This window comes from Ureibacillus sinduriensis BLB-1 = JCM 15800, assembly GCF_000772955.1.
GTDB lineage: Bacteria > Bacillota > Bacilli > Bacillales_A > Planococcaceae > Ureibacillus > Ureibacillus sinduriensis.
In genome coordinates this window covers 115,344-222,753 of record NZ_JPVO01000051.1, presented here as the reverse complement: position 1 = coordinate 222,753, position 107,410 = coordinate 115,344, and the positions used below count along the sequence as shown (strand labels likewise).

The following is a 107,410-nucleotide window of genomic DNA, read 5'->3' as shown; positions in this document are numbered from 1 at the left end:
AAGAAACGATATCATTAACGTTTTGTTGTTCAGTTTTCAAGGTTCATATTGCGTCACCTCTTGGCGACTTACTTATAATAACAAGTATTTATGGATACGTCAACACTTTAATTAAAAAAATACTTTTTTACAAAACTTTTCTTCTTGTCACTAAAGGCTTCATAATTTAATGATTGAAATTTAAAGAATATCTTGGTTACCAGTATTTATACTGGCTAATTTTCGGTGATCGTTGCATTTACTTAATGGATCCGCCGTTCTGTAATCCTTCCCTCCCCTTTTCAACTATTGGATATCGGATTCCCATATGGAATATTTCAAATTACCCGATTACAGAAATAATGCCTTTCTTTCCATTACTTCTTATATAGAAAAGCACAAGAAAGATAAATTCTTTCTTGCCCCCCTCTATATATCAATAATTTAATTCTTATTATTCGGATACCACCTGTGAAATATACAAGTTTCTTTGTTTGGAAAGGTCGATAATTTCATTCCTATTAGTCAGTTTCACTAATGGTCTTGTTGGGGCAAAGCCGTTAATATACATGATTTCCCCGATTTCTTGATTTGATAATTCAACGGTAGTTCCGATTGGAAGGCCAGCGACTAAGTCAACCAGGGCCTGGACAACCTTTATATCAAACTTTCCGAACTCGGATTCTTTGATCATTTCGATTACTTTAAATGGCGACTCCATTGAACGGTAAATACGTTCACTCGTCATGGCATGGAAAGTATCTGCAACGGCGATTATTTGCGAGAAGATTGATATTTTCCCACTTTTTATACCCTCTACATAACCGCTCCCATCCAGTCGTTCATGATGCTGGTAGATCGCAAGTCTCATCTCTTCTTTCAAGGCGGGCAAATTTTCAATCATCTTAAAGCTAAATAATGGATGCTGGCGTACTAATAAAAACTCTTGCTCCGTTAATGTACCCTTCTTTTCCCGGATATGGTAGGGCACTTTTGCCATTCCGCAATCAGCCAATGTGCCTGCTACGGCCATTTGAAGCACAAAGCCTTTTTCATATCCTAATTTTTGCGTAATCATTGCACTGATTAAACCTGTTGCAATGCAATGATGAAATAAGTAGTCTTTAGCGTTTGATAAACGATTAAGCTTAAAAAGGATTGATCGTTCTTTTTGTATTTTTTCTACAAGGGGTAGAATAATCCCCCTCACCTTTGTTATATCAATTTTTGAACCCGACTCCCAATCAAAAAATACTTTCTTAAATTCATCGACTGCATCAAGATATAATTTCTCGAATGTCATAAATGGCTTTGGCACTTCTATTTCCATCCCAATAGTTGTTTTACCATCATCCTGACTTTTTGACTTTCCTTCATCCTCCATCAATACAGGGACCTTAAGAATATGAAATGCTTTTAAAGCATAAAGTACTTCGTTTGTGACTTTAGTATTCTTATAAACTATAGGGAACTTGGTATTCGCAAAGATATCCTCTGCTATTACCTTTCCCACTTTTAGATTATTGCTGTTTACATAGATAGTTTCCAATTTAAAACCTCTCCTCTGTTTGAGTTTTTAAGAAGCTATAGAGGTATGATTTCTTTACTTATTGCTAGACCTATTAGAATTATACTACATTTACTCTCTTTAAGAGTCATTTATCTGATTAAAAAGTCCCTCGGTATTCCAAAATTAGAAAATATTAAAAACCAGAAACCTAAAGGATAAGTAGGTTTCTGGTTTTTGTTAATATATTCTATTCTTCATCAGAATCAATTTCTGGTGATTCAATAACTGCATCTTCGGTCGTTTCTTTTTCAGTAACGTTTTCAGATAGAATTTCTTCTTCTAATTCTTCTTCTATCTCCTCGTCTTTCTTCACACGAGCGACTGTTGCCACTAATTCCTCATTGCCTAAGCGAATTAAACGAACTCCTTGAGTGCTTCGACCGATAACTGAAATATCGTTTACATCCATACGAATTAAAATTCCATTAATCGTAATCAACATAATATCTTCAGTTCCATCTACGGTTTTAACTGCACACATCGGTCCATTTTTATCTGTGATCTGGATTGTTTTTAGACCAACTCCACCACGGCTTTGTAAACGATATTCTGATTCAGGAGTTCGTTTACCATAACCTCTTTCAGTTACCACTAAAATCTCGTGTCCTGGTTCTATAATCTCCATCCCAACTACGTAATCGCCTTCACGCAGCTTGATACCACGCACACCTGATGCAGTACGTCCCATGGAACGTATCTCGTCTTCCTTGAAGCGAATAAGCATCCCATCGTGCGTCCCAATAATGACATCTTTTGTTCCATCGGTTAAACGTACGGAGATTAAATCATCATCATCATGAAGATTGATGGCAATTAAACCACTTGTTCGAATATGGGCAAACTGTGAAAGCTGAGTTCGTTTTGTAATACCTGTTTTCGTAGTAAAGATCAAATAAGCGTCTTCTTTAAATTCATCTACACGAATCATAGCCGTTACTTTTTCTTCTTTTTCTAAGTTAAGCAGATTGACAATCGGTAGGCCCTTCGCAGTACGTCCGAATTCAGGAATTTCATATCCTTTTGCACGGTATACTTTCCCTTTAGTTGTAAAGAATAAAATTGTATCGTGAGTCGAAGTGAATAACAAATGTTCTACGAAGTCATCATCATGTGTCCCCATTCCTTGAACGCCTCGGCCACCCCGTTTCTGGCTGCGATACGTATTGGAAGCGAGTCTTTTTATGTAGCCATTATGCGTCAAAGTAAGTACTGAATCTTCTCGTGTAATTAAGTCTTCGTCTTCAATCATTTCTAGACCGCCAGCAGTTATTTCTGTACGTCGAGTATCATTGAAACGCTCTTTGATTTCGGTCAATTCTGTTCGAATAATATCGATGATCTTACTCTCATCGGCTAAAATAGCTTTTAACTTTGTAATTAAAGCCTGCAGTTCTTGATATTCATTTTCTATCTTTTCACGTTCCAACCCACTCAAACGAACAAGACGCATATCTAGAATTGCTTGTGCTTGACGGTCGGTTAAATTGAATCGTTCCATTAAAACCGGCTTCGCTTCATCACCGGAACGAGATGAACGGATAATAGAGATGATTTCATCAATATGATCAAGGGCTATTCTTAACCCTTCTAAAATATGCGCTCGATCTTCTGCTTTTTTCAACTCAAACTTCGTACGGCGGGTGATAACCACTTTTTGATGTTCCAAATAGTAGTGCAACACTTCTTTTAAACTCAATACTTTTGGTTGGCCATCTACAAGTGCCAGCATATTCACACCAAAATTTGATTGCATGGCTGTTTGTTTATATAAATTATTCAGGATAACATTGGCATTTGCATCTTTACGAATTTCCATGACAATTCGCATGCCACGGCGATCAGATTCGTCACGTAGATTTGTAATGCCGTCAATTTTTTTATCCCTTACTAATTCAGCAATTTTTTCGATCAGTCTTGCTTTATTTACTTGGTATGGAATTTCATTAACAATGATTGTTTCTTTTCCATTTGCTTTTGTTTCAATCTCGGCTTTCGCACGAACCGTAATTGAACCACGGCCGGTTTCATATGCCCGGCGAATACCACTTCGTCCTAAAATTACTCCGCCTGTTGGAAAATCAGGTCCTGGGATAATGTCCATCAACTCTTCTGTAGTGATGGCAGGGTTCTCCGATAATGCAATCACGGCATCAATTGTTTCCCCTAATTGATGTGGTGGGATGTTTGTTGCCATCCCCACCGCGATACCTGATGCACCGTTAAGCAACAAATTAGGTATACGGGCTGGTAATACAACTGGCTCTTTCTCATTGCCATCATAGTTATCCTGATAGTCAATCGTGTCTTTATTGATGTCTCGCAGCATTTCCATCGTAATTTTCGACATACGGGATTCGGTATAACGCATTGCGGCTGCACCATCACCATCGACAGATCCGAAGTTGCCATGTCCATCAACTAGCATGTAGCGATAACTAAAAGGCTGTGCCATACGAACCATCGCATCATAGATTGATGAGTCACCATGTGGGTGGTATTTACCCATTACGTCCCCGACAATACGAGCACTCTTTTTATAGGGTTTATCTGATGTATTCCCTAACTCTTGCATTCCATACAAAATACGACGATGTACAGGTTTTAAGCCGTCACGCACATCAGGTAAAGCACGCGAAACAATAACACTCATAGCATAGTTTAAAAAAGATGTTTGTACTTCTTCACTTATTTTTATTCCTTTTACACCTTCGTGTTGACTTTCAGACACAAGGAAGACCTCCCTTCAAAACGACAAGTTAAATATCTAAGTTTTGTACATAAACTGCATTTTCTTCAATAAATCGTCTACGAGGCTCGACTTCATCACCCATTAACTCCTGGAAGATTTCATCCGCTCTCATTGCATCATCAAGTTCCACTTGTAAAAGTGTACGATGCTCTGGGTCCATTGTTGTATCCCATAACTGTTCAGCGTTCATCTCACCTAAACCTTTATATCGTTGAACTACTGGTTTTGGAGTATTTCCTAAACGATTCAATATTTCTTGAAGCTCTTCATCTGAATAGCAATATTCTACATGTTTGCCTTGTTTAATTTGGTAAAGAGGTGGCTGGGCAGCATAAATATAGCCGGCCTCGATTAATGGGCGCATAAATCGGAAGAAGAAAGTAAGTAATAAAATACGAATATGTGCGCCATCGACATCCGCATCTGTCATAATAACAATTTTATGATAACGTGCTTTTTCTAGATCGAATTCCTCGCCGATTCCCGTACCAAACGCGGTAATCATAGCACGAATTTCTGCATTCGATAAAATACGGTTTAAATTTGCCTTTTCAACGTTTAAGATTTTTCCGCGCAATGGCAATATTGCCTGGAAGTAACGGTCACGACCAGATTTGGCTGAACCACCGGCAGAGTCACCTTCAACGATATAGATTTCCGACTCTGATGGGTTGGTTGATGTACAGTCCGCCAGTTTACCAGGTAAACTGGAAATTTCCAAGGCAGACTTCCGTCGTGTGAATTCACGCGCCTTTTTCGCTGCAACTCGCGCACGTGCTGCCATTAAGCCCTTTTCAATAATCTTGCGGGCAACTGAAGGGTTTTCTAACATAAAACGTTCAAATCCTTCAGAGAACAAAGAGTTCGTAATTGAGCTTACCTCTGAGTTTCCAAGTTTCGTTTTAGTTTGCCCTTCAAATTGTGGTTCCGGGTGCTTAACCGACACAATTGCCGTTAACCCCTCGCGCACGTCCTCGCCGGAAAGGTTTGTATCCGAATCTTTCAGCATACCATTTTTACGTGCGTAATCATTGATTACACGAGTAAGTGCTGTTTTGAACCCGGATTCGTGGGTACCACCTTCATAGGTATTAATATTATTGGCGAAAGAATAAATGTTTGATGAGAATCCTTCGTTATATTGCATGGCAATTTCCACAGCGATTCCATCTTTTTCGCCCGTCACATCTATAGGTTCATGAATCGGTTCTTTTGATTTATTTAAATGCTCAACGTATTCGCGAATCCCGCCTTCAAAGTGGAAACTATCGGAACGTAGCTCATCTTCTCTTTCATCTTGAATCGTAATGCGAATGCCTCGATTCAGATATGCTAATTCCCGAATACGGGTAGCCAATATATCATATTCATATACGGTTGTTTCTTTGAAAATTTCCGGATCCGCTTTGAAACGTGTCGTTGTTCCAGTTTCATCAGAATCACCAATAACTTGCAATGGTTGTATTGTCTGGCCACGTTCAAATTTAATGCTGTGAGTATGACCGTCACGTTTTACATAAACTTCTGTTACAACTGATAACGCGTTCACAACAGATGCTCCTACACCATGCAATCCACCCGATACTTTATAACCGCCACCGCCAAATTTACCTCCTGCGTGCAAAACGGTCATAATTACTTCAACAGCCGGCATCCCCATTTTTTCTTGAATGCTTACCGGGATTCCACGGCCATTGTCTTCAACGCGAATCCAGTTATCCTTTTCGATAGCGACAGTAATGTGATCACAAAAGCCTGCCAATGCTTCATCAATACTATTATCCACGATTTCCCAAACCAAATGGTGAAGCCCTTTAGAGCTTGTGGAGCCGATATACATACCTGGACGCTTACGAACCGCCTCCAAACCTTCCAATACTTGAATTTGATCGGCATCATATGCTTGTTGTACTTGTTTCTCTTCTAAAGCCACCATATTCACCTACTCTTTCATTACCTCAGTATGTGTCAAAAATAAAAAGCTTTAACAAAAATCCTAAAACTTTCTAAACATAATTTTTCACTTTGACGATATACGACTATTCTCATCTTGCAATCGTACCAATGCCCTTGGCAGTAAGTATAATTGCTTTAGTTGCTTAACTTTCAATTGCACCCTGTTTCACGTGAAACATCTTTGCATGCTGAATTGTCTCATGATGAATCCCATCTACACTTGTTGTTGTGACAAACGTTTGCACTTCACCTTGAATGGTATTTAATAAATGTGATTGGCGATAATCATCCAACTCAGACAATACATCATCTAAAAGTAGAATAGGTGCTTCCTTTGTTTCCTGCTTTATTAGTTCTATTTCAGCAAGTTTCAAGGATAAGGCAGTTGTACGTTGCTGCCCTTGTGAGCCATAAGTTTGGACATCATAATCATTTACAAAAAATTGCAAATCATCCCGGTGTGGGCCTACTAATGTGACTCCTCTTTCAAGCTCTCTCTTCTTTACTTCTGCAAGTTTCTTTTCAAGGTATGTAGCCATTTCCTCAGGAGACCATCCCGGGTTCAACCCTGTAGTTGCACGATATTTTATCGTTAACTTCTCGAGGCCCCGTGAAATCCCATAATGTATTTTTTCGGCCCAAACTTGTAGAAGTTCGATAAATTGAAGTCTCTTACGAATAATTTGGACAGCTGAATGAATATATTGCTCAGTATATATAGAAAATAGAACCTCATCGATTTTCTGTTTTCCTTGGTTAATCTTTAACAAATGATTACGTTGTTTTAATAGTTTTTGAAACGTAAGTAAATCGTGTAAATAAACAGGCGATATCTGACCAATCTCCATATCAATAAAACGACGTCTAATTTGCGGATTCCCTTTTACAACATTAAGATCTTCCGGCGCAAACATGACCACGTTCATTTGTCCAATATAATTACTTAATTTCGTTTGTTCCAAATGGTTGACTTTCCCTTTTTTACCCTTCTTGGTAATGGATAGTTCCATAGGGATGCTGCCATATCGATTTTTAACAACACCCTCTATTTTACCATAGTCTGCGTCCCAACGGATTAATTCTTTATCGTTACTTGTTCGGTGCGATTTCGCCATGGCCAAAACATAGATGGATTCCATCACATTTGTTTTACCTTGGGCATTTTCCCCAATGAATACATTAATTTTAGGTGAAAATTCCAACTTTAATGTTTCATAGTTACGATAATTTGCAAGATTTAAATGCTCGATGAACATTTAATTTTCCCCGTTCTTATTAACGATGATGAATCTACCGCAACCTGGAATATTGATGACATCACCATGGCGTAATTTACGTCCCCGTCTTTGATCAATTTCCCCATTTACATAGACATCGTTTTCTTGAAGAAACCATTTAGACATACCGCCCGAACTAATGGCATCTGTCATCTTTAAAGCTTGACCAAGTGTAATGAACTCAGTTTCAATTATTATTTCATTCAAAGTATTTCATCCTCCGTTACACGTACATCTATCCTTCTATCATACCTAAAAATCAATAAAAAATCCAAAGAAAGCAGAATCAGCTCTTTCGTGAGTCGAAAAAAGTCCTAAGAATTAACAAACTATGATTTATTCCCACAATTGCACCAAATAAAAAAAGAGCGTCTCTTAAAAGGGAGACGCCCTACGTATATTTAAAAATCCTTATAAAATTTACTAATATCCTGTGGTACCCCTGAAAGGAGATTCATAACAAGTTAGTACGTTCTTACAGGCAAAATCAATTGCAAGATTGCATCATCATGGACTGAACGCAAAATAAATGGACGCATAGCTCCAGTGAATTGGATGACGACATCTTGACCATCGATTGCCTTTAGAGCTTCCATCATGTATTTCGCACTGAATGAAATTTTTAAATTTTCCCCTTCAAGTGTTTCAACCTGGATTTGTTCCTCCACTTTTCCAATTTCCGGCGAGTTTGATGATATTTCAACAATATTATCGTCAAACGTCTCAAAACGAACGACATTATTGCGATCTTCACGTGCCAGTAATGAGGCACGGTCAATTGCTTGTAATAATGATTTCCCATTTATTGTAATGTTTGTTTTATATTCTTCCGGAATTAAACGGGATGTTTCAGGGTAATTGCCTTCTAGAAGGCGTGAGAAGAATAAAACATTATCTGCTTTAAATAAAACTTGTTGGCTTGTAATGACTATTTGAACCGGATTAGTCGAATCACCAAGAATTTTATTTAACTCGTTTAAACTTTTACCGGGGATTACGACTGAATTGACATCTGCCGGAAGTTGTTCAAGAGAAACTTTTCTTCTAGCCAGACGGTGGCTATCTGTGGCAATGCAATTCAATTCATTGCCGTTGATTTGCCAATTAACACCTGTTAGGACAGGACGGCTTTCCGAAGTGGCCACTGCAAATACAGTTTCACGGATAATCGCTTTTAAAAGATCGGCAGGCATCGTAAATTGTTGATCAGTCGAAACTTCCGGTAATAGAGGGTATTCAGATGCATCTGATCCAATCAAATGGAATTCAGACTTCCCTGAGCGAATATGTGTTTGTAATCCATTTGCGACTTGGATTTCAACATCATTCGTCGGCAATTTACGCACGATCTCATTGAACATACGGGCTTGCAGCACAATTGAGCCTGTTTCAGAGATATTAATTAATTGTTCTCCATCTTCCTCTACAGGGATAAAGGTTTGAATTGTAATATCCGCATCACTGCCGGTTAAGGTCATTCCTTCATCAGTTACATCAATTTTTATCCCAGTCAAAATTGGAATAGTTGTTTTTGAACTTACAGCTTTCATTACATTGTTTAATCCGTCTAGTAAACGATCTCTCATAATATCAAATTTCATCGTTATACCTCACTTATTAATATTATTATTTTTAAAAGATATTAATAGATATAGTAATAGGGCCTGTGGATTTGTGCATAACTTATTCAAACAACGTTTAAACCAGGCTATCCACATGTTGATAAGTTGTGGATAGAATTGTGTGAAATGGTAATGGTTATCCACAGGTTTATTTGCCCAATACACTGCGTATCTGTTTAATATCTTGCTGAAGTAGTTGATCTTCTTTTAACAGCTTTACGATTTTTTCGTGAGCATGAATAACGGTAGTATGATCGCGCCCCCCAAATTCATCCCCGATTTTAGGTAAAGAGAAGTCTGTTAACTCCCGTGATAAATACATGGCTACTTGTCTTGGGAAAGCAATTGATTTTGTACGTCTCTTCGCAGTGAAATCCTCCAATTTAATATTGAAATGTTCTCCCACCGCTGTTTGAATATCTAAAATTGTTATCATTCGAGGTTTTGCATTCGGAATAATATCTTTTAAGGCAGCTGCAGCAAGATCCGTTGAAATATCTTGATTAACTAAAGACGAATAGGCTACAACGCGAATTAAAGCCCCTTCTAGTTCACGGATGTTAGTATCGATCTGATTTGCAATATAGTGCATTACTTCGTTCGGGATATTGAGCCCATCAGCTTTCGCCTTTTTACGCAGAATGGCAATACGCGTCTCTAAATCAGGAGGAGTAATGTCTGTAATTAACCCCCATTCAAAGCGAGAACGAAGTCGATCTTCCAGTGTTGGAATCTCCTTTGGCGGACGGTCACTGGAAATAACGATTTGTTTTGATTCTGTATGCAAAGTGTTAAATGTATGGAAAAACTCTTCTTGAGTAGATTCTTTCCCCGCAAGAAACTGGATGTCATCGATTAATAAAACATCAACATTGCGGTATTTATTTCTGAAATCCACTGCTTTGTTATCACGAATGGAATTAATAAATTCATTTGTGAATTTTTCCGATGATAGATAAACGACTTTCGCATTCGGATTATGCTCCAGCACATAGTGTCCAATTGCATGCATTAAATGGGTCTTGCCCAGTCCAACTCCCCCATAGATGAAGAATGGGTTATATGCTTTTGCAGGAGCCTCCGCGACAGCAAGGGATGCAGCGTGTGCAAAACGATTACCTGCCCCGATAACAAATGTATCAAAAGTGTATTTAGGGTTTAACATTCCCGGTGTGATTTCTGCATGTTCATCATCATTTTTTGATTGGATTACCGGAACGGGTAAATCGAGGCTATCATCATCCTGATCCTTTTGAACAACAAATTTAATTAGCAAGTCTTCACCTGTCAGTTCAGATAAAATACCCGCGATTAGATGAACATAATGATTTTCAAGCCAATCGCGAGCAAATGAGTTAGGCGCGGCAATTGTAACTGTCGATCCTTTATAAGAAAGCAGTTTTGTTGCTTTTAGCCACGTCTCAAAGCTTGGTTTTGAAATTTTTTGTTCTACTTGTGCCAGGACATTTTTCCATAATTCTTCTAAATGTTCCAAGCTTTTAACTCCTTTTCATGTATATTTTCCATTATGAAAAAATAAACTACATCTATAAAAGATAGAAATCATGGATTATCCATTGTGTTGTAATTTGACTATTTCTATATTCTTCGCACATTACGGAATGTACTTATGATTTTAATTTAGATACAGAAAACATTTTCTTAATGAAGATAAATCACATAATCACAGTATGTGGATAACTATTATCCCAAAGCTGTGCTAAAGTTTGTCCACAAGTTATTAACATTCTGTGGATAAAATATTTCCCACGCAACATTTCCACAAAGGAAAACACATTTATCGTAACAAAAAAAGATTGGTATTTCAATAGTTTACGAAACTTATCCACACAACTATTTTTTATTCACCTGAAAGTTGTCCACAGGGTTTGGATTTGTGTAAAAGTTGTAAATAACTCCTGTGGATAAAAAAACGCACAAAAATATTATCCACAATGACTGTTTATAATAAACATGGTGCATTGTGGATAAATTGATCCTATTAATTTTAGTGCGACCAAATTTGTATTTAAATATTTAATTGACAATGTATTTCTTTTTTTTATATAATGTTATGGTCTGTATGTAGGATAGAAATTAACTTTCATAAATGGAGGTGTCATATATAATGAAACGCACATACCAACCAAAGAAACGTAAGCACAGTAAAGTACACGGATTCCGTGCACGTATGAGCTCAAAAAACGGTCGCAGAGTATTAGCAGCTCGTCGTCGTAAAGGAAGAAAAGTATTATCAGCATAAGTCCACTGAACTTCTTCAGTGGCTTTTTTTTTACTGAAAATAGGAAAAGTTAATAGGCAATCAGTATATGAAACATCGATTTCGTTGTCGAACAGGGATCGTGTTTTTATCAATCTTCATTTTAAGGAAAAGATAATGCATTAAGAATAGCAGGTGAAAGAATGAAGAAACGCCAAAGAGTCAAGAAAAATGAAGACTTCCAAAAGGTGTTCAAGAAAGGGAAATCCTTTGCTAATCGCCAGTTCGTAGTTTATTGCTTGCGTAATGACAATCAAGAAGAATTCCGCATCGGGCTATCAGTTAGCAAAAAGATTGGCAAAGCAGTAACAAGAGTTCAGATTAAACGCTATATAAGACAAGCGTTCCTAGAATTAAAAGATGAAGTAAGACAAGATATGGACTATGTTATTATCGCCCGAAACCAGGCGGCCACTTTAGATTTTCATGAAACAAAAAAAAGTATTGAACACGTATTAAAAATTGCTAAGGTAATTAGAAAAAAGCAATAAAACTATCTCTACTTACATGGGTCACTAAATAAGGAACCCAGCATAAAGCAACTTTGAGTAGAGAGTAAGTGTCTATACATGGTAAAATAGCTAAAAAGTGAATAGTTACTCTAGGAGGATGAAGGTTGAAGAGAAGACATTGGATGATTCTGTCTTTAGTTTCAGTAGCTTTGCTACTTTCTGGATGTACAGAATTCGATCAGCCAATCTCATCTGAAAGCGAAGGTTTTTGGAATGAGTTTATTGTTTGGCCATTAGTATCAGTAATTAAATATTTCGCTGAATTACTGGGCAATTATGCATTTGGGATTATTGTTGTAACAATTATAATCCGTTTAGTAATACTTCCATTAACAATCAAACAAGTGAAAAGTTCTAAAAAGATGCAAGAAATCCAGCCTAAAATGAAAGAGCTGCAACAAAAATACGCATCTAAAGACGCCGTGACTCAGCAAAAGTATCAACAAGAGATGATGGCACTAATGCAAAACTCAGGTGTAAATCCAGCTGCTGGATGTTTCCCTGTATTAATCCAAATGCCGATTCTCATTGGTTTTTATCATGCAATTAGCCGAATGAATGCAACACCCGAAATTGATCTAGGAACATTTCTTATTTTCCCGCTTGCGGAACCAAGTGTTATCCTGGCTGTCTTAGCAGGTTTGATTCAATTTGTTGTATTAAAAACAGGACCTGCAATGGACAACCCTCAAATGAAAGTCATGATGTATATTATGCCGTTTATGATCATCGGTTTCGGTATCGTATTGCCAGCTGCTTTATCATTATATTGGGTTGTAGGGAATATCGTTTCAGTTGTTCAAAACTTAGTTATTTATAAACCTTGGACTAGAAAAAAATCAGAACCTGCTGCAACAGGAGGAGCGAAAAAGTGAAACAAATTACGCAATTAGGCGCAACAGTAGAAGAAGCGATCTCAATAGCGTTACAACAGCTAAATACTACTCGTAATGAAGTAGAAGTTGAAGTTTTACAAGAAGCGAAAAAAGGATTTTTTGGTTTTGGGGCACGTCAAGCAGAGGTGCGTATCACTGTAAAAGAGGTAGAATCCGAGAACACGGATCAAGATAAAAGTGATGATGTACACCATTCAATTACCGAAAAAATCAGTGTCGTACAAGAAGATATACAAGAACAATCGTCATTATCCGATACTATAGAAGATCCTTCTGTCTTTGTTGAAGAACAAGAAGATCCAATTGAATCTGCAAGAAAATATATAGAGGATATTGCAAGAGATATGGGAATTGAGGATTTAACGATTGTGACTCAAAAACAAGGCAAAAATATTTTGTTTAAACTCGAAAGTGAAAAAGCAGCTCTTTTAATTGGAAAACGTGGTGCTACATTAAATGCACTGCAACAATTAGCCCAATTAGTAGTCAATAAAACGGCGAAATCCTTTTTGATGGTGAAGCTGGATGTAGAGGATTACCGCGAACGCCGCCAGAAAGCTTTGGAAGTATTGGCGGAGCGAATGGCGGATAAGGCGATTCATACGCAGAAAAAAGTTGCGTTTGAACCTATGCCATCCTATGAACGGAAAGTCATCCATAATGCATTAGCAAATCGTGTTGATATTGAAACATACTCAGAAGGAACAGAACCGAATCGATATCTAGTCATTGAACCGATTAGATAGCAGTAATTATATGAACATGAAAAAACGATCCTGGATAGGATCGTTTTTTTGTTGGGAAAGTTCCGAAAACTTGAACGGGATACGTGTTTCATTATAGGTTTCTTGTAAAGGATTTTATATTCCGATAGGTATGAAGGAAATTATTCAAACACCAGAAACTTGAGCTGCTTACATGCTTTGAAACATAGACTGGCACTAAAAATTGCCTTTATTTTTGAAAGAGACGCTGTTAGCGGGAATAATCACTTATCCACATGTGGGAAATTTGCTTTACTTTCGTATTTCCTTAAAATATGTTACCCTAAATTGTTAGTAAAAATGTTTACAATAGTTATTCACATGTGGATAACTTTATATAGTTTTCACAAGATATATTTAATTCATATCGAGTTATGAAGTTAATGAAATTACGATCAGTTCGTAATGGATTTAGTAGGAGGTTTACATCAGATGGATTTTGATACAATTGCCGCGATTTCCACACCAATGGGCGAAGGTGCCATTGCAATCGTCCGCTTAAGTGGAGATGACGCAGTTAAAATAGCTAATAACATATTCAAATCGCCAAACGGCAAACAATTGATAGATGAAAAAACACATACGATCCACTATGGTCATTTAATCGAACCGAAGACCGAGGAAGTAGTGGAAGAAGTCATGTTATCGTTGATGCGCGCACCGAAGACGTTCACACGTGAAGATGTTGTTGAGATCAACTGTCACGGCGGAATCGTTTCAGTAAACCGCGTCTTGCAACTCGTCCTGCAAAATGGCGCAAGGTTGGCAGACCCTGGTGAATTTACAAAACGGGCCTTCTTAAACGGCCGAATTGACTTATCCCAAGCAGAAGCAGTCATGGATTTAATTCGGGCAAAAACAGACCGTGCGATGAATGTGGCACTTGGTCAAATGGAAGGAAAGCTTTCAAGATTAATTGGCCAATTACGTAATGCTTTAATAGAGACATTGGCTCATGTAGAGGTTAATATAGACTATCCAGAGTATGATGATGTGGAAGAAATGACGATACCTGTACTATTGGAAAAATGTTCTTTTGTACGTGATGAAATCGTAAAGCTTTTACAAACATCATCTCAAGGGAAAATATTGCGCGAAGGATTATCGACGGTTATTTTAGGAAGACCGAATGTTGGGAAATCTTCCTTACTAAATAGTTTGGTTCATGAGAATAAAGCGATAGTTACTGACGTTGCTGGTACAACTCGTGATATTATAGAAGAGTATGTCAATGTACGCGGTGTACCTCTGCGTTTGGTCGATACGGCAGGTATTCGTGAAACAGAAGATATTGTCGAGCGTATAGGGGTAGAAAGATCTCGCCAGGTATTAAAGGAAGCGGATCTGATTTTGCTTGTCTTGAACTCGGCAGAAGAGATATCTGAAGAAGATGAACGCTTGTTTGAAACGATTCAAAATATGGATTTCATTGTAGTGGTCAATAAAACGGATTTACCACAAAAAATCGATTTGGATAAAGTAAAAGAACTATCAAATGGACGTCCTATTGTAACGACATCAATTTTGCAAGAACAAGGCATTATCGAATTAGAAGAGTCTATTGCGAAGATTTTCTTTGAAGGACAAATTGAAGCAAATGATTTAACATATGTTTCGAATGCTCGTCATATCGCACTTTTACATCAGGCGAAAGCTACGATTGAAGACGCGATTGAAGCAGCAGAGGCAGGAGTTCCGGTGGATATGATCCAGATTGATGTAACTAAAACTTGGGAGCTTCTAGGTGAAATTGTTGGTGATACAGTTCAGGAGAGCTTAATTAACCAGTTGTTCTCGCAATTTTGCTTAGGTAAATAGATAGTAGTCGAAGATATGCACTTACGTAACAGACGTATGAAAAATAGATGATTTATGAAAGGGAGAGACGGCATGACAATAACATATGAGGCTGGCCAGTATGATGTAATTGTTATCGGTGCAGGACATGCGGGTGTTGAATCGGCATATGCCTCAGCAAAAATGGGTGCAAAGACACTCATGGTGACAATTAATTTAGACATGATTGCCTTTATGCCATGTAATCCATCAGTAGGCGGTCCAGCAAAGGGAATCGTTGTTCGCGAAATTGACGCATTAGGCGGTGTAATGGGAAGAGTAATCGATAAAACCCACATCCAAATGCGTATGTTGAACACAGGTAAAGGACCAGCTGTGCGTGCTTTACGTGCACAAGCGGACAAAGTTCTTTATCAACGTGAAATGAAACGTTTACTGGAAGATGAAGAAAATTTGACAATCCATCAATCAATCGTTGATGAATTAATTATTGAAAATGATGAAGTGCGTGGAGTGGTTACCCAAACGGGTGCAATTTACCGAGCAAAAGCTGTCATCGTGACGACAGGAACATATTTGCGCGGAGAAATTATAATTGGGGACTTAAAATATTCGAGTGGTCCAAATAACCAACAACCTTCTGTTAAACTAGCGGATCATATGCGTGAGCTTGGTTTTGATATGGTGCGGTTTAAAACAGGTACACCGCCACGCGTCGACAGCAAAACAATTGACTATAGTAAAACGGAAATCCAGCCAGGTGATGATGTACCACGTGCATTCAGCTTTGAAACAACGGAATTTATCATGGATCAAATTCCTTGCTGGTTAACTTATACTAGTTTGGAAACACACCAAATTATTAATGATAATCTTGATAAAGCTCCAATGTATACAGGCGCTATTACCGGCACTGGCCCTCGCTATTGCCCATCGATTGAAACAAAAATTGTTCGTTTTAACGATAAGCCGCGCCATCAACTATTCCTGGAACCAGAGGGGCGGGATACGCAAGAGGTTTATGTACAAGGACTTTCAACAAGTTTGCCTGAACATATACAACGCCAAATGCTGAGATCGATTCCTGGGTTGGAAAATGCAGAAATGATGCGTCCTGGCTATGCCATTGAATACGATTCGATTGTACCAACACAACTATGGCCAACACTTGAAACAAAACGTATTAAAAACTTGTATACCGCTGGCCAGATCAATGGGACGAGTGGCTATGAAGAGGCAGCAGGACAAGGATTGATGGCTGGAATAAATGCAGCTGCGAAAGTGCTGGGAAAAGAAGAAGTCATCTTAAAACGTTCCGATGCTTATATTGGTGTACTAATTGATGATCTAGTAACGAAGGGGACAAATGAACCTTACCGTTTATTAACCTCCCGTGCGGAATACCGCTTATTGCTTCGCCATGACAATGCAGATTTACGGTTAACGGAAATCGGTCACCAATTAGGGCTTATATCGGAAGAACGTTATGTTAAGTTCAAAGAAAAAGAGGCACAAATCGAGGCTGAAATCGCCCGTCTTCGAGAAGTGATCATTAAACCTAACGAAGCAACACAAGAAGTCATTCGCTCAGTAGGCGGTGCGGAACTAAAAGATGGCATTCGCGGAGCAGACTTAGTGAAGCGTACTGAAATGAATTATGATTTAGTTGCTTCTTTAACTCCCCCAGCAATGGAATTAAGCGAGGAAGTAAAGGAACAAATAGAAGTTCAGTTAAAATATGAAGGATATATCCAAAAAGCATTAAATCAAGTGGAAAAACTTCATAAAATGGAAAGTAAGAAGATTCCCGAAGATATTGATTATGATGATATTTCAAGTCTTGCTACAGAAGCCCGTGAAAAATTAAAAGAAGTTCGCCCATTATCGATAGCGCAAGCTTCACGTATTTCAGGCGTTAATCCTGCGGATATTTCAATTTTAGCCGTTTATATCGAACAGGGGAAAATTGCAAGAGTAGGGAATGAGTAACGGATTTTATTGACATTGGTCTTTTGAATTCCGAAAATCGCCATGCGCATTTGACTGACGAGCGTTCGAGTTTATTGCTATCTCGGACGCTCGTTCAATTTAGTATCAATAATACCAGTATGAAACTAAAGGAGATCCCTATGAACGAACAACAGTTTATTGAAGCTTTAAAAGAAATGGGAATTGAATTAAGTGACACACAAATAGGACAATTCAAGAAATATTTTGAACTACTAGTTGAGTGGAATGAAAAAATGAACTTAACGGCAATTACAGATTTGGAAGGTGTCTATCTGAAGCATTTCTACGATTCCATTAGTGCAAGTTTTTACTTTGATTTTACAAAGGTAGAATCGCTTTGTGACGTAGGGGCCGGAGCAGGGTTTCCAAGCTTGCCGATCAAAATTTGCTTCCCTCATTTACATGTAACAATTGTTGATTCTTTAAATAAACGGATTACATTTTTAAACCATTTAAGCGAGCAGTTGCAATTGGAAAATGTATCATTTGTCCATGCGCGTGCAGAGGAATTTGGCCAAAATGAAAAGTACCGTGAAAAGTTCGATGTCGTTACGGCACGTGCTGTAGCAAGATTATCGGTACTTTCAGAACTTTGCCTACCAATTGCAAAAGAGGGAGGATTTTTTGTCGCCTTAAAAGCAGCAGCTGGTCCCGAGGAATTAAAGGATGCAAAAAAAGCGATATCAACTTTGGGAGCATCTTTGAAGGAAGAATTTTCATACTCGTTGCCTATTGAAGAAAGTGACCGTACTCTTTATATTTTTGATAAAATAAAAAAGACCCCGAAGAAATATCCACGTAAACCAGGTATACCTAACAAAACGCCAATTATATAGAAAAAATATGTGGTAGTATAAAATATAGATCAATGTAGTGATATTAAATTTAGCTTAATGTCACTACGCATTGATTCTAGTTAACTAGCAATTAAGTGTTACAATAAACTGCAGTGTTTCACATGAAACATTCTGTTTAATGTGAGAAAGATATATATATTCAGACTATTTTCAACGTTTTGTCAAGTTTAGTTTCGATTAGTTAAAATTGTCACAAAATATTAGATATAAATTTGCCTCATGAAGCATAAATACTTATTATTATGTCATTTACTAGATTATACTTCTATCGAACTCTGTACAATTTATAGATTATAATAAATAATATTATATAAGTATTCCCGAGCAAGATAGTTTCTAAAAGGTGGTGCCTATTGAATGAAAAGTCCTTTTTCACGATTTTTCGGAGGCGGAGATAAGAGTGTTTCCGAAGTTAAAAGTGAAGTAGAACAAGTAGCACAAATTGAAAAGAAGAATGCTGCAGAAGAAGTAGTAAAAATCCCAATTGATAAAATTATTCCAAATCGGTTCCAGCCTCGTACTGTTTTTGATGAAGAAAAAATTGAAGAATTATCAAGAACAATCCATACGCATGGTGTCATTCAACCCATTGTCATTCGACACTTTGAGGGAGAACGTTATGAAATCATTGCGGGGGAACGTCGCTACCGGGCAATGAAGAAGCTCAATTGGACTGAGGTTCCTGCCATTGTTCGAGATTTAAGTGATAAAGAAACTGCTTCTATTGCTTTGATAGAAAATCTCCAGCGAGAAGAACTAACGGCAATTGAAGAAGCATTGGCTTATCAGCAATTATTGGAACTTCATTCACTAACACAAGAAGCACTTGCTCAACGTTTAGGAAAAGGCCAGTCAACTGTTGCAAATAAATTGCGTTTATTAAAATTACCCCAATTTGTCCAGGAAGCAATCTTAAAAAGGGAAATTACGGAGCGCCATGCACGCGCAATGATTTCTTTGAAGGATGAAGAATTACAAGCTCGATTGGTAGCTTTAATAAAAGAATATGATTGGAATGTTCGTCAGCTCGAAGAATATATTCAACAAATGAACGAACCAAAAGAAGAATCGGCAAAGAAGGAAAAGCCAAAGCGAAAAGCCATCAGCAAAGATATCCGTATCGCACTCAATACAATTAAACAATCACTATCCATGGTGACGAAAAGTGGTATTAATGTGAATACCGAAGAAGAAGACACGGAAGAATATTATCAAATCACAGTACGTATTCCAAAGAAAAAATAATTGATTAGCTAAGGAACCCAAGTTGAATATTCCACTGATTTTTGACTGGAGGCAAACCTATTAGGGCTTTTATGATATGAAGAGATACGATTTAAAAGCTTTCACAAAATCTAATTTCTTTAAAAACCTCCTTATTAACAGTAGAAAAGTTCTCCTTTAATAGAGTTGCATAAGTGCGACAAAGGCTTATCGTCAAAGCGGATGGCGATAGGCCTAATTTTCTAGTATCAAATTTATAAAATAGTTGTTTTTTTATAAATACATCTAGTTTATAAATTTGATAAAATGAACTAAATGACTAAATACGATTCGTTTTTTATTTTGATTCATGAAAGCAGGTGCAAAAAGGTTGGGAAGAATTATTGCCGTAACAAACCAGAAAGGTGGGGTAGGTAAAACTACAACATCTGTAAATCTGAGCGCTTGTCTTGCATATTTAGGGAAAAAAGTTCTTTTAATAGACACTGATCCGCAAGGTAATGCTACAAGTGGTGTTGGTATAAATAAAGGTGAAATTCAAAGTTGTATCTATGATGTTCTAATTGATGACGAAGAAGTGATCAACACGATTCAATCATCTAAAGTTGAAAATTTAGATGTAGTGCCAGCAACAATCTCTTTGGCTGGCGCAGAGATTGAGCTTGTTTCCACAATTTCACGTGAAGTTCGATTGAAACATGCCTTACAGAATGTGAAAAATCAATATGATTATATTATTATCGATTGTCCACCCTCTTTGGGGTTATTAACGATAAATGCATTAACTGCATCCGATGCAGTGATAATACCGGTTCAATGTGAGTATTACGCCCTGGAAGGATTAAGTCAATTATTATCGACTGTTCGTCTTGTTCAAAAACATTTAAATCAAGATTTATATATTGATGGTGTGCTCTTAACCATGCTTGATGCACGCACAAACCTTGGTTTGCAGGTTATAGAGGAAGTTAAGAAGTACTTCCAGGATAAAGTATATAAAACAATCATCCCGCGCAATGTCCGTTTAAGCGAGGCTCCGAGTCATGGCGAACCGATCATAATATATGACGCAAGATCAAGAGGTGCGGAAGTTTATTTAGAGTTAGCAAGGGAAGTGATTAAAAATGGCTAGAGGGTTAGGTAAAGGTATAGGGGCATTGTTTCCAACAGAAACACTCGAAAATATACAGCCCAATGAAGATCAAGTTGAAAAAATTGACTTGCAAAAACTTGTTGTTAATCCTTTTCAACCCCGAAGAACATTCGATGAGGAAGCAATTGCGGAACTAGCCCAATCAATAATGGAGCATGGAATCATACAGCCCATCGTTGTCCGGAAAAAAGGCAAAAGGTATGAAATAGTTGTTGGGGAAAGGCGTTTTAGGGCTGCAAAATTTGCCAATTTAAAAGAAATACCTGCAATCGTCAGAAGTTTGACAGAAGACCAGATGATGGAACTGGCCATATTAGAAAACCTTCAACGAGAAGATTTAACGCCTATTGAAGAAGCTGAAGCCTATCAAAGTTTAATAGAAAAACTTAACTTTACCCAAGAAGAACTTGCCAAACGTCTAGGAAAAAGTCGTCCATATATCACGAATCATCTCCGTTTATTAACATTGCCGGAAGAAGTTCGCGCTCTAGTAGATAAAGGTGAGTTATCCATGGGTCATGGGCGTACATTATTAGGTTTGAAAAATAAAAGAAGAATACCTGATGTAGCTGAAAAGGTGATAAAACACGGCTTAAATGTGCGCCAATTAGAGGCATTGATTAAACAATTGAATGAAGAAGTTTCACGTGAAACAGAAAAGCCGGTCAATAAGGACATTTTTGTTCAAGCTACCGAAACGCAACTGCGTGAATACTTCGGAACAAATGTTCAAATTAAAAAATCCAAGAATAAAGGGAAAATTGAAATTGAATTTTATTCAGAGGATGATTTAGAACGTATATTGGAAATACTACAACTAGAAGAGTAGAAAAGTTGTGAGCGCCAAGTAGTTGAGGCGCTCTTTTTTCTAAGACAAAGAAGAGGTAAAACATGGTGCTACTTGGGTCAATTATAAATGCCTTACTAATCATAATAGGATCAACAATCGGTCGTATTTTTAAGGGGATCCCCGATAAAATGAAAACGACTGTACTATCAATTATTGGTCTTGCTGTTGCTGTTTTAGGAATTCAAATGGGGATGGAGACTACTAACTTTATTATTGTGATTATTAGTCTTGTTGTAGGTGCGGTGATTGGTGAATGGCTTGATTTAGACAATCAATTATTTCGCATAGGAAAATGGGTAGAAACAAAAATCGGGAAGCAAACGTCAGAAAGTAGTATAGCGGAAGGATTTATTAATGCCACTTTATTTTTTGTGATTGGTTCAATGGGAATTCTGGGCTCATTGGATAGTGGTATACGTAATGATCATTCAGTTTTGATAACAAAGGGGATTATTGATGGGTTTACCGCGATCGTTTTATCATCAACCCTTGGAATAGGTGTAATGTTAGCTGCAATCCCCGTTCTTTTATATCAAGGTACGATTACGCTTTTGGCTGGCGTTATTAGCAAATACATACCCGAAGCAGCCTTAAATCTATTTATTCAAGAAATGACGGCGACAGGTGGAATCATGATAATGGCGATAGGTTTAAATATTGCTGGTTTAACTAAGGTTCGAGTAGCCAATCTGCTGCCTGGAATCGTAATGGTTGCTATTGTCGTTGTATTCATTTTTCTTTTTCAATAAATGACGTTGCCAAGCGAGCATTAACGCGCGTGCAATTTTATTGCCCATCGAATATGTAACATTCAAACGGGTATTTTGTAAAACAAGCATTTCCATAAAGCCTCCAACATTGACGATTCCTTTAATTGAAATGTCACCGATTGGAGGTAATTCTTTTTTTACAGCCTTGCCAGGGAATAATGGACCGTCTTGAAGAACAATATGACCGACATTACGTTCGCTTCCTAAACAAGCATCAATCGCAACGACATAGGGCTTGATAGGCTTTGCATTTATTTCTTCCATTGTCGATGTTAAATTGATGGCATGTAATGGATTTTCAAGTGTACCGATTACTTCAAACGGGAAGGAGTGAAAACTCGTCAAAAAACTGCCTGTTAAAGGACCGAGAGAATCACCAGTAGAGCGATCTGTTCCAATACAACAGAATATTAATTGTTCATGATCAAAAGGAATATAATTTAAAAATAAATCACTTAATTGCCAGAGAGCACCTGTTTGTTCATGATGAACAAACGAATTTAAAGGGACTTTCGTAATTTTTTGCATAAGCAATTCTCGCTTTCCTTAGAATTGGTAATAAATTAATTTTTAATGGCAAAAATTGAACTATATTGATACCAAGTATATTCAAATTTATGGTTACTTATACAAGGAGTGGAAAAATGGCGACGGATGTAATAGGAGATCAAGTGGAAGAACAAGTAAAAGAGGCTACAGAGTTTTCTGAAAAAATATGGGACTATTTCACGAGTGAAGAATTATGGTCCTTTGTTTTAAGTGCTTGCACAAAGATTCTAGCGATTCTTTTAGTATCCTACTTAGTTATATTTATAGGGAAGAGAATCATTACACGAATCCTTACCCTGAAAGTGAAAACACCTCTAAATCAAAATGAACGAAGGCAGCAAACAATTATCAAATTGCTGCATAGCACATTGAGCTATTTAGTTTATTTTTCAGCGATGATTGCTATTCTTTCGGCTGTTGAAATCAACATTGGCGGGCTACTTGCGGGGGCAGGGATTGCCGGTTTAGCGATTGGCTTTGGTGCGCAAAGTTTAGTAAAAGATATTATTACGGGATTCTTTATTATCTTGGAGGACCAGTTTGGAATAGGGGATTATATCCGTTTAAATAACGCCGAAGGGACAGTAACGGAAATTGGGTTGCGTACAACCAAGATTTTAGGAACGACAGGTGAACAGTACATTATACCAAACGGACAAATATTGGATGTTGTCAACTTCTCGGTCAACAACTCCAAAGCCATCATCGATATGCAAGTTGCAATTGATGCGGATATTGAAAAGGTTGAGAAGCTTGTTTCCGAGTATTTAAAAACATTGCCCCCAAACTACGAAGAACTGATTGATGTACCAGCGTTTTTGGGAGTGCAAAATGTAGTGGGGACAGAAGTAACCATCCGTATTATTGCCGAAACGAAACCTTTGCAGCATTACGGGATTGCCCGTGTCATTAGACGTGATGTTAAAGAAATTTTGGAAAGAAACGGAATTCCAATGGCATATCCTAAAATGATGCTTTATGATCGAGGTAGTAAAGAGTCTGGGGGAGATGAATCATAATGGAAGCAAAAGTATTTGAATTGAACGATGTGGTTGAAATGAAAAAACAGCATCCTTGCGGTACGAATGCATGGAAAATTATCCGGTTAGGTGCAGATATCCGAATTAAGTGCACAGGATGTGGTCATAGCGTTATGATCCCTCGTCGAGAATTTGAAAAGAAAATGAAAAAAGTGTTAGTTAGAGCAAATGGAGAATAAAATTTTGGCGAATTAGACTTTTTCTCTACTTATCCATATAATAAACAATGGTTTTATATTATTTAGTTCTATTTTATTTATATTTGAATGCAAGAAAAAAACACAAGAGAAATAGAAAGGTCGTGTCAACACACATGTCGCTAACAGCTGGTATAGTAGGTTTACCAAACGTAGGAAAATCTACATTATTTAACGCAATTACAAAAGCAGGTGCATTAGCTGCCAACTACCCATTCGCAACAATCGATCCCAACGTAGGAGTAGTTGAAGTACCGGATGCACGATTAGATAAATTAACTGAATTGGTTGAACCTAAGAAAACTGTTCCAACAGCTTTTGAATTTACAGATATCGCAGGGATTGTAAAGGGAGCTTCCAAAGGAGAAGGGTTAGGAAATAAATTTTTATCCCACATCCGTGAAGTAGACGCAATTTGCCAGGTAGTTCGTTGTTTTGAAGATGAAAATATTACGCACGTTTCGGGTTCTGTGAATCCAATTGATGATATTGAAGTCATCAATCTGGAATTAATTTTGGCGGATATGGAATCTGTAGAAAAACGCCTTCAACGAGTAGGCAAAATGGCTAAGCAAAAAGATAAAGAAGCGTTAATCGAAGAGCCAATATTAGTGAAATTAAAAGATGCATTAGAAAAAGAAAAGCCAGCACGTTCTGTCGATTTATCGGAAGATGAATTAAAAGTAATCAAAGGCTTGCACCTTTTGACAATCAAACCAATGCTCTATGTAGCGAATGTTTCTGAAGAAGAAGTGGCAGATGCTGCAAACAATAAATACGTTCAACAAGTACGGGAATTTGCAGATGCAGAAGGTGCTCAAGTCATTACAATTTGTGCGAAAATCGAAGAAGAAATTTCAGAATTGGATGATGAAGAAAAAGCAATGTTCCTTGAAGAACTAGGAATTGAAGAGTCTGGCTTGGACCAACTAATCCGAGCTTCATATGATTTATTGGGATTGGCAACATACTTTACTGCAGGTGTACAAGAGGTGCGTGCTTGGACTTTCCGTAAAGGAATGAAAGCTCCGCAATGTGCCGGTGTTATTCACTCAGATTTCGAGCGCGGATTTATTCGTGCCGAAACTGTAGCTTATGAAGACTTGGTGGCGGCTGGCTCAATGGCAGCTGCAAAAGAGGCTGGCAAGGTACGCTTGGAAGGGAAGGAATACGTTGTTCAAGATGGCGACGTGATGCTATTCCGTTTCAATGTTTAGATATTAATATCGCAATCAACCGTCATCATCTAGGTAACATCCTAGCATGGTGGCGGTTGATTTTTGTCTGCTTCTTAAATGAACTCGCCAATATTCTTCATTTTTAATTTCCTTAGATATCTGAGTAAGAAAATACTCGGCCACGAAGAGCCGAGCGTTTTTAAACAGTTTATCGAATTTGGAACGAAGTTGTAGCTGAACTGCTTGTGTAATTGAGTTTCGTTGTTTCAGCCTTCACTTTATATGTCCCTTTTGTCGTATATCTTGTGGTCGACATGTTGCATGTAATCATACCATTCGAATCTGTCTGAGCTTTTACACTGGTTGTTCCGCCTGTTGGAGATGTAATCATAAGGGTTACAGTTGCATTGGAAAGGGCACTTCCATTGGCATCTACAGCTTTTGTGTAAATGGAAACTGTTTCCCCGGCAAGATATGATGTTTTATTGGTAGTTAGTGTTGTATTGATTTTTAATGACACTGGTGTTGTGTTATTCGTCGAAACGATAGGTGCCTGAATCAACCCGAAACCAAAGTATGCATCTTTTCCAACAATCCCAATATCCAACGTACCTTTTTCTAATTTTGAACGTAACTCTGCAGCTGCAAGTGTTGGATTAGCTTGTTTTAATAATGCCAAATTACCTGATACATAGGGGGCAGCCATTGATGTACCACTCATATAAACATATTGATTTCCTATATAAGTACTTAAGATGCGTTCCCCCGGAGCCGCTACATCCACTGCATTGCCTGTTGATGAAAAGGAAGCTCTTGAATCTAAGTTGTTGGTTGCAGCAACCGCAATCGTTGAATCATAATAAGCAGGGTAATTGACAGTATCCCCCGCACCATCGACTGTTCCACTATTGCCGGCAGCAGCCACCACTAAAATTCCTTGATTGTAAGCACGATCTACTGTTTCTTTCAAAGTTAATGATCCGGTTGGCGTCCCTAAACTCAAATTGATGATATTCATTTTATTATTGATGGACCAATCAATCCCTGCAATGATATCAGATAGGTAACCGCTGCCATTGGCATCCAATGCTTTTACCGCATAAAGGCTTGCATCCGGCGCAACGCCAACAGTTCCAATGGTGTTATTTTTGGCCCCAATGATTCCAGCGGCATGTGTGCCATGACCGTTATCATCTTGGTAAGAAGGAGTATAACTAGTGAAGGAGACTCCGCCTGCAATCGATAAATCGTCATGAGCGGCGATTCCTGTATCAACAACGGCAACTTTTATTCCTTTCCCTGTTATACCGCCTGACCATGTTTTGGGAGCATTAATGCGCTGAATCCCCCAGTCTTGGGTTTGGGAAGAGATTTTTACAGTGACATCTTTTTCCACAGCAATAACGTTTGGATTCTTTTGCAAACCTTTAATTGCAGTTGGAGGAACTGTTATTGCTAAAGCCGGTACCGCCTTGTACTCACGATGTATTTGACCTTTGGCATTGGATATTAATTGCTTATCCGCTTTTTCTTTAAATAACACAATGACTCGTTCTTTGTTATTGTTTGCATTCCCTTTTTCCAAGACATTTGCATCTGATTCAGTCGGAGTTAGAAGAGAAAATGATAGAATGAATACTAGTAATAGGGTGATACGTTTTCTCAAAAAAGCGCCTCCTTTTTAGTAGTTATTCAATAAGTTATTTGGTCCTTATTGTATTTCTCCATTACCCAAAAATATAATAAATATCATTCTATTTATCCGTTTTTTGTACTTTTTTAAAAAAATATTAATAGTTTAAGGGTTTCTCTAGTTTTATTAATGGCAAAAGAGCAGTCATTGATTACTGACTGCTCTTCTGCCATGCATAAAATACTTCATTTGGCGCAATTAGTTTTACTTGATTAGAAATCGTTAGATCCTTTCTTGAAATACGTATAACCGAGGCAGCTCCGGATCGTCTTTAATCAAAGCGCCATTCGGGAATCTGCGTAATTCTTTGTACATATAAAAATCGCCTGCTGCCCCGGCAATCAAAAAGGCTCCCACAATGACAAGCAGATTCGAATTCAACATAAAGCCGGCTAACGAAGGCAGGGCGCCTGTCGTCCAAAAAGGCAATAACAGTGACCGTTTCATCGCCTTATTTGTCAGTGGCTGTGTTGTAGTAGCATAGGCAACTCCAAGCTTTAAATTGACGCCATAATCCAGTTGGCTGAACCTTACTTTTCCAAAAAGCATAAAACCTATTAAATGAAAAATTTCATGAAGTGCAATCAGTACAATATACAATACGAAAAATAGGAAGAAATCCCAAATGTTCATGGAACCTGAAAAGTTTTGATGAATCAAGCCGTTCAAAATTAAAAACAATAAACATAGACATATAGTCAACCATATATTTATTTTTGCAATTCGCCGCATATCGATTTCAATGATCGTGGGTACTTCATTTGCAAACATTGTATACTGACATCTCCCTTCTTCATTTCATTATAAAGGTTATGTTTCTTTTTTTGAATGCAGCTTTCATTGTTGCAAAAAGGCAAACCGTGTGGTACAATTCTACGATGTGAGTATGTATTACTTACTCCTTGCTCCCGTACTATCGGAGAGCCCAAGTCCATAAGGAGGTGCAAAATAGATGAAAAAGTATGAAGTAATGTACATCGTTCGTCCGAACATTGAAGACGATGCGAAAAAAGCATTAGTAGAACGCTTCAATGAAGTTTTAACTTCAAACGGCGCTGAAATCATCGAGTCTAAAGAGTGGGGCAAACGCCGCTTAGCTTATGAAATCAACGACTTCCGTGAAGGTTACTACCAAATCGTGAAAGTTAACGCTGGTACAGAAGCAATCAACGAATTCACTCGTTTAGCTAACATCAGCGAAGACATTATCCGTCACATGGCTGTTCGTGAAGAAGCATAATTAACATTTAAACTTAACAAAAATCGCTGAAAAAGGAGGTTGAAATTGTGATAAACCGTGTCGTACTAGTTGGAAGACTTACGAAAGATCCAGAGCTTCGTTATACACCGAGTGGCGTTCCTATGACTCGTTTCACAGTAGCTGTGAACAGAACATTTTCGAACCAATCAGGTGATCGTGAAGCAGACTTCATCGGATGTATCGCTTGGAGGAAACAAGCCGAAAACTTAGCCAACTTCATGAGAAAAGGAAGTTTGATTGGTGTGGAAGGCCGTATCCAGACAGGTAGCTTTGAAGGTCAAGATGGAAAACGTGTTTATACAACAGATGTTGTTGCGGATGCTGTACAATTCTTGGAACCGCGGAACACTGGTGGTGGAACGCCAAATCAACAGTATGGGGGGCAACCGCAATATGGAGGCAACCAACCTTCATATGGTACGAGCCAATCAAACCAACAATTTGGCGGCGGCAATATGGATCAAGATCCATTTGCTCCATCCTACCAACAATCTCAACCTTCTGCTAATCAGCAAAATTATACACGTGTTGATGAGGATCCATTTGCATCGAGCAAAGGACCTATCGAAGTTTCCGAGGATGATTTGCCATTCTAATTGGGAAAGCGAAGCATATTCGTTCCAAAGAGCTAATGTGTGTGCTGGACTGCTAGATCGGCGTAATTCGTGAAACTAAAAACTAATAAAGGAGGAATATCGAAATGGCACAACGTCGCGGAGGCCGCAAACGCCGTAAAGTTTGTTACTTCACTTCAAACAACATTACTACAATCGATTATAAAGATGTAGATTTACTTAAAAAGTTCATTTCTGAGCGCGGTAAAATCTTACCACGTCGCGTAACTGGTACAAGTGCAAAATACCAACGCAAATTAACTACAGCTATTAAACGTTCTCGTATTATGGCTCTTCTTCCATTCGTAGCGGAAGATAAATAAGATGAATCTTATTAAAAGTACAACAAGGGTGATGAACCCATTGTTGTACTTTTTTTGTATGTACCTTTTTCATTGATAAAAGATAGTCCCCAAAAAACGGATGTAATAAATAAGTGGATTGCCTGAAATGAATATCCTTCATCCTCGCAATTTTGTCCATTATATAAAAAGATGGTACAATATATGAATGACAAGAATTTTTTTAATTAGTCAAAGGAAGGTTATAAATGCCGAATAATCAAACCAGAAGGCTTTCCCATGGTGCTATGATGATAGCACTATTTGCCATTTTTATTGCCATCGCATTTTATGTTCCAATCATTAGTCTTGTTGCTAGCTTGTTTGCTCCACTGCCATTAGCTTGGTATAGTGCGAAATATGATCGGAAATCCTCGCTATTAGTAGCATCGATAGGATGCGTCATTTCCTTCTTCTTTGGGGGATTGTTGATTATTCCTTTTGCTATGATGTTTGCAGCAATCGGGGTTGTCATAGGGGATGCGCTGAGATTAAAAAGAAGCAAAGTATTTTTACTAATGTCTACAGGGATTACATCACTCGTAACATTTGCGATAGAATATCTTATCGCTTTAAAGTTATTTGAAATAGACATTATTAAAGATTTCATGACAATCGCGCGTGAAAGTTATCAAAGGTCCATTGAACTTTCACAAAATTTTACAAACCAAACACCTATCGACGAACAAATGTTGAGTAGAATGTTTGATACGATGGAGATTTTGATTCCAGCTACAATCACAATATCAATATTTTTCATTTCGTTTATTATGATCTCGATTAATCTACCAATGCTAAAACGCCTAGGAATTAATGTTCCAAAATTTCATGCATTTAAGAATATGCGGTTGCCAAGAGCGGTATTATGGTATTACTTAATTGTATTGACAATCAATTTATTTATTAGCCCTGAAAGTGGTACTGCACTATACGTCATTTGTTTAAACTTTTCACTAGTACTCTGGTTGCTGTTAACCTTGCAAGGGATATCACTCGTTTATTTTGTCCTTGATGCATATGGTTCTCCACCTTTCTTAAAGGTGCTAGCAGCCTTAATGGCAATTCCACTGTATTCCTTCTTTGTACTCATAGGGATATTGGATTTAGGTTTTGACATACGTTCGATTGTCAAAGGTAAGATTCAGAAGTAGGGAGCTGATAAAATGGATACCTATAGGAAGCGAATGATTCGACATCCGCTTATGTATCTAACGATGATTGGCTTACTAGGTGCCATCCTACTGACCATTTGGAATATTTGGTTAGGCATTGCCTATGCAGTAGTCACATCCATCGGGTTAGTATATGCATGGAGAATTGAAAAAATCACCTTCTCACAAACTGAAAAACATATTGAATCACTGTCGTTCCGCATGAAAAAAGTAGGTTCCGAAGCTTTGTTGGAAATGCCGATCGGAATTTTACTTGTAAATGATAAGTTTGATATTGAATGGGCAAACCCCTATATGTCCGAAATTTTGGAGGAAGATTCATTAATCGGTCTGGAAATGTTCGATCTTTCAGATGAACTATACAGCCTGATTAAATCAGAAGAGAAGCGTGAACAAACCGTTACAATTAATGAACGTAAATATAAAGTGGTCTATAAGCAGGAAGAAAAGCTCCTTTATTTCTTTGATGTGACAGAGCAAGTAAATATTGAGTCCAAATACTTTGCAGATCGTACCGTTATAGCAATTTTATTTATAGATAATTATGATGAGATCACCCAAGGGATGGATGACCAGTCAAGAAGTTTAACGAATACGGTGGTTACATCTATTATTAACGACTGGGCTTTTGAACATGGCATATTTGCCAAAAGAATCTCATCCGATCGGTTTTTGGCGGTCTTAAATGAGTCGATTTTGGAAGAATTGGAGAAGAGGAAATTCTCCATTTTAGATGATATCCGTGAAAAGACAGCCCAAAAAAATCTCTCGCTTACACTAAGCATTGGTGTCGGTGCAGGCTCCTCCTCCCTCATTAAATTAGGCGAATTAGCCCAATCCAGTCTTGATTTAGTGTTGGGTCGAGGCGGTGACCAGGTCGCCATCAAACAGCCAAGCGGCAAGTTGAAGTTCTATGGCGGAAAGACAAATCCGGTTGAGAAACGTACGAGAGTAAGGGCACGGGTCATTTCCCATGCATTACAGGATTTGGTTATCGAGAGCGACCAGGTATTTATCATGGGTCACAAAAACCCTGATATGGATGCAATCGGGGCGGCAATCGGTGTTCGTAAGATGGCTCAAAAAAATCAAGTGAAAGGCTATGTGGTAGTCAACTTCGAAGAACTGAATGGCAGTGTCAGCAGATTAATGAATGAGATTGAAATAAATACGGATCTCTACCGTTACTTTATTTCACCGGAAGAAGCTCTTTCCATGATGACCGATAAATCTTTAGTCATTGTAGTAGATACACATAAACCAAGCCTAGTGATGGATCCACGTCTATTAAAACGATCAGACAAGGTCGTGGTAATTGACCACCATCGACGCGGTGAAGAATTTATCCAGAACCCGACACTTGTTTATATGGAGCCATACGCCTCCTCTACAGCAGAACTGATCACGGAGTTACTCGAGTATCAGCCGGAAAATGAAAAGTTGACTAAGCTAGAAGCAACTTCCTTGTTATCCGGAATCATCGTAGATACGAAAAGCTTCACTTTAAGAACAGGGGCACGTACTTTTGAAGCGGCATCATACTTAAGAACATACGGGGCGGATACAATCCTTGTTCAACAATTATTAAAAGAAGATATCGATACGTACATTATACGTTCAAAAATCATACAAACGGTTGAATTTGTATACCCTGGCATTGCAGTCGCCAGAGGTGAAGATGATAAAAAGTACGACTCGGTTTTAATCGCACAAACAGCTGATATTTTATTGACGATGAAGGATGTAACAGCCTCCTTTGTCATTGCCCATCGTCCAGACGGTTTAATAGGCATTAGTGCACGATCATTGGGTGACATCAATGTTCAGGTAATTATGGAGAACCTAGGCGGCGGAGGGCATTTAACAAATGCAGCTTGTCAAATCGATGCAGAGACTATAGAAGAAGTTATGAGTCGTTTAACAAAAGCAATATTGGAAACACTTGAAGGGAGTAATGGAGAATGAAAGTAGTATTTCTGAAAGATGTTAAAGGTAAAGGAAAAAAAGGCGAAGTTAAAAATGTGGCAGATGGTTATGCACAAAACTTCCTAATAAAAAATGGCTATGCTGTGGAAGCATCCAACCAAGCATTAAGTCAACTGCAAGGGCAAAAGAAGTTAGAAGAAAAAAATGCAGCAGCCGAGCTACAAGCGGCAAAGGATTTAAAAGAACATATTGAAAAATTGGAAGTTGAAATTAAAGCAAAATCAGGTGAAGGCGGCAGATTGTTCGGTTCAATCTCAACAAAGCAAATTGCTTCAAGCCTAGAAAAAGCACATGGCATCAAAATCGATAAACGTAAGATGGACTGCGACGGTATCCGTTCTTTGGGATATACGAATGTTCCTGTTAAATTACATCAAGAAGTAAAAGCAACTTTAAAAGTACATGTAGTTGAAGAGGCTTAAGGAGAGATGTCTATGAACGATTCCGTTATGGACCGCGTTCCACCGCATAACCATGAAGCAGAACAATCGGTTATTGGTGCGATATTTCTTGAACCACAAAGCTTAATAACAGCATCCGAAATTTTAATACCGGACGATTTTTATCGAATTGCCCATAAAAAAATCTTCCAAACCATGCTGGATTTAAGTGATCAAGGAAATGCGATAGATGTTGTCACTGTTACAGAAGAACTTTCGGTTCGAAAAGAACTTGAAGACGTTGGTGGTCTTTCTTACTTAACCGAATTAGCGAATGCTGTCCCAACAGCTGCCAATATTGCTTATTATGCAAAGATTGTTGAAGAAAAGGCACTTTTACGCCGACTAATCCGTGTAGCAACCAAAATTGCAGAAGATGGTTATACACGGGAAGATGAAGTGGAGGCACTTTTATCAGAAGCGGAAAAGAAAATGATGGAAGTCGCGAACCGCAAGAATGCCGGTGACTTCAAACACGTTAAGGAAGTGCTTGTTCAAACCTATGACAATATTGAACAACTTCAATTTAGAGATGGCGATGTAACGGGTATTCCGACAGGATTTAATGATTTAGATCATATGACAGCAGGCTTCCAGCGCAATGATCTAATTATTGTAGCAGCTCGTCCATCTGTAGGTAAAACAGCCTTTGCCCTGAATATCGCACAAAATGTGGCGATTAAAGCACGTGAAAATGTAGCAATCTTCTCTCTGGAGATGGGAGCAGAACAACTCGTTATGCGTTTGTTATGTGCAGAAGGCAATATTGATGCACAAGCTTTGCGTACAGGTGCTTTGACTTCTGATGACTGGAGTAAATTAACGATGGCAATGGGAAGTTTATCAAATTCGGGCATATTTATCGATGATACACCTGGTCTCCGCATCAACGAAATTCGTGCCAAATGCCGCCGTCTTGCACAGGAACATGGTTTAGGGATGATCCTGATCGATTACTTGCAGTTAATCCAAGGGAGCGGGCGAAGTGGCGAAAACCGTCAACAAGAGGTATCCGAAATCTCGCGTTCATTGAAAGCACTAGCCCGTGAATTGAAAGTACCGGTTATCGCCTTATCTCAGTTATCCCGTGGTGTTGAGCAACGTCAAGATAAACGGCCGATGATGAGTGATATCCGTGAATCGGGAAGTATCGAGCAAGATGCTGATATAGTCGCATTCTTATATCGTGATGATTATTATGATAAAGAAAGTGAAAGCAAAAATATGATTGAAATCATTATAGCAAAACAGCGTAATGGTCCTACCGGTACGGTAACGTTGGCATTTAAAAAGGAATTCAATAAGTTTATCAATATTGACTGGTCGCAGCACCCGATGCCGGCTAATGCAGGGTAGCAATATTGATTTCAGAACACGAACAATGATTAATAGTAACTAATCATTTGTTCGTGTTTTTTCTTATCCTCCATTGACTTCCACTGGTAATCACTGTACAATTAAAGCTGTTTGGTATAGTGAAACGATTAATGAGTAAGTATAAACAAATAAGTTATAGAGATTACAATGGTACGAGTTGTTCATATTAATTAATAGGATGTTTACCTTATGAATGAGAATAATAAACGTACTTGAGACTAGCGGAGGTGCTGATATGACATCAGTTGTAGTTGTAGGAACACAGTGGGGAGACGAAGGTAAAGGGAAAATTACCGATTTCCTATCTAAAAAGGCAGATATAATTGCTCGTTTTTCAGGTGGCGATAACGCAGGTCATACAATCAAAATTGGCGATGAAACATATAAGTTGCATTTAATTCCATCAGGTATTTTTTATAAAGAAAAATCTTCAGTAATGGGTAATGGGATGGTCATCAACCCAAAATCTCTTGTGTCTGAATTAAAAGGTTTGCAAGAACGAGGGATTGATACGTCAAACTTGCGTATCTCCAATCGTGCTCAAGTGATACTTCCTTATCACATCTATCAAGATAAAGTGGATGAAGCATCTCGTGGAGATAATAAAATCGGTACGACGTGCAAAGGAATCGGCCCATGCTACCAAGATAAAATTGCCCGTATGGGAATCCGTATTGCGGACTTACTTGAACGTGAAGTGTTTGAACAAAAACTACGTGAGAATCTAGAAAAGAAAAACCGCCTTTTCGAAAAATTCTACGAAGTGGAAGGCCTAAAATTTGAAGATATTTTTGAAGAATTTTATGGATATGGACAAGAACTTGCAAAATACGTAACAGATACTTCTAAAGTGTTAAATGATGTATTGGATGAAGGTGGCCGTGTTCTATTTGAAGGAGCGCAGGGCGTTATGTTGGACGTCGATCATGGAACTTATCCATATGTTACATCTTCCAATCCTGTTGCAGGTGGCGTTACAACGGGTACCGGTATTGGACCATCCCATGTCTCTCGCGTGGTTGGTGTATGTAAAGCTTATACTTCCCGCGTAGGTGACGGCCCATTCCCGACAGAACTATTCGATGAAGTAGGGCAGCAAATCCGTGAAGTGGGCCGTGAATATGGAACGACAACAGGCCGTCCCCGCCGTGTAGGTTGGTTTGACTCTGTAGTGGTCCGTCACTCTCGCCGTGTAAGCGGGATTACTGACTTAGCATTGAATTCAATCGATGTATTATCAGGGCTTGAAACAGTTAAAATTTGTACGGCATACGAATATAATGGTGAAACGATCACTGAATATCCAGCTAGCTTACACGTATTAGAGGCATGTAAACCAGTTTATGAAGAACTGCCAGGTTGGGAAGAAGATATTACTAGTGTTCGCACTTTAGAAGAACTTCCAGAAAATGCACGTAAATACGTAGAGCGCGTAGTGGAACTAACTGGAATCAATTTAATGACATTCTCAGTAGGACCAGCACGCGAACAGACGAACATAGTTAATCCAATTTGGGATTAATACCTTTCAATTTGCTTTGAAACTTGCGACATAACAATAAAAAAAACTACTAGTGGTTATTAAGGACCAATTAGTAGTTTTTTTTCTAGTGAATGGCCTTCTTCTTGAAGCGGCCACCCTTCACTTCGCTAATATTCCCGATAGCCAAAAAGGCTTGTGTATCAATTGTTCGTACAATTTCTTTCATTTTTGACTCCTCTAGCCGAGTGATGATGCAGAAAATAACTTTTTTATTGTTCCCCGTATAGGCACCTTCTCCATGAAGATAGGTTACGCCACGGCCTAGCCGCGCCATAATAGCCTGGCCGATTTCCTCAATTTCCTCGCTTATGATGTAAACAGATTTTGACTCTTCCATACCTAGCACGACAATATCAATAACCTTTGATGCGATAAAATAGGCGATGACAGAATACATCGCTTGTTCCCATGTGAAAACAAAACCGGCAATGGCAAATATGGCAAGATTAATAATTAGAATAATCTCCCCCACTGAAAAGGGAAGTTTTTTATTCGATAAGATGGCCATCACTTCAGTACCATCCAGACAACCTCCATACCGGATCACTAATCCAACGCCCACGCCCAACAAAATACCGCCAAAGACGGTAGCTAAGAGTAAATCTGATGTAAATGGCTGTATATGATGCATAACCACGGTTGCCACGGATAGGATTGTAATGCCAAGCAGGGACATGAAAGCAAAGGTTTTACCGATTTGTTTATAGCCTATGTAGATAAAAGGTATGTTAATGACGAAGATGAATACCCCAGTAGGAATTCCAGTTAGATGGGATAAAATAATGGATATTCCGACGATACCTCCATCCATTACTGTATTGGGCACTAAAAATAACTCGAGTCCTACAGCAAAGATTAGAGCCCCAATGATCGTCATCACAATACGTAATATTTTTGTACCCATACTTACCTTATTAATTTCGGAAGCGTGAATGGCTTTCTTGGTATACATTAATTCCCCCCAATCTCTCTTATAAGTGTATTAATTTGAAATCGATAAAATTAGAAATCATGATACTAAAATCAATGAGAATATTTACCTAATTTGCTTAGGCCGAATAGTGAGCGTTTAATCGAGGAGATCAAGGAATTGCGAAAGTCTAGAACAATATAATTATACTGAAAATTACAAACAATATAAACAAAGAGCAAAAAATTATGATAAATATAAAAGTATTTTATGGTAAAGATAGAAAAAGACTAAAAATATCTTATTGATAGAAAGTTAGTGTATTGAGCCAGTTCTATTTACACTCTTTGTAACAGTCAATATTCAAATAATACATTTTCATTACAAAGGACTCAAATGGTTTAATAGAAAAAAAGATTATGGTACATTAAAAAAGTGAAAATTTCACATGGAAAATAACCCATTGAGTGGGTGATCTTTGGAAGGGGCTTTATCATGAGTTCGAAATGGAACATCAACGGAGACTTTACAAAGAAACAAACTATAAGTCTTAAATCAGGTAAAACTAATTTTTTTAAGAAAGCAGTTATAACTACTTTTTTAATTACAGCAATTAGTACTAGCCATACATTTGCGAATGAAACAAGTGCAAATACATTTGAAAAAATATACCACATTTATCTAGGGGATACATATATAGGAGCAGTCTCAAATGAAGAAACTGTTACCGAGATAGTTGAAACAAAAGTACAAAAAGCAAAAGAAGTATATACAGACTACAACATAGATGACCAATCGAATGTTACGATCATTCCGGAACAAGTGTTTTCATATGAAACGGACGATGCTCATACGATTGAAAAGCTAGAAGAAAATATGATTGTTAAAGCAGAAAGCTATGCCTTACAAATTGGCGGGCAACCAGTAGTTTATCTAAAGGATCAAGCTGATTATGAAAAGACGATCCGTTTGTTGAAACTTCAATATGTGACTGAAGCGGAATTGCAACAATATGAATCTAATGCTACTGCAGAAACACTACCCGCTTTAAAAGCAGATGAAACACGGATTAAAGAAATTAAACTGGTAGAAGATATCTCGGGTGTTGAAACGAAAACGGATCCAGCACAAATATTAACACCAACCAAAGCTGTCGATTACTTAAAAACAGGTTCTCTTGAAAGGGAAAAATATGCGGTGCAACCAGGAGATGTACTTGGGTCGATCGCAAGTGCCCATAATCTTTCTACCGCTCAAGTTTTGGAATTAAACCCAGGCTTAACAGAGGACTCTATACTGCAAATAGGCCAAGAAATAAATGTTACTGTTGAAAAACCACTAGTAAATGTTCAAATCTTGAAAGAAAAAAATACGTTAGCCGAAATCCCTTTTGAAAAAATCGTGGAGGAAGACGAGACAATGTTCAAAGGTGAAACGGTTGTTAAGCAAGAAGGATCTAAAGGGAAAAAAGAAGTATCTTATGTAATATCCCAAGTAAATGGTGCTGTTGTTGATAAGACGGTTACAAATGAAACGGTTTTAACTGAACCTGTTGACAGCATTACTATTGAAGGAACTAAAGTTATTTCTTCCCGCGGTACCGGCAATTTTGCATGGCCGGCAGTTGGTGGATATATTTCAAGCCAGATGGGTTCACGGTGGGGAAGCTACCATCGAGGAATCGATATAGCTCGCCCTTCCAGCTATGAGATCAAAGCTTCCGATAATGGTGTTGTCACTGCTACAGGTTGGGATGGGACATATGGTCAAAAAATTGTCATTAACCATAACAATGGCTATGAAACGGTGTATGCACATCTCTCAGAAATACATGTAAGTGTAGGACAAGTGGTGCCTCAAGGTGCTGTTATCGGGATTATGGGATCGACTGGCCGATCTACCGGTACACATTTACACTTTGAAATACACGAAAATGGAGCACTCGTTAATCCATTATCATATGTGAATCACTAAAGTATGAAAGGCAGTCCAATTTTACAAGGGCTGTCTTTTTCTATTTAAAGGATGTGAGTAAACATTAATCATCCACGGTTGCTATATATATGGCCATTCAAAAATTGATTTGTAAAACATTATGTTGGTGGCAATCTTTCAAAAATACAAATGACTAAATTTGTCGAAATATTTCCCAGAAAATAAATAAATGAATCCGATTGAGGAAAGAAAACAACCTATTTAGATAATACTGATTAATAGATTAACGGTTTCTAATACTTATTGAAGGTGTTTATTTGGTATAATAGCGATATGCATTAATTTTAGATGCTATTTGTAGAAAGTGATTTAGGCAGTTGTTTATGTGATTCATGAATAATTCCATTTGATAGTTATAATGAGCTTGCACAAGCATGCCCATTAATATGTGATAAATTTTGAACTTATTTAACGAACGATAGATAGATTGGTAATGAAGAGGAGAGAGATAGGATGACAACAAAGACAATATTAGTTTGTGATGATGAAAAGCCGATTGCAGACATTTTGCAATTCAACTTAGTAAAAGAAGGGTACCAGGTAATCTGTGCCTATGATGGTGATGAAGCATTGGAGAAAGTTGAAGAATCTCAACCAGATTTAATGTTGCTGGATATTATGCTGCCAAAGCGTGACGGAATGGAAGTTTGTCGAGAGATTCGCAAAAAGTATGATTTCCCCATCATCATGCTGACAGCAAAGGGATCCGAAATTGATAAAGTATTAGGATTGGAAATGGGTGCGGATGATTACGTAACGAAACCGTTCAGTACGCGTGAGCTGATCGCCCGTGTAAAAGCGAATATGCGCCGTTTAAAAGTGTCAAATCAAGCTGAAGAAGTTAAAGAAGAAACAAATGATATTACAGTAGGTACTTTAATTATTCAACCAGATGCCTATCTAGTTTTAAAACGTGGGGAAACAATTGAACTAACGCACCGCGAATTTGAATTGTTGCATTATTTGGCAAAGCACATTGGGCAAGTAATGACACGTGAGCATTTACTTCAAACAGTCTGGGGCTATGATTATTTCGGAGATGTTCGAACAGTGGATGTGACAATTCGCCGTTTGCGTGAAAAAATCGAAGATAATCCAAGTCATCCAAACTGGATTGTAACGCGTCGCGGAGTAGGTTATTATTTGCGGAACCCTGAACAGGAGTAATTTAAATGCACAAAGTGAGCTTTTTTAAATCGATTCACGTAAAAATTGTCCTCATCTATGTATTGCTCATTGTTATTGCTTTACAAATTATCGGAATTTACTTTTCTTCAAAGTTAGAAGAGAGTTTAAAAGAAAACTTTAAAGAGTCCATAACTCAACGAATCGACCTCGTTCAATATAGCATTCGAGAAGAATTGGTAAAGGAACGGGTTGAAAACACACCAACCTTGCAAGAGAGCTTAAGCCTTATATTATTGGAATTTGCCACCGAAGATATCAATGAAATCTTAATTATTGATAATAATAAGGTTCTCGCTACCGCCGATCCGGACAACCAATCCATCGTTGGGCAGCGATTTAATAATGATACAGTGACAAGGGCCATTTCCTCTGAGGACTATTACGAGAATATTGCTTTGGAATCCGGAAGACGAGTATGGGTTCTAGCGGCTCCTATCAAAGATAATGTAGGGCCAAATGGCAAAGTAATAGGTGCACTTTATATCAAGTCTGATATTGAAAGTGTTTTCGAACAAATGAAAGATATCAACCAAATATTTGCGATTGGTATCGCTATGTCTCTTACGATTACTGTTATTCTCGGGATATTATTTGCCAAGACCATCACCAAGCCTATTTTAGATATGCGCAGACAGGCACAGGCAATGTCTCGTGGTAATTATTCAAGAAAGGTTCGAGTTTATGGAGACGATGAAATTGGTCAACTTGCCATAGCCTTCAACCATTTAACAAATCGGTTACAGGAGGCGCAATCGACTACCGAAGCAGAGAGAAGAAAACTCGCATCGGTTTTAAGTAATATGACGGACGGCGTGATTGCGACTGATCGGAAGGGGAAAGTCATTCTGATCAATGACCCTGCACTTAACTTTTTAAATGTTACACGTGAAACCACGTTAAGCCGTCCAATAGCTTCGGTTTTGGGGTTGGATCAAGACTACAGCTTTGAGGATTTGATTCATATGAAGGAATCCATCAATTTAGATTACAGTACACAGGATAAGCCGTTTATATTAAGAGCGAATTTTTCCGTTATCCAGAAGGAAACCGGTTTTGTTAACGGATTAATAACGGTTATTCATGATATAACGGAGCAAGAGAAGATAGATATGGAAAGAAGAGAGTTTGTAGCAAATGTATCCCATGAATTGCGCACCCCGCTGACAACCATGAGAAGCTATCTGGAAGCACTGGCGGATGGGGCATGGAGAGATGAAAATATCGCTCCTACTTTTTTAAATGTTACGCAAACCGAAACCGAGCGTATGATCCGTCTTGTGAATGATTTATTAAATCTATCGAAAATGGATAGTCGAGATTATAAGATTAATAAGGAATTTGTAGAATTCAATAAATTCTTTAATCGAATTATCGACCGGTTTGAAATGTCCAAATCACAAAATGTGAAGTTTAATCGATATATCCCGGATACTTCCTATTTTGTCGAGGTGGATACGGACAAGCTGACACAAGTAATAGATAACATCATTTCAAATGCTTTGAAATATTCCCCTGATGGCGGGAATATCCGATTCGGTTTTACCGTGCAGGAAAACATGCTGAAAGTTATGGTTTCTGACGACGGCATGGGTATTCCAAAAGAAAATGTAAACAAGATCTTTGACCGTTTCTATCGCGTGGATCGTGCAAGATCGCGTGCCATGGGAGGCACAGGACTAGGTCTTGCGATTGCAAAAGAAATGATTGAAGCACATGGCGGAAAAATATGGGCGGAAAGTGAGGAAGGAGTAGGGACAACGATATTCTTCACATTGCCATTTGAGTTGGATGAGGCAGGTGATTGGGAGTGAAACATGTAGAACAAATTAAATCGTTTGTCCTGTTTCTTCTCGTCATTTTAAGTCTTATACTAACATTTTCAATTTGGACTTATACGCCGAATTATGAAAATATAGAGGATTCAGCCGTTAAGCAAATTAAGCTCGGGGATGAGAAGGAAATACAAGAGGTATTAAAACCGTATCGTATTTTGTCTTATGAAAACGGGAACTTTTCAGGAACGGTCTCAACTTCTGCTGTTAGAAATGTCATGGAAGCCATTGCAGGGTTGAATGCAACCGAATTGATGTATATGCAAAGTAATTTATCGGAAGAAGAGATTAATAGCAAGATTCATTCAGAAAATCAAATGACACTTTTCTTCCCGGCCGAAATACCGATTGATACATTTCGATCCGTGCTCAAATTCACTCAAAGTGATCTTCATAAAATTACATTTAGTCATATTTTGATTGATTGGAGCAATTTAAAGCAGAATCAGGGAAGAACTTTGGAATTATCCTTTATTAGCAAGGAAAAACAAACACTTGCCACAACAGTAGTGGCGATTAGTGAAGAACAGTTTCACTCTACTTTTATAAAGGCTACTCAAAAATTCGTGCCATACGAAGAAATAGAGAGACCTAATGAGCTTTCTATATATGTACCATCCAATCCGGTTGATCTAGTTCAATACACGTACTATATTGACGAGATCTCCTCGGAAAAGTTTAAAAACGTCTTATTTAAAGATACAAATTTAGTCCGGAAGAATATCGAGAGCAATACCTATACGGATGGAATGGCTATGATGACTTCTGATTCCAGAACCAAAACAATCAGCTATGTATATGCCCCCCCATCCGAAAGAATTGTGGAAATCGAACAATCCGAGCTTATCCAAGATAGCTACGACTTTATTAATCAGCATGGCGGCTTAACTGGAGACTACAGATATAGCTACAGTAATGTTGGAAACCGTATTATCGAATATCAATTATTCCTGCAAGGTTTGCCTGTCTTCAGCAGTAATACATCAACTCGAATAACGGTGACGTGGGGAGACAATCAGGTTTTCAAATATACTAGACCATATTATTTATTTGGCGTGTCGGAATCTAGCACCCATCAATTACCGTCAGGTCCAGAAGTAATTGAAACACTTGAAACGCTAAAGAATATTGATGATTTGGTTCTGGGCTATAATTTAACACCAGACCCGCAAAAGCCAAAAGTTTATTCCCTTGAACCTAGATGGTTTGTCATTCGAGATGGTAGTTCGATACCCTTAACCAATATATCAGTAGGAGGGGTCCAGTATGGATTGGAGTAAATCGAAATCTATATTCATCGTCGTATTTTTGATTTTAGATGTCTTTTTATTCTCGCTGTATTTAAACCGCCATACTGAAACGCAGCAAGTTCAGAAAGAAACATTGGGAGAAAAAAATATCGAAGCGCGTCTAAAGGATGATAATATATCGTATGGGGTATTACCAACAAATATTGAAAAAGCTGCCTATATTTCAGGAAAAGCAAAGAACTTTGAGGATGAGGATCTTAAACTTGGAAACGCCGAAGATATTTTCATAGATAAAAATAAATTGACTGTCACTTTAAAAGAACCCTTTGAAATCAAAAATATAGATGAAGCAACATCCTATAATGAATTTTTAAAACTAAATGTTTATAATGGTGCTTCTTATACTTTGTGGCAAATTGATAAAGCGAACAAAACGGCGACTTTCTTCCAGACTGCGAATTCAAGGACACTCTATTATATTAGAAATGGTCTAGTGAGAGTTCATTGGAATGATCAGAACGAAATCATAGAATACGAGCAAACTCTTTTGGAAGATCTCGAATCCTTCCAGGAAGAAAAAGTACTGACAACACCGTTGAATGCAATTCAAATGCTTTATAATAAAGGGCTGTTAGCACCAAACTCCACGATAACCAAAGTGAATTTAGGATATTCAACGTTAGTGCAGTTAACACAAGTCTTTGTGCCAACTTGGGAAATACGAGTCAAAACGGAAACCGGTGAAGAAAAAGAATACTTTGTTAATGCTGTTGAAGGTGTGGTACTGGATTTGACGTTGGATACATCGATGGTAGAAGAAGTTGAAGAGGCCGTAGAAGATGCCATGACAAATGATAAAGAAATAGATCTAGAGGCAGAAATAGAAAAAAGTAGGGAGTAATCGTATGCGATTTAGTGTTTTAGCGAGTGGAAGTACTGGAAACGCTGTCTATGTGGAAAACGATGAACATGCATTTCTAGTTGATGCCGGTTTAACCGGCAAAAAAATGGAGCAGCTGTTTGCTAAAATTGATCGTGATATGAAAAAATTATCAGGAATTTTAGTAACGCACGAACATAGCGATCATATTAAAGGGCTAGGTGTTGTGGCGCGGAAATATAATGTCCCGATATATGCGAACGAAAAGACTTGGCAAGCGATGGAAGGTCATATCGGAAACATCCCATTGGAACAAAAGTTTGTTTTTAATATGGAGACTGTACAATCCTTTGGATCTTTGAATATCGAATCTTTTGCAGTATCTCATGATGCCGTCGACCCAATGTTTTATGTGTTCCATGAAAATGGGCGCAAGCTGGTTTTAATTACAGACACCGGCTATGTTAGTGATCGGATGAAAGGGATTATAAGAGGTGCTGATTCCTTTGTATTTGAAAGCAATCATGATATCGGCATGCTTCAAATGGGGCGGTATCCTTGGTCTGTCAAACGTCGAATCTTAAGTGATGTTGGACATGTTTCAAATGAAGATGCAGCAGTTGCTATGAGTGAAGTGGTCTTTGAGAAGCCCACTCAAATATATTTATCCCATTTGAGCAAAGATAATAATATGAAAGATTTAGCCCGCATGAGTGTAACACAAACATTGCAATCTTGTGGTATTATTGCTGGCGAGTATGTGAATATCCACGATACAGACGCGGAAGAACCAACTTTGCTAGTAACAGTTTAACAGTAAGAAGATATGACAAAACAACCCTTTGTCATATCTTCTTTTTTAATTTTGTTTTATTTCATTTTCATGTAATTTTAATGTTCGGATTGTATCATAATGACAACAAGTGAATGAAAGGATGAAATAGATGAGCTACTATAATGAAGATGAAATTAACAATAAGCAAGAACAAAATGAACATGTAAATTCTTACTCACCACTCCAGGAGCGATTAAGACGTGAGCAGGAAGAGGAAAATAAACGCCGCTCCAAAAAGGGGAATGGCAACAAAGCGGGTTATTTTTTTAGTGGGCTTGCCGGTGTCATTATCGGTGCCCTATTAATATGGCTATTAGTGCCGTCATTGTCGAATCAGCTCCCTAGTTCCAGTCACTCAACAAATTCAAATAATGGCACAGCATCAACAGTTACACAAACTGCAACCGAAGTAACAACCGATATTACAACAGCTGTTGAATCGGTGTCTGAAGCAGTGGTGGGAATTACAAATATGCAGGAGGTAAGTGATTTCTGGAACCAACAAGCCACGACAGCTGAAGCGGGCAGCGGGTCGGGTGTGATTTATAAAGTCGATAATGATCTTGCCTATGTCATTACAAACTACCATGTAGTGGAAGGTGCGAAACAGCTGGAAGTTACACTAGCAGATGGAACAAAGGAAGAGGCAAAATTAGTTGGGAGCGATATTTGGACAGATTTAGCTGTTGTCTCTATTAGTGCGGAAAATGTTAAAACAGTCGCAAAGTTTGGGGATTCGGAAGTACTGAAACAAGGTGAAACAGTCATTGCAATAGGGAATCCTCTTGGATTGGATTTCTATGGTTCTGTGACAACCGGTGTTATTTCAGGTACTGACCGCTCTGTACCGGTTGACTTAAATGCGGACGGTACAGAAGACTGGGAAGTGGAAGTGCTGCAAACAGACGCCGCCATTAATCCTGGGAACAGCGGCGGGGCATTAATTAACATTGCGGGCGAATTAGTCGGTATCAACTCCATGAAGATTGCCCAAGATACGATTGAAGGCTTAGGCTTCTCGATTCCAATTAATACGGTAATTCCCATTATCGAGGAGTTGGAAAGCAATGGGGAAGTAAAACGCCCAACGATGGGAATCGGTTTATTGGATTTAACAGATGTCCCAGCATTCTACCAACAACAACAATTACGTTTGCCAGAGGAAGTAACAACTGGTGTTGTCGTGTCAGAAGTTGTGGCAGGTTCAGCCGCTGGGAATGCTGGAGTGGAACAATATGACGTTATTGTAGAAATGGGCGGAAAGAAAGTAGAAAATGCCATTGACTTGCGTCAATATTTATATAATGAAACAGATATTGGGGAAACGATAACAATCAAAGTGTATCGCCAAGGCAAGTTAGTGGAGCTAAAATTGACGCTAACCGAAGGAACAACTGTATAATCGGGTTAATGAATATTAAAAATGTGGATAACTTTTAGCAAAATATGCACAGTGAGTAGTGGAAGAAAGTCCTTTTCTTTCCTACTCTTTTTTTGTCTGTTACAATAGTTTGTGGATAACATAGAATAAACTGTGAATAAGTTTGTTGAAATTACTGAAAATAGGGAGGTGCCAACCAGTGACAAATTATAGCTGTGAAAACCATATAGACCACGCTTTGGACATGTTCGTGGCGGAAACAAAAGAGTTCCCGATTATGGACAAACTATCGGATGACGAAAAGTTATCCACAAAGTGTTCCTACTGTGAAGAGCATGCAACATATATTGTATCAAGTAAATAACTTTACACAAGATATAGAATCTAATTGTGGATATGTGTATAACTTTTGTGGATAAGTTGTTTGTAAATGAAATATTAACGTGGATAAATTGTTTGTATTTAAATTTTCTAACTAAAGTGAAAAAAGAACTCATATATAACGGGCATTGCTATCGGTTCCCACAAGTTAAGATTAGTAAAGGATCGATTGTGGGAGCTTAATTATGAATATAATGTAAAGGTGAAAAATCTATGAATATCACGATCATTTCGGTCGGAAAATTAAAAGAAAAGTATTTAAAGATGGGGATAGATGAATACGTGAAACGGCTAGGGAGTTACGCCAAGGTCGAATTAGTGGAAGTTCCCGATGAAAAAGCCCCAGAACAATTAAGCGAAGCGGAAATGGAGATTGTGAAACGAAAAGAAGGAGAACGGATTTTGGCAAAAATCAATGACGGCATGCATGTCATCGCACTCGCAATCGATGGGAAAATGAAATCCTCGGAAGAAATGGCCCAAAACCTCCAATCCCTCATGACTTACGGCACCAGCAAAGTCGCCTTTGTCATCGGCGGTTCACTCGGTCTTCATGAAGATGTACAAAAGCGCGCGGACGAAAAACTAAGCTTCGGTAAAATGACGCTTCCCCACCAGCTAATGAAGCTTGTGTTGGTCGAACAGATTTATCGTAGCTTCAGAATCATTAAGGGTGAACCGTATCATAAGTAAGTGCGGTCTATAAAAAGAGCGAAGGAATCCTGTTAGATTCCTTCATTTTCTAGTTTTTCTATAAGTTTTTGAAGTGCTGTTTTTGCTTCAGGCGATTTTAAATTAAATTGAAATTCATCTTTTAATGATGAGATAGGTCCATACAAAGGTATAGTGCTCGCTAAATTTATGATATTATAAGTATTTTAAAAGATTACTTACTTTCTTTCATTTAACTTATAGTTATGCTTCAAGTTGTAATACTACTTTCGTAAAATCTTTAAAGTCATCAATATGCTTTTCTAGAATTGCTTCTAAAATTCCAAGTTCTAGTGCTTGGTAGTCATGAACGGCGATATTACGGAAACCTACCATATTCATAAGCGTTTTCGCTAAATGTGCCTCAATTAAACCTGCTTCTTGCAGTAACTTAAATCCTTCACGGCTCGCTTTTGGGACGCCAAGTTTTCTTTCACTTACGATATGCATCGCTAAATCAATACTTGCTTCACATGCACGTTGAATATTTAAAATGATACTGTCTTGCTTCGTAAAATCCTTTAGGTTCTCAGCATTACCTTCGTATACTTCATGAATACGTTTGACACAACGCTCAATTGTAGTTGTTTTGTTTAAAATGACATCATTCATCGCCAAAAACACTTCCCCGTAATTTAATACTTTCAATTATGCCTGCACGTTGTTCATTTAATGTTGCAAACATACTATATGCTCGCATTTTTTGACGCGTAAATTCATTTTCATCTTGAATATATATAGGTCTTCCTTGTGAAAATATTTGTATCGTAAATACTGTATCAATTTGCTTGAGATCAACTAAATCTACTTCTCGTCCAGCTATCCGAGCCAGTTCGCCTGTAAGCATAAAACGTTCGTACGATGATAACAGCTCTTTGCTGAAATAAGCTAAATCGATATCGCTATCATCACGATTTGTTCCCTTTGCAAATGAACCGAACAATATAATGAAATCTGGATTTATTTTAGTTTGAACTAAATTAATTAGCTGATTTTCAATGTTTTTTTCAAGCATGTTATCACCACCTTTCCTTTATTATAAACGTAGACGAAAAAAACCGCACTTATACCCGTTGCGGAGAACCGTATCCTAAGTAAATGAGTTTTTTGAATAAGTCATCATCAACATTCATGTAAATGTTGATAATGGCTTATTTTCATTTAATAGAATTGTCAGGCTGGGTTGCAATTACGGATACAATAAGGAGGAAACAGTACTATAGATAGGTTCATAGTTAATATTAATCTCCATGTTCAATCGTCTTTCTAAACGAAAAGAAGTAAAAATAAATCTAATAAGAAATTCATGGAAATAAGGAATTGACCCTGGACTTTACTCCAATGTTATAATTTCCCATGAAAGGAGGATGTTATGAAAATTAAGGATTTTGCAAATAAATATCAAATTCAGATCGATACAATTCGTTACTATGAAAAAGAAAATATATTGACACCAATAAGACAAAAAAATGGATATCGGGAATTTGATGAAGAATGTGAAAAACAGATTCAGCTAATCATCGTATTAAAACAATTAGGTTTTTCGATAAAGGAAATTCAGCAATTACTTATACTACGAGATGACCAATCTATATCTAATGAATGTAAGGAATCAACATTATCGCTATTGGACCAAAAAATAATGAAACTTGAGGAAAGAGTCCAATTTTACCAAAGGGCATTGAAGGTAGTTCAAACAATCAAAGAACTGGCAAGTGAAGTGAAGTATTTAGAGCATATCGAAGAGATTGAAAGATTAATGCTGAGTTTATTTATAAAGGATTTATAAGTTATAAGGAGAGTGATATGATGACAAATAGAAAAATTGTTCATATTGAATATGCACTTACTTTTACATTTTTGTTTTTTATTTATATGAAGCTAGACTATCCCATTTGGTTGTTTTTTGTTCTTTTATTAGTTCCTGATCTTACGATGTCTGGTTATGCAGTGAATAAGAAAATAGGTGCGGTTGTATATAATTTTGGTCACACCTTTATTTTCCCACTGCTCTTAGCATTAATGTACTTATATTTATTAAACGATTATTTACTTATAGTATCGATCATCTGGATGGCACATATTTGTATGGATAGAACAATAGGTGCTGGGCTGAAATATCAAGATTCTTCATTTACTCATACACATTTACAAAGGCTTTAATCTAGAACGTTTCTATATCAACGTTCCACGTTTTAAAAATAACCACTAAGAAGTACTTAATCTGCACTTCTTGGTGGTTATTAGTCCTATAAATTATGAACATTTTCATTAATTTATCTTATACAATTTAAATTTTTTTGGGAAAAGGTATAGATACTGGGTCCTATTTTACTAAGCTTTATCTACAGTTTACTGACGATAAGTTGTCCTGTCGTTGCATCTAGTCCGACTATCCACTGTTTTGTTTCTAATTGCCCCAATTTATATACTAACACTTCCTCTTTTTCACTTTCACCGTCCTGTTTAGACCATTGTAAAAAGGCATCCACTTCTTTTAAGGCAGGCATGACGTCTTCAAATGGTTTAATAGTTGAAGCTTCATAGGATTGTAGAAGCTTTAAGTCCATACGTGGCGACCAAAATATATCGATGAAACCGGTTGTTTTGTTTACACCAACGTAAAATCGTTCCTCTTCAAGTTGTATACGCTGATCAATGAATAGGGGGAAAGTAAAAAACGCATAATTTAATTCATTGAAGGATGGTTCTTCTACTTTTAACTTCAGATAAGGTACATATTCTTCAAAATATGTCGCGATAAATGAACATGCAATTTCTCGACATGCATCATAAGAAAGATCAAGTTCTCCTGTACGCTCCTTGAACCACATAAATTCCTTTAATTTCCGCGATTGCTTATCAACCTTTATTTTCACTGTCTCTCCCATCCGTTCCAGTAGGAAGCTTTCTATCGTTTTATTTTGCGGTGCTTTCCAATTTGTATGGCGCCATACTTCGCAAATCGTATTTTCATCGAGCTCTACTTCTCGTAGCTTTACCATTTCTTCATCTAACCCAACAATCGTTTCGATTGTCGCATTTTTATCTAGTCCATATGTTTTAGGGAAGGGAGAGAACGTGTTATGCTCTTCAGGCCCCTCTTCAAATTTAGGTTTTCCATTTATAGCATTAAAGGTCTGATGGACAATCGAGCTCTCGTAAATCGGATATAAACCAGACTGCGGTACGGAATATAGTTCATTTGATAAATACTTTATATTTAATTTCCAAGAAGTTTTATACACCTCTTGTAAAATAGCCTCCTTACTCAATAGCTTTGCTGGAAAGCTTGGAGGTGTTTCTGTGTAGCCACCGTACGTAAAATCAATTATTTCACCATAGTTGGAAATCGCTATTTTTGTAACGTAGCTTGCAAGAGGGTAACCTCCTACAAATTGTTCATAATAAAATATAGTTTCTGTTTCTTTTTCAATGATCTTAGATAAAGCTAGATACTCTAGTGCTTCAGCGTACTGCGCGGTTAAAAAGTTTTCTGCAATAGCTCTCTGCAGCTGAGTTGTGAGAAGTGTTTCTGTAATTGAAGAAGGTTTTGTTAAATTTAATAATTTCCCATGTTGATCAAGTTTCACTTTAATTACTTCTTGTGTATTATTGGGTGACCACACAAAAGTAGCTTTCTCATCTGAATAATCTTCTACGAGTATATGATAGTCATCAGGAATCGACACAAAGTTTAATGCTAATTTTGCTAGTTGTTCCTTTAACATATGGACCACTTCCTTCTGTTTAATAGGTTTGTTCAAACGCTCTTCTAGTAGCTTTTTTAATTGAATACGGCCGCGATGTAAATGCATTTTGATTGTATTGCTCGGCTTATTCAATAGGTAGGCAATTTCTTGTCCTTTAAAATCATAAAAATAAAATAATATAAGGACCATTTGATAATCTTTTCGAAGCAAAGAAAGTGCCTCATGGACAAATTCGTAGGTCGTTATTTGGTCGTGATCTGTAAGCTGTAGCTGGATAAGCTCGGTTTCCACCACGAATGTACGCTTTTTTTGCCGAAGAAAGGCAAAGCATTCCCTTATTAAAATTTTGAATAGCCATGTAGAGAAATATTTGGGCTCCTTTAATTGGTGAATAGATTTATAAGCTTGTAGGAATGTTTCTTGTACAATGTCTGATGCATCCTCTTTGTTACCGACATAGGAGTAAGCTTTTGCTAGAAGCTTTTGCTTTTCAGCCTCTACTAGCTGCTCAAATGCATCTTGATGACCGTCAATCGCTGCTCTTACTAAGTGTTCCATTTAATTACCTCCTATATAGTTAGAGTAGCGTTTAGGATAAAAAGGTTTCATTAAACCGTATTTTTTCTAGTATATTTTACAGTATTGCAATTAAAGGAAGATGAGAATAGCAATAAGTTTATCTAGCAACCAGTACCGCATCATGAATAAGGTTAATTAAAGCAGTATCAATGGAATTCACCTAATAGTTTTTTTAACGAATATGTTTTAGTTGGTTTTATATTAGGATGAGATAAGGAGATTTTAGGTCGAGAAGATGGCATGCTATCGACTTTAAATCGATGTGATGCTCCTGATAGGTTTAGTTGATTGTTTAACTAATGACACGTGTCATCTGAATTTATTGACGCCTGTCGATATTTTCGTGGATGCCTTCCTATGTACGATAAAGGTACGGAAATACGAGGAGGGTCTTCAGTATGAAACGTATTGTATTGATTGATATTTTAAGAGGGATCGCAATTTTAGGGACACTTGGCACGAATATTTGGATTTTTGCCCATTTAGGGGATCTAAAGTATATAACGACCACAGATTTTACCGGTTGGTCGAGTATGGATGATATCATTCGCTTACTTGCACTGTTCATCTTTAATGGTAAGTTGCTTGGCATGTTAACGATAATGTTCGGAGTAGGAATGGCGATTAAATACGAGCAGTCCATCAGGCGTAATCAGCCGTGGGTTGGTATGTACAAGTGGGTGATTGTATTTGTATTGGTGGAAGGTCTTCTACACTACTTACTTGTAATGGAGTATGATGTGCTCATGAGCTATGCTGTCACTGCAGGAATTATTGCAATCGTATTAAAGCACGGGGAACGGGGGATGACCCGTGCATTATGGGTTGCTGGCGCTATACATTTAGGAATGCTTGCACTGATTTTTACTGCAATGCTCTTGGGACCGGCGTTTTCAATGGCAAGCTCTCCTCAGTTGATTACGGTTTACGCAGAGGGAACATGGCTGGAACAGGTTCAGAATCGTCTCACGAATTTTATGTTCTTTAGAACAGAGGCGATCTTTATTATTCCTTTAAATATCTGTTTATTTATTATTGGTATAAAACTTATGCGCAGCGGTGCTTTCTCCTTTACTGAGCGCGGCTTTGCCATACAGCGGAAGCTACTCATTTGGGGGTTAGGTATAGGCCTCCCTTTAAATGCATTAACTTTTGTACCAGGGGGTCTATTTGACTTGCCTGTTCGATATCTATTTGCACCTATGCTTGCATTGGGTTATATAGGGCTCATTGCTTTTGTTGTCCGGACATACAGCACGTGGCGAGTTTGGAAATGGCTAGAGAAAACCGGCCGTATGTCTTTAAGCTGTTATATCCTGCAAAATATCACTGCCACAGCCATTTTTTACGGTTGGGGCTTAGGCCTGGGAGGCAACCTAAATAGTGTAGAAATTATAGGTATTTTTTGTATGATAGTAGTAGGGCAAATTATACTGGCAAATGCGTGGTTAGCTAAATTTCCTTATGGACCGGTCGAATGGCTGCGAAAGGGGATGCTGCAGAAGCTGGAAAGATAGGGGGGGGCTAGATGCTGGAATGGTATCCTAAAAGTCAGGCAAAATATTATTTAATTATTGATGTACTGATCGTCCTGCTATTCAGCTATGTGGTTGTTGTCTCGGAGCATATTCCGTCACTTGTTCTAAAAATTTTACTTGTAGTCATTTATTTTGCAGCCTATTACACGGCATTGTGGTATCAGGATGGCCTGTTGCTTCCTGCTGTTGTGCTTGGTTATGCTATTACGGCATATCTGGCCTATGTAGGCGGTCCACAGTGGATATTCTTCCAATTTGCATTTGCAGACTTTGTCGGGCGATCTGTCAAACGGCGTATCTTGTGGATAGCTACGGGCGTAAATTTCCTCCTTCTTGCCAGTCTCGTCTGGCGCTATCAGGATGTGCTGTTTTCAAATTCACAGTCAATTGTACTGGCGATTATGCTTTTTATCTTGCTATTTCCATGGTTACGCTATTATATTGAGAAAACCAAGCTGCTCCAGCGTGAGGTCGATGAAGCGACCGTCCATATTGCAATGCAACAGGAACGTCAGCGGATTGCCCGCGATCTGCATGATACTTTAGGACATACGTTGACGGTCATAAAGGTAAAAACAGAGCTCGTTTCCAGGCTGATACCAAACGAAGATCACCGGATTCATAAGGAACTCGATGATATGATACTGACCGTCCGTACTGCCCATAAGCAGGTTCGAGAGATTATATCAGAAATTAACTTTTTATCGTTGCAGGGCGAACTAGAGCATTGTGAGCAACTGCTTAAAAATGCCGGTATCCGTGTGCAGATTGATCATCAGCTTGCCAATATCCTGCTGACCAGTGTGCAGGAAACGATGCTGGCCTATAGTATCCGAGAGGCGGTAACAAATGTTGTAAAGCACAGTAATGCAGATGCGTGCAGAATAAACCTTTACCAAATAGAGGACCGAGTGGAAGTATCTATTATCGATAGCGGAATCGGTTTATCCGACAAGCAGCATGGCAATGGATTATTTACAATGAAAGAGCGGATGTGCTCATTAAAGGGAAATGCAGAAGTGACGTATGACCAGGAGGGAACAAAGGTGCTCCTGACTATACCACTGTATCCGATTCAGGAGGGCGGAAAATGATTAGAATTTGTATCGCCGAGGATCAGCAGCTGCTGAGAGGTGCCTTAATATCCATAATGGAGCTGGAGGACGACTTTCATATTGCAGCTGAAGCGGCAGATGGAGAAGAAGCCTGGGCTTTAATTCAAAAGGAAAAGCCAGATGTATGCATTTTGGATATTGAAATGCCGCATTTGTCCGGATTGGAAGTAGCTGCAAAAATACGCTGCCATAATTATCCTTGCAAAATCATGATTATGACAACCTTTGCAAGGACCGGTTATTTACAAGAGGCAATGGATCTCCAGATTGATGCATATGTCCTGAAAGATGAGCCTATCCAATATGTAATCGGTGCAGTACGTAAAATGATGCAAGGTGAAAGGGTAATCAGCCAAGATCTTGCAGCCGCTTTATTTATGAATGAAAGAAACCCTCTAAATGAACGGGAAATCAATGTGTTAAAGCTTGTGAAGGATGGCTATACGACTAATGAAATCAGTAAAAAGTTATTCCTGACTAAAGGCACAATCCGCAACTATTTATCTTTATCCATTCAGAAGCTGGAAGTTGAAACAAGGCAGCAGGCTGTACAAAAAGCAGTTGAAAAGGGTTGGATCTAGTCGAAAAGACAAAGAAAAAGGACAGAGGCACCCTCCTTGTCCTTTTTAATATTGTGTAATGACTGAGATCAATGGTATTGCCGAAACAAGTCCTATCAAGAGTAATTTTCCATCATTTTACATAAGTAATTTCGAAAATCTTCCACATAGGATTTGGGCTCTATAACTTTAAGACGAGTGCCGAAGCTTGCTAGAAATTGAAAACCCGACTCGTTTTGAGGTACTTGAATGGTTGCCATTAAAGATCCAGAACCAGGGTCTTCAATACTCTTTCGACCATACCTTTCGATGACTTGATCTCTTATGCTAGATGATATCCATGCCTTAATCGTGACAAGTTGAGGCAGAAAAATAGCTTCATGAACTTGCTCTGACCAATCGTCTCTGGGATGAAACACACGTTCATCCACAGCAATATGGTCGATCCGGGATAATTTGAATGTGCGATATCCTTGCCGATGTAAACAGAATCCTTTCAAGTACCAACTCGATTCACTAAAATGCAGCTCATAGGGCTCCACCGTCCTATTGCTTACAGCCCCGTCTTTATCTATATAATCAAACGAAACCAGCCTTTTCTTCAAAATGGATTGTTGACATACCTTCAACGTTTCTAGAATCTCGGACCGGCCTACCCAATCATAAAACGACAGTTCAATGGAACGATTCAGGGTCAACGGACTGACCATTGCCTCAATTTTTTTTAGCGTTCTTTCAACTTCCTCAGTTAGAAGGATTTGTTCCAATCCGCTGAGCGCAGTTAATATGTTCTCTAAATCGGAGCTGCTTAGAAGACGTTTATCAACCTTGTATTCATCCATTAAGCCGTAGCCACCTTTGACTCCAATGACAGAGTAAATGGGGATGTTCGCTAAGCTTAATGTTTCCATATCGCGAAGGATCGTTCTTTTCGAAACGTTGAAGAGTTGCGAGAATTCCCTAGTGGAAACAATCTCTTTTTTCAGCATTATCATAATAATCGAAATGAGTCTCTCAACCTTGTCCATAATTCCCCTCTTTTTTTTACATATTTTCAGAAAGGTGACACTAAGGTGTCACCTTTCATCCATTATACTACATGTATTACAAGAAGGAGGTTATGCTTTATGTCAGCTATAGCGTATTTAAATTTTGATGGGGTTGCCGAACAAGCGATTGGGTTTTATTCGGAGGCTCTACAGGCAACTGAAGTAAAAAAGGTACATTTTAAGGACTTTCCGCAAGACCCAAACTACCCGCTTCCGGAAAGGGAATTGAACATGATTATGGAGTGTTCGATTGAATTCGCAGGCGGGAAAATCATGATGTCGGATTTATTGCCTTCCATGAAGGGAATGACGGGGGAGTTGACGAAAGGAAAAAATGTATGGATCAGTTTAGTCTATGAGGATAAACAAAAAATGGAGAGATACTTTAATCATCTATCGATTGACGGCCATGTGATCATGCCGTTATCCAATACTCCGTGGTCATCCTGCTTCGGAATGCTGGTGGATAGGTTTGGGGTGTGCTGGAAGTTCAATTCCGACGCCGATATGTTTCTTGATAAAGTGTTATCCAACACCAATGGAAAGTGAAAAGTTGGGGGACTAAAAGCTGAGTTAGTTTAATAATTTTTAACTTAAGTGTTTCCAAAATATAATAAGATCACCTGAAATGTTGATTTATCAGCACTAAGGTGGTCTTATTGCATTTGCCACCGTTTAGGTAGATGTGTGTTTCTATCTAGAGTACAATATATTGTAAGATTCACCAAGCTCACAAGTAACAAAACAATATAAATAGATCAACCTCTTTGAAAATAGAGATTTCCTTTTATTGAGAAAATAGAGTTGCTCTTAAAAAAGTACTATAAGAAGCCAACATTTAGGAGGAATACTATGAATGAAAAAGATGAAAAAATAACACAATTTGAGAGAGTGCTGAATGAACTGGAGAAAGGCAAAGAAGAAAGTGCTGCTACTACCGTTCTGGGACGAAGTAGAGGAAACGCCAATATCTCCGGAGCATTATTTAAGCTCATTTTTAAATTATGGGGAAAAAAGATTTTATTATTTACATTGTTCCTCATAGCCATCATAGCCGCAGGTGTTTGGTTTCTTTCCGGTAGTACATTTAAAAAAGAAAGTATAACCTTTGTAGAACAAGTTCAAGAATTAGCAACGCTTGCAACAGCTGAAGCCCATATAAAAGTGATCATTGAGGAAGAAGATAATAAGTTGTTCGGAAAGGATATTTCGGTTAATTTGCCTGGTACAAAAAGAGAGGTATTATTAATTGTTCCTGCTACCGTCATTGCAGGGGTTGATCTTAAAGGGATAACGTCAAATGATATAAAAGTTAATGATAATGAAAAATTGCTAGAAATCGACTTGCCTCGAGCAACGTTTATACAGGATCCCACAATTCAGATGGATAGTGTCAAAACATTCTCAGATGAAGGGCTATTCCGAGGGGAAGTGCAATGGAAAGAAGGATTTGATTTGGCAGCAGAAGCGCAAGTCGAGATTAAGAAGGAGGCTATGGAAATAGGCTTATTAGAATCTGCGGAAACGAGTGCGGAGAAAGTCCTTAAAGGTTTTTTTAGCAACCTTGGCTATACTGTGAAAATAACATTTAAATAGATTAAAAAGCCATAAGCACGTTTTATTAAGCTATTTCCTTCAATGAAAAATTACCCAGACTGTCTTGAAAACGCTTGACAGACAAGGCGGGCAGTCGAGTGAAGACCCGAATAGAACAAAACGTTCATGAGGGGACGAACGAGACAACCAACGCAGGGCGAAAGCGTTCGTCAACAGTCTGAAAAGAGATGGGAATCCATCTCTTTTTTTATGCTATTACACGAACGTCTATCTAATGCTCCATAGGCAGAGCCTGCATTGTTATCCATCCCAAAAAGGGGAGCCAATGCATTCTCTTAATCTTTTATTTACTCATGTGCTCCTAATCTACGGTTTTTTTATTGTAATGAATTATAGTGAAGCAAATTAAACCAGTTTAGTTTTTTATTCACACCAAATGGACTTTAGGTATTTATATTTAAATTAATGTAATATATAGAATAATCTAAATTATCTAAAATCTACTAGAAATACCATTATTCCACATGTATACTATTATTAGGTTTAACGTTAAACGAATGAGATGAGAAAGGAGCTTGAAATGGAATTTAAAATAGTGAGAAAGTGGATTTGCATCGTCATAGCCGCGACCTTGTTTTTTATATCCTTCGGGATAACGCCGCACATGCCGCAAAATCAATCTGCTTCGGCAGCGCCAAATGAAAACGTTATCAATGAAGCAGGAACATGGTTTGAAACTGCGTATGCGGTCTGGACAGGCGATATCGATGACAAATACGAGATTTACGTGAGAGGATCAAACATTATTGACTGGCGCGATGGCAGTCCGATTACCGATTTCCTGACTGACTGGACGTTGGTCAATGACGAGGACAATGCGCCATTGGTACGGGTCGACCCGGCAAGAAACACATGGCGCGCAGATATCCCGGGATTACCGGAAGGTGTTTACGAAATCCAAGTGAGATTGGATGGAAAAGTTGAACATAGCTTTTCGAATCTGCAGACAGAAGCCTTTCCGCGAAATGGCGCGGCTTTCATACCATCAAATGAAAATCCATACTCAGGGAATCACGATTTTGCTTTAGATGGAGCGATCGGGGGCTATCTGCCGGATGGACGTGTAAATCCGGAAGCTAAAATTGTTTACATCACGCCTGAAACTGCATCACGATATGCCAACAGCTTGTTCAATGACAGCAGTCGTGGATCGACTGCTGACCAAAAACAGCCGCTGATTGTGCGTTTCGTCGGGAATATTACAGAACGCGGTGCTTCTATTGGAGCAGGTAATGGGAATGTTACGATCGAAGGGATTGGTCCTGATGCAACTCTTTCTCATGGTCCGACCTTGATTGGGACAGGTGGTGCCCACAACGTTGTCATAAGGAACATGAATTTTGATTATTGGACAGGCGATGCCATTGAGATACATGGTGGCGGTGATACCTTAAGAGCTTCGAATATTTGGGTGCACAACAATACTTTCGGCTATGGACAAAACCTGCACTTTGCAAAGGCGGAAGACCCAGATCAGGCAAAAGGTGATGGCGCGGTGGATATCGTCAACCACGCACGAAATTATACCGTGGCTTATAATTACTTCGCCGGCAGCAGTAAAGTCATGCTGATCGGTGGCGGTGTCGGTTCTATCAGCGAACACTATGGAACAATTCATCACAATTGGTTCCAAGGAACAGAAGAACGAACGCCACGGGTACGTAATGGACGTATACATGTTTACAACAACTTATATGAAAATATCCAAGGGCATGCGCACCATGATACCCTATTGGATCGAAATACCGGTTATGGGGTCGGGGCAGCACACAACGCCACGATATGGGCGGAAGGGAACATTTTTGACAATGTCAATTTCCCGTTCTTAAGGAGTCGTCAAGGCCATGCCCGTGGATCACAAGGCAATGAGTTTGGCATTGACTTACCAAACAATACTCCAAATGCAGGATTCAACCATTTCTTCGGCGATGCACCTGGCTATATCATCACGCGGGAGGCAGTCTTCGATGGGGATTTCCCTGAAACAGTGGAAGATTTCAGATTACCGTCCGATGTGAAGCCTGGTATGACAAAAGCTGATCTGGATGCCCTAAGAGCGGATGCTTCTCAACTTGAACCAAATATTTTCGATGCGGCCTCATCAAAGAATTTCAATGTGAAAGAAGACGTAGGAATTGTTGTTGCTTCCGATTCGACTACCCAGAATCCCAACATGACTACTAACCCGGCATCGCAGTTGGATTGGGCATTCCGACCAAATCGTCAAGACGTATGGCCGACGGGTACAGCCGAACTGGCATCGGCTTTGAGAACTGAAATCGAAACGTATTCCGGTTCCCAGTTTGATATCGCGCCAATTTCAGTTCCGGCGGCGCCCCAAATCACTGACGTAAGGATTAATGAAGAGGTACGTTCCGCATTTGGTACAGAACATATACCTGCACCCGGCAAGATTATTGTTCACGAAGGTACTTTCACTATCGATTGGGCGAATAACGACGTATTGACTGAAAGCTATGAAATCCAGATGAACACAAATAACGGAGAGTGGATCAGCTTGGCGGAAATCGCCCACAATACACGGGCAAAAAGCTATATCACACAGGATATCGATCAATTTGCTAATTTGAATGGCATTGCTGCTAAAGCTGAAAACGGTGATATATATCAATTTAGAATCCGTGCATTGAATGCTGCGGGTGCCAGCGAGTGGTCAACAGTGGTCGTTTTGGATACTGTTGAATCAGCCGAAGCTTCAGCAGTAATGAACAAGTTGAAGGGCAATCAAAATGAATTGATTATCACCATCGATGAAGTTTATGCAGATGGAACTAGAAGCGGGGATTTAACTGAAACTTTCATTATCAATAACAATGCCGAGGGAGTTTACCAGGTAGGACGTTACGATGTGTTCGTCAACACAAAAGGCAATAACCAAGTCCGTGAAATCTATATCGTCGAATAGTAAAATCGTGTGGGAATTACTAATTTAACAAACTATTTAAAAGCTTGCTCATAGCAAGCTTTTTTATTTTAAATTTCGCTTTATAAAAAGCAAAGACATTCGGAAAACAAGATGATTTAAAACATATTGCAGACTGCAAATAACATGCAAGAAGTGTCAGTGCCATTAGTGGTGCTTGACACTTTTTGTTTTACTGGGAATAAAAAGGGTATTAACTTTCATAAGCAAGAAATTTAGCTGGAGGCAGAGTAGGAAAAAACGAAAGGGAAAAAGGAGTGATAGCCAAAATGTTTTTGAAAAAAAAGTTAATAATTGTTTTTAGTATATTCGCGGTCTGTTTTTTGTCTGCTTGTGCCGAGAAGGAAAAGCTTGCAGACGGATCTGAATTGATAAATAAAAATCAATTTGTATTTGCCGCATCTGGTGAATTCAAGCCATTTAGTTATATAAATGACGATCTCACCATGTCAGGTTTTGATGTTGAGGTTGGCGAAGCTCTTGCAAAAGAAATGGGCCTTGAGCCTGTTCAGAAGCGAATCAAATTCAAAGGGATTGTAGAAGGGGTGAAAACAGGGCGTGCAGACGCCGCTGTTGCCAGCCACACGATCAACTCGAAGCGAAGCAAACACGTTTCCTTTTCTACCCCGTACTACTACTCAGGTCCGCAAATTTTCACCAGACCGGATAGTGAAATTAAGACTACCGAAGATTTAGAGGGAAAGGAAGTGGCTGTTGCAAAAGGTTCGACATATGCCGATACGGCTTCCGAGTACACAGATAAAATCAAAACCTATGACAGCGATATCACTGCTTTAAAAGCGTTGAGCAGTGGACGCCATGATGCGGTGATCACGGATTTTGTTACAGGGAAAACTGCTCAAAAGGAAGGGTTTAAGATTAAAGCCCAGCAGTTAATTAATCGCAGTGAACAAGCAATTGTGCTGCCGCAGGATAATCCAGAACTGTTGAAGCGTGTAAATGAAGCCCTGGAAAAGCTCAGGGAAAATGGGACACTAACAAAAATCAGTATCAAGTATTTTGGTGAGGACATTACCAAAAAACCGGAATAAACCAATACCATGGTAAGAAAGGAAGTAGTATTTTGCCAAGTTTTTCACACTTTTTTAGCACACTAATGGAAACAAAAGGCGTATTCTTGGAAGCTATGCTTTTAACACTGGAGCTCACGGTAGTTTCTATCCTGCTCGGAATCGTCATCGGACTTATCTTTGCCTTATTAAAAATTTCTAATATAAAAGTTTTGGAACTCATTTCAGATATATATGTCTATTTAGTACGCGGAACACCGCTCATTGTTCAAATATTTATCCTCTACTTCGGAATTAGTGGGATTTTCCTTCTTCCTGATTTTTGGGCTGCTTCACTTGCCCTCGCGTTTCATAATGGAGCCTACATTTCCGAAATTCTTCGCGGGGCAATACAGTCGGTCGACAAAGGCCAGTTTGAGGCTGGTCGTTCTTTGGGAATGACAAAGGCACTGACATTAAGACGGATTATTCTTCCGCAGGCATTCCGCCGGGCATTGCCTCCTTTAGGCAATCAATTTATCATTAGCTTAAAAGATTCTTCGTTAGCCGCATTCATCTCAATGAATGAACTGTTCAATGTGGCGACAACACTGGGGTCAAATAACTTTGACGAAATGACCTATTTACTCATTGTAGCAGTCTACTATTTATTGCTGGTAGCGCTGATGACGTTTGTAGTGAACCGAACTGAACTCAAATTAGCAATAAGCGACAGATAGGAGGCGAAGTAATTGGAAACGAAAGAAATGATTAAAATAAATCAATTGAATAAATCATTTGGCGACTTGCATGTATTGAAAAATATCGATATGACGGTCTATGAGAGCGATGTCGTTTGTTTAATAGGATCGAGTGGTTCAGGGAAAAGTACCCTCCTGCGTTGTTTGAACTTCTTGGAGAGGAAAGATAACGGCCAAATTATAATTGAAGGTAAAGAAGTCAATCCTCGTACCGATGACCTTAACAAAATCAGGGAAAAGGTAGGAATGGTGTTTCAAAACTTCAACCTGTTCCCACACAAAACAGTTTTGGAAAATATTATTGAAGCACCCATCAGGGTAAAGGGTGTTGAAAAAGAGCAAGCTATCATGAAAGCAAAACAATTGCTGAGTAAAGTAGGCTTGGAAGATAAATCGGATGTCTATCCTAGTAAACTATCTGGAGGGCAAAAGCAACGGGTGGCGATTGCTAGAGCACTTGCGATGGAACCGGACATCATGCTTTTTGATGAGCCAACATCGGCACTGGACCCCGAGCTAGTGGGAGAGGTTCTAACAACCATGAAGGCCTTGGCTGAAGAAGGAATGACAATGGTTGTTGTAACACATGAAATGGGATTCGCTAAAGAAGTAGCGGACTGGATTGTGTATATGCACGATGGGAAAATTATTGAACGAGGCACGCCAGAACAATTTTTCAACAATCCAAAAGAAGAAAGAACAAGGGAATTTTTAAATGCGACAATGTTAAAATAAACTTACAAGGTCCTGTCTATCTGTTTAGGCAGGACCTTCGTCGATATATAGAAATCTGGATTGCCAAATATACATCGTTGGCACATTAAAAAGGTATGGGAACTATCCCATCCCATACCTTAGTTCCTTAAATTTAAAGAGCCTATTGTTCAGTAAAAATTTTTTCAATGTCATCCAACATAAGATTAGCCGCTTTAACACCGCCAGCTGTATTCCATATAATGTCACTCACTTTGTAGGCATGACCTTCCTTAACAGCAGTAAGGTTTTTCCAAAGTGGATCATTTGTCCATTCTTCTTCAACCGCGGTAGAGTCTGCGTATGTAAAGTAGAACAATGCATCTGCATCCATTTCGGGTATTAATTCTTTATCTACTTCAACTGCAAAATTCCCCATTTTATTGTCTTTTGTAAATAATTTTGCTTGATGTGCAGCACGCTTAAATCCAAGTTGATCAAATACAACCCCTGAGAAAGAATCTGTGTAGTAGATGCGTGTAGGACGGGAGCTAAACCGAACAATTGATATCTCCTGATTTACTTTATCCCCGAGTTTGGTTTTCACTTCCTCCACTTTATTGTCATACTGAACCATTACTTCTTTCCCTTTATCAGTCAAATTCAATGCTTTTGCATAGAGTTCGAAGTTGATTTTCCAATCCCCTGCAAGATCTTCGGAAAATACAGTCGGAGCAATCGCTTTAAATTTCTCATACATTGCTTCTTGACGAACCTTGTTCCCAATAATTAAGTCTGGCTTTAACTCAGCGATTTTTTCAATATTTACTTCCGACTCATCTCCTACTACCTCGACGCCATCCATTTCATCACTGATGTGTTCATACCAAGGGTCTTGATCCCATGACATTACGGCGCCTACCGGTTTTACTCCCAGCGCCAATAACGCCTCTGTTCCTTCGTTAGTTAAGATAACCACCCGTTCTGGAGTGGCCGGTATTTCCGTTGTCCCCATTGCATGTTCTACGGAATAACTCGTAGTTTCAGCTGCTTGTGTTTTTGCTTCCTCCTTGTCAGCAGATTCATTAGTGTTGCCGCATGCTGCTAACAATAATAGAGATAAAAATACAAAAAGTGTTAATAATGACCGTAATTTTCCTTTCATCCTGTACCCCCAAGTTTTTAACTAATATTGATAATCATTATCAATTATCATTCACTATTTTAATTAAACATGAAAATATTGTCAATAAAAATTGAGAATGATTATCATTATTATTGACTGAAATTTTAATATCTTCTACACTATCACTATATTAGGTTAGGATGGATGACAAAAATGAATGGAATTTTCGATTTTGCTAGAATGTCAAAAATAATACTTGCTGCCATTTTCCTAGTTCTATTAATGGGAATAAGTATTGTTTCAGGGTACACGGATACAACTATGCAATTGGCTTATAAAGCCTTTACTGCTTTCGATGGGAGTAATGAACACTTAATTATTCAAACTGTTCGTTTGCCTAGGGCATTGATTGCAGCGAGTGTAGGTGCATCCCTTGCTGTGTCCGGTGTGTATATGCAAACGGTGACAAAAAATCCGCTAGCATCGCCGGGTATATTAGGAATCAATGCAGGAGCTGGCTTTGCTGTAGTTTTTGCGATTACTATCTTTCAAGTCTCAAGTCTGGGTGTATTTACATGGATATCATTTTTAGGTGCAGCAATCGCCGCATTGACTGTTTATTTTGTTGGAGGAGTAGGAAAGCGAGGATTAACGCCGATGAAATTGACACTTGCTGGAGCTGCGATGACAGCGTTGTTTTCCTCTTTTACTCAAGGGATGTTAACGACAAATGAAGCAGCTCTGGATGAAGTCTTATTTTGGCTTTCCGGATCGATCCAAGGACGGAAGCTTGAAATATTAGCTTCAGTATTTCCTTATTTAGTTGTTGGATGGCTACTGGCTCTAGTTATAGCTCCAATGATGAATGTAATGGCGATGGGAGATGATATAGCCAGGGGTTTAGGGCTTAAAGTTGGAATGTTGAAGATCATGGTCGGTGTAATTGTCATATTACTTGCAGGCGGATCGGTTGCAGCTGCTGGTCCAATTGGTTTTATTGGTATTGTGATCCCACATATCGCCCGCCGATTGATAGGTATCGATCATCGATGGTTGGTGCCCTTTGCAGCTCTTTTGGGGGGGATTCTTTTATTGGCTGCCGATATAGGCGCCCGATATATTGTTATGCCTCAAGAAGTTCCAGTAGGGGTAATGATGGCTTTTATTGGAACACCATATTTTATATATATTGCACGCAAGGGGGCTAACAAAGGGTGAAAGGATATCGAAGCTTTCGCGTAGGAAAGGATAGGTTGTCCCTGCTTTTAGACAACAATGCTCTTGTAAAATTGGCTGTACTTTTCATAATTACTTTGATTCTCTTTATCGCAAGTGTTGGTTTGGGAGATGTTAAGATCAATCCATTAACGGTTGTTAAACTATTTTTCGGAGGAGGCACAGAGCTTCAGCAACTTGTAGTCCATCAATTCAGATTGCCGAGAATAATCGTTTCTATGTTAGTGGGAATGGGGCTTGCCGTTGCAGGAGGGATTCTCCAAGGCCTGATCCGAAATGATCTAGCTGCACCGGATACAATAGGGGTAACAGCCGGGGCAGGGATGTCTGTTGTCGCTTTTTTATGGCTTTTTAGCGATGAAAATTACTCACTAATTGTCAGTATAAACTGGTTACCTGTGGCAGCTTTTGTTGGGGCAACGTTAGTCGCGATTGCGGTCTATTTTTTGTCATGGAAGGATGGGGTCAAACCGGTTCGACTTGTCCTTATTGGTATTGGTATTACAGCACTGATGCAAGCGGGAACAACTACGTTTATGGTGCTGAGCCCAATTTATATGGCAAGCCAGACGAATATTTGGATTACTGGCAGCGTAAATAGTGTTGGATGGGAGGATGTTCATGTGCTTCTTCCTGTTATGTTCGTGTTGTTGCTAATGGCCTTCTTCTCGGCGCGGAATATCAATGTCCAATCTTTAGGAGAGGATATTGCAAAAGGGGTCGGAAGTCCAGTCGAACGTCATCGGTTTATACTGCTTATTATAAGTACAGGTTTGGTAGGCACAGCCGTTGCCTTTGCTGGAAGTATTGGATTCGTGGGGCTGATGGCACCCCATATGGCACGCAGGCTCGTTGGTTCCTCGTTTGGTTCGTTATTGCCTGTGTCTGCATTTATAGGGGCAATTCTCGTTATGCTGGCGGATTTGATGGGGCGTACATTATTCCTGCCTTCCATTGTACCTGCAGGTGTGTTTACGGCAGCTTTAGGCGCTCCCTATTTTATCTATCTTTTAATGAAAACCAAAAACAACTAATAGAAGGAGGCCAATACACGTGAACAGCATTTTGCAAACGGAAAAACTGACTCTAGCTTACGGTGAAAAAATTATTATAAAAGAATTAGATTTATCGATTTCTAAAGGCGAAATTACAGTATTCATTGGCGGAAATGGCTGCGGGAAATCTACGCTCCTCCGCTCAATCGCCCGTCTTCTAAAGCCTGAAGGAGGGAGTGTACTACTTGATGGGGAAAGTATTGCAAAGCTGCCTACAAAAGAAGTGGCCAGAAAACTGGCAATTCTCCCACAAGGACCGGATTCCCCAGAAGGATTATCTGTCATGCAATTAGTCAAACAAGGAAGGTATCCATACCAAAATTGGTTAAAACAGTGGACAAAAGAGGATGAAAAATTAGTGAACAACGCCCTTAAATCCACCTCTTTAATGGAATTGAAGGATAAGGCCATCGATGAGCTCTCAGGGGGACAAAGACAGCGGGCGTGGATTGCCATGACACTTGCCCAAAATACCGATATTATTTTGCTGGATGAACCTACTACCTATTTAGATATGGCACATCAAATTGATATTCTTGATCTGTTGTACGATTTAAATGAGAAGGAAAACAGAACGATTGTGATGGTTCTGCATGATTTAAACTTGGCTTGCCGTTATGCACACAACCTGGTGGCGTTAAAAAACCAACGGATTGTGGCACAGGGAAAGCCGGACGAAATTGTTAATGCCGAACTTGTTCAACAAGTTTTTGACATGCAGTGTGTAATCTCGGTTGATCCTATCGTGGGGACACCGCTATGTATCCCATATGGGAAAGGCAGATCTGCTGTTACTGTTTAGAAACCTTTATGAGGTGATCTTACAGTTTTGTTTAAACAAGAAGTTTAATTTGTACCCACCAAAAAGCAAGTTGGTTTTGAAATAAGAAGGAAGCTTAAGAAGTAGGTCAATTCCTTCTCGAGACTATGATTTATCCGCGCTATTCAAGAACTTGCTTTGATGGTGAAAATACGAATAACTTATTGCATAGTTTTAAGAGTCAGCGTTAAAATTGAAATCAGATTTAGATACTTGCCTTTCGTAGTGAAGGGACTGCCGGTAACTATACGGGAATGTGCATTTAAGAAGACTTTATCGTTGCAACTTTCCATAAAGAGTGAGCCTGCTTATTGGCAAAGGTAAATAGGTAAGTTAAATGTAGAAAATAAAGTAGCGGGGTGTTTAGTATGACAAAAAAGATCTATGTCATTCATGAAAATGATGATTGGACAAGCCATCTAATAAAAAGATTAGAAGAATTAAACTTACCATATGAAACTTGGCATTTAGATGAAGGAATTGTGGATTTAAATGAAGTACCGCCAGAAGGTGTATTCTACAATCGTATGAGTGCATCATCTCATACACGCAATCACCGTTTTGCACCAGAACTAACAGGTGCGGTCATCGATTGGTTGGAATTCCATGGTAGGAAAGTGCTGAACGGCTCAAATGCACTTCGTCTTGAATTAAGCAAAGTAAAACAATATACACAATTAGAGAAATGCGGTGTTCGTGTGCCGAAAACAGTTGCGGCTGTTGGGAAAGGACAAATCATGGAAGCAGCAAAAACTTTGAACACCTTCCCGTTCATTACAAAACATAACCGTGCTGGTAAAGGGTTGGGTGTTCAGCTGTTCTATTCTTTAGAGGCGCTGCAAGAACATTTGGACAAACCAACATTTGAAGATTCAGTAGATGGTATTACGCTTGTACAACAATATGTATCATCCCCGGACCAATCAATCACCCGCGTAGAATTCGTTGGTGGGGAGTATGTATATTCCGTAAGAGTGGATACTTCAGAAGGATTTGAATTATGCCCGGCAGATGCATGTCAAATCGGTGATTTATTTTGCCCGGTTGGAGAAGAGCCAAAAGATCAAATGAAATTTAGAATTGTTGAAAATCCTCGTACAGAATTAATTGAAAGATACAAAAGATTCTTAAAGGAAAATAGCATTGATGTTGCAGGTATCGAATTTATCGTCAATGAGGAAGGCACTGCATATACATACGATGTAAATACAAACACAAATTACAATTCGGATGCTGAAGAACAAGCACAAAAATTCGGTATGTTAGAACTTGCAAAGTTATTAGGCAGAGAGTTAGAAAACCTAAACTAATTAAACTTATCGAAGAATAAAAATAGTCATAGATCAGAATAAAACCAATGTATCTACTATGAGGTACATTGGTTTTTAATTTTGAGTATAAATAGAATTTTATTTTTGATCTAAAAGTCGATGTTAGAGATGAGTTTTTGTTAGATTAATAAGAAGTAGGCGGCATTTTAGTTTTTTGCCGTTTGGAAGGCAACGGTTTTCTTTATGGCCACTTTCCCTTTTGAATCAAAGACAATGGCTTGAAGTTTATGTTGTCCATTTTGATATTGACTTGGATTGATTTTGATTGCAAATGGATAGGCACTGCTTTCCCCGAGGTACTTTCCATCTAATTTGAAAATAATCTTTGAAATTTTTGGATCATATGTCTTTGCCCATGCATATATCGTTACTGGTTGACGGATAACTTGTTTCTCAAGGGCAATAATAGTCTGACTTGCTGATCTGGAAGTTTTTGCAAAAGGCCCATTTTCGACATCTTGTAAATAATAGTTGTTTTTAATAAGATTGGAATAGGCCGTCAATAGCTTTTTATTTTCTGTTAAGCTGTAATTGTTTAACTTGCGGTCCGGTCTATCCGCATTCTCCAATGCATTTAGACTAAACCAATTGATGGCTTTTACTCTTGGATATTTCAACATCGCACCATGGTAAAGCATTTTCATTTTGTTAATGCCAAAGTCAGTTGTATTCATATTGCCAGCTTTACTGAAAGTAGTGGCTGCATATTCACTTACCATAATCGGTTTGCGGTCAGCATATTCTTTGTAGATGAAATCTAGCAATTCCAATGGATTTACATATTCGGCAGATTGTTTAGCATTCCCGTTAAAAAATCTTACACTGTAGATACTAGTGCCGATCCAATCCACAAATTCATCACCAGGATAATAGTCTTTCATCTTATCTCTAGGTTCAGAACCAGGAGACCAAACCATTGCCACATTCTTGGCTTCCTGTTTCATGACACGGGAAACTGTTCGGAATGCTTCTTTATATTTCGAAGGATTTCCATTCCACTTTACCCAATTCCCATTCATTTCTCCGGCAAAGCGAAGGAATATCGGCATTTCTGTTGCCGCCGCCGCTTGTGCAAACTCTTTAAGATAATCATCATTTTTCACCTTATCAAGACCGGTTTTTGGCTCAAGTGCGATATGAATAGCTGCACCCGACTCTTTTACTTGCATCGCCCACTCTGTTGGAAAAGGGTCGCCATATTTCCAATAGCGGAAGTATGTAGAGTGCTTTTTTCCTGTTAAACTATTGAACTTCGTGTATTTTTGATTTCCATATGTCATCATTGGTTCGTCGCCATCAATAAAGGCACCAATGTACATTCCGGATGCTGGTTCATATTTGGCAAGTGTTTTTGTGTTCTGTACCTGCACCTGTTTTTCTGTATATAATTCAAGTTCACTTTTTAAACGCTCGGCCATAATAATCACTGCATGGTAGGTTTTCATGTCACCTGATTTCTGGCCAATTGCATAATGTATTTTTGCCTCCGTATATAGTGTGTCGGACGCTTTTTGGTACTGTCCGCTACCCTCATAGGCTTCTGCTAACTTTCGGTAATAAGAAGCATTGTTGCTTTCTTCAGCAGCTCTTTTTAAATAAGGGATCGCTTTTGAATAGTTTCCTTTTTCATATAGCTTTAATCCTTCTTTGTAATCAACCCACGCATTTGCCTTTACTTCCTCTGAAAGCAAAGAAAAACAAAGAAGCGAAAAAACGATGACCATCATGGCCGAATATATTTTATTCATTTACTCCCTCCGATTCTCTATTTCATTATAAGGATATAAATATATTTTTGTAACAATTTATGGGAAAATATTGTATCTTTATACTGAACGGATGAGGGGAAATATATAATACAAATTGCAATATGCAAGAATATGAACTACATTCTTTCAGCAAGCCCCCAACTTAGTAATTAAATTAGCACATTTTGTGATTAAAGGGAGGTAGCATCAATGCACTCAATTAACAAGATAGGTGAGCGTTTTTGGTACATCACGCCAATATCGGTGACGGACCGTCCTATTCTAGGAATGGTGGTCGGCAATAACAAGACGTTAATGATAGATGCGGGAAACTCGGAAGAGCATGCCAAGTATTTTCTGAGAGAACTTTCAAATAGGGGAATATCTAATCCTGATATGGTCGTTCTTACACATTGGCATTGGGATCATATCTTCGGCCTTTCAGCGTTATCCAACACAGTTTCCATCGCTTCCAAAGACACAAAAATAGAGATGGAGAAACTCATTCCTTACTCATGGTCAGATGAGGCGTTGGATGAGCGAGTGAAGGAAGGGACAGAAATTGAATTTTGCGCAATAGCGATTAAGGAAGAGTTCCAGGAAAACCGTGATATCAAAATTGTTTTGCCGGATATTGCTTTTGGAAAGAGACTGGAAATTGACCTAGGTGGGATAAATTGTATAGTACAACACGTTGGAGGGGACCATGCTTCAGATTCAGTAATTGTATATATCAAGGAAGAAAAGATTCTTTTTCTTGGTGATTGTTTTTACCCAAATATCCATTCCGAAAAAATACACTATACAATTGAGGAGTCACTGCGGCTGCTGGATGAATTAGAGCAGTTTGATGCCGAAACATATATACTTTCGCATCAAATGCCGATTTCAAAAAGTGAATTTAATGAGCAAGCAGCTATGCTTAGAATGATTGCGAAGTATACAAATATTTGCGGTGGGGACCATCAGAAGATTACTAGGGAATATGGAAAACATGTAAATAGGGAACTTACAGAAGATGAAATGGATATGATATCCGATTTTGCAAATGGTTATTAACAAAAGGCAGTGGGTACGCCACTGCCTCCGACTTTTGACAGACGCTTCCCGTATGCTGGATGTCTCGTACGTCCCCGTGTTAACTGCGGTTGGTCAGCATGTTTCTCTATATGACGAGACTAACAATAATCCCTGAAAGTATGCTTACAAGCGTTGCACTATATAACAGTTTCAACCCAAATCGTGCGACAATATTTCCCTGGCCTTCATTGAGCCCTTTGACAGCCCCAACGATTATGCCAATAGATGAGAAGTCAGCGAATGAAACTAGAGATACAGAAAGTATCCCCATTGTTCGGTCACTAAAATGATAGTTGCCTCCTGATAAGTCCAACATCGCCACAAACTCATTGGTCACGAGCTTTCTAGTATAGAATTAGAAGTACCTCCAAAACTATTAAATCAAGTTTTGGAGGTTTTTTCCTTTTAATAGTTATTACATTATTCTTTTACCCTTACTATTTGGCTCACTGCTATGGTTAAATTGACAGTATATAAAAATAGTCCAAATGGCAGTGTTGAAATCCGATATTAAACTATAATCTATGTTATGTAAGGTCGAAAGTTTCATTGTTCTATGGTGCTTAGAGGTATTGAAATGACTAAATGAGTTTTATCACCTGACAAAAAAAGATCGCGTCATTTATTACATAGTGAAAGTTCTGGAAGTTTGAGATATGCCAACTTACAGCAATATTTAAGAAATTTGTAAGAGGGGCGATGTATTATTAGATCTAAATGGACTGAGGAAACATCTGGAAGTAAGGAGAATTATATGAACGTACTAGTCACGGGTGGATACGGATTTATCGGCTCATTTATTGCGGAGCGCTTTTTCAAAGAAAATCATAATGTATTTATTATCGATAATTTACTTTCCGGGAAAAAGGAAAATATTGATTTTAAACATCGCTCTTTTATTGGGGATATCACGGATGAAAAATGCGAGAGTTTTTTTAAATCGCACTCCTTTGATGTAGTCATCCACTGTGCAGCGCAGACAAGTGTTCAACGATCTATTGAAAAGCCGTTTGAGGATTCATCGACGAACATTCTTGGCCTCATCAATATGCTGAATTTATCGAAAAAGTATGGCGTCAAAAAGTTTGTTTTCTGTTCATCGGCAGCAGTATATGGCGAAAACATGTCACTTCCGCTTAAGGAAGAGGAGATACTTGATCCTGTTTCTCCATACGGCATTAACAAAATGAATGGGGAGTTATACTGCCGCAAGTGGGAAGAAATGTATGGATTGTCATCGATTATATTCCGTTTTGCAAACGTATATGGTCCTCGTCAGCATGTGAGTGCGGAAAGCGGTGTTGTGTCTATTTATACGACTAAGTTTTTAAGACAGGAGTCAATCGCGGTCTTTGGGACAGGTGAACAGACGCGCGATTTTATTTATGTTGGCGATGTGGCAGAGGCTGTATACCGCGGTGTCATAAGCGGACTGAGCGGTACTTACAATGTATCGAACAATACACAGACAAGTATTAAGGGCCTTATTGCGGCGTTGACGAAGTTGAAGCCACAGCCTTCAATTGAGTTCATTGAATCAAAAGAGGGGGACATTGCGTCTTCGCAATTGGATAATACGCGGCTGAAAAAAGATTTAGACTGGGTGCCGAAGTATTCGCTTGAAGCGGGATTAAAAGCCACAGTGGAACACTATGGAGCGATACCGGCAGCAGAACCAGTGAAGGAAAGAAAATCCCGTTCCTCATTGTGGGGCAATCACTGGATGCACCTTGCGGAAAACATTGTCCTTTTTTTAATGTTTTATGCTATGTCTGTTATTGTCGTCCCAGCTGTTGAATTGATAGATTTCTGGATCATTTACGTGCTGTTGGTTGCTCTTATATTTGGTAAAACCCAATCTATCTTGTCGTCCTTTCTAGCTATGGCCGTCCATGTGAATGAGGCATTTGGCTCAGGAAGGGAAATCGGTTCTCTATTTATGGATAATGCTCTCCTAGCAACGTTCACTATTTATTTGCTTATTGGGCTCATCGTTAGTTATGTAGTGGATCGTCGGAAAATCGAGCTGTTGTTTACAAAGGATGAACTCGCTTCCTCGCAGGCGCAATATTCGTTTTTATCGTCCGTTTATGAAGAAACGCTCGGAATTAAAAATGAGCTGCAGCAGCAAATTTTACGCTCTGATAACGGAATCGGACAGATTTACCAGGCGACGCGCTCGCTAGACAGCCTGGAACCCGAGGCATTATTTTCAGGTTCGATTCATGTACTTGAACAAACATTGAAAGCTAAGCATTTTGCGCTATATTCCATTGCACCTAATGGATTTGCCCGTCTAACTGCTAAATCGGGCGATCAACTGTTTATGCCCAAAGCCTCTTTGAGAATAGAAGAAGTTACACTCATAAAGAAGGCAGTTAACGAAAAGCAGATCTGTTTTAACGATTCGCTGTCATCATCTGAACCATTTTTTGTAGCGCCGATTGTACAGCAGAATCAAACGGTGGCTATGATTGTCTGCTATGATGTGCCATTTCATCAATTAACATTGTCGTTTAAGAATTTGGTCGATGTAGTAATCCGTCTTATCAGTTCAGCACTTGAACGATCATCCAGCTATATTCAGGAGATTAACCATGAGCGTTATGTAGAAGAAACAACTGCATTGAAACCAGCATACTTTGCTCGGATTTTGGAACAAAAACAGCAGGCGGCCGAATCACTTCATATTCCTTACACAATCCTTCATGTCAAGGGGGAGGAACATGATAAAGAAAAGCTGCAGTCGATTGGAACAACACTGCGGACAACAGATTATTTTGGATTTACTGAGGAAGGGAAACTCCGTATTATCCTATCGAACACAGAAGCGGTTGATGCTGCTCTTGTAGTAGAACGCCTCGGCAAAAAATGCATTGATGCGACTGTGACCGAGGAGGAACTTTCTTATGTTGGCTAAAGGACTGATTGTTTATTACACCTTTGCACTCCTGTACAGCATTGTCTTATATATACGGCGGAGGAAAGGGGCAGCGCTTCAAGCGATGATTTTAATTAGCTGCCCTTTTTTGGGCGTCCTGATTATTTTGGCTATGTTTAAGAAGTCGGCACAGGACGGTGAACTGCCGGAATGGCTACTAAGGCGTGAGGAATACATGGATCTTTCTTTGCAAACGCCAAACCGCGAACTCGAAATGAATATTATCCCATTTCAAGATGCGTTGATGCTAAATGAAAATAGTATCAAGCGTAAATCGCTGATAAACCTGCTGAAGGAGGAATTTTTGCAGCAGTCGGACGCCTTGGCACTGGCACTGAAGAGTGAGGATACCGAAACTTCACACTACGCTGCTACCGCTTTGCAACAGGCAAAGAGCCAGTTAGTAAAAGAACTGAAGCGTCTAGAGGCAAGGCTTCAGGAAAACAGCACGGGTCTAGAAACCATTAAACAGTATGTGGATGTTCTGAAACAGTCTGTTCAAATTGAATTTCTTGACCAAAAAACACAAAAAAAATATATGTATCTGTATTCCCAGTCGTTGAGCAGGTTGTTGGCGCTCAATCCGACGGACAGCTCGTTATATTACAATGAAAAAATCAAAACAGCGCTGGAACTTAGGGAGTACCAGCAGGCACTAGAGACAGCCGAAGCGTTCCTGGAGCATTTTTCACACGATGAAGATGCGTATTTTGCTGCTATGAGTGTACACTTTCATATGCAAAACAGAGAGGCTTTTTTCCAGCTGGTGGATAAGATTCGTTCGTCAAGTATCCGCTTGTCGCCTGAACGTCTGAACCAACTGCGCTATTGGCTACAAGGTGGTATGTATGAAGGGAAAATTTAAAATTGAGCGCAGTATTTATGCGTTGGGGATGTTTATTGCTTTAATAGGAGTTTTATTTTTAATCGCCCGTTCAGATGCGGTACTGAAATTTAAATATTTCAACGAACCATCCGAGCATGCTGTGGTAAGGCAAGAAGTGGAAGGAAGCCAGAATGTACCGTCATATCTACTTTTGACAGGACCGGACCAACCGGCTCTTCAAAATTCATTGAAAAAGCGGCTCGAGTTGATGGGAAAAGATGTAGAAGTACGCCCGATTTCTTCTATTGAATCTGAAGCAGACCTTTCAGGGTACGCCAGCGTGGTGGTAGCAACCGAGCAAATTGATTTGTTGAAGGAAACAAACATTGTACTTCGATTTGTACAACATGGCGGTTCTTTATTTTTTGCTGTTCGCCCTTCACCCGGTCCGGCTTTGTCTACTCTTTATCAACCACTTGGTTTAGTGGAGACAGGCAATTTTATAGAGACAACGGGAATTAAGCTTGAAAATCCGTTTTTTGGTGATAACGGAGATACTGTTTTTATATCAGATAGCATCATCAATTCATCGCTATCTGTTCGGCTTTCAGGCGATGCCAAGCTTTTTGCTTCTTCTTCGTCGGACATCCCGCTGTTGTGGAAAGCTACATACGGAGAAGGGGCGTTTATTGTTTTTAATGGTACGATGTTTACTGCAATGACTGACCAGTCTTTATTTGTGAAAGGTATTCAACAGGCATCTGAGCATGTAATCATGCCCATTGTCAATGGGCGTGTTACGGAGCTGAGTGGCTTTCCATTTTTTGTACCCGAAGGCAGGGATTTATCGCCTTCTTATACAAACCGTGATTATTACCGCACAGTTGTATGGCCGGAGTTGCAGCGGATTGAATCCAAGTTTAATTTAAACTATACTGCTTCCTACCTAGCACCGGTGGATACGGGACGTACAGATAATGCGCCATATCCAGTGCATGATGATTTGAAGTTATATGGGCGGGAGCTACTGCGGATGGGCGGTGAGATCGCAGTGCAGTTGCCTTTATCAAAAAATGCTGATCAAATCGCCAGTTCTCACGATATCTCTGTTCAGCACATAAAAGAGGTGCTTCCGGGTTATGCAATCCGCTCGACAAGTAGTTCATCTCCGGAAGTGGATGTTGAGTTAATGAAGGATGCATCCACCACTCTTGTACCAAATACTGACGTACAGAAAATGGAAAAAACCATTGTACTGCCGAAAACGATTGAAGGGTTCAGCCTGGACGATAATAAAAAGTGGCAACTTTTCAATGAATTGGCCCTAAGTGGATTTTATGCCCACTCTCTGTACCCAAATCGATTTTTTGAAGAAGGCAACGCAGAGGAGCAATTATCCGCTTTCACCGATTTGCAACAGTCAATGAAAGATCAAGTTCCTTGGCTTCGTTCACTTACGCTTTCAAAAGCCGGGGAGGCAGCATATGCGTATATATACAGTGACCTGTATGAAGAGCAGGACGGTGATAAACTAATTTTCCGTACTACAGCGATGAAAGAAAATGCGCACACATATTACTATTTTTCAACGAACCGGACGATTGCGAAAACTGAAGATTGTAAAGTGGAGAAAATTGGGGAAGATTTGTATCTAGTAGAGGCAGACAAGTTGACATTTTCCATTGTTCTAGGAGGTTTACAGTGAAAATTTGCTTAATCTCAGAAGGTGCGTATCCATATGTAACAGGAGGCGTATCAAGCTGGGTCCAATCAATGATTTTAAATATGCCGGAACATGAATTCATTGTATATTCCATCTCGGCGAAAGACTCAAAAGATATCACACGGAAATATGAATTGCCTTCGAACTTGCTAGAATTGCACGACATTTTCCTTGGCGCTCATGTAGATGAAAATATTCAAGCCGGTAAGCGTTACAACATAACGGAAGAGGAGAAAGAAGCGTTCTTATCCCTGATCGGGGGAAGAGAAGTAAATTGGAGTGTGCTCTTTCAGTTTTTCGTTGATGGACGAGTAGATTCAATTTTAAATTTCTTGGCAAGCAAAGATTTCTTTGATATTGTGCAGGAACTTTGCACCAAACGATTCGTACATGTTCCGTTTACTGATATGTTCTGGGCCTTACGCTCCATGGTGTTGCCACTATTTCTGTGCATTGACCAGAAAATGCCCGAAGCGGATTTGTATCACAGCGTATCAACCGGATATGCGGGTGTCCTCGGTGCATTGGCGAAACATCAGTATAATAAGCCATTTCTGCTCACTGAGCATGGTATTTATACACGTGAGCGGGAAGAGGAAATCATTAAAGCGGATTGGATTAAGGGATACTTCAAAGATATTTGGATTGATTATTTTTACAGCTTATCACAATGCGCATATGAGCATGCTGAACGGGTAACCTCATTGTTTGAAGGAAGCCGTCAGATTCAAATGGAGCTCGGGTGTCCAGCCGAAAAAACATCCATCATTGCTAATGGCATCGACGTCGATAAGTTTCATATACAAAACCGTAACCAGAAAGTAACCGGCATTCACATAGGGGCAATTGTCCGGGTAGTGCCAATCAAAGATATCAAAACCATGATTCAGAGTTTTTCCATTGTGCAGCAGGAAATACAAGATAGCTATTTTTACATTATCGGGCCATATGAAGAAGATGAGGAGTATTACGAAGAATGCATCGAAATGGCTGATAGTTTGGGCATCCGCAATATTGTGTTTACAGGAGCTGTGGATGTGCAGGAGTACCTAGAGTTTCTTGATATCCTTGTGCTCTCGAGTATCAGCGAAGGGCAGCCACTTGTTATCCTGGAGGGATTGGCAATGGAAATTCCCTTTGTGGCAACTGATGTAGGAAGCTGTGCGGAGCTTTTGCTTGGCAAGTATGATTCGTTTGGCCAGTCTGGAACAATTGTCCCGGTGATGCATTTTCATTTGATGGCAAATGACATTATCTCACTTGCAAATGACCCGAAACGTCGGAAGGAATATGGGCGCAACGGAAGAGAGCGAGTAACCTCTTTATATACACTGCCGGGCATGATAGAAAAGTATAATCGATTATACAAGGAGGTGAACAGGAATGGCAGGCATAGGCTTTCAGTTGAAAGAACTGTATAACCAATCAAACTTCTTTGCTCAACTACGGGCATATGGCTATTCAGCTGTAACCGCTGTTGGTCCAATGTTTTTAAGTATTTTGCTTATTACAATAGCGCGGGAATGGCTCATGCATTTGGACACGCCAAGTTCCGAAGTGAATCTATTTATGGCGTCAGTTCAATATGCATTTGTTTTTTCGCAAATCTTGACCGGCGGATTCCTGTTTGTCATTTCCCGTTTTGTGGCTGATCAGACATTTATGGAAAAAGAAGAAAATGTCCTATCTTCGATGTACGGGGCGATTGGGATTGTACTTTTAATCGGGTTTATCGCTGCTGTGCTTTTTTACTGGTCATCACCGCTCCCGCTCATGTTTAAATTCATTTCCTACTTATTTTTCGTGGAATTAAATATTATCTGGATACTATCGATGTATGTATCCGCTCTGAAGGATTACCGGAAAATTGTCAAAGGTTACTTGCTCGGCGTGGCAGTTGCGGCACTGATTATTTGGGCAGCAACCGGTCTGCTAGGATTTGAAACGGCTATAGCGGTGTTTATTGGTCTTGATATAGGATTCCTGCTTATTGCCATCATGTTGTTGCGGGATATTTTTGGCTATTTCCAGCTGAACAACAAACAGTATTTTTACTTTTTAACGTATATGGAGAAATATCCACTTTTGTTTTTCGTCGGTTTGTTCTATTATCTGGGGCTGTATGGACATAACATGGCAGTCTGGATTGGCGATCGAAAAGTTATTGTCGCAGATACATTTTTAATGGCTCCATATTATGACACCCCGGTATTTTACGCTTATTTGAGCGTATTACCAGCCCTGATACTTTTTATGGTGACGCTTGAGACCACGTTTTACACAACGTATAAAAAATATTACGGGCGCATTTTAAATGGATTTCCGCTGCAGGATATTGAAAGTGCTAAGCAGGAAATGTATCGGACACTACGCTTGGAAATACTCTTTCTAGCACAGGTGCAGCTTCTTGTCACCTTCGTTTTTTTGTTTATTGGTGTCCGCTTTTTGCCGTTTCTGGGTTTAACGCAAGACCAGATTGATATTTTTATAATCGTAGTGCTTGGCAGTTGGTTTTTGAGCTTGATGATTACATTCTTTTTGATTTTGCTTTATTTTGATGAACGGAAAGCCGCCTTTTCCTTAACCGGCCTTTATGCCTTAATTAGCTTCTCCACAACTATTTTATTCAGCGGGCAGTTTGGCCTGTACGGAGCAGGCATGTTCACAGCGGCAGCTCTTAGTTTTGTATATGGCAGTCGGATGCTGATCAAACAGCTTAATGAAATTGACTATACAACATTTTGTTATCAGCCGATTATCTATAAAGAAAAAATCACTAGAACAGAACGGTTTTTACGTAAAATCGGCAGCCTCGATTGAGAAAGGAGCAGTTTAAATGAAAAGGCCGCCTTATTTAAAAACAGCGATTGGGCTAAGTGTGTTGTTCATTGTTTTGCTGTTTTTACAATCTATGCTTGAGAATCAGCCAGAGGTTCCGGCAGTTTCAACAAAGGCTAACCCTAAAGAGGATGAAGCCGCTGCCCAGTTGAATGACCGGTTAGTAGAAGACAAACGTGTATATGAAGGACATAACGGTATTAATCTTGAACATATATATATTACGATTTTTGACCAATCAACTGTTCCTGAAAATGATATTACATTTTATGAATTAAATGAATCTTATAAGCAGTACAGCAATCTAGATTCAGGACCCAAGCTGGATATCTTGTTTCAAACCGGAACAGAGAAAGGTGCTTCGGACAATGGCTTTATTTCATTTGGAACAGAAAAACCGAATGCGACAATTGAACTTCGAGGTCGATCGAGTCGTTTGGAAGCCCAAAAATCTTATAAAATCCGTCTTCAAGACAACGGGGGTCTATGGTACGGGCAGGATGTCATTAATTTAAACAAGCATGCGGACGACCGGACAAGGGTACGCAACATGCTTGCGTTCGATTATTTCCGTCGCATCCCAGACTTGATTAGTCTGCGGACAAATTTTGTCCAGCTGCATGTAAAGGATTTGACGGACCCCTCTTCAAAGGGCACCTTCGAAAATTATGGCTTGTACACGCATGTGGAGCAGTTAAATGAAGAAGCATTGGCAGCAAGAGGGTTAAATCCGGATGGTCACTTATACAAAGCGGAAAATTTTGAGTTTTATCGTTACCCTGATCAGCTAAAGCATCAGGATGATCCTGATTATGATAAAAAACAATTTGAACAAATATTGAAAGTCAATGGAAATGAAAATCATGATGAATTGCTTCAAATGCTGGATGATATCAATGATTTTTCAAAACCATTTGATAAGGTATTCGATGAATATTTTCAAGAAGATAATTATTTAACATGGCTTGCAGTCAATATTTTATTAGGCAATTATGATACGATGTCGACAAATTATTATTTGTATAGCCCACTAAATTCCGAAAAATGGTATTTCATTCCTTGGGATTTTGACAAAGCACTCGGCCGTGATGCAGAACGGACGGATGGTCTCCCAGAGTGGCAGCAAGGCATTCAACGTTACTGGGGCACCGTGCTGCACCGGCGCTATTTGCGAGATCCGGAAAATGCGGCAGCATTGACAGCGAAAATAGAAGAACTCTCTGAAACTATTAACAAACAAGAAACAAAAGCGCTGATTGATTCTTATTACCCAGTTGTGAAAGAGCTGACGCTTCAGGAACCTGATCTTGCTTATTTAAGCATTGAAGCTTCGGAATTTGACTCGGCATACCGGAAACTTGAAGATGTCACAAACCGCTATAAAGAGCAGTACCTTGCTTCTCTTGAAGTACCAATGCCGATTTTTCTTCACTACGAGCGGAAAAACGGCCGTGATGTCTTTACATGGGAAACATCCCATGATCTGCAAAACGACCAACTGACTTATGAATTACAGATAAGCAAAACACCTGGATTTGAGTCGATGATTACACAAATAAAAAATCAACCGAATTTTACGTATGACCTGGATCCATTGCCGGCAGGACGCTATTATTGGCGAGTCTTGGTAAGAGACGGAAAAGGGCATGAGCAAATTCCATTTGATTATTATCGTGACAACGCTGGCAAAGTATACTGGGGCGTTCAGCAAATTATTGTACCGGGAGGAAGTTCTTCGTGAAAAAGTTTCGTCACGAACTTAAGTTCTATATTACAGAACGGGATTATCAACTGATGAGGGATAGGATTGGCCTGCTTTTACCGCAGGATAAACATTCAGTTGATGAGCGAGGTTATATGATCCGCAGCTTGTATTTCGACAATATGCATGATCATGACTTGATCCAAAAGAACAATGGTGTGTTTCGACGGAAAAAGTTTCGGATTCGCACCTACAATTATTCAGATTCTGTCATTCGGCTTGAGAAGAAAAGCCGGCAGGGGGAGTACATTTTAAAGTCTTCTGTGCCAATCACACGTGGTGAATATGAGCAACTATTAGAGTGGGACTATTTGTTTTTGAAGGAAAAAGAAGACCCGATTTACCAGGAGTTTTATTTTTATTTAAACAATTATTATATGAAGCCGCGTGTGATTGTAGACTATGTGCGCGAAGCATATATCGGAGCGATGAGCAATATCCGTATTACATTTGACAAAGAGTTAAGTTTTGTAACGAATACAACTGATTTGTTTGAAGAGGGATTTGTATCAGAAGAAGTACTTGATTACCCGAAAACAATTTTAGAGGTAAAGTACGATGAGTTTCTGCCGGATTATATACAGCAGATGCTCCAGCTTGATTCGCATACCCGATCTGCCATATCCAAATATGTGCATTGCCGTACAGCTTCAATCCGATATCACGGCTTATGAAAGAGTGATAAGAATGAATGAGACGACTAATTTCAATGATATTTTAAAGAAAAGTTTTTTAAATGATTTTATGTTCGGAAATCTGTCGGTGATAGATATTCTCCTTGGTCTGTTGACAGCGTTTATAGCTGGCGCATTAATTTACATTGTTTATAAGTATACTTACAGAGGAGTACTATACAGCCCAAGTTTTAATGCAACATTGCTTGTTATGACAATGATCACATGTTTGGTTATCATGACAATCAGCACCAATGTAGTTTTATCACTCGGAATGGTTGGCGCACTAAGCATCGTGCGTTTCCGTACTGCGATTAAAGACCCGATGGATGTTGTGTTTATGTTTTGGGCAATTGCGGCCGGAATTTCGAGCGGAGCAGGGCTATATTTCCTTACATTTATTGGAGCTGGTGTAATCGGTAGTGTGCTTATTGTTTTATCACGCAAAAAACATACGGATACACTTTATTTGCTTGTTATCCATTATACAGAAGAGGCAGCAGATGAAGTCAGGAAGGAACTTCAGAATCTAGATCATACGTTGAAGTCGAAAATTGTGCGCAAAAATGTGATTGAACAAACTTCAGAAGTAAGACTAAAGATAGATAACACGGCATTTATGAGTAGGCTTAATGAAATTGAAGGCATACGCGATGTGTCTTTGGTCCAATATAATGGAGATTATGCAGTATAATGAAAAATAGGGTAAGTTCTTTATTCACTGGAGCTTAAATATAAAGTACGATATACTTCAATTAAACAGTACGGAACTGTCATAAGGGCAAATCTATCGAAAGGTAGAGACGCAAAGCCTCAGATCTAAGGCGTGTTATCATGCTAGGATGGCTGGGTTACCGTAGTGATTCCTGATTTAAGGAATTACCGTAAAGGAGAGCGAAATCAGTGCAAAGGCATATTATGTCAATATTTGCTATATTACTGCTTATCATGGTGGCAGTTCCTGTTCAGGCAAAAGGAGCTACGTCTACTTTGACGGAAGTGAAAGACTTCTCAATTTATTATGGCTGGCCATCAAAGGAAAAACTAAAGGAATTGCGATCATACGATCTTGTTGTTATTGCGCCACATGCGTATTCAAAGGAACAGATTGACTACCTACAGGCAGACGGTACCGTGGTCCTTGGTTATATTAGTGTAATGCAGCTTGAATCATGGAACTTGTCATTTGTATCAAATGTGCAGGAATCCGACTACTACTTGCAGGACGGCCAAAAAGTGTATATCAAGCAGTGGGATACATATTTAATGGATATTCGCAAAGAGCACTATCGACAGTTGCTAGTGGATCATGTAAACAAGGATATTGTCTCAAAAGGAATGGACGGCGTATTTCTCGATACGGTCGATGATATTGATTACTACCTGCATGAACGTGATGAAGAACAGGATGAATTTAGAACAGCCTACCAATCACTTTTGGTTGAAATAAAAAAACAGGATAGCTCGCTATTGCTTATGCAAAACCGTGGCTTCGATACGCTGAAGACAGGATCAGAACATCTTGTTGACGCATTGCTATGGGAAAGTTTTAATTACAGCAAACTGAAGGACAGCAGTTGGGGACAGAAATGGATCCAATACCTGGCGAAAAAGAATCAGGTAAATGAGCTTGCAGTATTCTCCACTGTTACCGATAATGAAAGTGCTCAGTATAGTGAGAAATTCAAATTTACGAGTTTTACAAAAGTAGGCAATTCATATGATTAATAGGCAAGCATCTCTTTGCTGGGGTTTCCACTTAGAGATGCTTTTTTAATATGATAAAAGATTTATGATCACTGATAGGTATTTCCTGTTCGCATAAAAGCAGGGAAGCGATTCCGCTTGCTTTGCAGAAGACTCTCATCGTCTGTAACAACTGTAAATACGCGCACCTGTCCGGATAACTGCTCTTTTTTCCAGTAGCTGAGCCAGTTTTGAGCCCAATCGCTAGATTCGATATCTTTTTTATTGAATGCCTCCCAAAGAACTCCATCAACTTTTCTCCGGGACACAGCCTTATATGAGTCGAATCCACGATTTTGAATAATGAGCAACTCAGGATAAGAGGATTTCACATCATCAAGAAGTTGCTTATAGCCCTCTCGCATTGCCTTTTCAACAGCCGGATCATCACGGAAATAATAATCCAGGTCATCTACCGTGTCGAAAAAAACACCATCGAGTTGTTTTTCTACGATTTCGGTACTGATTTTATGCATCAGCACATCGCGGTAATGCCGTTCGCGAATGTCCATCACATATGTATCCCAATCCGCCACATAAAGCCGCTCGCCTTCTTGTAGCCAATAGTCGGAGGGAATAATATCCTGTTTCAGTTCTTCATTCCAGTTTTCAAGCTGCATTAAGCTGACATAGCCAAACAACAGTACATCTTCTTTCTGCAGAAATGAGACTTCTTTCTTTGTAAAAGCGATGGGCTCGATGATAGCTGCATCCTGGTGCTTAAGTTCTTCCAGTTTTTCTTGGTCAGGCTGTCCGTAGAAAATCTGAAAAGAATCCACCCGAAAAAGTGTTCCATAAAAAAGTACCGGAATCAATCCTTTCAAAATAAAATAGAGGACAACCGTTGCTGCTAAACCAATAAACCATTTTTCCACTGAAATTCCCCTCAGCTGATAAATTATTTTCTTAATTTCAAAATACTACTCTTTTGAAATTAGCTATTATAATGATATGTTTCTTAAAGCTAGCATAGTTTTTCATCACTTCTTAATTATAGTTGAAAGCTCCAAATCAAAAAACTAGCAGCTACCGCTTTTTCAACGGAAGCTGCTAGTTTAATTAGCTACGGATTAGGTGATCAAAAGCACCTAAAGCTGCAGTTGCACCAGAACCCATAGAAATAATGATTTGTTTATACGGAGTATCTGTACAGTCACCAGCAGCAAATACACCCGGAATGCTTGTAGCGCCATGCTTATCTACAATGATTTCACCCATGCGGTTACGTTCAACCTCATTGCCTAACCAATCTGTATTTGGTACAAGTCCGATTTGGACAAATATCCCTTCTAATTCGATATGATGGGTTTGTTCAGTTTCCAAATCTTTGTATGAAATACCATTTACTTTATCCCTACCAGTAATTTCGGTTGTTTGGGCGTTCTTGATAACCGTTACGTTTGGTAGGCTGTTTAGACGATCTTGCAGGACCGAGTCTGCTTTTAATTCATTTGAATATTCAAGAACGGTTACATGTTTAACAATCCCAGCAAGGTCAATGGCTGCTTCAACACCTGAATTTCCGCCGCCAATAACCGCCACTCGTTTTCCGGCAAATAATGGACCATCACAATGTGGGCAATATGCTACCCCTTTGTTTTTGAATTCTGCCTCACCTGGTACATTTACATTGCGCCAACGAGCGCCAGTTGAAAGAATAACAGTTTTACTTTTTAGAACTGCACCATTCTCCAGCTCGATTTCAATCAGGTCTTTCTTTTCCAGACGTTTAGCGCGTTGAAGGTTCATGACATCGATCTCATACTCCTTAACATGCTCTTCAAGGCTGGCTGCTAGCTTAGGACCCTCGGTATATTTTGTACCGATAAAGTTTTCGATGCCTAGCGTATCCATGATTTGCCCGCCAAACCGTTCTGCGACAATACCAGTGCGGATTCCTTTGCGTGAGGCATAGATGGCAGCACTAGCACCGGCAGGGCCACCGCCGACAACAAGAACATCAAAAGGTTCCTTGTTGGCAAACTCAGAAGCATCTGGCGTACTGCCGACTTTAGAAAGGATTTCCTCCAATGTCATACGTCCGCTGCCGAATGATTCACCATTTAGGAATACAGTCGGTACAGCCATGATGCCTTTGCTTTCTACTTCCTCTTTAAACGCAGCCCCATCAATCATAGTATGAGTGATATTAGGGTTAAGAACGCTCATCACGTTAAGTGCTTGAACAACATCAGGACAGTTATGGCAAGTCAGGCTGATATAGGAATCAAAGTGGTATTCACCTTGTATACTTTTAATTTGATCAATCACTTTTTGATCAACCTTTGGAGCTCTTCCGCTTACTTGAAGAAGTGCCAAAACCAATGATGTAAACTCGTGACCAAGTGGAATACCGGCGAAAGTTATGCCAGTATCTTCCCCAACTCGATTGACACTAAAGCTTGGTGTTCTTTCCAATTTTGCATTTTCTACTTTAATATGATTGGACATAGTAGCTAATTCATCTACTAATGCCAACATATCTCGGGAAACATCATCATTCCCCGCACTTACTTTTAGCAGCACATCGCCCTCCATCATCTGGAGATATTGGGCCAATTGTGCTTTTATTTCTGCATCTAATAACATGTTGAATGTGCTCCTTAAATCTTACCAACAAGATCTAGGCTTGGCTTAAGTGTCGCAGCCCCTTCTTCCCATTTAGCTGGGCAAACTTCACCTGGATTGTTGCGTACATATTGTGCTGCTTTGATTTTATTCACTAAAGTGCTTGCGTCACGACCGATACCACCCGCATTGATTTCCACAGTTTGAATAACTCCATCCGGATCGATGATAAATGTTCCGCGATCTGCAAGTCCTTCTTCTTCGTCTAACACATCAAAGATACGAGAGATCTTTTGAGAAGGGTCACCTATCATGATGTACTCAATTTTGCCGATAGTTTCTGAATTGTCATGCCATGCTTTATGTGTAAAATGAGTATCAGTAGAAACCGAATATACTTCAACTCCTAATTCTTTTAGTGTTGCGTATTGGTTTTGAAGATCTTCCAATTCAGTAGGGCATACAAAAGTGAAGTCTGCAGGGTAGAAGCAAACGACACTCCATTGACCTTTGAAGTTTTGTTCAGATACATCGATGAACTCACCCTTTTGGAATGCTTTTGCTGAGAATGCTTGTACTTCTTTTCCGATTAATGACATAAATATTTTCCTCCTAGAATGTGTTTGATTTTGATGATTAGTACAACTATATTATAATAATTATAATTCAGTATACATTTTCATATACCAATGATTATCTTGTCAAGGAATGACACAAAACGTTACCAAATTTGTCCCAGATTTAAAAAATATGACTAATCCTGTCGTTACAACCGATATCTTCGTATATAATTGTGAAGCTAAACGCTGTATTTTAAACCTATAAATGTCAAGATTATCAACTATTTTGAAAAATATGTGTTTAAATGAGAATTTATAATTTGTTGCAAAGTGCAATAAATTAAAAAGGTGAGAATAAACTCACCTTATAAAAAATAACTATTGGATATATTATCGATCCAATCTTTAAGTGAAGTATTCTAATTTTGCATTGGGGAAGAATTTCTCCATATACGAGTACAAATGTTTCTTTATATCTTCCTCTTCCTCTTTTTGATAAATATATTTCCCGATTCCGTATTTCCCCCATTTATACCTTCTTTTTTCCTCATCCAATTCCAATTTGGTCATGGGATAGTTTTTCTCGATTACTCTTTTGGCAGGCTTAGTAAAACGGTGCTGGATAAACTCGAACGTAATATCTTTCCTGGCATCAGAGGGCAGCTCCGCATCCAAACGCTCAAACATTTTAAGGTACCCTTCCTTCCATCCTTCATGCAGATAGATCGGTGCTACAATGAATCCGAGTGGATAGCCGGCACGTGCGGCTTTCCCTGCGGCTTCTATTCTTTTTTCCAATGGGGAAGTCCCGGGTTCAAAGTTTTTTATGACATAATCAGCGTTAACACTGAAACGGAATCTTGTTTTTCCGTTATGATCTGCATCAAGGAGATGATCTACATGGTGAAATTTTGTCACAAATCTTAATTTGCCGTGTTCAGACTTTCCAAAATGTTCGATAGCTCTTTTAAGCGTATGAGTTAAATGATCGATTCCAACAATATCCGATGTACAAGAAGCTTCGAATCTTGTGATTTCGGGTGCGCGTTGTTCCATATATTGATCGGCAGCTTCAAGAATCTCCTCCACATTCACATATGTACGGATATAAGGTTTACTTCCCATGGTAGTCTGTAGATAACAATAATGACAGTGTCCCATACAACCCGTAGCAAATGGAATTGCATATTCTGCGGAAGGCTTGGATGTATCAAATTTTAGTGTTTTTCGTATTCCTACAACTAGTGTTGATTTTGCAACACGGTACTTTTTAAAATCATTATCACCGGGAAGGTTTCTTACTTGGTTGTGGGATGTTGTTTCCCGTATTTCAATATCCATTTTACTAAATTTTTCATATAACTCTTTCCCCAAAGGGTACTCCAATGCAGCGGGTTCAAAATAGACAAGTTTGGGCGTAAAAGGGTTGTTCATTGGATAATCCCTTCTGAATCATCCCCATAATAATAATTATAGGCTTCATTTGCTTCTTCTTCTGTTGAGTAAACAGCCATCTCACCTGATAATGGGTAATACGTTTCATATAAAAATAGTGCCAGTTCATCCTCTTTCTGAGGGTTATTTACAACGGCTGCCGATTGAACATTCGCTACATCCTGCGTATGTGGATTTCTGTAAAAAACATAAACAATATCCCCGGCTTGATAATTTTGATTTTCCATTTCATCACCTTCATTTTTTTTAGTCCTTACTATTATCCCTTTTGTTACAGTAGTTATGATTTCTTGATTATGGAAAGGAAAATAGGGCGGTAAATAAATAATCTCCCTTTGGTTCATAATAAATTTGCTGAAAAAAACAAGAAGGAGTGATCATAAGGTGGAACTAAATGCGGGAAATCCTACAGAAACTGCACTGATTAAATATAAAAAAGGGCTTGGTATGTTTAATGAAAAAATGCCGGAAATCGTAAGCCAGTTTAATGCTTTTACGGAAGAATGCTTTAAAGATGGTGCATTAAATCAAAAGCAAAAACACTTGATCGCACTGGGGATCAGCATCCATGCCCAAGATGAGTATTGTATCGTTTACCATACTAAAGGATGTCTTGACCATGGATGTACAGAGCAGGAAATTCTTGAAGCTATAGGTGTCTCTGCAGCATTGGGTGGAGGTGCATCGCTGAGTCAGGGAGTTACTCTTGTCCTTGACTGTTTGAACGAGATGAATGATATGAAACAGTAAATATTTAAATATAGTTTAGATGAAATCGACAAGGTTTCATCTTTTTTGTGTCCAAGAAAATGGAAGGGATATACCATTTAAACACTTGGCGTCCATTTATTACGGGGGTGTTTGTCCCTGTCACCATTCAACAGATGAACCTGTAATACGTTTGACTCCCCGAATGGCGGCGATGTCTTCAACTAGTTTGTGCATTGCAAGGTTTTTTTGTTTAGCCTCTATCATTAGGTCAAAATCTTGATCAAGTTCCTTTGCCATCTTAAGGAAGGGCAGGACAAAATCCAAAGAAACAAAATCTGCATGGGAACGGAATGCTTGATCGGATTTTGGTGAAGAAATGTGGACTTTCGGAACAACGTTAGTTGAGCTCCATGTATGGAAAATGCGTTGTAAATAAAGATGAAGGTCATCGTCGGTTTGATTTGCCATATGGTGATGGTAGTCGAGTACCATGGGAATGCCTTCCTTTTCGCAAGTCATAAGCGTTTCTTGAACATCATAGGTTTTATCATCATTTTCAAGCGTCATATGCTTCTTTATTTCTTGTGGCAATTGTTTTAGGTTCTGATGGAATTGGCTTAATGATTTACTTTTGTCCCCATAAGCGCCGCCAATATGGATATTAATCAATCCATTTGGAAGAGCATTCATTGCTTCCAGCATCTTGAAGTGGTATTCCATATCTTTTACGGCATTCATGGTCACTTCTTCTTTCGGGCTAGTAAAAAGAGTGAATTGGTTGGGGTGGAAGCTCACTCTCAAATTAAATTGTTGTATGATCTCCCCAAGTTCCTTCCATTCTTTTTTGAATGGAGTATAAAAATCCCACATCACTTCCGGATGGGTAGCAAGTGGAACAAGAGAGCTTGATAAGCGGTAAAGTTCAATTTCATGGGCAATATTATAGTATAATATCCTTTTTGTGTGATGCAGGTTTTGGGCAGTGACAGACTTCAACTTTTCCATTCTCTCATCTTTGGGAAGCATTGAATATCGGGAAAAAGTTAAAGCTTTGGATGGACTTGCATCCCATAAACCCAACGCATTTGCGACATAACCAAACCGTAATTTCATCCGCTATACTCCTTAGTCATAAATTGAAAATATTTTTATAGTTGCAAAGAAGCCAATAATGTTTTATTTTCCCCCGAACCCATTGCAGTATGCGCAAATTGCGAATGTTACCATGAAATAACAGAACTTTCTGTTTGGTTAACCGTATATAATACTAAACCAATATGGTGTGAGTGATGATAATTGTCATCGGGAATGTTAGTTACAGTTACCAAGCGAAAATCAAATATAGTTAAAGAAGGTGCTAGAAATGAAAAAACTATATATGAAACAGAAGGTCTTTAGTTTAAGTGGGAAGTTTACAGTGAAGGATCAGCTGGAAAATGATATTTATTTTGTGGAGGGCAGTTTTTTGCAGATCCCAAAGACTTTCACCATTATGAATACAACAAGGGATGAAGTGGCGCTTATTACGAAAAAAGTTTTTAGCTTCTTGCCGGTATTTTTTGTTGAGGTAGATGGCAAAGAAGCAATAACGATTAAGAAGGAGTTTACGTTTTTTAAACCCCGCTATACGATTGACGCTGCGGGGATTGAAGTGCAGGGAAATTGGTGGGATATGGATTTTCAAATAATGCAGCATGGCGTAATGATCGGCAATGTGAGCAAAAGATGGTTTACATGGGGTGATAGCTACGAGGTCGAAATTTTTGATGAAGCGATGGAAGCCGTTATTATAGCACTCGTTGTTGCCATCGATTGCGTCAAAGCGGATCAAGGAGTTTCTTCTGGAGCCGATAGTATGTAATAGAAAAGGGAGCCGTTTACTTGAATAGCCCCTTTTTTCCCTTAATATAAAAAAGTGCAACATAATTGCCGTTTTGACTTACCTCTTCCAATACCGTGGGAAGTTACTTACAATCCTTACCATAGGCCAAGAGCTTTCCACCAAAGTCCTCCAATAAAGAGCCAGATCACTATGTGAATAATAGAAATGACAAAACCAAGTCCCCACCATTTCTCTTGTGTTACGTAGCCTGTCCCGAAGAAGACCGGCGCAGGACCACTCCCATAGTTCGTTAAGCAGCCGAATAGATTACTGAAAAATGCCAACAACAAAGCTGATACTAATGGGGGTGCCCCGGCAGCTACTATAACTGAAAGAAATGCCGCATACATCGCACTTACATGAGCCGTATTACTGGCAAAAAAGTAGTGCGAATAGAAATAGACTATGGCAAGTACGATTAAAGCCAGCATCCAGGAAGTCTCGCCAATCATTCCTTGCACCATTTCGCTAAACCAAGGAATCATTCCGGTGCTATTTAAGTACATGGCCATCATAACTAGGACGGAAAACCAAATGAGTGTATCCCATGCGCCTTGTTCTTGTTTAATATCCGACCAAGTTAACACTTGTGTAAGCAACAATAAAACTAAGCCGATAAAAGCTGTAACAGTAGTATCCAGATTAAGCTTTGAGCCAAAGATCCATAAGCCGACCAAAAGAAGGAAAATACCGATCATGTATAATTCTTCCCGCTTTAAAGGGCCCATTTCTTCAAGCTTTTTCGTTGCTTCCGTCGCTGCCGAAGGAGTCTCTTTAATTTCTGGAGGGTATAGTTTATAAATCACAAATGGCACGACAATTAAGCTGATAATACCTGGTACAATTGCAGCCGTCATCCAGCCTACCCAAGAAATTGAGGCACCTGCAACTTCTTCGGCCATTTTCGCAGCCAATGGATTGGCTGCCATTGCTGTTAAGAACATAGCAGATGTAATCATATTCGCCTGGAAAGAAGTTGCGGTTAGAAATGCGCCAATTTTCCGTTCCGTCCCATCGCCCGTCCGTGAGCCATAAGTCTCCGATAACGAGCGGATAATCGGCAGTAAAATTCCCCCAGCACGTGCGGTGTTCGAGGGCATCGCTGGGGAAAGAATCAAATCACTTGCTATCAATGAATAGGATAAACCCAAAGTTTTTTTGCCGAACAAACGAACAAAGAGGTAAGCTACCCGTGTACCAAGCCCAGTTTTAATAAAGCCTCTGGAAATGAAGAAAGCAATAACGATCAACCAAATCGTCGAGTTTTGAAAACCACTTAAGGCTTCCTCAAGTGTTAAAGTTTTGGTCACTGTAATGACGGTTAATGCCAAAATAGCCATACTCCCCATCGGAATAGGCTTTATAATAAGTCCAATAATAGTCGCAACAAAAATCGCAAATAGATGCCAAGCCTGAACTTGCAAACCACCTGGAGGGGGAATCAACCAAATAACTGCACCTATAAGAATAACGACCAGTAAGGGGATAATTTTCACTTCATTTCTTTGATTCACTTTCTGAACCTCCTCAATAAACACGCAAAATTGCCAGCGTGTTATTCGTCACCTTATTGAACTTCTTCACTCAAGTATAAGAAAATGAATATTAAATAAGGTGCCCTACTGTTTAGATGGTTATTCGTTTGTTCATTTTGCATTATTTCAAACATTGTTAGATTGGCTGATATATTTGCTTGAATGAAATGTATGTTTAAAGCATGAAGTAGGTATCAATAGAAGTAATAAAGAACAATCTTTCGAAACTAAAGCAATATTCGAATGAGGGTAAGACCAACTTTTGTAGAGCAGTATTCCGTATGGTCTTTTCAAAGTAATAAAATTTTTGAAAATCTCCTTTCAAGAAAATTGTCGTGATACGATAAAGGGATAAAGAAAAAAGTTGGGGGAAATAATATGGGACTAGATAAATTGAGGGAGCAACTAAAGCAAAAACAGCCTCTTTTTATAGGAGAGGATACAGCATTTCGTTCGGCGGTATTGATTCCATTGGTTTTGGTGGAGGAAGAATGGCATGTGCTTTTTGAAGTGCGCTCATTAAAGATGAGAAAACAGCCTGGGGATATTAGCTTTCCCGGCGGTAAAATCGATTTGTCAGATGCATCACCGCTTGAAGCTGCAATAAGGGAAACACATGAAGAATTAGGTATCGAACCTAAATCCGTCGAGGTAATTGCTAGTTTAAGCCCATTTGTCACTTCCTCCTCGTTTGTCGTTTATCCATTTGTTGCGATTTTAAATAGTTATTCACTTCATACTTTCAATAAAGATGAAGTGGAAGAAGTGTTTACCATACCACTTAAATGGTTGGTGGACTATGAGCCTTATTGTCATTCGGTGTCAGTGGAACCTAGGCCATCTACAGATTTCCCGTTCCATAAAATCATGAATGGATCCGAATATCAGTGGAGAGCCCGATCCATAGAAGAATGGTTTTTTGATTATGGAGATTATACAATTTGGGGGCTGACAGCTCGGATTTTAAAATACTTTTTAGAACGTTTGAAATGAAAGTCGATTAGAAGCTTGGGAAATCACTTCATTATCCCAAGGTCATAATAAGTTGCTTTTTTTTGGCGTTTGCTCATATTTTTCTTGTACTTAGCCTGTGCATACTTTCTGGACATAATACAATACTAACTCTAGATAAACGTTGTGTTATCGAATTCTTACGAAGGGGAGATGCAAAATTGGCTAAGCACTCAGATACAAGTTGGAAACAAGACCATCCAAGCACGTTATTTAGTAATTCTGTTCAGCGGGCAGATCGCGCAGTAAAGCAGGCGATGTCCCATCCACAGGAAATAGCGGTTGAGCATGCCTTCAATTCAATCGAACATGCGGAAAATGCCCTGCTAAATGCAATCCAGCATAATGAACATCTGGATACAGTGGAGCAAAATAAGGAACTGCTGGAGCAGGCGAAGAAACAATTAAATGACGTTAAACAAATTGTGGAAGAACAGTAAAATAAATTGGACCCCGTAGAGTGGAAATCTACGGGGTTATTTTTGTTTGATTTTTCTGATATTATTTTCAATAGTAAAAACAGAGTACTAGTATTTCTATGTACTCTCAAAGTTATAGACAAAATAGAGAGTTAGAAGGAGTGTATTAGTTGGATTATTTAAATCATCCATTTCCATCAAAGCGGCATACGGTTTTTGCTAAAAGGGGCATGGTAGCTACCTCGCAACCACTTGCAGCACAAGTTGGTCTTGATATTCTTCAAAAAGGCGGCAATGCTATAGATGCAGCCATCGCAACCGCCGCAGCGCTTACCGTCTTGGAACCTACTTCTAACGGCATTGGGGGAGATGCCTTTGCACTTGTTTGGGCAAAAGGGGAGCTTCATGGACTAAATGCCTCAGGCCCGTCGCCAGAATTACTAACTGCTGAGGCAATTAAAGCTCTTGGTTATGATAAAATGCCCAAAATGGGGGTTGAACCAATTACAGTACCTGGGGCACCTGCTGCATGGGCGGAACTTTCAAAAAGGTTTGGCAGATTATCTCTGGAAGATGTATTACAGCCAGCCATATTATACGCGGAGGAAGGATTTCCTTTATCACCGGTGCTAGGAAAGTATTGGAACAAAGCTTATCAAGCATACAAAAGATTAAAAGGAAAAGAATTTGAGGAGTGGTTCCATACTTTTGCCCCTGGTGGCCGAGTTCCGGATATCGGTGAAGTATGGAGTTCAAAAGGTCACGCTGAGACACTGAGGACGATAGCGAAGACGAATGCCCGCGATTTTTATGAAGGCGAATTGGCACAAAAAATAGAAGACTTCATGGTGGAGCATGGAGGTTTCTTAAGAAAAAACGACTTAGCTGCTTACAACCCTGAATGGGTAAAACCGATTTCTACGAACTATCGTGGCTACGATATATGGGAAATTCCTCCGAATGGCCAAGGGATGGTGACCTTAATGGCCTTGAATATTTTTGAACAGCTTGATATGCCAAAGTGGCAATCTGCGGATACATATCATCATCAAATTGAAGCAATGAAATTAGCGTTTACGGATGGACTAGCATTTATCACGGAAATGAGCGAAATGCCAATCAGTGTCGAACATTTATTATCCAAGGAATACGCTGCACAACGTGTAAAAGCGATTTGCGAAACGGCTATCGAACCGGTTCCGTATGAGTTGCCGAAGGGCGGGACAGTCTATTTAGCCACTGCAGATGATGAAGGGAACATGGTTTCTTTTATTCAAAGCAACTATATGGGATTTGGTTCGGGAATTGTCATTCCAGGTACCGGCATCAGTATGCAAAACCGTGGAGCTGATTTCTCCTTGGATGAAAGCCACCCCAACTTTTTGAAGCCTGGAAAACGATCTTTCCACACAATTATTCCAGGGTTTTTATCCAAAAATGGAGAAGCAGTGGGACCATTTGGTGTAATGGGCGGCTATATGCAACCTCAAGGGCATCTCCAAGTTGTCACAAATACAATCGATTATCTTTTGAATCCGCAAGCTGCATTGGATGCCCCAAGGTGGCAATGGGTTGGTGGAAAAAAAGTTCATGTGGAACCGGAGTTTCCGAATTATTTAGTTCAGGCACTGCAAAGAAAAGGGCATGAAATTGAAGTGATGCCTGATGGAGGCAGCTTTGGCCGTGGGCAAATCATCTGGAGAAATCCGCAAACCGGTGTGCTGGCAGGGGGAACAGAATCAAGAACAGATGGAATGGTGGCAGCTTGGTAATGCAGTTGCTAAGTAAATAATTATTCCTACTTTGTTCATAAAGAAATACCTCGTGTAGATGGAGTAAGGGAGGCTTTAATCCACCTATGCAAGGTATTTTAATTGATAAGTGGGATCTATTTTCTCCCTATTTTCTAACTGTATAAATTCTACTCTATTCAAAATGTTAAAGATGATGCGTGCGGAAAATGAAACGCGTATAAAAAAGTAATGAACTCTTCAAATGGAAGAGACGACTCGCCTTCTGATTCTCCATTTCCTGTCACACTTGTTTGAATCGCTTTCCCCCAAATTTGGAGACTGTCGTTATTAGGATTATAAAAATAAACACGCACGATGCCCGATGGATCGACAGCTACCCTTTGAATGAGAATGGCATGGGCACCCAGCACCTGCCCCAGACGATTATAAATCGTAATACCGGCGGGTTGGGGAAGTCCTTCATTCACTTTGGGGTTGTATAATGGATGATAGTACCTGCGGAAATTTGTTTGAAATTCCAAATCCGTATAGACATCCGAGAAACCAGGCCATATGCCCGCCATATGAAAAGCAGGATTGATCCATTTATGTGCATCCTGTCCGCGACCATCCGCCAATTTCAACAGCTCAAAATAAATTGCATCAAGATGTGGCACTAACAATAATGAGATGGCGTCAATGTTGGTTGTATCTTCAAGTGGAACGATGGAAATTGTTTCGGTGGAGATTTCCCTGCCTTCAAAATAAAAGGTGATTTTATGGGACTTTAAAAAATCATTCAACATTTTCAAGAGCAGAACCGGTTCCTTTTGTGCCCAGTAGCTAATCGCTCTTGTAGATTGACAAGTGGGATTGAAACCTTGCCCGACTCCTAGAGGTGTCCCTAATATATTGACCATATCGGATATTAGAAGAGAGGGCAATGCCTCTTTACTTTCTAATTGATGAACCAGAGGAAGGCTGTTCACAATACTTTCAGAAACCTGTGCATTCATAAGGTTTCCCAATTCCTTAATGAGCTCAGGAGTTAAAATATCTCTTTGCAATAATCGAAGTAAACCATATATGCTTCTACTCGTTTTGATTGTAATGCAAGAAGCAATCAATGAAGAAATGAAGGAGAAGTTCGACTGTAGATTCACTCTTGCTAAGTCATTAATAGCAAGCATTTCTTTTAATAATTGTGGCTTTTCATTATTAAGATAGTGTAAAAGCACAACATGATAAGGTGATACTAATCCAGTTTGTACCATAGTAACGCGAAGTTGTTCCGCTTCTTTCACTAGACGCTCATCATTGCAGTCCTTTAATTTCTGTTCATAGCTTTCTAATGGGCCTGTCGCTAAATCGGATGGTGAATAAACAGCCCTTTCATACTCCTTCAACTTGGAACTAATGCCATCAAGTCCTCCTGCCAGCTTTTGTGCACTGGCAATAAGCTTCATAATTTTTTTCGTGACAATGGGCCTCTGTACGGCAAGATTATCAACCTCTTGATAGAGGTTTTCATAAACGCGAGGTGAAAAACAGTGCTCCGAAATAAAATATAAAAGCTTCGAAGCCTGTTCGTCTTTATATAGTTGCTTTACTCGGTTTTCCTCTGTTTCCTTCATAATCAGCAAATCAATATTTAGGGCCAAAACCTTTGTTAAAAATTGTGCAGCTTCAAGAGAGGTCATACCGGGATGGACATAATCACCTTTTGCAATTGCAAGGATTCTTAAATCACTTAAGGATTCTGCAGCAGCAGTGGTGCCACCTGCATGAAGAGTCCCTCTAACCAAATTGGCATCAAGTTTTCGGACATCTTCCCAAGGTTTCCCCAAGAACAGACCTGCCTGATCAAAAAGTGGGGCATATTGATAAACTTTGCCTAGACCATTGGGTTCTTTAAGAAGATTCATGGCTTCGATTAAAACTGCTTCCTGATATAGTTTTTTACTAAATAAGGGTGCTTGCAATAATTGTTGAAAGGCTTTTTGAAATGAATTTTCAGATGAAAATAGGTAAAGTCCCATATCTCATTCTCCTTTCAGCTTATTTCCTATAAATTACAATTTACATTAATGCTGGTTTTTAAACATTTAAAGTGAAAAAAGTATAAATATATTATTATTAGAATATTTAAAATTTTGGTAAATGTACCACGGAATTAAAATGATTACAATAGACGATCTACTCAAAAGTAAAAGACCACGAAAATGATTTTCGGGTCTTTACAATAAATTATATTTCTATACATTTTTAAAAATAGCTACTCTAAGCCGAGATCTAGGTCCACATATAGTTTTTGCCCCAACTCTCCTTGGCGAGTGCCTCAATTTTTCCAACTAGATGATCCTCTACCATATAAGTATCACCTTGTTCATAAGGGTCATAGTGATAGGCATACATCCTGGAGACAAATTCATGGAACGGCAAGGAAGATTCCCCTTCCAATTCACCAAAGCCCGAGACACTTGCTTTAATGTTTTGGCCCCAGTTCTGTGTACTATCACTATTTGGATTAAAGAAGTAAATTCGATAATCCCCATTATGGTCACTCTCAATTCTTTGAATCGATACAGCATGAAGGCCAAGAAGTTCTCCATGAACATTTGTAAGGAAAATACCTACTGGATTTGGATAAATCAGTTTTGAGCCTTCATTGTACTCAGGGTGATGTGTTGCGTAAAACATTTTTATAAATGCTGAATAATTTTTAACACTTAATGTATGACCATCAATAACGTTAAAGAAACCACTCGGAATCCATTCGCCATAAAACTCGCGGTTTACCCACTTATGTGCATCCTCACCACGAAGCAATGTCCGTTTAATCATCTCGTTGTAAATTTTCTCAAGATGTGGAACCAGGAGAATCGAAACGATATCCAAGTCGAGTGGAATATTATTCGAAGTTCCATCGATTAATAGGTTGGAATGGATTGATTCACCTTCGAAAATCATTTCCATAGTGTTATCTCGTGCGGCGCGCGTAATATAATTTAACAATTGACCAGGCTCAAATTGAGCCCAAAGCGAGATTGCTCTAGCAGATTGACAAATTGGATTTTGGCCTTGTGCTATCCCAAGTGGTTGACCAAGTACACTTATTGTTCCAGCAATCAGAATCCCGTTTATACTGATTCCACTTTGTTCACCCACAAAAGTGGAAAGAGCTTTTCTTACTTCACCATGAATTGGAAGCTCAAATAGTTGCCGGATCGAATGTTCGATGGCATCAATCTTCAGTACGCCGCGATTCAACATTCCAGAGAGACCGTAAATGGATTGTTTTGTTTCTGGATAGATTGCAAATTGAATAATATCCTGAATAGTTTTTTTACTTTCATCAAAGCTTGCCCTACCTGTGTCGGCTAAAGAAAGTGCAGTCGGAAGTGCATCTGGGTTCTTTCGATTCAAAAAGCGGAGCAGCACTGCATGGAAAGGCGAAACAAGCCCTGTCTCATTCATGGATTGGCCAAATAATTTTGTTTCAACAAATATCTCTTCCTCTGTCGCCTGCTCGAGTCTTAATCGATATTCCCTTTGGTTCGAGATTTCTTTACTTAGGGGTGTAGGGGCTTCGACAGCTTGTGTATATTTTTTTAGAGCATCTAATGTATTTCCATCAAGCTCGCTTGTTGCCAATTGCTTGGATAATAGAATCATTTCCGCAATTCTGCGAGTAATGATGGGGCGTTGCACGGCTAATCGATCAATCTCTATAATCATTTGCTCGGCTACTTCTTTCAGGGATAGTTCTTGCCCAAGATAAGTAAACAAATTATGCGCCCGTATTAGGTGTTCCTCTGGTGGATCTGCTTCTTCTGTTGTTTCTTGTGGAGAGAGTAAATCTAGGTTTAGGGCAACTACCTCATTCAAAAAAGCACAAGCTGCCTCCTTCGTAATACTGTCATGCCTATAGGTTCCTTTAGCGATGGAAAGCATACGCATTTCGCTTAATAACTCTAGAATTGAATAAATACCTCTCAATCTTAATGAATTGCCTACGAAAGGGGGCTGCAATTTCGTTGGATCTTCCCAGTCGCCGGAAAGGAAAACTCCTGCTTGGTCAAATTGATGTGCATACTTATCCAGAACAACCATTCCACCATCGACACATGCCAGCTCATTTGCCAACTGGAAAACGTCGGTTTGATAAAGGCTTTTAGCGAAAGGTTTGGCAAGGTTCAGCGTGTTTAGTGCCTCGGCAAATTTGGTTTCAAGAAGGTCGATTGGTTTTGTTGCCTTTCTGGTTCTGGAAGTACCTGTTGTTCTTCGTTTTGTCTTGATGGTTGTCTTACTTTCGGTCGTTACAGCTGGACTCATCTTTATGTTCACTCCTTATAGATAGAAATTATGTTGTTCAAATTCTTCTAAAAGTCTTCTCATTTCATGAGCGTCTTCCCCGAAAAAGTTTATGGAACCGTAATGGTTACCGAAACCTACACGTTCCGCCACTTTAGATGAAGCCGGAATAAACATATTATGTTTTACAAAATAAGGGTGATTTTTAAGCTCTTTTGGGATATCCAATCTCGTAATGGATCTTACCCTCGGATAGACCATCAAATTACCGGAATGTCCTTTTGCCGAAATGACCTCTTTCGGGAAAAAGGCACTTAGTTCTTGTTCCGATGTATCCGGGTCGCAACAAAGAACCTGGCCTTGATATGCACTAAAGCCGTAAGCTCTCTCGATGTGCTCAAAGATATGGCCACCGGGAATACGGTTCGCTACTTCCCCGAAGTAAATTTTGCCATCAGGTGTAACGAAAAACTCAGGATGTATAATTCCATGAGTTACTTCAAAGGCAACTACAAGTTTTTCAATTTCTTCTCTTATTTGAGGTCGCCACTTTTCTAGCGCGGGAGAGGCTGGAACAAAATTGGAATGACCAAGTTTGACATATTCCGTTATGTTCAGGAATCTCACTTTGCCATCATGGATAAAAGCTTCACATGAAAACTCCTGTCCTTCTAAGTGGCTTTCCATCAAAAGGGGGAATTCTTCATCTTCAATTTCTTCGATATCCTTTTCTTCTCTAATCATTCGATGTCCTACAGTACCAGCCTTATCAAATGGTTTTACGTGGATTGGATCTAGTTGATCATTTTCAAGTCTTACTAATGCTTGATTCATTCTCTTGAAAAATCGAACGATATCTTCTTTATTGTAGGCTTCTTCAAAGACGCCTACTCGCAGACCGGCTAGGTGAGCACGACGCTTCATCAATCCCTTATCTCGCAATAGAAGGGATTTGTAATATAGTTTAGGATTTTCAAATAGTAAAGAATTCATCATGCCAGCCCATTCCACGGTTTCTTCGTAAATTGGAACCGCTACTTTGACATTTAGTTCCCTTAACTTCTCATATAGTTCAAATGATTGTTCAATTGAAACATTGAACTGCCATGGTATGAATAAGATTTCATTTTTATCGGCAAAGGATTGAAATTCAGGTGGTCCCACGACAACGTAAGGACGACTCATTTTATCGATTGCTTCTATTGCTTGTAGACTCCATCCAAGTAGTGCAGTTGTTTGGTTGTGATTTGCATGCATTCTTCAAAAATCCCCCGTCTCTTGAAATTATTTGAAACTTGCTATAGCAAAGAAATCTTTGCGAACTTTATTGTACTAAAAATAATAGGAATTAAAATCCTTTCGACAAAGTATTCTAAATGTTTTAAAAACATTAACAATTTTTACATTATATCCTATGTATTTGTCGAGGAGGCTAATGATAAAATGTGAATGGCTAAAATTTCAGTCTTCTGTGAATGGGGAAAAAATTTGATACCAAGGGAGAAATTTAAATTGCTGATTCAAAGAAGAGAAGGTCTGGTTGGGAAATTATTCGGAGGAAAAGATTGGTATGAAAGATTGAAAGAATATTTTCCAGAAAGAGAAATGAAATCAAAGCAACATTTTGAAATTCTTCTAAAAGAAAAAACTGAAATATATCAAGTATTGGAAGCGGATGATTACGTAGTTGTTTATTTTGAACAGCTGGATTATATATTTATAGATTATATTTTAGTATCAGGAAATGCCCGGGGTAAAGGAATTGGTGGAAAGGTTCTGGAAATGTTCAAGGAAAGGGGAAAGGCCATTATACTAGAAGTCGAACCGATTACTATGGAAGATCCCGACTCTGGGAAGCGAATTCGATTTTATGAACGAAATGGTTTCAAGAGAATGGAGGAAATCTGCTATGAAAGGATCCACAATGTTTCAAAGGAATTAAGCAAGATGGATATTTATTGCTGGTCCGAAGCCGAAGCTAATGAAGAGTGGGTATTGGAGAAAATGAAGGAAATCTACTCAAATGTCCATGCTTATAAAACGCAGGAGTTATACGGAGTGGATCCCCAGTCCGTTATAGAGGTGCTTTGGTTGAAAAAGAATTTACTAGAAGTAAATTAAACTAAAAGGTATAAAAAAGGAGGGAGCAATCGGAGGCTCTCTCCTTTTTTGCAGCTATTTAAATAGAGGGGTTTTCTTTAAAACAATACATACAGGTATGGCTACAGCAGCTCCTACAGCAATCTGTATAAGGTTGCCGGGTATTGAAGCAAGGGGGATAATCCAGTTGCCGAAAATAATTGATTCATAAAGATAGTAGACGACTAACATGACAGGAGTCGAAACGACCATTCCCAATATATTTAATCCTATGCTAGTCCCATTTTTTCCATTCGACCAAGCAATTTTCCCTACTATAAATCCCTGCAAGCCCCGTGCAATAAACGTGCCCGGTGCCCAAATCGTCCATCCGGACATTAAATCAAATAAGGCCATCCCAAGACTGCCTGCGATTGCTCCTTTTTTGGGACCAAACAAAATTGAAGCAATAAAAAGCATGCCAGTGCCAAGATGAACCAAGCCACCATTTCCGCCAATCGGCAGCTTAATATTTAAAAAGATTGTTGCAACGAATACAAGCGCAATAAGTAGTGCAGATACAATTAAATCAAAGGTTTGAGATCGTGGACTGGACAAGCTTTGTGTTTTTTGCATTTGAGTTACCTTCCTTACTATCTACAATTTAAGATTAACATTAACATTGGTCTGATATTTAAGAAAGTACCAATTTCATCGAAAATATAGGGGCCAGTTTGGTTGATAACTGGTCGTTACAGCTTAAGTTTTATAAACTAATGCAGGTACATCCGGTAGTGGATTGTCTGGTGTGAAAGATGGAGAAAAAATCGGCGAAAGTAAAAATCCGGAGATAAATGAAACGAAAAATGAAAATGGACATAAAGCAGTGAAATTATCCTTTTAGAGGCCCTTAATGTTAGAAAAAGTAATCAAAAGATTTCTTTGCGATTTTTATCAAATAAATATCACTATTTTGGACAGAATAAAAGCCGAAGAGTGGTGGGAGTTATTGATAACCACTAACACTTTTCACGACAATCGACCTGAGGAGGATAGCTATGCCAAATGTAGAAGTAAGCTGTGCTGTATCGAACTGTAGCTTCCATAAAAAAGGAAACGTTTGTGGGGCGGAAAAAATCCAGATAGATATGGATTACCACTCAAAAAACAAAAATACAGAGTTTGCTTCGGATTTTGATTTTGAGCGAATTTCGGAAGAAGCAAACAATTCTCAAGATACGTGCTGTAAAACGTTCAAACCTAAAGATGAACGTGGTGAATAGATAGATTTCACTATTCAAGAAATCATTTATTCAATACTAAGACATGAAGGCAAGGCTGTTTGAACCATACGATTGTTTGTGACAGGGACTAAAGAGAGCTCTTTGGTCCCTGTCTTTTTTCTTACTAAATGAAATATCCTTCACTTACAGATAATTATTACTTCTATTGACAAGTAATTTAATTATATAAAAATACTCCGTATTCAGATATAATTTAGAAAGAAATTAACGAAGAACAGAGGTTCAATCATGTTTTCTTTACCTGATTCCCAGGATATTTCCATTTTGGATGGAGATTATTCCGTCCTATTAGTAGTCTTATCAGTTTTTATTGCATGTTGCGCATCTTATACCGCTCTTTTTATGAACCAAAGAATACAAGAAAATGGCTTCTTCCCAAAGACATTTTGGCTGGTGCTCTCTTCAGTGGCGATGGGGCTTGGTATATGGTCGATGCACTTCATAGGTATGAGTGCTTTTATGCTCCCTGTCCCAATGGAAAATGATCCTGTCTTAACAATCGCTTCCATCCTTCCTGCCATTATTGCATCTTATATAGCATTCGATTTTGCTAATAAGTCACAGCAATCCGCTATTCCCTATTCTTCTATTGGAATCGTTATAGGGATAGGAATTGCGTCCATGCATTATTTAGGGATGGCGGCCATGAAATCCGAAGCGCAGTTTTATTATAAACCGGGATTATTTATTCTCTCTATTATCATAGCTATTGTTGTATCCATGGTTGCTATGTATGTATTTGCTACCTTGCAAAAATATATGGGCAATCAGCTAATTAAAATTATTACAGCCATTTTGTTAGGTGTGGCCATCTCGAGCATGCATTATACAGGAATGGCAGCAGTTGTGTTCTATGTAGAAGGTCCTTTGAAGATTAGCAATCATAATCATATTTTCCATATGGATTTATCGGTTATTGTGTTGGTTGCTGTCGGCATTTTATTTATCATCGTAGGATTAACGGGTGTGTTGGAACGTTTTGTGGATTACCGTTTGAAATATTATGACGCACTAACATTATTCCCCAACCAACGCCAGTTTGAAAAAGATACAAATAATCTGAAGACCATAGGGAGCCTTTCCATCCTTCAAATACAAGATCTTGAAAAATGGATTAACCAATATGGTTATGTTTTTGGTGATAAGGTGATTAGAGCGGTTGGGAAAATCCTCGAGGATAAAAAATTGCATTCTTGCAAAGTTTATCGAATAGAAGGGAACCGATTTGCTATTTATGCTTTTAATGATCAACGTTTTGAAAAATTAAAGGGGATGATGGAGAACATCACCTCCAATTTGAATGAGCCGATACAAATTGATGATTATGCAATAGTGATAAATACAGTTTGTGCAATATCTTCTTCAAATAATAAGGAAAGTGTTATGGAGCTATTATCAAATAACTTGGCAGTCCTTCATGATCCAGCCAGTACCCAAGAAAAGAATGTAATTGAATTCAATCCAAATATCCATACATATAACGTAGATAGACAAATTGTTGAAGATATTGAAAAAGCCATGGTGAACAATGAATTGTTCATAGTATACCAACCAAAAGTTCAATCCCATACAAAAAAAGTTTCTGGGCTAGAAGCACTTGTACGTTGGGAACACCCAGAAAACGGCATGATATCGCCAGGTATATTTATTCCTATCGTTGAAGCGGCGGGTAACAAAATATTCGACTTGACCGATTGGATTATTGAACATGTTTGCCGGCAAATTTCTCAATGGCTGCATGAAGATATTGAATTTGAACAGGTTTCCATTAATATTCCGGGTTCCTATATTACTTCTTCCCGACTGTATGAAGTGATCACCTTAAACCTTGGAAAATATAAAGTTGATAGTAAATATATAGAATTAGAAATTACAGAAACTAGCGTCGTTCATGATATCAAACATGCAATAACGGCAATAAATAAATTTAGGGAAATCGGATTATCTGTTGCATTAGACGACTTTGGTACAGGATTATCGTCATTGTCATATTTAAAAAGAATGCCAATATCCACAATAAAGATCGATAAATCTTTTGTAGATGGAATTTCGAATTCGGAAAAAGATTTCGCCGTTTTAAAGTCGATCATTAAGTTATCCAATTCCCTAAATTTAAAAATTGTTATTGAAGGTGTCGAGACGGAAGAGCAATATAATTTTATCCATTCAATGGAGGAGGCCCCTCTAATACAAGGGTATTACTTCTCACGGCCTTTGACATCCAAAGAGTTTGTAAATTGGACAAACGAACGATAATTAGAAGAGGAAATGAAGCTGCTTCAAAGGGGAACCCCAACAAATGGAGTGGGGGACTTTTGTTCAGTTTAGCGATGGGGATGGAAATTATTTCTTATTAAAAGACTAATTAAATGTAGACATAGTTGAATATCGACTGTGCCTATATTTTTTTATTTAGAAAAAGGATTTCTTGATAAACAGGATAGATTAAAAATTAATCCTTATAATAGAAAGAAACAATTAAGTGAGAGAAGACAATGGAAAATATCATTCGCAAAAAACTTAAAGAAATTGAAGAAGAAAATCACGTCCGAATACTTTTGGCACTTGAGTCCGGGAGCCGTGCATGGGGATTTGGATCAGCTGTCAGCGACTATGATGTTCGATTTATTTATATTCATCCACCAGAGTGGTATCTTTCCATTGATCCACAAGGTGTAGGTTCAAAAAAAGATGTGATTGCCTATCCACAAAAGGGAAACTTGGATATAAGTGGATGGGAAATAACAAAAGCTTTACGCCTTTTTAGAAAAAGTAATCCGACCATTCTGGAGTGGCTAAGAAGCTCTCCTATTTACTCCCACAATCATTCATTTGTAAAACAGCTACGTCGGCTCGAAAACGATGTCTTTAATTCCATTCCTATTATGCATCACTATTATAAATTAGCTATAGGGAACTACGCGAAGAGTTTCAAAGGAGAAGAAGTAAAAATAAAAATCTTCTTATATGTATTAAAGTCCCTGTTGTCTTGTATTTGGATTGGGAAATACAAATCTTTCCCGCCTGTGCGAATTCAGGAGCTATTACCTCTTATCGATGATGGACAAGTTAAGATGGACATTGAGCATTTAGTAAGGAAAAAGGTCTTAGGTGAGGATATGGTCACCCTTCTAGATTATCAGGATACCCAACAATTTTTGGAAACCCAATTTCTGTTTATCCAACAATTGCTGTCCTCACAAAAAAAGGAACAAACCATTGCCACAAGCCAATTAGATCAACTATTCAGAGACACGTTATCGACTGTGTGGACACTAAAGTAAGGAAAGCCAATAGAGATGCAGGCTGCAAATGCCGAAGTAAAGGAAAAAAACACCAACCAGTGATATTAAATAGAGTTTCTGAAAATGCGCCTTACTGTGCTTGTAAACCCAATAGGATACGAAAAGAACGAGGAGGGACAGGGCAATTTTTAAGATTAAAAACAAAGCTGGGTTAAACGAGATGATGAAATCCATAATAGGGTTCATTTCTTCAATGATTTTTTCCATTAACCCATAATTTGTAGCGATTCCATCTAAGAAATTTAAAAAGGCAATGGAAATCCCGAACAACATAATACTCTTTTTACCCATCATATCTTCCTTTTCAGCTGGTATAAATTTCCTTTACATTATTAACAAACTTTCCCATAACTATTCCTTTCCCGGATGTGTTTTTATTTCATCGTATGTATAATAATCGGCATGTATGTAAATAAAAATCCCAGAGGAACATGTCCACTGGGATTCTAATTTATTGGGCTATTGAGTGAGATATTCCTCTTTAAGTTCCGTTACAGCCACTTCTGAACGTTCTTCATGGGCGTGTCTTAGGTGAACTGTGGCAGTTTTGCCATCTTCGTGGAGTTTGTCAATCCAAATTGAAACTCCGTTATAGCTTACTTCATACTCTTTAGGTGATGCAAAAATTTCTTGTGCACGAGTGTATTCCAAAGAAAGCAACCTCCTTATTTTTTGTTATTCTTAGCTTTTTGAGCCAATTGATGAAGTTGATTTAGTTCCTGAGCAATTTCCTCTCGCATTTCACCTGGAGCAATTTTCGCATTTTTAGGTGTTTGGGGCAAGGATTGCTTGTTAGTGCCTTTACTTTTACTATCGTCTCTTCCCATGTCGTTCCTTCCTTTCGATTAGAATTCTTATTTAATATGGCTTCTGGGTAATTTTTTATCATTAAAAAATGCGATTTGAGCTAAATTAGCGCAATCGCAAAGAGTTCGTGTATTTTATTGTAAGCTTACACCAGTTTCCACCGAAATTGCTTCCACCTCATATAACCAATCTCGAAGTAGTGCCCTTGCTTCATCCAAGCC

The 107,410-nt window shown here is 38.8% G+C and carries 97 protein-coding genes, 2 pseudogenes and 1 riboswitch (1 of these 100 running past the window's edge); of the genes and pseudogenes, 66 read left to right on the top strand and 33 right to left on the bottom strand.

What is annotated here, in order from left to right:
- Window positions 1–433 precede the first annotated feature (433 nt).
- The 7 genes from CD33_RS11650 to dnaA form a co-directional block, all read right to left on the bottom strand.
- On the bottom strand, window positions 434–1,528 hold the full coding sequence (locus CD33_RS11650; RefSeq protein WP_036200981.1) for an HD-GYP domain-containing protein: 1,095 nt from the start codon (window positions 1,526–1,528) through the stop codon (window positions 434–436).
- A 208-nt stretch (window positions 1,529–1,736) separates the two neighbouring features.
- Window positions 1,737–4,277 (bottom strand): DNA gyrase subunit A, encoded by a 2,541-nt coding sequence (gene gyrA, locus CD33_RS11645; protein WP_036200980.1) that lies wholly within the window; start codon window positions 4,275–4,277, stop codon window positions 1,737–1,739.
- 28 nt (window positions 4,278–4,305) lie between these two features.
- On the bottom strand, window positions 4,306–6,234 hold the full coding sequence (gene gyrB, locus CD33_RS11640; RefSeq protein WP_176400081.1) for a DNA topoisomerase (ATP-hydrolyzing) subunit B: 1,929 nt from the start codon (window positions 6,232–6,234) through the stop codon (window positions 4,306–4,308).
- 163 nt (window positions 6,235–6,397) lie between these two features.
- The gene (gene recF / locus CD33_RS11635) at window positions 6,398–7,510 is read right to left on the bottom strand and encodes a DNA replication/repair protein RecF (protein WP_036200978.1); all 1,113 of its coding nucleotides are present in this window, start codon (window positions 7,508–7,510) and stop codon (window positions 6,398–6,400) included.
- Window positions 7,511–7,738 (bottom strand): S4 domain-containing protein YaaA, encoded by a 228-nt coding sequence (yaaA, locus tag CD33_RS11630; protein WP_036200977.1) that lies wholly within the window; start codon window positions 7,736–7,738, stop codon window positions 7,511–7,513.
- A 257-nt stretch (window positions 7,739–7,995) separates the two neighbouring features.
- Entirely contained in the window at window positions 7,996–9,132 is a 1,137-nt protein-coding gene (dnaN, locus tag CD33_RS11625) for a DNA polymerase III subunit beta (RefSeq protein WP_036200976.1), read from the bottom strand.
- Between the two features lie 169 nt (window positions 9,133–9,301).
- Window positions 9,302–10,648: a chromosomal replication initiator protein DnaA gene (gene dnaA / locus CD33_RS11620; RefSeq protein WP_036200975.1), complete on the bottom strand. Its 1,347-nt coding sequence runs from the start codon at window positions 10,646–10,648 to the stop codon at window positions 9,302–9,304.
- Window positions 10,649–11,281: 633 nt separating this feature from the next.
- On the opposite strand from dnaA, the gene rpmH reads away from it, so the two are divergent.
- From rpmH to CD33_RS11565, 11 genes are all read left to right on the top strand, one after another.
- A complete protein-coding gene (rpmH, locus tag CD33_RS11615; protein WP_036200974.1) occupies window positions 11,282–11,416 on the top strand; it encodes a 50S ribosomal protein L34 in 135 nt (44 codons plus the stop codon).
- Between the two features lie 161 nt (window positions 11,417–11,577).
- A complete protein-coding gene (gene rnpA / locus CD33_RS11610) occupies window positions 11,578–11,925 on the top strand; it encodes a ribonuclease P protein component (RefSeq protein WP_036200972.1) in 348 nt (115 codons plus the stop codon).
- 125 nt (window positions 11,926–12,050) lie between these two features.
- The gene (gene yidC, locus CD33_RS11605) at window positions 12,051–12,821 is read left to right on the top strand and encodes a membrane protein insertase YidC (protein WP_036200970.1); all 771 of its coding nucleotides are present in this window, start codon (window positions 12,051–12,053) and stop codon (window positions 12,819–12,821) included.
- Window positions 12,818–13,588, top strand: a complete 771-nt coding sequence (gene jag, locus CD33_RS11600) for an RNA-binding cell elongation regulator Jag/EloR (RefSeq protein ID WP_036200969.1) — start codon at window positions 12,818–12,820, stop codon at window positions 13,586–13,588. Before yidC ends, jag begins: the two co-directional genes overlap by 4 nt.
- A 450-nt stretch (window positions 13,589–14,038) precedes the next feature.
- Window positions 14,039–15,424: a tRNA uridine-5-carboxymethylaminomethyl(34) synthesis GTPase MnmE gene (gene mnmE / locus CD33_RS11595; RefSeq protein ID WP_036200967.1), complete on the top strand. Its 1,386-nt coding sequence runs from the start codon at window positions 14,039–14,041 to the stop codon at window positions 15,422–15,424.
- Between the two features lie 72 nt (window positions 15,425–15,496).
- On the top strand, window positions 15,497–17,392 hold the full coding sequence (mnmG, locus tag CD33_RS11590; RefSeq protein WP_036200965.1) for a tRNA uridine-5-carboxymethylaminomethyl(34) synthesis enzyme MnmG: 1,896 nt from the start codon (window positions 15,497–15,499) through the stop codon (window positions 17,390–17,392).
- Between the two features lie 140 nt (window positions 17,393–17,532).
- Window positions 17,533–18,249 (top strand): 16S rRNA (guanine(527)-N(7))-methyltransferase RsmG, encoded by a 717-nt coding sequence (gene rsmG / locus CD33_RS11585; RefSeq protein WP_036200963.1) that lies wholly within the window; start codon window positions 17,533–17,535, stop codon window positions 18,247–18,249.
- Between the two features lie 378 nt (window positions 18,250–18,627).
- Window positions 18,628–19,515, top strand: a complete 888-nt coding sequence (gene noc, locus CD33_RS11580) for a nucleoid occlusion protein (protein WP_036200961.1) — start codon at window positions 18,628–18,630, stop codon at window positions 19,513–19,515.
- 349 nt (window positions 19,516–19,864) lie between these two features.
- Window positions 19,865–20,626, top strand: a complete 762-nt coding sequence (locus tag CD33_RS11575; protein WP_036200960.1) for a ParA family protein — start codon at window positions 19,865–19,867, stop codon at window positions 20,624–20,626.
- Window positions 20,619–21,476 (top strand): ParB/RepB/Spo0J family partition protein, encoded by an 858-nt coding sequence (locus CD33_RS11570; RefSeq protein WP_036200959.1) that lies wholly within the window; start codon window positions 20,619–20,621, stop codon window positions 21,474–21,476. The genes CD33_RS11575 and CD33_RS11570 overlap by 8 nt, the downstream gene beginning before the upstream one ends.
- Window positions 21,477–21,538: 62 nt before the next feature.
- Window positions 21,539–22,246 carry a DUF554 domain-containing protein gene (locus CD33_RS11565; protein WP_036200957.1) on the top strand — a complete coding sequence of 236 codons (708 nt, stop codon included), beginning with the start codon at window positions 21,539–21,541 and terminating at the stop codon, window positions 22,244–22,246.
- Here CD33_RS11565 and yyaC read toward each other — a convergent pair.
- On the bottom strand, window positions 22,163–22,795 hold the full coding sequence (gene yyaC, locus CD33_RS11560; protein ID WP_176400080.1) for a spore protease YyaC: 633 nt from the start codon (window positions 22,793–22,795) through the stop codon (window positions 22,163–22,165). The two genes, CD33_RS11565 and yyaC, sit on opposite strands and share 84 nt — an antisense overlap.
- A 116-nt stretch (window positions 22,796–22,911) precedes the next feature.
- On the opposite strand from yyaC, the gene CD33_RS11555 reads away from it, so the two are divergent.
- The 3 genes from CD33_RS11555 to ychF all read left to right on the top strand — a co-directional run bounded on the left by CD33_RS11555 (window position 22,912) and on the right by ychF (window position 25,270).
- Window positions 22,912–23,835, top strand: coding sequence for a mechanosensitive ion channel family protein (locus CD33_RS11555; protein ID WP_036200955.1), 924 nt, complete (start codon window positions 22,912–22,914; stop codon window positions 23,833–23,835).
- On the top strand, window positions 23,835–24,035 hold the full coding sequence (locus CD33_RS11550; RefSeq protein ID WP_036200953.1) for a DUF951 domain-containing protein: 201 nt from the start codon (window positions 23,835–23,837) through the stop codon (window positions 24,033–24,035). Before CD33_RS11555 ends, CD33_RS11550 begins: the two co-directional genes overlap by 1 nt.
- 134 nt (window positions 24,036–24,169) lie before the next feature.
- Window positions 24,170–25,270 (top strand): redox-regulated ATPase YchF, encoded by a 1,101-nt coding sequence (ychF, locus tag CD33_RS11545; protein ID WP_036200952.1) that lies wholly within the window; start codon window positions 24,170–24,172, stop codon window positions 25,268–25,270.
- Window positions 25,271–25,439: 169 nt separating this feature from the next.
- Here ychF and CD33_RS11540 read toward each other — a convergent pair whose 3' ends face one another.
- Window positions 25,440–26,897, bottom strand: a complete 1,458-nt coding sequence (locus CD33_RS11540) for a S8 family peptidase (RefSeq protein ID WP_036200950.1) — start codon at window positions 26,895–26,897, stop codon at window positions 25,440–25,442.
- A 249-nt stretch (window positions 26,898–27,146) separates the two neighbouring features.
- Window positions 27,147–27,695, bottom strand: a complete 549-nt coding sequence (locus CD33_RS11535; RefSeq protein WP_036200949.1) for a DUF3267 domain-containing protein — start codon at window positions 27,693–27,695, stop codon at window positions 27,147–27,149.
- Between the two features lie 181 nt (window positions 27,696–27,876).
- On the opposite strand from CD33_RS11535, the gene rpsF reads away from it, so the two are divergent.
- The 8 genes from rpsF to CD33_RS11495 all read left to right on the top strand — a co-directional run bounded on the left by rpsF (window position 27,877) and on the right by CD33_RS11495 (window position 35,637).
- A complete protein-coding gene (gene rpsF, locus CD33_RS11530; RefSeq protein WP_036200947.1) occupies window positions 27,877–28,164 on the top strand; it encodes a 30S ribosomal protein S6 in 288 nt (95 codons plus the stop codon).
- Window positions 28,165–28,211: 47 nt separating this feature from the next.
- On the top strand, window positions 28,212–28,781 hold the full coding sequence (gene ssb / locus CD33_RS11525) for a single-stranded DNA-binding protein (protein WP_036200946.1): 570 nt from the start codon (window positions 28,212–28,214) through the stop codon (window positions 28,779–28,781).
- A gap of 104 nt (window positions 28,782–28,885) precedes the next feature.
- Window positions 28,886–29,122, top strand: a complete 237-nt coding sequence (rpsR, locus tag CD33_RS11520; protein WP_036172223.1) for a 30S ribosomal protein S18 — start codon at window positions 28,886–28,888, stop codon at window positions 29,120–29,122.
- 227 nt (window positions 29,123–29,349) lie between these two features.
- Window positions 29,350–30,291 (top strand): YybS family protein, encoded by a 942-nt coding sequence (locus CD33_RS11515; RefSeq protein WP_036200945.1) that lies wholly within the window; start codon window positions 29,350–29,352, stop codon window positions 30,289–30,291.
- A 12-nt stretch (window positions 30,292–30,303) separates the two neighbouring features.
- Window positions 30,304–32,277 (top strand): DHH family phosphoesterase, encoded by a 1,974-nt coding sequence (locus CD33_RS11510; protein WP_036200944.1) that lies wholly within the window; start codon window positions 30,304–30,306, stop codon window positions 32,275–32,277.
- Window positions 32,274–32,720 carry a 50S ribosomal protein L9 gene (gene rplI / locus CD33_RS11505; protein ID WP_036200943.1) on the top strand — a complete coding sequence of 149 codons (447 nt, stop codon included), beginning with the start codon at window positions 32,274–32,276 and terminating at the stop codon, window positions 32,718–32,720. Before CD33_RS11510 ends, rplI begins: the two co-directional genes overlap by 4 nt.
- A 12-nt stretch (window positions 32,721–32,732) precedes the next feature.
- On the top strand, window positions 32,733–34,094 hold the full coding sequence (gene dnaB / locus CD33_RS11500; RefSeq protein ID WP_036200941.1) for a replicative DNA helicase: 1,362 nt from the start codon (window positions 32,733–32,735) through the stop codon (window positions 34,092–34,094).
- Between the two features lie 256 nt (window positions 34,095–34,350).
- Window positions 34,351–35,637, top strand: a complete 1,287-nt coding sequence (locus tag CD33_RS11495; protein ID WP_036200939.1) for an adenylosuccinate synthase — start codon at window positions 34,351–34,353, stop codon at window positions 35,635–35,637.
- Window positions 35,638–35,722: 85 nt separating this feature from the next.
- Here the strand turns inward: CD33_RS11495 and CD33_RS11490 are convergent, their stop codons facing one another.
- Complete coding sequence (locus CD33_RS11490; RefSeq protein WP_235863316.1) at window positions 35,723–36,562, bottom strand: YitT family protein; 840 nt, start codon at window positions 36,560–36,562, stop codon at window positions 35,723–35,725.
- Window positions 36,563–37,063: 501 nt separating this feature from the next.
- Here CD33_RS11490 and CD33_RS11485 point away from each other — a divergent pair.
- The 9 genes from CD33_RS11485 to rlmH all read left to right on the top strand — a co-directional run bounded on the left by CD33_RS11485 (window position 37,064) and on the right by rlmH (window position 47,003).
- Window positions 37,064–38,542: a M23 family metallopeptidase gene (locus CD33_RS11485; protein ID WP_036200936.1), complete on the top strand. Its 1,479-nt coding sequence runs from the start codon at window positions 37,064–37,066 to the stop codon at window positions 38,540–38,542.
- A gap of 474 nt (window positions 38,543–39,016) precedes the next feature.
- Window positions 39,017–39,730 carry a response regulator YycF gene (yycF, locus tag CD33_RS11480; RefSeq protein WP_036200934.1) on the top strand — a complete coding sequence of 238 codons (714 nt, stop codon included), beginning with the start codon at window positions 39,017–39,019 and terminating at the stop codon, window positions 39,728–39,730.
- Between the two features lie 5 nt (window positions 39,731–39,735).
- Window positions 39,736–41,562, top strand: a complete 1,827-nt coding sequence (gene walK / locus CD33_RS11475; RefSeq protein WP_036200933.1) for a cell wall metabolism sensor histidine kinase WalK — start codon at window positions 39,736–39,738, stop codon at window positions 41,560–41,562.
- Window positions 41,559–42,863, top strand: coding sequence for a YycH family regulatory protein (locus CD33_RS11470; RefSeq protein WP_176400079.1), 1,305 nt, complete (start codon window positions 41,559–41,561; stop codon window positions 42,861–42,863). Before walK ends, CD33_RS11470 begins: the two co-directional genes overlap by 4 nt.
- The gene (locus CD33_RS11465; protein ID WP_084591330.1) at window positions 42,850–43,734 is read left to right on the top strand and encodes a two-component system regulatory protein YycI; all 885 of its coding nucleotides are present in this window, start codon (window positions 42,850–42,852) and stop codon (window positions 43,732–43,734) included. Before CD33_RS11470 ends, CD33_RS11465 begins: the two co-directional genes overlap by 14 nt.
- A gap of 4 nt (window positions 43,735–43,738) precedes the next feature.
- Window positions 43,739–44,527: an MBL fold metallo-hydrolase gene (locus CD33_RS11460; RefSeq protein WP_036200931.1), complete on the top strand. Its 789-nt coding sequence runs from the start codon at window positions 43,739–43,741 to the stop codon at window positions 44,525–44,527.
- Between the two features lie 130 nt (window positions 44,528–44,657).
- Window positions 44,658–45,950 (top strand): S1C family serine protease, encoded by a 1,293-nt coding sequence (locus CD33_RS11455; RefSeq protein ID WP_036200929.1) that lies wholly within the window; start codon window positions 44,658–44,660, stop codon window positions 45,948–45,950.
- A gap of 178 nt (window positions 45,951–46,128) precedes the next feature.
- Entirely contained in the window at window positions 46,129–46,293 is a 165-nt protein-coding gene (locus CD33_RS19880; protein WP_036200928.1) for a CxxH/CxxC protein, read from the top strand.
- A gap of 230 nt (window positions 46,294–46,523) precedes the next feature.
- Window positions 46,524–47,003 carry a 23S rRNA (pseudouridine(1915)-N(3))-methyltransferase RlmH gene (rlmH, locus tag CD33_RS11445; RefSeq protein WP_036200927.1) on the top strand — a complete coding sequence of 160 codons (480 nt, stop codon included), beginning with the start codon at window positions 46,524–46,526 and terminating at the stop codon, window positions 47,001–47,003.
- Window positions 47,004–47,225: 222 nt separating this feature from the next.
- On the opposite strand, the gene hepT is transcribed toward rlmH, so the two are convergent.
- Together hepT and mntA are read right to left on the bottom strand one after the other, a co-directional pair.
- The gene (gene hepT / locus CD33_RS11440) at window positions 47,226–47,633 is read right to left on the bottom strand and encodes a type VII toxin-antitoxin system HepT family RNase toxin (protein WP_036200926.1); all 408 of its coding nucleotides are present in this window, start codon (window positions 47,631–47,633) and stop codon (window positions 47,226–47,228) included.
- Window positions 47,626–48,036: a type VII toxin-antitoxin system MntA family adenylyltransferase antitoxin gene (mntA, locus tag CD33_RS11435; protein ID WP_036200925.1), complete on the bottom strand. Its 411-nt coding sequence runs from the start codon at window positions 48,034–48,036 to the stop codon at window positions 47,626–47,628. Before mntA ends, hepT begins: the two co-directional genes overlap by 8 nt.
- A 357-nt stretch (window positions 48,037–48,393) precedes the next feature.
- Here mntA and CD33_RS11430 point away from each other — a divergent pair, with 357 nt between their 5' ends.
- Window positions 48,394–48,810 carry a MerR family transcriptional regulator gene (locus CD33_RS11430; RefSeq protein ID WP_036200924.1) on the top strand — a complete coding sequence of 139 codons (417 nt, stop codon included), beginning with the start codon at window positions 48,394–48,396 and terminating at the stop codon, window positions 48,808–48,810.
- Window positions 48,811–48,830: 20 nt separating this feature from the next.
- Complete coding sequence (locus tag CD33_RS11425; protein ID WP_036200922.1) at window positions 48,831–49,184, top strand: DUF4260 domain-containing protein; 354 nt, start codon at window positions 48,831–48,833, stop codon at window positions 49,182–49,184.
- Between the two features lie 182 nt (window positions 49,185–49,366).
- Here the strand turns inward: CD33_RS11425 and CD33_RS11420 are convergent, their stop codons facing one another.
- Entirely contained in the window at window positions 49,367–51,292 is a 1,926-nt protein-coding gene (locus tag CD33_RS11420) for a sigma-70 family RNA polymerase sigma factor (protein ID WP_036200920.1), read from the bottom strand.
- 419 nt (window positions 51,293–51,711) lie between these two features.
- Between CD33_RS11420 and CD33_RS11415 the strand changes: the two genes are divergently transcribed.
- Genes CD33_RS11415 through CD33_RS11405 form a run of 3 tightly spaced genes read left to right on the top strand, consistent with a single transcriptional unit; the run spans window position 51,712 to window position 54,547 of the window.
- Complete coding sequence (locus CD33_RS11415; protein WP_036200918.1) at window positions 51,712–52,830, top strand: DUF418 domain-containing protein; 1,119 nt, start codon at window positions 51,712–51,714, stop codon at window positions 52,828–52,830.
- 11 nt (window positions 52,831–52,841) lie between these two features.
- Complete coding sequence (locus CD33_RS11410; protein ID WP_036200917.1) at window positions 52,842–53,945, top strand: sensor histidine kinase; 1,104 nt, start codon at window positions 52,842–52,844, stop codon at window positions 53,943–53,945.
- Entirely contained in the window at window positions 53,942–54,547 is a 606-nt protein-coding gene (locus CD33_RS11405) for a response regulator transcription factor (RefSeq protein ID WP_036200913.1), read from the top strand. The genes CD33_RS11410 and CD33_RS11405 overlap by 4 nt, the downstream gene beginning before the upstream one ends.
- A 95-nt stretch (window positions 54,548–54,642) precedes the next feature.
- Here the strand turns inward: CD33_RS11405 and CD33_RS11400 are convergent, their stop codons facing one another.
- On the bottom strand, window positions 54,643–55,554 hold the full coding sequence (locus CD33_RS11400) for a helix-turn-helix transcriptional regulator (protein ID WP_036200911.1): 912 nt from the start codon (window positions 55,552–55,554) through the stop codon (window positions 54,643–54,645).
- Between the two features lie 99 nt (window positions 55,555–55,653).
- Here CD33_RS11400 and CD33_RS11395 point away from each other — a divergent pair, with 99 nt between their 5' ends.
- From CD33_RS11395 to CD33_RS11370, 6 genes are all read left to right on the top strand, one after another.
- Window positions 55,654–56,124 carry a VOC family protein gene (locus CD33_RS11395; protein WP_036200910.1) on the top strand — a complete coding sequence of 157 codons (471 nt, stop codon included), beginning with the start codon at window positions 55,654–55,656 and terminating at the stop codon, window positions 56,122–56,124.
- 303 nt (window positions 56,125–56,427) lie between these two features.
- On the top strand, window positions 56,428–57,171 hold the full coding sequence (locus CD33_RS11390; RefSeq protein ID WP_036200909.1) for a DUF4230 domain-containing protein: 744 nt from the start codon (window positions 56,428–56,430) through the stop codon (window positions 57,169–57,171).
- 541 nt (window positions 57,172–57,712) lie between these two features.
- Window positions 57,713–60,118 carry a pectate lyase family protein gene (locus CD33_RS11385; RefSeq protein ID WP_036200908.1) on the top strand — a complete coding sequence of 802 codons (2,406 nt, stop codon included), beginning with the start codon at window positions 57,713–57,715 and terminating at the stop codon, window positions 60,116–60,118.
- 287 nt (window positions 60,119–60,405) lie between these two features.
- Window positions 60,406–61,188, top strand: coding sequence for a transporter substrate-binding domain-containing protein (locus tag CD33_RS11380; protein WP_036200906.1), 783 nt, complete (start codon window positions 60,406–60,408; stop codon window positions 61,186–61,188).
- Window positions 61,189–61,220: 32 nt separating this feature from the next.
- Window positions 61,221–61,886: an amino acid ABC transporter permease gene (locus CD33_RS11375; RefSeq protein ID WP_036200905.1), complete on the top strand. Its 666-nt coding sequence runs from the start codon at window positions 61,221–61,223 to the stop codon at window positions 61,884–61,886.
- Window positions 61,887–61,898: 12 nt separating this feature from the next.
- Complete coding sequence (locus CD33_RS11370; RefSeq protein ID WP_036200904.1) at window positions 61,899–62,642, top strand: amino acid ABC transporter ATP-binding protein; 744 nt, start codon at window positions 61,899–61,901, stop codon at window positions 62,640–62,642.
- A 142-nt stretch (window positions 62,643–62,784) separates the two neighbouring features.
- On the opposite strand, the gene CD33_RS11365 is transcribed toward CD33_RS11370, so the two are convergent.
- The gene (locus CD33_RS11365) at window positions 62,785–63,765 is read right to left on the bottom strand and encodes an ABC transporter substrate-binding protein (RefSeq protein ID WP_036200903.1); all 981 of its coding nucleotides are present in this window, start codon (window positions 63,763–63,765) and stop codon (window positions 62,785–62,787) included.
- A gap of 174 nt (window positions 63,766–63,939) precedes the next feature.
- Between CD33_RS11365 and CD33_RS11360 the strand changes: the two genes are divergently transcribed.
- From CD33_RS11360 to CD33_RS11345, 4 genes are all read left to right on the top strand, one after another.
- Entirely contained in the window at window positions 63,940–64,944 is a 1,005-nt protein-coding gene (locus CD33_RS11360; RefSeq protein WP_036200902.1) for a FecCD family ABC transporter permease, read from the top strand.
- Window positions 64,941–65,996 (top strand): FecCD family ABC transporter permease, encoded by a 1,056-nt coding sequence (locus CD33_RS11355; RefSeq protein ID WP_036200901.1) that lies wholly within the window; start codon window positions 64,941–64,943, stop codon window positions 65,994–65,996. Before CD33_RS11360 ends, CD33_RS11355 begins: the two co-directional genes overlap by 4 nt.
- 19 nt (window positions 65,997–66,015) lie before the next feature.
- The gene (locus CD33_RS11350) at window positions 66,016–66,819 is read left to right on the top strand and encodes an ABC transporter ATP-binding protein (protein WP_036200900.1); all 804 of its coding nucleotides are present in this window, start codon (window positions 66,016–66,018) and stop codon (window positions 66,817–66,819) included.
- Between the two features lie 386 nt (window positions 66,820–67,205).
- A complete protein-coding gene (locus CD33_RS11345) occupies window positions 67,206–68,147 on the top strand; it encodes an ATP-grasp domain-containing protein (RefSeq protein WP_036200899.1) in 942 nt (313 codons plus the stop codon).
- A 167-nt stretch (window positions 68,148–68,314) separates the two neighbouring features.
- Here CD33_RS11345 and CD33_RS11340 read toward each other — a convergent pair whose 3' ends face one another.
- The gene (locus CD33_RS11340; RefSeq protein ID WP_052130184.1) at window positions 68,315–69,916 is read right to left on the bottom strand and encodes a glycosyl hydrolase; all 1,602 of its coding nucleotides are present in this window, start codon (window positions 69,914–69,916) and stop codon (window positions 68,315–68,317) included.
- A 210-nt stretch (window positions 69,917–70,126) separates the two neighbouring features.
- Between CD33_RS11340 and CD33_RS11335 the strand changes: the two genes are divergently transcribed.
- Window positions 70,127–70,975, top strand: a complete 849-nt coding sequence (locus CD33_RS11335) for an MBL fold metallo-hydrolase (RefSeq protein WP_036200897.1) — start codon at window positions 70,127–70,129, stop codon at window positions 70,973–70,975.
- A 106-nt stretch (window positions 70,976–71,081) separates the two neighbouring features.
- Here the strand turns inward: CD33_RS11335 and CD33_RS11330 are convergent.
- A pseudogene (locus CD33_RS11330) lies at window positions 71,082–71,339 on the bottom strand (nucleoside transporter C-terminal domain-containing protein); the annotation flags it as partial.
- Between the two features lie 411 nt (window positions 71,340–71,750).
- Between CD33_RS11330 and CD33_RS19875 the strand changes: the two are divergent.
- From CD33_RS19875 to CD33_RS11285, 9 genes are all read left to right on the top strand, one after another.
- On the top strand, window positions 71,751–73,916 hold the full coding sequence (locus CD33_RS19875) for an NAD-dependent epimerase/dehydratase family protein (protein WP_036200894.1): 2,166 nt from the start codon (window positions 71,751–71,753) through the stop codon (window positions 73,914–73,916).
- Window positions 73,906–74,802, top strand: coding sequence for a hypothetical protein (locus tag CD33_RS11320; protein WP_036200892.1), 897 nt, complete (start codon window positions 73,906–73,908; stop codon window positions 74,800–74,802). Before CD33_RS19875 ends, CD33_RS11320 begins: the two co-directional genes overlap by 11 nt.
- Complete coding sequence (locus CD33_RS11315) at window positions 74,786–76,468, top strand: DUF2194 domain-containing protein (protein WP_036200890.1); 1,683 nt, start codon at window positions 74,786–74,788, stop codon at window positions 76,466–76,468. The genes CD33_RS11320 and CD33_RS11315 overlap by 17 nt, the downstream gene beginning before the upstream one ends.
- The gene (gene pelF, locus CD33_RS11310) at window positions 76,465–77,907 is read left to right on the top strand and encodes a GT4 family glycosyltransferase PelF (protein WP_036200888.1); all 1,443 of its coding nucleotides are present in this window, start codon (window positions 76,465–76,467) and stop codon (window positions 77,905–77,907) included. Before CD33_RS11315 ends, pelF begins: the two co-directional genes overlap by 4 nt.
- A complete protein-coding gene (gene pelG / locus CD33_RS11305) occupies window positions 77,870–79,306 on the top strand; it encodes an exopolysaccharide Pel transporter PelG (RefSeq protein ID WP_036200886.1) in 1,437 nt (478 codons plus the stop codon). Before pelF ends, pelG begins: the two co-directional genes overlap by 38 nt.
- 16 nt (window positions 79,307–79,322) lie before the next feature.
- On the top strand, window positions 79,323–81,065 hold the full coding sequence (locus CD33_RS11300; protein WP_052130183.1) for a CotH kinase family protein: 1,743 nt from the start codon (window positions 79,323–79,325) through the stop codon (window positions 81,063–81,065).
- Window positions 81,062–81,760: a polyphosphate polymerase domain-containing protein gene (locus CD33_RS11295; protein ID WP_235863306.1), complete on the top strand. Its 699-nt coding sequence runs from the start codon at window positions 81,062–81,064 to the stop codon at window positions 81,758–81,760. The genes CD33_RS11300 and CD33_RS11295 overlap by 4 nt, the downstream gene beginning before the upstream one ends.
- Before the next feature lie 13 nt (window positions 81,761–81,773).
- Complete coding sequence (locus CD33_RS11290; protein ID WP_036200883.1) at window positions 81,774–82,454, top strand: DUF4956 domain-containing protein; 681 nt, start codon at window positions 81,774–81,776, stop codon at window positions 82,452–82,454.
- Window positions 82,455–82,530: 76 nt separating this feature from the next.
- A riboswitch (cyclic di-GMP riboswitch) is annotated at window positions 82,531–82,619 on the top strand.
- A gap of 44 nt (window positions 82,620–82,663) precedes the next feature.
- Window positions 82,664–83,488 (top strand): endo alpha-1,4 polygalactosaminidase, encoded by an 825-nt coding sequence (locus CD33_RS11285; protein ID WP_052130182.1) that lies wholly within the window; start codon window positions 82,664–82,666, stop codon window positions 83,486–83,488.
- A gap of 68 nt (window positions 83,489–83,556) precedes the next feature.
- Here the strand turns inward: CD33_RS11285 and CD33_RS11280 are convergent, their stop codons facing one another.
- The 5 genes from CD33_RS11280 to CD33_RS11260 all read right to left on the bottom strand — a co-directional run bounded on the left by CD33_RS11280 (window position 83,557) and on the right by CD33_RS11260 (window position 88,316).
- Window positions 83,557–84,381, bottom strand: coding sequence for an endo alpha-1,4 polygalactosaminidase (locus tag CD33_RS11280; RefSeq protein WP_052130181.1), 825 nt, complete (start codon window positions 84,379–84,381; stop codon window positions 83,557–83,559).
- A 184-nt stretch (window positions 84,382–84,565) separates the two neighbouring features.
- On the bottom strand, window positions 84,566–86,095 hold the full coding sequence (gene ahpF / locus CD33_RS11275) for an alkyl hydroperoxide reductase subunit F (protein ID WP_036200882.1): 1,530 nt from the start codon (window positions 86,093–86,095) through the stop codon (window positions 84,566–84,568).
- Window positions 86,096–86,109: 14 nt separating this feature from the next.
- A complete protein-coding gene (gene ahpC, locus CD33_RS11270; RefSeq protein ID WP_036200880.1) occupies window positions 86,110–86,673 on the bottom strand; it encodes an alkyl hydroperoxide reductase subunit C in 564 nt (187 codons plus the stop codon).
- A gap of 366 nt (window positions 86,674–87,039) precedes the next feature.
- Window positions 87,040–88,068, bottom strand: a complete 1,029-nt coding sequence (gene splB / locus CD33_RS11265) for a spore photoproduct lyase (protein ID WP_036200878.1) — start codon at window positions 88,066–88,068, stop codon at window positions 87,040–87,042.
- Complete coding sequence (locus CD33_RS11260; protein WP_036200999.1) at window positions 88,065–88,316, bottom strand: transcriptional regulator SplA domain-containing protein; 252 nt, start codon at window positions 88,314–88,316, stop codon at window positions 88,065–88,067. Before CD33_RS11260 ends, splB begins: the two co-directional genes overlap by 4 nt.
- A gap of 220 nt (window positions 88,317–88,536) precedes the next feature.
- Between CD33_RS11260 and CD33_RS11255 the strand changes: the two genes are divergently transcribed.
- Window positions 88,537–88,839: a carboxymuconolactone decarboxylase family protein gene (locus CD33_RS11255; protein ID WP_084591332.1), complete on the top strand. Its 303-nt coding sequence runs from the start codon at window positions 88,537–88,539 to the stop codon at window positions 88,837–88,839.
- A 120-nt stretch (window positions 88,840–88,959) separates the two neighbouring features.
- On the opposite strand, the gene uvsE is transcribed toward CD33_RS11255, so the two are convergent.
- A complete protein-coding gene (uvsE, locus tag CD33_RS11250; RefSeq protein ID WP_036200874.1) occupies window positions 88,960–89,913 on the bottom strand; it encodes a UV DNA damage repair endonuclease UvsE in 954 nt (317 codons plus the stop codon).
- 250 nt (window positions 89,914–90,163) lie between these two features.
- Between uvsE and CD33_RS11245 the strand changes: the two genes are divergently transcribed.
- Window positions 90,164–90,661, top strand: a complete 498-nt coding sequence (locus tag CD33_RS11245) for an LURP-one-related/scramblase family protein (RefSeq protein WP_036200873.1) — start codon at window positions 90,164–90,166, stop codon at window positions 90,659–90,661.
- 116 nt (window positions 90,662–90,777) lie between these two features.
- Here CD33_RS11245 and CD33_RS11240 read toward each other — a convergent pair whose 3' ends face one another.
- Window positions 90,778–92,214 carry an anion permease gene (locus CD33_RS11240; protein WP_036200998.1) on the bottom strand — a complete coding sequence of 479 codons (1,437 nt, stop codon included), beginning with the start codon at window positions 92,212–92,214 and terminating at the stop codon, window positions 90,778–90,780.
- Window positions 92,215–92,595: 381 nt separating this feature from the next.
- Here CD33_RS11240 and CD33_RS11235 point away from each other — a divergent pair, with 381 nt between their 5' ends.
- The 3 genes from CD33_RS11235 to CD33_RS11225 all read left to right on the top strand — a co-directional run bounded on the left by CD33_RS11235 (window position 92,596) and on the right by CD33_RS11225 (window position 95,419).
- Window positions 92,596–93,210, top strand: a complete 615-nt coding sequence (locus tag CD33_RS11235; protein WP_036200872.1) for an NUDIX hydrolase — start codon at window positions 92,596–92,598, stop codon at window positions 93,208–93,210.
- 179 nt (window positions 93,211–93,389) lie between these two features.
- Entirely contained in the window at window positions 93,390–93,668 is a 279-nt protein-coding gene (locus CD33_RS11230) for a hypothetical protein (RefSeq protein ID WP_036200869.1), read from the top strand.
- 149 nt (window positions 93,669–93,817) lie between these two features.
- Window positions 93,818–95,419 (top strand): gamma-glutamyltransferase family protein, encoded by a 1,602-nt coding sequence (locus CD33_RS11225; RefSeq protein WP_036200867.1) that lies wholly within the window; start codon window positions 93,818–93,820, stop codon window positions 95,417–95,419.
- Between the two features lie 158 nt (window positions 95,420–95,577).
- Here CD33_RS11225 and CD33_RS11220 read toward each other — a convergent pair whose 3' ends face one another.
- The 3 genes from CD33_RS11220 to CD33_RS11210 form a co-directional block, all read right to left on the bottom strand.
- Window positions 95,578–97,419, bottom strand: coding sequence for a hypothetical protein (locus CD33_RS11220; RefSeq protein WP_036200864.1), 1,842 nt, complete (start codon window positions 97,417–97,419; stop codon window positions 95,578–95,580).
- Between the two features lie 253 nt (window positions 97,420–97,672).
- Window positions 97,673–99,715, bottom strand: coding sequence for a hypothetical protein (locus tag CD33_RS11215; protein WP_235863301.1), 2,043 nt, complete (start codon window positions 99,713–99,715; stop codon window positions 97,673–97,675).
- A 15-nt stretch (window positions 99,716–99,730) separates the two neighbouring features.
- Window positions 99,731–100,951, bottom strand: coding sequence for an ATP-grasp domain-containing protein (locus tag CD33_RS11210; protein ID WP_036200862.1), 1,221 nt, complete (start codon window positions 100,949–100,951; stop codon window positions 99,731–99,733).
- Between the two features lie 255 nt (window positions 100,952–101,206).
- Here CD33_RS11210 and CD33_RS11200 point away from each other — a divergent pair, with 255 nt between their 5' ends.
- Window positions 101,207–101,815 carry a GNAT family N-acetyltransferase gene (locus tag CD33_RS11200; RefSeq protein WP_198135542.1) on the top strand — a complete coding sequence of 203 codons (609 nt, stop codon included), beginning with the start codon at window positions 101,207–101,209 and terminating at the stop codon, window positions 101,813–101,815.
- Window positions 101,816–101,869: 54 nt separating this feature from the next.
- On the opposite strand, the gene CD33_RS11195 is transcribed toward CD33_RS11200, so the two are convergent.
- Complete coding sequence (locus CD33_RS11195; protein ID WP_036200855.1) at window positions 101,870–102,409, bottom strand: ECF transporter S component; 540 nt, start codon at window positions 102,407–102,409, stop codon at window positions 101,870–101,872.
- Between the two features lie 422 nt (window positions 102,410–102,831).
- On the opposite strand from CD33_RS11195, the gene CD33_RS11190 reads away from it, so the two are divergent.
- The 4 genes and pseudogenes from CD33_RS11190 to CD33_RS11180 all read left to right on the top strand — a co-directional run bounded on the left by CD33_RS11190 (window position 102,832) and on the right by CD33_RS11180 (window position 106,361).
- Window positions 102,832–103,056, top strand: coding sequence for a DUF1540 domain-containing protein (locus CD33_RS11190; RefSeq protein WP_036200854.1), 225 nt, complete (start codon window positions 102,832–102,834; stop codon window positions 103,054–103,056).
- A 249-nt stretch (window positions 103,057–103,305) separates the two neighbouring features.
- On the top strand, window positions 103,306–105,333 hold the full coding sequence (locus CD33_RS11185) for a bifunctional diguanylate cyclase/phosphodiesterase (RefSeq protein ID WP_036200991.1): 2,028 nt from the start codon (window positions 103,306–103,308) through the stop codon (window positions 105,331–105,333).
- 22 nt (window positions 105,334–105,355) lie between these two features.
- Window positions 105,356–105,442: pseudogene (locus CD33_RS20195) on the top strand (VOC family protein); the annotation flags it as partial.
- A 130-nt stretch (window positions 105,443–105,572) separates the two neighbouring features.
- Window positions 105,573–106,361, top strand: a complete 789-nt coding sequence (locus tag CD33_RS11180) for a nucleotidyltransferase domain-containing protein (protein ID WP_036200851.1) — start codon at window positions 105,573–105,575, stop codon at window positions 106,359–106,361.
- On the opposite strand, the gene CD33_RS11175 is transcribed toward CD33_RS11180, so the two are convergent.
- From CD33_RS11175 to CD33_RS19470, 4 genes are all read right to left on the bottom strand, one after another.
- Window positions 106,353–106,673, bottom strand: coding sequence for a DUF5658 family protein (locus CD33_RS11175; RefSeq protein WP_036200850.1), 321 nt, complete (start codon window positions 106,671–106,673; stop codon window positions 106,353–106,355). The two genes, CD33_RS11180 and CD33_RS11175, sit on opposite strands and share 9 nt — an antisense overlap.
- 168 nt (window positions 106,674–106,841) lie before the next feature.
- Window positions 106,842–107,033 (bottom strand): H-type small acid-soluble spore protein, encoded by a 192-nt coding sequence (locus CD33_RS11170; RefSeq protein WP_036200849.1) that lies wholly within the window; start codon window positions 107,031–107,033, stop codon window positions 106,842–106,844.
- 14 nt (window positions 107,034–107,047) lie between these two features.
- Window positions 107,048–107,209: a hypothetical protein gene (locus tag CD33_RS20520; protein WP_176400078.1), complete on the bottom strand. Its 162-nt coding sequence runs from the start codon at window positions 107,207–107,209 to the stop codon at window positions 107,048–107,050.
- A gap of 114 nt (window positions 107,210–107,323) precedes the next feature.
- Window positions 107,324–107,410 carry the 3' portion of a hypothetical protein gene (locus tag CD33_RS19470; protein WP_052130180.1) on the bottom strand. It continues 510 nt past the right edge of the window, so 87 of the gene's 597 nt are visible here — the last part of the coding sequence; the start codon falls outside the window, past its right edge — the gene reads right to left on this strand; the stop codon is at window positions 107,324–107,326.

Bases quoted from the DNA above. Each gene is read 5' to 3' on its own strand.
- CD33_RS11385 (WP_036200908.1), top strand. From the start codon at position 57,713: ATGGAATTTAAAATAGTGAGAAAGTGGATTTGCATCGTCATAGCCGCG.
- CD33_RS11405 (WP_036200913.1), top strand. From the start codon at position 53,942: ATGATTAGAATTTGTATCGCCGAGGATCAGCAGCTGCTGAGAGGTGCC.
- CD33_RS11215 (WP_235863301.1), bottom strand. From the start codon at position 99,715: ATGAGTCCAGCTGTAACGACCGAAAGTAAGACAACCATCAAGACAAAA.
- CD33_RS11235 (WP_036200872.1), top strand. From the start codon at position 92,596: ATGGGACTAGATAAATTGAGGGAGCAACTAAAGCAAAAACAGCCTCTT.
- gyrB (WP_176400081.1), bottom strand. From the start codon at position 6,234: ATGGTGGCTTTAGAAGAGAAACAAGTACAACAAGCATATGATGCCGAT.
- mnmE (WP_036200967.1), top strand. From the start codon at position 14,039: ATGGATTTTGATACAATTGCCGCGATTTCCACACCAATGGGCGAAGGT.
- ahpC (WP_036200880.1), bottom strand. From the start codon at position 86,673: ATGTCATTAATCGGAAAAGAAGTACAAGCATTCTCAGCAAAAGCATTC.
- rplI (WP_036200943.1), top strand. From the start codon at position 32,274: ATGAAAGTAGTATTTCTGAAAGATGTTAAAGGTAAAGGAAAAAAAGGC.
- CD33_RS11465 (WP_084591330.1), top strand. From the start codon at position 42,850: ATGGATTGGAGTAAATCGAAATCTATATTCATCGTCGTATTTTTGATT.
- uvsE (WP_036200874.1), bottom strand. From the start codon at position 89,913: ATGAAATTACGGTTTGGTTATGTCGCAAATGCGTTGGGTTTATGGGAT.
- CD33_RS11390 (WP_036200909.1), top strand. From the start codon at position 56,428: ATGAATGAAAAAGATGAAAAAATAACACAATTTGAGAGAGTGCTGAAT.
- CD33_RS11570 (WP_036200959.1), top strand. From the start codon at position 20,619: ATGGCTAGAGGGTTAGGTAAAGGTATAGGGGCATTGTTTCCAACAGAA.
- CD33_RS20520 (WP_176400078.1), bottom strand. From the start codon at position 107,209: ATGGGAAGAGACGATAGTAAAAGTAAAGGCACTAACAAGCAATCCTTG.
- CD33_RS11495 (WP_036200939.1), top strand. From the start codon at position 34,351: ATGACATCAGTTGTAGTTGTAGGAACACAGTGGGGAGACGAAGGTAAA.
- yycF (WP_036200934.1), top strand. From the start codon at position 39,017: ATGACAACAAAGACAATATTAGTTTGTGATGATGAAAAGCCGATTGCA.
- CD33_RS11490 (WP_235863316.1), bottom strand. From the start codon at position 36,562: ATGGGTACAAAAATATTACGTATTGTGATGACGATCATTGGGGCTCTA.
- rpsF (WP_036200947.1), top strand. From the start codon at position 27,877: ATGAAAAAGTATGAAGTAATGTACATCGTTCGTCCGAACATTGAAGAC.
- rpmH (WP_036200974.1), top strand. From the start codon at position 11,282: ATGAAACGCACATACCAACCAAAGAAACGTAAGCACAGTAAAGTACAC.
- CD33_RS11180 (WP_036200851.1), top strand. From the start codon at position 105,573: ATGGAAAATATCATTCGCAAAAAACTTAAAGAAATTGAAGAAGAAAAT.
- CD33_RS19875 (WP_036200894.1), top strand. From the start codon at position 71,751: ATGAACGTACTAGTCACGGGTGGATACGGATTTATCGGCTCATTTATT.
- yyaC (WP_176400080.1), bottom strand. From the start codon at position 22,795: ATGCAAAAAATTACGAAAGTCCCTTTAAATTCGTTTGTTCATCATGAA.
- CD33_RS11485 (WP_036200936.1), top strand. From the start codon at position 37,064: ATGAGTTCGAAATGGAACATCAACGGAGACTTTACAAAGAAACAAACT.
- rsmG (WP_036200963.1), top strand. From the start codon at position 17,533: ATGAACGAACAACAGTTTATTGAAGCTTTAAAAGAAATGGGAATTGAA.
- CD33_RS11565 (WP_036200957.1), top strand. From the start codon at position 21,539: ATGGTGCTACTTGGGTCAATTATAAATGCCTTACTAATCATAATAGGA.
- CD33_RS11255 (WP_084591332.1), top strand. From the start codon at position 88,537: ATGTTTAATGAAAAAATGCCGGAAATCGTAAGCCAGTTTAATGCTTTT.
- CD33_RS11260 (WP_036200999.1), bottom strand. From the start codon at position 88,316: ATGGAAAATCAAAATTATCAAGCCGGGGATATTGTTTATGTTTTTTAC.
- CD33_RS11555 (WP_036200955.1), top strand. From the start codon at position 22,912: ATGGCGACGGATGTAATAGGAGATCAAGTGGAAGAACAAGTAAAAGAG.
- mnmG (WP_036200965.1), top strand. From the start codon at position 15,497: ATGACAATAACATATGAGGCTGGCCAGTATGATGTAATTGTTATCGGT.
- rnpA (WP_036200972.1), top strand. From the start codon at position 11,578: ATGAAGAAACGCCAAAGAGTCAAGAAAAATGAAGACTTCCAAAAGGTG.
- CD33_RS11380 (WP_036200906.1), top strand. From the start codon at position 60,406: ATGTTTTTGAAAAAAAAGTTAATAATTGTTTTTAGTATATTCGCGGTC.
- CD33_RS11515 (WP_036200945.1), top strand. From the start codon at position 29,350: ATGCCGAATAATCAAACCAGAAGGCTTTCCCATGGTGCTATGATGATA.
- CD33_RS11400 (WP_036200911.1), bottom strand. From the start codon at position 55,554: ATGGACAAGGTTGAGAGACTCATTTCGATTATTATGATAATGCTGAAA.
- CD33_RS11300 (WP_052130183.1), top strand. From the start codon at position 79,323: ATGAAAAGGCCGCCTTATTTAAAAACAGCGATTGGGCTAAGTGTGTTG.
- CD33_RS11290 (WP_036200883.1), top strand. From the start codon at position 81,774: ATGAATGAGACGACTAATTTCAATGATATTTTAAAGAAAAGTTTTTTA.
- CD33_RS11415 (WP_036200918.1), top strand. From the start codon at position 51,712: ATGAAACGTATTGTATTGATTGATATTTTAAGAGGGATCGCAATTTTA.
- walK (WP_036200933.1), top strand. From the start codon at position 39,736: ATGCACAAAGTGAGCTTTTTTAAATCGATTCACGTAAAAATTGTCCTC.
- CD33_RS11190 (WP_036200854.1), top strand. From the start codon at position 102,832: ATGCCAAATGTAGAAGTAAGCTGTGCTGTATCGAACTGTAGCTTCCAT.
- CD33_RS11175 (WP_036200850.1), bottom strand. From the start codon at position 106,673: ATGGGTAAAAAGAGTATTATGTTGTTCGGGATTTCCATTGCCTTTTTA.
- noc (WP_036200961.1), top strand. From the start codon at position 18,628: ATGAAAAGTCCTTTTTCACGATTTTTCGGAGGCGGAGATAAGAGTGTT.
- CD33_RS11315 (WP_036200890.1), top strand. From the start codon at position 74,786: ATGAAGGGAAAATTTAAAATTGAGCGCAGTATTTATGCGTTGGGGATG.
- recF (WP_036200978.1), bottom strand. From the start codon at position 7,510: ATGTTCATCGAGCATTTAAATCTTGCAAATTATCGTAACTATGAAACA.
- CD33_RS11320 (WP_036200892.1), top strand. From the start codon at position 73,906: ATGTTGGCTAAAGGACTGATTGTTTATTACACCTTTGCACTCCTGTAC.
- CD33_RS11345 (WP_036200899.1), top strand. From the start codon at position 67,206: ATGACAAAAAAGATCTATGTCATTCATGAAAATGATGATTGGACAAGC.
- CD33_RS11365 (WP_036200903.1), bottom strand. From the start codon at position 63,765: ATGAAAGGAAAATTACGGTCATTATTAACACTTTTTGTATTTTTATCT.
- CD33_RS11430 (WP_036200924.1), top strand. From the start codon at position 48,394: ATGAAAATTAAGGATTTTGCAAATAAATATCAAATTCAGATCGATACA.
- splB (WP_036200878.1), bottom strand. From the start codon at position 88,068: ATGAACAACCCTTTTACGCCCAAACTTGTCTATTTTGAACCCGCTGCA.
- CD33_RS11395 (WP_036200910.1), top strand. From the start codon at position 55,654: ATGTCAGCTATAGCGTATTTAAATTTTGATGGGGTTGCCGAACAAGCG.
- CD33_RS11460 (WP_036200931.1), top strand. From the start codon at position 43,739: ATGCGATTTAGTGTTTTAGCGAGTGGAAGTACTGGAAACGCTGTCTAT.
- CD33_RS11210 (WP_036200862.1), bottom strand. From the start codon at position 100,951: ATGCATGCAAATCACAACCAAACAACTGCACTACTTGGATGGAGTCTA.
- ychF (WP_036200952.1), top strand. From the start codon at position 24,170: ATGTCGCTAACAGCTGGTATAGTAGGTTTACCAAACGTAGGAAAATCT.
- CD33_RS11410 (WP_036200917.1), top strand. From the start codon at position 52,842: ATGCTGGAATGGTATCCTAAAAGTCAGGCAAAATATTATTTAATTATT.
- pelG (WP_036200886.1), top strand. From the start codon at position 77,870: ATGGCAGGCATAGGCTTTCAGTTGAAAGAACTGTATAACCAATCAAAC.
- CD33_RS11420 (WP_036200920.1), bottom strand. From the start codon at position 51,292: ATGGAACACTTAGTAAGAGCAGCGATTGACGGTCATCAAGATGCATTT.
- rlmH (WP_036200927.1), top strand. From the start codon at position 46,524: ATGAATATCACGATCATTTCGGTCGGAAAATTAAAAGAAAAGTATTTA.
- CD33_RS11550 (WP_036200953.1), top strand. From the start codon at position 23,835: ATGGAAGCAAAAGTATTTGAATTGAACGATGTGGTTGAAATGAAAAAA.
- rpsR (WP_036172223.1), top strand. From the start codon at position 28,886: ATGGCACAACGTCGCGGAGGCCGCAAACGCCGTAAAGTTTGTTACTTC.
- CD33_RS11245 (WP_036200873.1), top strand. From the start codon at position 90,164: ATGAAAAAACTATATATGAAACAGAAGGTCTTTAGTTTAAGTGGGAAG.
- CD33_RS11185 (WP_036200991.1), top strand. From the start codon at position 103,306: ATGTTTTCTTTACCTGATTCCCAGGATATTTCCATTTTGGATGGAGAT.
- CD33_RS11455 (WP_036200929.1), top strand. From the start codon at position 44,658: ATGAGCTACTATAATGAAGATGAAATTAACAATAAGCAAGAACAAAAT.
- CD33_RS11510 (WP_036200944.1), top strand. From the start codon at position 30,304: ATGGATACCTATAGGAAGCGAATGATTCGACATCCGCTTATGTATCTA.
- dnaB (WP_036200941.1), top strand. From the start codon at position 32,733: ATGAACGATTCCGTTATGGACCGCGTTCCACCGCATAACCATGAAGCA.
- CD33_RS11425 (WP_036200922.1), top strand. From the start codon at position 48,831: ATGACAAATAGAAAAATTGTTCATATTGAATATGCACTTACTTTTACA.
- hepT (WP_036200926.1), bottom strand. From the start codon at position 47,633: ATGAATGATGTCATTTTAAACAAAACAACTACAATTGAGCGTTGTGTC.
- dnaN (WP_036200976.1), bottom strand. From the start codon at position 9,132: ATGAAATTTGATATTATGAGAGATCGTTTACTAGACGGATTAAACAAT.
- CD33_RS11195 (WP_036200855.1), bottom strand. From the start codon at position 102,409: ATGCAAAAAACACAAAGCTTGTCCAGTCCACGATCTCAAACCTTTGAT.
- ahpF (WP_036200882.1), bottom strand. From the start codon at position 86,095: ATGTTATTAGATGCAGAAATAAAAGCACAATTGGCCCAATATCTCCAG.
- CD33_RS11340 (WP_052130184.1), bottom strand. From the start codon at position 69,916: ATGAATAAAATATATTCGGCCATGATGGTCATCGTTTTTTCGCTTCTT.
- CD33_RS11220 (WP_036200864.1), bottom strand. From the start codon at position 97,419: ATGGGACTTTACCTATTTTCATCTGAAAATTCATTTCAAAAAGCCTTT.
- CD33_RS11535 (WP_036200949.1), bottom strand. From the start codon at position 27,695: ATGTTTGCAAATGAAGTACCCACGATCATTGAAATCGATATGCGGCGA.
- mntA (WP_036200925.1), bottom strand. From the start codon at position 48,036: ATGCTTGAAAAAAACATTGAAAATCAGCTAATTAATTTAGTTCAAACT.
- CD33_RS11360 (WP_036200902.1), top strand. From the start codon at position 63,940: ATGAATGGAATTTTCGATTTTGCTAGAATGTCAAAAATAATACTTGCT.
- CD33_RS11335 (WP_036200897.1), top strand. From the start codon at position 70,127: ATGCACTCAATTAACAAGATAGGTGAGCGTTTTTGGTACATCACGCCA.